The 93,966-nt window shown below is 54.7% G+C and carries 84 protein-coding genes, 2 tRNA genes and 5 pseudogenes (1 of these 91 only partly in view); 48 read left to right on the top strand and 43 right to left on the bottom strand.

From position 1 onward, the window contains the following. Together IPM58_05620 and IPM58_05625 are read right to left on the bottom strand one after the other, a co-directional pair. Positions 1-340 carry the 5' portion of a DsbA family protein gene (locus tag IPM58_05620; protein ID MBK9306565.1) on the bottom strand. Its footprint begins 242 nt before the window's first position, so the window shows 340 of its 582 coding nt (coding positions 1-340); the start codon lies at positions 338-340; the stop codon falls past the left edge of the window. Between the two features lie 74 nt (positions 341-414). Continuing rightward, on the bottom strand, positions 415-2,262 hold the full coding sequence (locus IPM58_05625; GenBank protein ID MBK9306566.1) for a response regulator: 1,848 nt from the start codon (positions 2,260-2,262) through the stop codon (positions 415-417). A 298-nt stretch (positions 2,263-2,560) separates the two neighbouring features. Here IPM58_05625 and IPM58_05630 point away from each other — a divergent pair, with 298 nt between their 5' ends. Then, positions 2,561-2,914 carry a flagellar biosynthesis protein FlgC gene (locus tag IPM58_05630; protein ID MBK9306567.1) on the top strand — a complete coding sequence of 118 codons (354 nt, stop codon included), beginning with the start codon at positions 2,561-2,563 and terminating at the stop codon, positions 2,912-2,914. 119 nt (positions 2,915-3,033) lie between these two features. Further along, positions 3,034-5,208, top strand: a complete 2,175-nt coding sequence (locus IPM58_05635; protein MBK9306568.1) for a radical SAM protein — start codon at positions 3,034-3,036, stop codon at positions 5,206-5,208. Positions 5,209-5,360: 152 nt separating this feature from the next. On the opposite strand, the gene IPM58_05640 is transcribed toward IPM58_05635, so the two are convergent. From IPM58_05640 to IPM58_05650, 3 genes are all read right to left on the bottom strand, one after another. Further along, a complete protein-coding gene (locus IPM58_05640) occupies positions 5,361-6,011 on the bottom strand; it encodes a hypothetical protein (GenBank protein ID MBK9306569.1) in 651 nt (216 codons plus the stop codon). Positions 6,012-6,263: 252 nt separating this feature from the next. Beyond that, entirely contained in the window at positions 6,264-6,653 is a 390-nt protein-coding gene (locus IPM58_05645) for a hypothetical protein (protein ID MBK9306570.1), read from the bottom strand. A gap of 479 nt (positions 6,654-7,132) precedes the next feature. Then, positions 7,133-7,768, bottom strand: coding sequence for a peroxiredoxin (locus tag IPM58_05650; protein ID MBK9306571.1), 636 nt, complete (start codon positions 7,766-7,768; stop codon positions 7,133-7,135). Between the two features lie 300 nt (positions 7,769-8,068). Between IPM58_05650 and IPM58_05655 the strand changes: the two genes are divergently transcribed. Further along, complete coding sequence (locus tag IPM58_05655; GenBank protein MBK9306572.1) at positions 8,069-8,383, top strand: pentapeptide repeat-containing protein; 315 nt, start codon at positions 8,069-8,071, stop codon at positions 8,381-8,383. 132 nt (positions 8,384-8,515) lie between these two features. Here the strand turns inward: IPM58_05655 and IPM58_05660 are convergent, their stop codons facing one another. Beyond that, positions 8,516-11,452 carry a DUF748 domain-containing protein gene (locus tag IPM58_05660; GenBank protein ID MBK9306573.1) on the bottom strand — a complete coding sequence of 979 codons (2,937 nt, stop codon included), beginning with the start codon at positions 11,450-11,452 and terminating at the stop codon, positions 8,516-8,518. Between the two features lie 230 nt (positions 11,453-11,682). Then, positions 11,683-11,759, bottom strand: a tRNA-Arg gene (locus tag IPM58_05665). A 436-nt stretch (positions 11,760-12,195) separates the two neighbouring features. On the opposite strand from IPM58_05665, the gene IPM58_05670 reads away from it, so the two are divergent. The 14 genes from IPM58_05670 (at position 12,196) to IPM58_05735 (ending at position 32,856) form a co-directional block, all read left to right on the top strand. Then, positions 12,196-12,576 (top strand): hypothetical protein, encoded by a 381-nt coding sequence (locus IPM58_05670; GenBank protein MBK9306574.1) that lies wholly within the window; start codon positions 12,196-12,198, stop codon positions 12,574-12,576. Between the two features lie 361 nt (positions 12,577-12,937). Further along, on the top strand, positions 12,938-15,664 hold the full coding sequence (locus tag IPM58_05675; GenBank protein ID MBK9306575.1) for a filamentous hemagglutinin N-terminal domain-containing protein: 2,727 nt from the start codon (positions 12,938-12,940) through the stop codon (positions 15,662-15,664). A gap of 919 nt (positions 15,665-16,583) precedes the next feature. Continuing rightward, on the top strand, positions 16,584-17,189 hold the full coding sequence (locus tag IPM58_05680) for a hypothetical protein (GenBank protein MBK9306576.1): 606 nt from the start codon (positions 16,584-16,586) through the stop codon (positions 17,187-17,189). Further along, positions 17,186-17,494 (top strand): hypothetical protein, encoded by a 309-nt coding sequence (locus tag IPM58_05685; GenBank protein ID MBK9306577.1) that lies wholly within the window; start codon positions 17,186-17,188, stop codon positions 17,492-17,494. The genes IPM58_05680 and IPM58_05685 overlap by 4 nt, the downstream gene beginning before the upstream one ends. A gap of 97 nt (positions 17,495-17,591) precedes the next feature. Beyond that, positions 17,592-17,942 (top strand): hypothetical protein, encoded by a 351-nt coding sequence (locus IPM58_05690; protein MBK9306578.1) that lies wholly within the window; start codon positions 17,592-17,594, stop codon positions 17,940-17,942. Positions 17,943-18,249: 307 nt separating this feature from the next. Continuing rightward, positions 18,250-19,428, top strand: coding sequence for a filamentous hemagglutinin N-terminal domain-containing protein (locus tag IPM58_05695; protein ID MBK9306579.1), 1,179 nt, complete (start codon positions 18,250-18,252; stop codon positions 19,426-19,428). Between the two features lie 164 nt (positions 19,429-19,592). Then, positions 19,593-20,675: a hypothetical protein gene (locus tag IPM58_05700; protein MBK9306580.1), complete on the top strand. Its 1,083-nt coding sequence runs from the start codon at positions 19,593-19,595 to the stop codon at positions 20,673-20,675. Between the two features lie 168 nt (positions 20,676-20,843). Continuing rightward, positions 20,844-22,628, top strand: a complete 1,785-nt coding sequence (locus IPM58_05705; GenBank protein MBK9306581.1) for a ShlB/FhaC/HecB family hemolysin secretion/activation protein — start codon at positions 20,844-20,846, stop codon at positions 22,626-22,628. 14 nt (positions 22,629-22,642) lie between these two features. Beyond that, a complete protein-coding gene (locus IPM58_05710) occupies positions 22,643-24,976 on the top strand; it encodes a CHAT domain-containing protein (protein MBK9306582.1) in 2,334 nt (777 codons plus the stop codon). 12 nt (positions 24,977-24,988) lie between these two features. Next, positions 24,989-25,732 carry a DUF928 domain-containing protein gene (locus IPM58_05715; protein MBK9306583.1) on the top strand — a complete coding sequence of 248 codons (744 nt, stop codon included), beginning with the start codon at positions 24,989-24,991 and terminating at the stop codon, positions 25,730-25,732. A gap of 220 nt (positions 25,733-25,952) precedes the next feature. Further along, the gene (locus IPM58_05720) at positions 25,953-27,995 is read left to right on the top strand and encodes a TonB-dependent receptor (protein ID MBK9306584.1); all 2,043 of its coding nucleotides are present in this window, start codon (positions 25,953-25,955) and stop codon (positions 27,993-27,995) included. A gap of 95 nt (positions 27,996-28,090) precedes the next feature. Then, the gene (locus IPM58_05725) at positions 28,091-29,059 is read left to right on the top strand and encodes an ABC transporter substrate-binding protein (GenBank protein ID MBK9306585.1); all 969 of its coding nucleotides are present in this window, start codon (positions 28,091-28,093) and stop codon (positions 29,057-29,059) included. A gap of 8 nt (positions 29,060-29,067) precedes the next feature. Further along, positions 29,068-31,404, top strand: coding sequence for a GAF domain-containing protein (locus tag IPM58_05730; GenBank protein MBK9306586.1), 2,337 nt, complete (start codon positions 29,068-29,070; stop codon positions 31,402-31,404). Positions 31,405-31,419: 15 nt separating this feature from the next. Further along, positions 31,420-32,856: a sigma-54-dependent Fis family transcriptional regulator gene (locus IPM58_05735; GenBank protein MBK9306587.1), complete on the top strand. Its 1,437-nt coding sequence runs from the start codon at positions 31,420-31,422 to the stop codon at positions 32,854-32,856. A gap of 616 nt (positions 32,857-33,472) precedes the next feature. Here the strand turns inward: IPM58_05735 and IPM58_05740 are convergent. The 3 genes from IPM58_05740 to rph form a co-directional block, all read right to left on the bottom strand. Further along, positions 33,473-33,549: transfer RNA gene (locus IPM58_05740), tRNA-Pro, on the bottom strand. 68 nt (positions 33,550-33,617) lie between these two features. Beyond that, positions 33,618-34,244: an XTP/dITP diphosphatase gene (locus tag IPM58_05745; GenBank protein ID MBK9306588.1), complete on the bottom strand. Its 627-nt coding sequence runs from the start codon at positions 34,242-34,244 to the stop codon at positions 33,618-33,620. Continuing rightward, entirely contained in the window at positions 34,237-34,959 is a 723-nt protein-coding gene (rph, locus tag IPM58_05750; GenBank protein MBK9306589.1) for a ribonuclease PH, read from the bottom strand. Before rph ends, IPM58_05745 begins: the two co-directional genes overlap by 8 nt. Positions 34,960-35,434: 475 nt before the next feature. Here rph and IPM58_05755 point away from each other — a divergent pair, with 475 nt between their 5' ends. After that, positions 35,435-36,577, top strand: a complete 1,143-nt coding sequence (locus IPM58_05755) for a response regulator (GenBank protein MBK9306590.1) — start codon at positions 35,435-35,437, stop codon at positions 36,575-36,577. Positions 36,578-36,719: 142 nt separating this feature from the next. After that, entirely contained in the window at positions 36,720-37,226 is a 507-nt protein-coding gene (locus IPM58_05760) for a hypothetical protein (protein MBK9306591.1), read from the top strand. Between the two features lie 215 nt (positions 37,227-37,441). Here the strand turns inward: IPM58_05760 and IPM58_05765 are convergent, their stop codons facing one another. From IPM58_05765 to IPM58_05780, 4 genes are all read right to left on the bottom strand, one after another. Then, entirely contained in the window at positions 37,442-39,442 is a 2,001-nt protein-coding gene (locus IPM58_05765) for a copper oxidase (protein ID MBK9306592.1), read from the bottom strand. Positions 39,443-39,500: 58 nt separating this feature from the next. Next, entirely contained in the window at positions 39,501-40,262 is a 762-nt protein-coding gene (locus IPM58_05770) for a multicopper oxidase domain-containing protein (protein MBK9306593.1), read from the bottom strand. Then, the gene (locus tag IPM58_05775) at positions 40,229-41,503 is read right to left on the bottom strand and encodes a multicopper oxidase domain-containing protein (GenBank protein MBK9306594.1); all 1,275 of its coding nucleotides are present in this window, start codon (positions 41,501-41,503) and stop codon (positions 40,229-40,231) included. The genes IPM58_05770 and IPM58_05775 overlap by 34 nt, the downstream gene beginning before the upstream one ends. Before the next feature lie 464 nt (positions 41,504-41,967). Then, positions 41,968-42,636 carry a response regulator transcription factor gene (locus tag IPM58_05780; GenBank protein ID MBK9306595.1) on the bottom strand — a complete coding sequence of 223 codons (669 nt, stop codon included), beginning with the start codon at positions 42,634-42,636 and terminating at the stop codon, positions 41,968-41,970. A 338-nt stretch (positions 42,637-42,974) separates the two neighbouring features. Between IPM58_05780 and IPM58_05785 the strand changes: the two are divergent. The 5 genes and pseudogenes from IPM58_05785 to IPM58_05805 all read left to right on the top strand — a co-directional run bounded on the left by IPM58_05785 (position 42,975) and on the right by IPM58_05805 (position 48,059). Beyond that, positions 42,975-44,182, top strand: a pseudogene (locus IPM58_05785) (TonB-dependent receptor). After that, entirely contained in the window at positions 44,143-44,388 is a 246-nt protein-coding gene (locus tag IPM58_05790; protein MBK9306596.1) for a TonB-dependent receptor, read from the top strand. Before IPM58_05785 ends, IPM58_05790 begins: the two are co-directional and overlap by 40 nt. 83 nt (positions 44,389-44,471) lie before the next feature. Continuing rightward, positions 44,472-45,086: a TonB-dependent receptor gene (locus IPM58_05795; GenBank protein MBK9306597.1), complete on the top strand. Its 615-nt coding sequence runs from the start codon at positions 44,472-44,474 to the stop codon at positions 45,084-45,086. Between the two features lie 158 nt (positions 45,087-45,244). Beyond that, positions 45,245-46,207: an ABC transporter substrate-binding protein gene (locus tag IPM58_05800; GenBank protein ID MBK9306598.1), complete on the top strand. Its 963-nt coding sequence runs from the start codon at positions 45,245-45,247 to the stop codon at positions 46,205-46,207. Positions 46,208-46,238: 31 nt separating this feature from the next. Further along, positions 46,239-48,059 carry a HAMP domain-containing histidine kinase gene (locus IPM58_05805; GenBank protein MBK9306599.1) on the top strand — a complete coding sequence of 607 codons (1,821 nt, stop codon included), beginning with the start codon at positions 46,239-46,241 and terminating at the stop codon, positions 48,057-48,059. A 47-nt stretch (positions 48,060-48,106) separates the two neighbouring features. On the opposite strand, the pseudogene IPM58_05810 reads toward IPM58_05805, so the two are convergent. The 3 genes and pseudogenes from IPM58_05810 to metH form a co-directional block, all read right to left on the bottom strand. Beyond that, positions 48,107-49,483, bottom strand: a pseudogene (locus IPM58_05810) (sigma-54-dependent Fis family transcriptional regulator). 479 nt (positions 49,484-49,962) lie between these two features. Then, positions 49,963-51,646 (bottom strand): annotated as a pseudogene (locus tag IPM58_05815) (hydroxylamine reductase). 619 nt (positions 51,647-52,265) lie between these two features. Beyond that, on the bottom strand, positions 52,266-55,961 hold the full coding sequence (gene metH / locus IPM58_05820) for a methionine synthase (protein ID MBK9306600.1): 3,696 nt from the start codon (positions 55,959-55,961) through the stop codon (positions 52,266-52,268). Positions 55,962-56,116: 155 nt separating this feature from the next. Between metH and IPM58_05825 the strand changes: the two genes are divergently transcribed. Further along, positions 56,117-56,878 (top strand): hypothetical protein, encoded by a 762-nt coding sequence (locus IPM58_05825; GenBank protein ID MBK9306601.1) that lies wholly within the window; start codon positions 56,117-56,119, stop codon positions 56,876-56,878. Between the two features lie 25 nt (positions 56,879-56,903). Here IPM58_05825 and IPM58_05830 read toward each other — a convergent pair whose 3' ends face one another. Continuing rightward, positions 56,904-57,530, bottom strand: coding sequence for a hypothetical protein (locus IPM58_05830; GenBank protein ID MBK9306602.1), 627 nt, complete (start codon positions 57,528-57,530; stop codon positions 56,904-56,906). A 76-nt stretch (positions 57,531-57,606) separates the two neighbouring features. Here IPM58_05830 and IPM58_05835 point away from each other — a divergent pair, with 76 nt between their 5' ends. Then, the gene (locus tag IPM58_05835; protein ID MBK9306603.1) at positions 57,607-58,047 is read left to right on the top strand and encodes a hypothetical protein; all 441 of its coding nucleotides are present in this window, start codon (positions 57,607-57,609) and stop codon (positions 58,045-58,047) included. A 114-nt stretch (positions 58,048-58,161) separates the two neighbouring features. On the opposite strand, the gene IPM58_05840 is transcribed toward IPM58_05835, so the two are convergent. Continuing rightward, a complete protein-coding gene (locus IPM58_05840; protein MBK9306604.1) occupies positions 58,162-58,446 on the bottom strand; it encodes a hypothetical protein in 285 nt (94 codons plus the stop codon). A 58-nt stretch (positions 58,447-58,504) separates the two neighbouring features. Between IPM58_05840 and IPM58_05845 the strand changes: the two genes are divergently transcribed. Together IPM58_05845 and IPM58_05850 are read left to right on the top strand one after the other, a co-directional pair. Beyond that, positions 58,505-59,254, top strand: coding sequence for an iron-containing redox enzyme family protein (locus IPM58_05845; GenBank protein ID MBK9306605.1), 750 nt, complete (start codon positions 58,505-58,507; stop codon positions 59,252-59,254). Further along, positions 59,251-60,138: an SUMF1/EgtB/PvdO family nonheme iron enzyme gene (locus IPM58_05850; protein ID MBK9306606.1), complete on the top strand. Its 888-nt coding sequence runs from the start codon at positions 59,251-59,253 to the stop codon at positions 60,136-60,138. The genes IPM58_05845 and IPM58_05850 overlap by 4 nt, the downstream gene beginning before the upstream one ends. Positions 60,139-60,212: 74 nt before the next feature. Here the strand turns inward: IPM58_05850 and IPM58_05855 are convergent, their stop codons facing one another. The 3 genes from IPM58_05855 to IPM58_05865 all read right to left on the bottom strand — a co-directional run bounded on the left by IPM58_05855 (position 60,213) and on the right by IPM58_05865 (position 61,632). After that, a complete protein-coding gene (locus tag IPM58_05855; GenBank protein MBK9306607.1) occupies positions 60,213-60,929 on the bottom strand; it encodes a hypothetical protein in 717 nt (238 codons plus the stop codon). Next, positions 60,895-61,233, bottom strand: coding sequence for a hypothetical protein (locus tag IPM58_05860; protein ID MBK9306608.1), 339 nt, complete (start codon positions 61,231-61,233; stop codon positions 60,895-60,897). The genes IPM58_05855 and IPM58_05860 overlap by 35 nt, the downstream gene beginning before the upstream one ends. A 174-nt stretch (positions 61,234-61,407) precedes the next feature. Beyond that, entirely contained in the window at positions 61,408-61,632 is a 225-nt protein-coding gene (locus IPM58_05865; protein ID MBK9306609.1) for a zinc ribbon domain-containing protein, read from the bottom strand. Between the two features lie 79 nt (positions 61,633-61,711). Between IPM58_05865 and IPM58_05870 the strand changes: the two genes are divergently transcribed. The 3 genes from IPM58_05870 to IPM58_05880 all read left to right on the top strand — a co-directional run bounded on the left by IPM58_05870 (position 61,712) and on the right by IPM58_05880 (position 63,827). After that, entirely contained in the window at positions 61,712-61,984 is a 273-nt protein-coding gene (locus IPM58_05870) for a hypothetical protein (GenBank protein ID MBK9306610.1), read from the top strand. Next, a complete protein-coding gene (gene hemW / locus IPM58_05875; GenBank protein MBK9306611.1) occupies positions 61,981-63,108 on the top strand; it encodes a radical SAM family heme chaperone HemW in 1,128 nt (375 codons plus the stop codon). The genes IPM58_05870 and hemW overlap by 4 nt, the downstream gene beginning before the upstream one ends. A 422-nt stretch (positions 63,109-63,530) precedes the next feature. After that, complete coding sequence (locus IPM58_05880; GenBank protein ID MBK9306612.1) at positions 63,531-63,827, top strand: ATP-dependent Clp protease adaptor ClpS; 297 nt, start codon at positions 63,531-63,533, stop codon at positions 63,825-63,827. Between the two features lie 12 nt (positions 63,828-63,839). Here IPM58_05880 and IPM58_05885 read toward each other — a convergent pair whose 3' ends face one another. Next, complete coding sequence (locus IPM58_05885; GenBank protein ID MBK9306613.1) at positions 63,840-64,217, bottom strand: hypothetical protein; 378 nt, start codon at positions 64,215-64,217, stop codon at positions 63,840-63,842. A gap of 250 nt (positions 64,218-64,467) precedes the next feature. Between IPM58_05885 and IPM58_05890 the strand changes: the two genes are divergently transcribed. Continuing rightward, positions 64,468-65,139, top strand: coding sequence for a DUF3386 family protein (locus IPM58_05890; GenBank protein MBK9306614.1), 672 nt, complete (start codon positions 64,468-64,470; stop codon positions 65,137-65,139). Between the two features lie 35 nt (positions 65,140-65,174). Beyond that, positions 65,175-65,591 carry a DUF5069 domain-containing protein gene (locus tag IPM58_05895; protein MBK9306615.1) on the top strand — a complete coding sequence of 139 codons (417 nt, stop codon included), beginning with the start codon at positions 65,175-65,177 and terminating at the stop codon, positions 65,589-65,591. Here IPM58_05895 and IPM58_05900 read toward each other — a convergent pair. Then, entirely contained in the window at positions 65,588-66,214 is a 627-nt protein-coding gene (locus tag IPM58_05900; protein ID MBK9306616.1) for an NAD(P)H-binding protein, read from the bottom strand. The two genes, IPM58_05895 and IPM58_05900, sit on opposite strands and share 4 nt — an antisense overlap. Positions 66,215-66,433: 219 nt before the next feature. Here IPM58_05900 and IPM58_05905 point away from each other — a divergent pair, with 219 nt between their 5' ends. Beyond that, entirely contained in the window at positions 66,434-67,588 is a 1,155-nt protein-coding gene (locus IPM58_05905; GenBank protein ID MBK9306617.1) for an HD domain-containing protein, read from the top strand. A gap of 98 nt (positions 67,589-67,686) precedes the next feature. Here IPM58_05905 and IPM58_05910 read toward each other — a convergent pair whose 3' ends face one another. From IPM58_05910 to IPM58_05920, 3 genes are all read right to left on the bottom strand, one after another. Further along, positions 67,687-68,418, bottom strand: a complete 732-nt coding sequence (locus IPM58_05910) for an MBL fold metallo-hydrolase (GenBank protein MBK9306618.1) — start codon at positions 68,416-68,418, stop codon at positions 67,687-67,689. Between the two features lie 180 nt (positions 68,419-68,598). After that, the gene (locus IPM58_05915) at positions 68,599-69,531 is read right to left on the bottom strand and encodes an alpha/beta hydrolase (protein MBK9306619.1); all 933 of its coding nucleotides are present in this window, start codon (positions 69,529-69,531) and stop codon (positions 68,599-68,601) included. Positions 69,532-69,710: 179 nt separating this feature from the next. Next, complete coding sequence (locus IPM58_05920; protein ID MBK9306620.1) at positions 69,711-70,313, bottom strand: 5'-nucleotidase; 603 nt, start codon at positions 70,311-70,313, stop codon at positions 69,711-69,713. 1,022 nt (positions 70,314-71,335) lie between these two features. Between IPM58_05920 and IPM58_05925 the strand changes: the two genes are divergently transcribed. Then, a protein-coding gene (locus tag IPM58_05925; GenBank protein MBK9306621.1) for an IS630 family transposase occupies positions 71,336-72,369 on the top strand; the annotation gives its coding sequence in 2 pieces (ribosomal slippage) (positions 71,336-71,921 and positions 71,921-72,369; 1,035 coding nt in all). Between the two features lie 129 nt (positions 72,370-72,498). Here the strand turns inward: IPM58_05925 and IPM58_05930 are convergent. The 9 genes from IPM58_05930 to IPM58_05970 form a co-directional block, all read right to left on the bottom strand. Further along, positions 72,499-72,738 (bottom strand): hypothetical protein, encoded by a 240-nt coding sequence (locus tag IPM58_05930; protein ID MBK9306622.1) that lies wholly within the window; start codon positions 72,736-72,738, stop codon positions 72,499-72,501. Then, entirely contained in the window at positions 72,735-72,932 is a 198-nt protein-coding gene (locus tag IPM58_05935; protein ID MBK9306623.1) for a type II toxin-antitoxin system HicA family toxin, read from the bottom strand. The genes IPM58_05930 and IPM58_05935 overlap by 4 nt, the downstream gene beginning before the upstream one ends. A gap of 78 nt (positions 72,933-73,010) precedes the next feature. Continuing rightward, complete coding sequence (locus IPM58_05940) at positions 73,011-73,784, bottom strand: DsbA family protein (protein ID MBK9306624.1); 774 nt, start codon at positions 73,782-73,784, stop codon at positions 73,011-73,013. 72 nt (positions 73,785-73,856) lie between these two features. After that, positions 73,857-74,108, bottom strand: a complete 252-nt coding sequence (locus IPM58_05945) for a DUF2442 domain-containing protein (protein MBK9306625.1) — start codon at positions 74,106-74,108, stop codon at positions 73,857-73,859. A gap of 5 nt (positions 74,109-74,113) precedes the next feature. After that, a complete protein-coding gene (locus IPM58_05950; GenBank protein ID MBK9306626.1) occupies positions 74,114-74,869 on the bottom strand; it encodes a TPM domain-containing protein in 756 nt (251 codons plus the stop codon). Continuing rightward, positions 74,866-75,621 (bottom strand): hypothetical protein, encoded by a 756-nt coding sequence (locus IPM58_05955; protein MBK9306627.1) that lies wholly within the window; start codon positions 75,619-75,621, stop codon positions 74,866-74,868. Before IPM58_05955 ends, IPM58_05950 begins: the two co-directional genes overlap by 4 nt. 1 nt (position 75,622) lies before the next feature. After that, positions 75,623-76,894: an FAD-dependent monooxygenase gene (locus IPM58_05960; GenBank protein ID MBK9306628.1), complete on the bottom strand. Its 1,272-nt coding sequence runs from the start codon at positions 76,892-76,894 to the stop codon at positions 75,623-75,625. 92 nt (positions 76,895-76,986) lie between these two features. Further along, positions 76,987-77,451: a phospholipase D family protein gene (locus tag IPM58_05965; GenBank protein ID MBK9306629.1), complete on the bottom strand. Its 465-nt coding sequence runs from the start codon at positions 77,449-77,451 to the stop codon at positions 76,987-76,989. Positions 77,452-77,546: 95 nt separating this feature from the next. Next, a complete protein-coding gene (locus IPM58_05970; GenBank protein ID MBK9306630.1) occupies positions 77,547-77,924 on the bottom strand; it encodes a hypothetical protein in 378 nt (125 codons plus the stop codon). A gap of 202 nt (positions 77,925-78,126) precedes the next feature. Between IPM58_05970 and thiS the strand changes: the two genes are divergently transcribed. The 9 genes and pseudogenes from thiS (at position 78,127) to IPM58_06015 (ending at position 83,744) form a co-directional block, all read left to right on the top strand. After that, a complete protein-coding gene (thiS, locus tag IPM58_05975) occupies positions 78,127-78,327 on the top strand; it encodes a sulfur carrier protein ThiS (GenBank protein MBK9306631.1) in 201 nt (66 codons plus the stop codon). Further along, a pseudogene (cysK, locus tag IPM58_05980) lies at positions 78,324-79,254 on the top strand (cysteine synthase A). The gene thiS and the pseudogene cysK overlap by 4 nt, the downstream one beginning before the upstream one ends. A 24-nt stretch (positions 79,255-79,278) precedes the next feature. Further along, complete coding sequence (moeB, locus tag IPM58_05985; protein ID MBK9306632.1) at positions 79,279-80,097, top strand: molybdopterin-synthase adenylyltransferase MoeB; 819 nt, start codon at positions 79,279-79,281, stop codon at positions 80,095-80,097. Positions 80,098-80,118: 21 nt separating this feature from the next. After that, positions 80,119-81,369 carry a threonine synthase gene (locus IPM58_05990; GenBank protein MBK9306633.1) on the top strand — a complete coding sequence of 417 codons (1,251 nt, stop codon included), beginning with the start codon at positions 80,119-80,121 and terminating at the stop codon, positions 81,367-81,369. Further along, the gene (locus tag IPM58_05995) at positions 81,366-81,638 is read left to right on the top strand and encodes a MoaD/ThiS family protein (GenBank protein MBK9306634.1); all 273 of its coding nucleotides are present in this window, start codon (positions 81,366-81,368) and stop codon (positions 81,636-81,638) included. The genes IPM58_05990 and IPM58_05995 overlap by 4 nt, the downstream gene beginning before the upstream one ends. Before the next feature lie 2 nt (positions 81,639-81,640). Continuing rightward, a complete protein-coding gene (locus IPM58_06000) occupies positions 81,641-81,880 on the top strand; it encodes an NIL domain-containing protein (GenBank protein ID MBK9306635.1) in 240 nt (79 codons plus the stop codon). A gap of 93 nt (positions 81,881-81,973) precedes the next feature. Next, positions 81,974-82,777 (top strand): molybdopterin-synthase adenylyltransferase MoeB, encoded by an 804-nt coding sequence (gene moeB / locus IPM58_06005; protein MBK9306636.1) that lies wholly within the window; start codon positions 81,974-81,976, stop codon positions 82,775-82,777. Between the two features lie 47 nt (positions 82,778-82,824). Next, complete coding sequence (locus IPM58_06010) at positions 82,825-83,334, top strand: M67 family metallopeptidase (protein MBK9306637.1); 510 nt, start codon at positions 82,825-82,827, stop codon at positions 83,332-83,334. A gap of 80 nt (positions 83,335-83,414) precedes the next feature. After that, entirely contained in the window at positions 83,415-83,744 is a 330-nt protein-coding gene (locus IPM58_06015; GenBank protein ID MBK9306638.1) for a hypothetical protein, read from the top strand. 55 nt (positions 83,745-83,799) lie between these two features. Here IPM58_06015 and IPM58_06020 read toward each other — a convergent pair whose 3' ends face one another. The 5 genes and pseudogenes from IPM58_06020 to IPM58_06040 all read right to left on the bottom strand — a co-directional run bounded on the left by IPM58_06020 (position 83,800) and on the right by IPM58_06040 (position 87,867). Further along, a complete protein-coding gene (locus IPM58_06020; GenBank protein MBK9306639.1) occupies positions 83,800-84,009 on the bottom strand; it encodes a hypothetical protein in 210 nt (69 codons plus the stop codon). A 293-nt stretch (positions 84,010-84,302) separates the two neighbouring features. After that, positions 84,303-86,027 (bottom strand): ABC transporter ATP-binding protein, encoded by a 1,725-nt coding sequence (locus tag IPM58_06025; protein ID MBK9306640.1) that lies wholly within the window; start codon positions 86,025-86,027, stop codon positions 84,303-84,305. 22 nt (positions 86,028-86,049) lie between these two features. Then, positions 86,050-86,594: pseudogene (def, locus tag IPM58_06030) on the bottom strand (peptide deformylase). Positions 86,595-86,647: 53 nt separating this feature from the next. Beyond that, a complete protein-coding gene (locus tag IPM58_06035) occupies positions 86,648-87,436 on the bottom strand; it encodes a HEAT repeat domain-containing protein (protein MBK9306641.1) in 789 nt (262 codons plus the stop codon). 137 nt (positions 87,437-87,573) lie between these two features. Continuing rightward, on the bottom strand, positions 87,574-87,867 hold the full coding sequence (locus IPM58_06040) for a hypothetical protein (GenBank protein MBK9306642.1): 294 nt from the start codon (positions 87,865-87,867) through the stop codon (positions 87,574-87,576). Positions 87,868-88,008: 141 nt separating this feature from the next. Between IPM58_06040 and glgC the strand changes: the two genes are divergently transcribed. From glgC to IPM58_06060, 4 genes are all read left to right on the top strand, one after another. Further along, positions 88,009-89,247, top strand: coding sequence for a glucose-1-phosphate adenylyltransferase (glgC, locus tag IPM58_06045; GenBank protein ID MBK9306643.1), 1,239 nt, complete (start codon positions 88,009-88,011; stop codon positions 89,245-89,247). After that, on the top strand, positions 89,222-91,081 hold the full coding sequence (locus IPM58_06050) for a hypothetical protein (protein ID MBK9306644.1): 1,860 nt from the start codon (positions 89,222-89,224) through the stop codon (positions 91,079-91,081). The genes glgC and IPM58_06050 overlap by 26 nt, the downstream gene beginning before the upstream one ends. A 96-nt stretch (positions 91,082-91,177) precedes the next feature. Further along, positions 91,178-91,342: a hypothetical protein gene (locus IPM58_06055; GenBank protein ID MBK9306645.1), complete on the top strand. Its 165-nt coding sequence runs from the start codon at positions 91,178-91,180 to the stop codon at positions 91,340-91,342. Between the two features lie 162 nt (positions 91,343-91,504). Then, complete coding sequence (locus IPM58_06060; GenBank protein ID MBK9306646.1) at positions 91,505-92,233, top strand: DEAD/DEAH box helicase; 729 nt, start codon at positions 91,505-91,507, stop codon at positions 92,231-92,233. Between the two features lie 69 nt (positions 92,234-92,302). Here the strand turns inward: IPM58_06060 and IPM58_06065 are convergent, their stop codons facing one another. Then, positions 92,303-93,277, bottom strand: a complete 975-nt coding sequence (locus tag IPM58_06065; GenBank protein ID MBK9306647.1) for a hypothetical protein — start codon at positions 93,275-93,277, stop codon at positions 92,303-92,305. 147 nt (positions 93,278-93,424) lie between these two features. After that, the gene (locus IPM58_06070) at positions 93,425-93,871 is read right to left on the bottom strand and encodes a PEP-CTERM sorting domain-containing protein (GenBank protein MBK9306648.1); all 447 of its coding nucleotides are present in this window, start codon (positions 93,869-93,871) and stop codon (positions 93,425-93,427) included. Positions 93,872-93,966: the final 95 nt, after the last annotated feature.

Genomic DNA, 93,966 nt, shown 5'->3' on the forward strand with positions numbered 1-93,966 from the left:
AGGTTCGTTTCACGAAGTCCATCCCCAGCTGAATATCTTGTCGCAGTAGCGCAGCCGCTTGTTCGATCGCCGGTAAGGTATTCGGTTTTCCGCTCGGCAGGCTGATTGGAAGACCGGGAGCGAGTCGCTGCACAACCGTCACTTCATGCTTCAGCTCAGCACCTAGGGAGCCATCCCAAGGTTTCATAGGCCGCGGCAAATGCGGTGCATGTTGAACTCCACGCCACTCACACAGATGAAGCAACCCCAGCTCGTGCAATCGTTCATGCAACGCATAACAGAACGGGCAGTTGAAATCGCTATACAGAAAAAACCTGCCGGCTGGAGGAGTCGTCGTCATGTGGCTACTTTACCGAAGTGAATTGAAAGAATCCACTGGGATCAGACTCAAAAAGTGATGGAGGCAGCCTGAAGTCAGGAGTGGGTTTGTTGCAGCAATTTCTTAAGATTGGTGCGGAGTGTGGGCAATGTGAGCGGCTTCGTTAACACGGTATCCATACCAGCCATAAGACACTTCTGGGCATCGTCATCTGATGCATGGCCGGTGAGAGCCATGATGGGCAGATGGCTCAGCGTCCCCTCCTCACGAAGACGTATTGCTTTGCTAGCTTCATAGCCATCCATATCTGGCATCTCACAATCCATCAACACGACGTCATACGCAGTTCGAGTGATCGCCTCCACCGCTTCACGGCCCGTGCGGGCCAATTCGACCTGACATCCGAGCTTCTGCAAGAACTTACAGGCCACGACCTGATTAATTTCATTGTCATCCGCAACCAAGACTCGGAGTGGCCCGACCTGATTTCCCTCCCCATGTTGGTCAGTTCCGGACAATGATGCGACAATTTCCCGATGAATGGCAGGCAGAAGATGAGTCGTATAACGAAAGGTGCTGCCTTCACCAACGACACTGTCGACAGCGATGGTCCCACCCATCAGCTCGACAAGTTGGCGACAAATCATAAGCCCGAGCCCGGTTCCTCCGAATCGCCTCGCAGTTGAGGCTTCTGCCTGGGCATAGGCCTTAAACAGTTGAGACTGTTGTTCAGGGGTCAACCCAATGCCAGTATCACGAACGCTCCACTGCAAGATGACGCCCTCAGGACGATCCGGCACAGTCGATTGTAGCGAGACAGCAACCACCACACGACCACGCTTCGTGAACTTGATCGCGTTCCCGACGAGATTGAAGAGAATTTGCCGTAACCTGATCGGATCCCCTCGGAACTCCTCCGGAACATCCGGCGCAATGTTCACCTCAAGGGCAAGACCTTTCTGAGACGCTAACCCCTCGGTTAACGTCATCACATCATGGATCAAGGCCCGCAGATTGACGTCTGCGACTTCCAAGGTCATCTTGCCTGCTTCGATCTTTGAAAAATCAAGAATGTCGTTCACCAATGTCAGCAACGCATCGGCGGATCGATGCATGGTCTCAATCAGCTCACGTTGCTGATCGCTCAACGATGAATCCTTAAGCAACTGCGTACATCCCAACACTCCGTTCATCGGAGTTCGCAGCTCGTGACTCATTGTCGCCAAAAAGGTACTCTTCGCCCGAGCAGACTCTTCTGCGGCTTCTTTCGCACGACGCAGCGCCACGTCCGACGTGATATCGAGACCATACGCACGGACCAGTCCCAATTCCTTGAGCGGGAAGAATGACCAGGCAATGACGTGATCAACCAGAACATGCTCAACTCCGGCCAACGGAACATCCGTTGTCAGGCATTCATGGAGCATGGTCGATAGATTCTCAGGGAACATTGCTTCTATCCCGGATTCAAGTAATCCCCATTCGCCCATCACATGCAGCATGCCGTGGTTTGCATACAGCACTGACCCTGTCGCGTCAAATTCCACGATGGGATTCGGTGCGTCTTCGGCAAGCCGTGCGGCACGTTGAACATCACGTTGAATCTCCATCGCGGTGGTCAGATCATGGACCACGACCACAGCTCCAACCTGAACCCCATCCTGCATTCGAGGCCAGAACGAGAGTGACAGCTCGAATTGTGTATCGTCCTCCCGTTTCCAGAAATGGGAGGGAATGACCACCAGTTCGCCGGTCCTCACCATCCGATTGAGCGGGCACTGAGCAGCCTCCTGTTCACCTGATATGAAACACCTAAGAATGTCATGCAACCCTGCCCCTACGACCGTACGGCCTCGCCCGAGCAGTTGTTGTGCGACAGAATTCAGCGACACGATTCGATTCTCGCGATCCACGAAGACAATACCTTCCTGAACAGACTCCATGAGGAGCGTCGCATCTTCTGCCGTAGGTGACCACGACTGAGGGATGGGCGAGTGAGACGTAGGACCAGAATCGTTAGAGATAGACATCGCGCGAGGTGGAGTCCCAGTTTTCCTGCAATTCTATCGGTAACCTCATCGCTTTTCTGAAGGTTCAATCGATGTGAATTCTATATGACTGCGCACGATAGGAGCGGTTATGATCTATTGCTAATCCAGCTCGTCAAGCATCTCAAGTTCATCCCAGATAAACCGATACAATACGCGATGGGGAGTAAAAGCTGGTCCACAGGAGGTGTCTATGATTTCCGCCATACACACCGCACTCACGGGCCTGACTGCTTTCGGCAAACAACTCGAAGTCGTGGCACACAACATCGTCAACGTCAACACAGACGGGTTCAAAACATTCAAGACGACATTCGTCGAAGCGCCTGCCAGCGGCGTCCTCCCTGTCGTTGACAAAGACACTTCCTCCGGGCCAACGGTGCTTCGAGATACAGGCCGCAATCAATTGGAGGTCGAACTCTCGAATACCGATCTCGGCGAAGAACTCGTGCATCAGATGTTGGCAAAACGCAGCCTGGAAGCAAATCTTCACAGCATCAAAAGTGGAGATGCACTTCTAGGTAGTATCCTTGACCTAAAAAGGTAGCGCACGCAGGTCGTTGTCTTCATCATCACGCTCTATCAAACCAGCCACAGAAGCGATACATTTCTTTGATCAGCTACTGGGCCTAGCTTTCCCGTCAATCAGTATGTTATGCGGAGTCCATGGCCCTCCCTCGCGTCTTACTGGTCATCCCTCCCCTGACACAACTCAATACACCCTATCCTTCCACGGCCTATCTCACAGGATTCCTTGAGTCACGTGGAATACACGCAGAACAGGCCGACATAGGCATTGAAATGGTGCTGCGCCTGTTCAGCCAGGATGGACTACACCGTGTCTTCGAACAACTTCATACCCACACAAATGATCTTCCTAAGGAGGCCGTCAGAATGATGCGAGCGGAGCGCGCGTACGTGCAGATGATTGAACCAGTCGTGTTGTTCTTACAGGGGCGGACCCCAGAAGCTGCCGCTCAATTAATCGAACCGGGTGTACTACCAGAAGGCCCACGATTGCGAGGCCGAAAGAAATTTGCACGGTCAGTCTCCGTCGATGACCGAGCCAAACAAAGGGCCACCTTCTTTCTTGAAGACCTTGCCGATCTCGTTCAGGCCACGATCACTCCACACTTTTCTTTAAGTCGGTATGCCGAACACATTGCGCGCTCGGCCTCCTCATTCGATCAAATCATCAATGGGCTGATGGCTCCTCCCAACCTGATGGATCAATGGTTGCTAGAAGCATTCTGGGAACAGTTCGATCGAGTCAACCCATCGCTGGTTGGTCTCTCCATTCCGTTTCCAGGTAATCTTTACGGTGGGTTTCTCATCGCAAACGCCATCAAGCAGCGTCACCCAGACATTCCCGTGGCGATCGGCGGTGGCTATGTGAATACGGAGCTGCGCCGGGTTACTGATGCACGAGTGTTTGATTACATCGACTTCATCACCCTCGACAACGGTGAACGACCGCTCCTCTCCTTGGTGGAGTCTCTGTCCGGTTCACGTTCCCGTGAATCGCTCTGCCGCACACTGTATCGCTCCAAGAACCGTGTGGTGTATGTCGACAATCCATCGGCCACCGATTTTTCGATGAACGACATCGGCTGCCCCACCTACCGAGGGTTGAAGCTGGATCGATATCTCACCATTTTGGACAGCATCAACCCGATGCATCGCCTCTGGTCAGAGGGACACTGGAACAAATTAACCGTGGCTCACGGGTGCTATTGGAAACAATGTACATTTTGTGATGTGGGCCTCAACTACATCAGTCGATACGAAATGACACCAACCGATCGGCTGATCCAGCAGATTGAACACCTCATTACTGAAACTGGTCGCACCGGATTCCACTTCGTAGACGAAGCGGCTCCACCCGCGGCATTGAAGGCCCTCGCCTTGGCACTCTTGGAGCGAAAGGCTAAGATTACCTGGTGGGGCAACATCCGCTTTGAGACAGCATTTTCGACAGATCTGTGTCGTTTGCTTGCTGCCTCCGGCTGTATCGCGGTCACTGCCGGACTCGAAGCGGCGTCGGACCGCCTCTTAGGCAGTATGAAGAAAGGCATTACGGTTGATCAGACAGCACTTGTCGCGGCTGGATTTAAGGAAGCTGGTGTGCTAATTCACGCCTACCTCATGTACGGGTGCCCATCTGAAACTATCCAGGAAACCGTTGATTCACTGGAGCGCGTTCGTCAACTGGTAGCCGCAGATCTGGTTCAGTCCGCTTTTTGGCACCGCTTTACCGTCACAGCACACAGCCCAATCGGGCTCAATCCAGAGGCGCACGGTCTACAGATTCTTGGCCCTGAGTTTGAGGGATTCGCGGAAAATGACCTTCTGCATCTCGATTACCATGCTTCGACTCCAGACTGGATCGGTGAGGGGCTTCGCCGATCACTCCTTAACTTCCTTGAGCGCCGCGGACTTGATCTCGATGTCCGCATTTGGTTCGATGAACAAGTTCCCGGATCAACAGTCTCCTCGGCATGGTTACGCCAACTCCTTAAAAGTCGTGCGCGCGAAGACCTTCTTTCGGTTCACCGACGATGCGTCTGGCTGGGAACTCCCGTCACCTTTGAACCGAATGGAAACCGATCTCGACTCATTCACACTGACCGTGGAAAGACCCACGTGATCATTTTGTCTGAGTCCCAAGCCAGATGGCTTGAGCAAGTGATTCTCGACGCCACTCCTCGACCATCGCGAGCGGAATATCCGCTTTTTCAACAAGCGTGCGGTCAGTTTCCAGGAACACGTTCTGATTGCAACGCCTTTCTAAAGACCACCTCCTGGAAAAAGATTTGTTCCGCTGGGCTTGTGCTCGTGTAATAACCTCCAATCATTCTTCATTTTTATTCACCAATCTCATATTCCCTCCACGACGGTTGGGTTATAGACGAGATAGAAAAAGAGCAGGAATCCAACCTTGTAGACCCCCGCTCTTCCGAGACCGGTTCAGTCTCCTAGGTCACGTAAGCAGCTTAATACTGCAGCTGCAAGGCGACATGGAACGAATCAACCTTGTTGCCGGTCGCATTCGGGCCAAAGCCATTGAAGAACCCTTTCGTATTGAGATCCCCGTACCGATAGAACGCCGAAATACGCGCATTGTGGCCGGCGATGATGTAGTTCACCCCCGTCTCCCACTCCTGCCGCATGGCGCTGTACAGCGGATCGATACTGGTGAACCGCACATAGGGCTGGAACCGCCCAATGCCGATTTCATTGGGTATCAGGTACAACCCATACACCGTCCACGAATGGCCGTTGAAGGTGCAGAAACACGTGGCCGGCGACGTCGCAAACGCCCCCGTCCCATAGTTCGCCCAGTGCCGCTTGAATTCTCCGTTGAAGGTGAACACACCCATGTTGTTCGGCAGCACTTTTTCCAGCAACACGTCGACCGAGGCGCCCGTGAAATCCGACACACTGGCGGCGGCGGCATTACCCGCCCCATCTTTTTGATGCTGCACGCTGACTCCGACTGCCGCAATATCGCCGGCCGTCCCATAATAGGTCCCCGAGGTGTAGTAGCCCGGGTTCGGCTCATCGTTCAAAAAGTTCCACTGCACCCGCCCGGTGTACATTAAGCTACTGCCGAGGTTCGGTCCATTCCGCAACCCCTGTGACACACTCAAAACGTATAACAGGTGGGTGGTCCCGAAGGGGTGCACTTTGCCCCAGAAGGTCGCCGCATTGTCCCGGCCATAGAGCCCGGCTCCACCGCCACCCGCGGTCGGCCCATTGAAATTGGCGCTGAGGTCGGCGGGAAAGAACGGGGTCGGAACCCATCGAAGGTCGCATGGTAAAAGGGCCCGTTCAGCTCACCTCGCTCGCTCGGGAGCAACATGCGCCCGACCCACAGGTTGACCATCTCATTCAATTCAAACTTCCCGACCGCATCCAGCAACCCGATCGAGGAGTTGCCGCCAAAGTTCTGCCCCCGCGAACGGCCCGGCCCCACCCACGGCCTGGCAATTGAAACAATCGGTATTAAACTCAAACTTCACATACTTGTGGATCTGCCCATTGATGTAGATACGGGCGTTGTTGACGGTAAAGTCGTTGCTATAGTGTCCCCCCGGTGAGGCCCCTTCGATGGCATTGAAACTGGTCCGGATCCCCATGCCGATCGAAATCCACTTGTCGTCATCCGCCTTAATCGTGCCACCAGCAAAGGCACTCGGCAGCGTGGAGCCCATGCCAGCTACCAGCGCCGTCACGGCTCCAGCAACTACGAGTTGTTTCCACCGCCTTTTTAAATGTCCCTTCATACTGATGCCCTCCCTTGTGAATAAGAAACAACCACTGCCCACCTGTCTCCTCTTAGCCACAACAGCTCACGCCAAAACTCTCGGCGCGGCGTATGCCTAAGCCCTCGCCCAATAACAAGGACATTTTCCTCACAGCCTCATAATTTAGGACTATACATATGTATTCTTGCTTGTCCAGCCAAACGCAAAAATCGATCAGGTGCGATACTGATGTGGCTATTACCTGCGCACATCACTACCCCTTACACCATGACACCGCAGTAGTCACACCATGGAGCTTAATGCGTGTAAAGCAATCCTTGTACCCCAACTCTCGACGCACAACAACCTCGAGCATCGCAATGAGTACGAGATAGACAGCCAAGAGCGGTGTGTCAGCTCGATAAAACTGCTTATGGGTACAACCTATTGATAAATAAGAGTCAGGCGGAAGATATGCATGATCTTCCGCCTGGCATTTCCAGCAGACTGGTCGGAATTTATCGGTCTGGCTGAGGCGTGTAGCGGAGATACGGCTTCACGGTCGTGAACCCTTTAGGAAACAGTTGTTGCGCTTCTGCATCACCTACAGCGGGAGTAATGATGCACTCTTCACCATCTTTCCAATTGGCAGGTGTTGCCACCTTGTATTTGGACGTCAACTGCAGCGAATCGATCACCCGCAACAGTTCATCAAAGTTACGACCACAAGAAGCCGGATAGGTCAGGGTGAGTTTTACTTTTTTATCGGGTCCAATAATGAAGACCGATCGCACGGTCATGTTATCGATGGCGTTTGGGTGAATCATGTCGTAGAGCGTCGCCACCTTCTTGTCCGGATCGGCGATAATGGGGTAGTTCATCGTCGTCTTCTGGGTTTCGTTGATGTCATTGATCCAACCTTTGTGAGAATCCATGGGATCCACACTGATTGCGATCACCTTGACTCCCCGCTTCTTGAACTCCTGAGAAATTCTGGCCACCGTCCCTAATTCCGTCGTACAAACAGGGGTATAGTCCTTGGGATGGGAGAAGAAAATTCCCCAACTGGTGCCCAGCCATTCATGAAAATTGATCGTACCCTCTGTCGTTTCAGCCGTAAAGTTCGGGGCATCATCGCCCAATCGTATCGCCATGGCATACCTCCTTATATCGCAATAAATTTACACAAGAATGACCTACGTCCCTACCATACTGGTTCGCCAAGAGTGAGTTCAAGAGGGCGACTGCTGGCCATCACACCCAAAGACACGAAGGAGGCCTTCTGCCACGTCTCGCGCCTGGTTGAATATATGGTGGACATGTGACGAGAACCGTGACTCACCGGCTCAAGTTTCTTCTCCCCTTGCCGATATGACTATCGAGAACCCACAGCGGAGCACATGATGGATAAAGTCGAGCCAACACGTACGAAACTCCACATTTCAAAAGACCCGATGTACTTGATGTTGCGTGAAGGCTGCATCAAGGAGTTCAATGCCAAGAAGGCTTCCGGAGACACATGCGATCTTCGAGGGTGTGATCTGCGAGGCTTGGACCTTCGAGGCTTAGATGCCGATGGGTTGGATCTGAGCGACTGTTATTTCCGGCAATCCGATCTTCGCGGAGTCGACCTGAGCAAAGCGACGCTAGAAGGCGCCAGTATCAATGCCTGCAAAATCTCAGGCGTTCTATTTCCCAACGAGCTCAGCGCGTCAGAGATCGAACTCTCGCTGTTACATGGGACGCGAATGCGGTACCGCATACAATAGCCGCATTACCTTCACCTTCTCCTTATGGAACTTACCTCACCTGAATTGCCAGGCCCTTTGATTGGCAGTCGCTCTGACATCACGACGATGAAGAAAGTTGCAAACAGTGACGGGTGAGGACGACGACGCCCCTTACGAGCCGGCAGACAGTGCCAATTGCGTTCTGACCTTCTCATGCCCGGACTCAGCCTCGCCGGTATCGAGAAGTACCACTCGTTCCTTGGTGAGGACGCCACCTTCAAGCAGTCGATTGCGAATCGCCTCTGCTCGCTGACGGGCCAACGCTTCAAACTCTTTATCTGAGATTTCGATCGCCGCCGCGAGTTTCTGTTTCATTGCCTCCACAGTCGGTTGAGCAGACTCGCCCGACGTGGTTAGAGAATCAGGCGGGGGAAGCTTCGCAAATAATTTCTCCACCAGTCGCTGTTCGACCTTCGGCGACAGCTCTTCCTGATCCGGATTGGCACCACCCTGCATCGCGAAGAGTTGCGCTCGGAGCTTCGTGGCCTGTAGGGCCGTGCGATCGAGCGTCGAATCCGCCGTACCCTTCACATCAAGCCGAAGTCCGGCTCGTTCATCCAAGGCTTGCTGCAGCGCCTCGAGCTTCTTCAACTCTTCCTCAACAAGGGCGGCACTCCCCGGCTGAAATTCTATGAATTCAAGGTCCTCCGCACTACCGTCTCCTGGGATCAGTTTTCCCATCAGGGCAAACGGCGAGGCGACAACTTTGGTCAACAAATTGAGCAACGTCGAGATCACCACCTTGCCGTACTTGAAATCCGGATCATTGAGATCGCCACGAATCGGCATATCGATCTCGATCAGCCCTTTGCGATCCTTTAATAGCCCCACGACCAGCGGAACCGGCAGCGAGGTGGCATCCGGACTATCTGTTTTCTCACCGAATGTCAGTTGATCGACCTTGACCACGTTCTCTGCTTCCAACACCTTTTGCGAAACCTTATATTTCAAATCGAGCGATAGCTTGCCCTTCGACAACCCATAGCCCACATACTTGCCGCTGTACGGACCGGTCGGTCTGAGATCCATACCGTTCAATGTGATGACTAAATCGGTGAACGCGTCCTCACTCAATGGGTTGATCTTTCCCACGATCTTGAACGGAGCGGTTCGTCCCACTTTCCCCGCCAAGTTGACGTCTGCTTTCTTGAGCTGCTTGGACGACAAGCCTTTGATGGTTCCCCCAAAGTCTGTGAGACTCGTCCGAACTTTCGGTTCGATGGATAAGTCCTGAAATCTTGCAGCCAACTTTGCCAACTTGACCTGATCGATTGTCACAGATACCGGCTCACCCGATTTCGGCTTCGACTTTTGGCTTTCGGCTTCTGCTGGTGGCGACGATGGATCGGCAGATGCCGAAGACTTGGAAAGACGTGAAAGATTGAGTTGTCCGTCGGCATCCACCACGATCTGGACGGAAGGTTCCTGCCAGTCGATCTCGCCAATCTTCACCGTCGTCGGCTCGACATCCAATGCGACCTGGTTCACCTTCAATGCCTTCCATGACACCACCTCGTCGAAGGAGTTATGATCCGCGATCGCCAACTGATTGACCGCCAGATCTCCTTGAAACTGTAGTAAGGGATTGCTCCCATGGTCCTGAAGAAAATGTGCCTTTCCACGGAGATCAATCGCACCGTCCAATACATCGGCATTGAGAAAGCTCGCCAAGTATGGTTGAAATGGACGAATCTCGACATGCTCTAACGTGAGATCCGCGTCGGCTTTCAACGGCTCAACCGTCACCATTCCCTTCACACCCACAGTCCCTGTCTCGTTGAGATTCAACGCCAGGTCGATCGGAAGCGGTTTCTTAAACGGAATCTGTATGTCCTTCACCGTCAGGTTCATCGTGTCCGCCGTGACACGTCCGGGCCGCTCCAGTGTGCGGTCTTCGAAATTGGCCCCGTAGTTTCGCAGCGCGACTTCGTCGATGGTGATGAACCACGGCTTGGCGGATTTATCGGCCTTGGTCTTTTCTGGCGCCGACTCCGATGTTGCACCACCCTCACCGACCGGGGTGAAGAGCGTTTGGTAATTCAGAACACCGGCGGCATTCATCCACGCATCGAATCGCGCATCGGCTGAATGCACGCTAGCGACATCGATCGTCTGCTCCTCCAAATTCAGCTGGATACCGTCGACATCGAAAACCGGAACGCCGACGACAGGTAGAATCCCTCCGCGCTCGACGATTTCCAGATTCTGAACCGACACCTTCCCATTCTTCACCGTTGCCTGAGGAGCCTCCCCACGCAGATCAAAATGATAGCCCGCAGAAAGGCCAAGGACACCCTGCTTGATATCAAACTCAAACATGTGGTGCACGACTTGATAGAAGGTCTCCAATTGGATCCCGGATAAGGTCAGCTTGCCGTCGGACTCGATCGGCTCCAACGAAATCGTGCCCTCCCACGCCACAGTCTCACCTTTGTCGAGCTCAGCCTTGAAGGCATGGGCATTTTCGGCATCCGGACTTGGCAGCGTGCTGAAATTTCGTAGCATAAACTTAATGGGTACCACATCGATCAACACCGGCCTTGATTTCGAATCATCTCGATACTCAAGAACCCCTCGTTCGATCTCCAGGAGATCAATTTCCACGGGCATCATCTTCTTTGGCTCGCCTGCAGCGTCGGCTGGCTTGGCCGCACCCTCGTCCTGCGGTGGGGCCAACGACTTGAGATTCAGATGTCCTTCCGGATTAACCTTGGCCGCTACAAACGGCATCACCACACGAATCTCGTCGAAAGCCACCTTTTGTGCGAACAGCGTCACAGCTCTCAGATTCACAAGCAATTCTTCGAACCCCAGCATCGCCGCCTGATTCTGATCCCGTATCTCCAACCCGTTAAGACAAAGGGCGAGCGTGAATGGATTGAACGCCGCTTCACGCAATACCACCGGATGTTTGATCTGCTCCGAAACCGCAGGTACCCCGTACGCTTTTATCAGATAGGGAAGCAACAGGAACCCAACGAGCGAGTACAGGGCAATCAACCCTACCAGTACAGCGATCACGACTTTAGGACGACGCAGCCGACACATACTCGGACCAACCTTGAAAGGATTTGGATGAGAAGTAAAACTATAGGGGACGAGACCTTTAAATGTCTACTAGCAAGAACCCCTCTTTAGCATGGGGTTTTATTAGGGAATACAGCGTGCTCGTGGCAACGAGAAAGAAACGTGAGCAGGACTCAAGACCCAGACTGCAGGAGGTGTGTATCCCGTCGCCTCAATAGAAGAAATAGGCTCCGGGTCGAGCAAGCTCTGTATGGTGCGCCCGGCTGGAATCGAACCAGCGACCCTCAGCTTAGAAGGCTGATGCTCTATCCGACTGAGCTACGGGCGCAAGCGTTTCTGAACCATCACGACGTTCGTGGCTGCGGCGCTAGTCTGAATCGAGTGGGCGGTCTGCGTCAAGTGGAAGCTGGCCGCACCCCAGCATTCAGTGAATCGGTTTAGATACAATGTGAATCTCTTTGAATTCACCACCCTCTCCCTTCCTCAAAATCCGTTCATAGCAACCCAGCTAGGTTGATAAAGTGCTAACCACGCAAATGGTCTACGTATTTTTTTCATGTGGTGACACCGCCACTCTGTGCCGAGCCTGTGGCGTGCTCCTTGCTTGAGTCACCCGACAATAGGGTCAAGGGGGTAAACAAAGAAGTCCTGATCTATAAGGAGGTCTTATTATGGGCAATATCAATGGTGTCCCCTGTCCATGGTGGAAATGCAGACACTTCAAATCTGCGGCTGAAGTACATTGTGAACTTTTGGGAGCAGGCATGGCGAGAGTCACTACACACTCACTCAAACATCGGGGATTGTACATGGCCCTCCCCATAGCCCCGAGTGTGGAGCAACAATTCAGAGATCTAAATCTAACGAGTGATTACGGGGTGGCCGTTGTGTCGGCCGATGAGCAGGATGAGGACAATCTCCATAAAGGCCTCATCACAGAATTTGTCTCATATAATCGGACCCGCAATGCCAGACCAGGTCCTGCACAGGACTATGCCGCGATGCTTACCGTCTCACATTCCGATGAGAAATATGGACTGGACGGCTACACGGAGGCGTTTGAGAAAGTAGTCCTTGATTCTCAGGGAGAGTCGGGCGGTTTGCGGTTCGCGCTCTGCAACAAGACCGAAACAACGGTGGGATAGTCTGACCATCGGCTGATAACCCGACAGCGTCCTCGCTTGCACAAAAGCAGTGAGGACGCTGCAGAGCAGCAGCAAATCACCAACACCCCTGTGGGAACTCGGGGTCTGCCAAGAATGGCCGCGACATTCCCACGCCTCGGACGAGATCTCCGATCGTCATCAGTTTCTTCTTAATCTGCCGTCAGTGGGAGCCTCCTCGTCCTTCCCTCCCGCTCGCGTGAACTACCTGCGCCTCAAATCCACTTCGGAAATGTGTCGGATCTGTGAGGACTCCTTACATGTCACAGCCGGTCAGATGGAATCTGTAACCGTACCTATGGTATGCAAGATCATTCCTGACACCAAGCGAGTAGGCGAGTCTATGAGATCGGCAAAACAGCAGGCTGTTACGACCACCTGTCTCCTGTTTTCACTGGTTCTCTGCGTAGGATTCTGCCTCACAGCGTTTGGCATCCCGCCTGGTTTTGCTCAAGAACCAGCCTCCCCGATGACGTCGTCTGGGTTGAACACCCGCATCAGCGATCCGACCTCGGTTGCTGGGGAAACGCAATATACCATCACGGGTGGAACCAGGACTGGGACAAACCTGTTTCACAGCTTCGGGGATTTCACTATCCCCAATGACACGATCGCCAATTTTTTAAATGATTCTGGTCTCACCACCTCGAACGTGCTTGGCCGCGTCACTGGAGGCAATCCTTCGACTATCCTCGGTACGATTCAGACCACCGGGTTTGGAGATGCCAGTCTGTTTCTCATGAATCCGGCCGGAATCGTCTTTGGGCCAAGCGCCACATTAAGCGTGGGCGGTTCGGTCACCTTTATGACAGCGGACCACATTCGATTTGCCGATAGCGCACGATTCAATGCGATCCCAAGTGTCGCTACGGACACCCTCCTTTCAACAGCACCTGTTGCCGCCTATGGTTTCTTAGGTTCAGCTCCCGGCGCTATCACCGTTCGGGGGAGCCAACTTAATGTATTGGAGGGGCACACGATCACATTGGTAGGAGGAGACATCACCATTCAAAACGGACCGTTAGGAAACGGATCCACTCAACCCGCTCGTCTTTCTGCACCACAAGGACACATCAATTTAGCCACTACCCAATCCCCTGGGGAATTTCTAGACAGTCTTGCGGCAGCTCCCAACGTGAATGGTGCGTCGTTCAGGTCGTACGGATCTGCACACTTTGAACCAGGCTCAATCCTGGACGTCCGTCACACGGGGAATGGGCAGGTCTCCATTCGTAGCGGACAATTAGTCATGGATATCCAGAACGCCGTTCTTGACACTACCGACGGCACAGCCCCCACAGCCAATACTTCGCCGCAAGATACCATCGTTCTCGCCCCAGGTAGTTCAATCGTGAGCAGAACATCTTCATCAGAAAGTGGACCTACGATCACCCTGGGAGCTGATCAGATCTCACTCTTAGGCCATCCCGATACAATCACTGATCAGTCGGCGACAAGCATCACGACTTTTTCCGAGGGGTCCGGCCATGCCGGCAGCATCGCGCTGAGGACAACGGGGAACATGGGAATGACCGATGTGGTCAATATTTCCTCAACCTCCACGTCGGGTGGAAATGCGGGCAATGTCGAACTCTCAAGCACACATGGGAACATTCGGATTACCAATAGCGTCAATACAGCTGTGGCTTCTCTGACGATTGATAGTGGAAAGACAGGTGCTGTCACGGTGTCGGCTCCGGAAGGAGATATCGTCCTGGACGGAGGCAATTTGTTTACCTCGTCGTCTCCGACAAGTCAGGGGGGAGGGCTCCTCGAGGTTAGTGCGAAGAATCTATACATGGCGAATTCCAGCCTACTTTCTAATGATAGTCTAAGTAGGTTCAAGCCAGACGGCATCATAGCAACGCTTTCAGGGAAGTTGACGATGGAGGGTGGTTCGCTCATCGTCGCCAGTTCCCTTAGCGATGCTCCCTCCGCAGACATCACTCTCACGGCAAAAGAAATAGTTGCCACTCAACGGAGTATTATCAACAACGCGACGTTTGCGTCAGGCCCAGGCGGACAGCTCAAGATCGCAGCCGACACACTCCGTGTCACAGATGATGCCCAACTTTCCAGTGGAAGTACCAAGGCGCCCAATCGAGGTGCCCTTCTTCAGATACTCGGAGACATTAGTCCCACTGGCCCGGGAGGGAATATTACGATTCATACTTTAGGACCTTCAGGTTCGATACTCATCGATGGCAAAGGCAGCGGCATCTTTGCTGAGACAGAAGGGTCAGGTTCAGGCGGCAGTATTTCCCTGACGGCTGCGAAGTCTATTTCAGTAAACCACGGTGGCGTCATATCGGCCAGCAGCACAGGTGCCACGGCTGGTAATGCTGGGAACATCTCACTCGACGCCGGTCAGCAGTTAGATGTGACTAACGGGTCTTCCATTACCACGGCCACCCAGTCGCCACAGGCGAATGGGGGCAACATTGCAATCCGAGCCATCGACCGTATTCGGTTCGTGGACAGCACGATCAGCACCTCCGTGAAAGGTACCGAAGGCAGCGGTGGGAACATCTTCATCGATCCCAAGGTGGTGGTCCTGCAAGGGAGCGAGATCACCGCGAAAGCCGTCGGAGGTGCCGGTGGAAACATTACCTTCGTCACGCCCCTATTCTTGGCCGACTCGGCCAGCCTCGTGAGTGCTTCATCGGAACGGGGTCCCAGTGGTACGGTGACGATTCAATCACCCACCTCGAATTTAAGCGGCGCCGTCGGACAACTCGCGGCCAAGCCCGGTCCTCCTCAGGTGTTGTTGCAGAACCATTGTGTCGCCAAAACCAGCAGCGACCAGAGCAGCTTCATTCTTGCTGGACGGGATGCACTCCCCGCCGACCCTGGTGGATGGCTCAGTAGCCCGGTGGCGATAGAGCACTGGACGGGAGAGGATGTGGAGGAACATGCCTCAGGGTTGATGGTGCGAAGGATCAGGCCGAATCAATCACCGGCACTGCTCGCATCCATGAACAAGGGCGGAACTCTCTCGCTTCGAGGACTGACACCGCAAGGCTTCCTGGTGAACACATTTGCCACTGGCCCCACAGACTGCCCCTCCTGACTGTTACTCGCCCCACAGAATCTCTAAATCTGATGTGCTGAACTGAATCCAATTAGATTCAGGATGAATCTTTTTCGATTCACTACATTCCTTCACGTGCGTTCGTCCCCAGCGCTCCTGCCCGACTTAGGCGGTTGTAACACCGTTCATGGCCTACGTATCTCCATCATGTGAGCATCTATCAGATCGAGCTCCGCACCTGGCCCATACCTTGCTAGAGCCACATGGACATAGGGTTGCGTAATGAGGGAAGGAGGTCACGTATGGATCATCACAGCGTGAGTTTTGAAGAGACTGGGATCCGATACCTTACTCTCAAGCCGAGATTGCTCAAATGCACCACACTCGGTGCAGGCCTAGATTGCCTGGGAACAAGCGAGAAGAACGACGTACCGACGAAGGTGCTGCATCTATCCCCATCACGGCTGAGAAGAGCAAACCATGGCGAGGATATTACATCTTGACTTAAATCAAAGGAATCTATACTACAGGGCCGAATGATAGGTGATTGCGGGCAAGATAGCTGGAGCTACACGGCACTGTGGCAAACAATTAGTTATAAGTTTTCGACGAGGCAGGCAATAGAGAAAAGAGGGGTCACCGTAAGGATTTACTGCGCGAGACAGGCAACCAGCACGCGTATTCAAGAGGACTGAAGAGACAAGACTCTTATCTCGCAGCTATTGATTGGTTTCTTCACTGCACCTTCATTGAGCTAGTCATGGTGAGAATCACATGAGATTAAGCTTGCAGAAGATTCTTGGGCTAGCCATCGCCGTATGCCTCGGATTTACCTGGGCCTGTATAAAGGTGGACGTCGCAATGCAATCATCAGCAACAAGCCGTCAGCCTAAAACACCCCTTCCAGAAGACAAGCCCTCGATTTCGATCAAGCAACAAGGAACGCCATGATGCTAGCCTGATACGTGAATGCCCTGCCAACCGTTCTTTATTTATCAATCGTGAAAAACAACAAACAGTAGCCTGGTGTTGGGCTGCATCGACCAGAACAGTGATGGAATACAAGAACCAAAACAAAGCGCAGGCAGAGCCGACTGCCCTCCAATGCGACATCGTGAGAAATGTTCTCAGCCTTGGGTTAGGTGGAACCAATTGTTGTGAAATACAAGTCGCCCCTGATTTCATTGACGCTCCATCGGTGTGCGTACAGGGCGGGTGGCCCTACTGGGTCCTCAATAAGTATCATTTTAGCTATGAGTGGGTGGACGGTCGATTCGACGATTGGGAAACTTTGAAAGCAGAGATTTGTAAAGTTGGCCCAGTTATTTCTGTCATCGATTGGAGTGGCGGTGGATCCCACACACTTGTTATCACAGGCTATAGCACCGACAGCGATGACGTTGCGAGAGTTGTCACAACCTATGACCCCTTCACAGATGATTTTCAAGATCTCTCCTTCGAGGAGTTTGTGGGCGGCTCCACATATCGATCAAACGCCTTTCCCAGGTTTTCACATAACCGGACTTACGTGCAGATTATGCCTATGACTGAAGGTCACCGATGAAAGCTCATCACCTCCCATTCTTGATGTGCGTGATCTCAATATTGTCTCCTGGCCCAGCTTTTTCGGGTAAGGATCACACTCAAGAAGTCACCAAACAAAATCCAGTAAAAACCAATCAATCTCTAGATCAACCTGCTCCACTGGATGCCGCTGCAACAGGGCTGCGGGTTATCGCAGAACGACTGAAGCCGCTAGGTATCGCTGAACTGGATAAAGAAAAAATACAACATGCCAAAGAACTTGGATTTAATGAAGGAGCAGATGATGCAAGTGTACGCCAAGACTCATTTCAATATATGAAATAAGCCTAAGGAATTACGCAGTTTTACTTCTGATCGTGAAATTAACACTCTCCTGATTGATACCCATCACGTACTATTTCCCATCGAGGTCAAAAGTGAAGTGAGGTCTTCAATTACCGTACGGCCTGCGATCACACAGGTAGAGGGAACAGAACATTTTGGCCAGAAACAAAGTTGGCGCCCTACTCGATGGGGACTGCCTAAGCTTATTACTCGCCTCACAGCTAAACAGAAACAACTAAACAACGACCCAACCAGACTGAAAGGCTTTCGGCTTGTCTCAGTTCCCGCACTTAACCGACATTTTCTTGGCTATGAAGATGGGGCTGACATTAAATTGGCTCCCCTATTCTCAGATCACCTCTTCAAGGAGGGAGAGCTATTGCTGGCCAAGGAAGCGTTTTTAAGACTTGTTCACGAGGCCAAGATCGTGGACGATCGCCCACGTTGACATCTTATCGATGGAGCAGCAATTTGCTCCCCCACACGCGCGAAGGAGAGGGAACATCATGAAGAGAGAACTTGGGTGGTTTCGGACAGGTTCTGGGGTCATACTTTCCTTGTTGTTTCTGATGGTCGTTCCAGCATGTAGTAGGCCTTTTATCGAGGTGACGGTCGGTGCCAAATGCGAGTCAGAGGAGCAAGATAACAACAAGCTACCAAAGGGAGGGAAGACTCCTTCATGTAATAGGAATGGCAATAATTGCGAACCTGATCCCGACCCTTGCATTTGCCGTAAATGATTTAATGAGTCACAAATGACCAAAGCGCACTTGGCAGCCATCCGCGTTCAAACAGTAATTTGTATGAGAACTCTTGGGCCTATCCTGCTGTTGGTATTCGGAGGGCCATTATTGGAAGGCTCATCTGTTTTTTCCCAAGCCACCACGGCTATCACTCACACGAGCGGTGTCGGTGACCTCGGAACCAGAACGATCTCACAAGGTCAAACGACCCAGATCACTGGAGGAACTAGGACAGACCAAGGCAGTGGAACAAATCTTTTTCATAGTTTCGACCAATTCAGCGTAGGGGATGGCCATACCGCGAAGTTTTTAAATACAACACCATCTCTTCACACCGACAACATTCTTAGTCGGGTAACCGGAGGAGATTCTTCCGGTATCTTTGGCACCATCGACACCACAAGTTATCCCGGGGCGAATTTCTTTCTCATGAATCCAGGGGGTATCGTCTTTGGGCCAAATGCCACGTTACAAGTAGGTGGTTCGGTAGCTTTTACGACCGCGGATTACCTACGATTAGCAGGAGCTGATGCGTCTAATGCTGGGATCTTCCATGCAGACCTGAGCGCGACTCCCCAATTGAGTAGCGCTCCGGTCGCAGCATTTGGTTTTCTCGGAGATAATCCAGCAGCTATTAAGGTCAATGAAACGACGTTACCCCTCGATCCTGGCCAGACATTTTCCCTTGTTGGCGGAAATATCACCATTCAATCCAGCATGCTAGCCGACGCCGCTGATACAGCAGCGGGCAATCAAGTTTTTATAGCCAGCGTGGCTTCGCCAGGAGATATCTTGGTAGGAACTCTGGCTTCCGCCCCAAACATCAATAGCGAATTACCGAAGACGCTCGGGACTATTGACATCTCTCAAGGGTCAACAATCGATACTAGCAACCGTGATGGCGGCTCGATTCACATCAGAGGAGGTCAACTAATCGTTGACGGTTCAAACATCTTCGCAGGTAGCGGAGGTATCTTGCTCAATGGTACCTCTATTTCAATTAAAAACTCAGCCACATTCGGAACTTACACGATCACCACAGCGAATGCCGGCAATGTAGTCCTTCAAGCATCAAGAGATATTGTGGTTGATTCCAACTCGCGAGTCGAGTCCCAGACATTTTCTGCTTCAAGAGATGCCGGAAATATCACATTGAGGAGCCAGCAAGGGAAACATTACTCTCTCCAATAAGTTCGTTAACCACTCAAGCTTTCGATGGTGGTCGAAACACAGGCAGCATTGAAATAGATGCACAAAATGGTAACATCCGCCTTGAAAACTCCCGTATCTTTCCTTCCGCAACTGAGGGTAGCGGGACGATCGGCGGTGTCAAAATAACCGCCAACAATCTCGAGTTGGGCCAAGGGGCTCGTATCGACAGTGATAACAACACTGCACAGGTGGCAGACCCCATCGACATTCAGGTAGGAGGTCTTCTTAGGCTTACAGGCAAATCAGAGATTGAAACAACTGCGATTGGAAGGGCCCCTGCGGCAGATCTGATCGTTAAAGCAACGGACATTCAACTTTTAGGAGGAAGCAAGTTCTCCGTCGATACCACCAGCTCTAGCTCAGGTGCTGGTGGAGGTGTCATTATCCAAGGAAATGTAGGTCTTAGTAACCTAGTAACAATTGATGGACTTGAAAGCGGCATCTTCACTAGCACCCAGGGCACTGGGCCAGCTGGAAACATTGCCGTGAAGGCTACATCGGTCACAATCCAGAATGGTGGCAAGATATCGGCAGACACAACCGGAACCAGCTCCACAGCGACCGGCGGTGCGATCATCATCAATGCAACGGATCACGTAACGCTGACCAGCGGTGCTTCAATAACGGCCAGTAGCGTTGTCGATCCCGAGGTCCCAGGCACGGGGATCGCGGACGCCGGGAACGTCTTCGTCAACGCTGGCCAGCAGCTAGATTTGACCACTGACTCTTCCATTACCACGACTACCGAATCAGCGCAGGCAAACGGCGGCAATATTGATATCAGAGCGGTCGATCATGTACGCCTTGTTAACAGTGAAATTAGTACCTCCGTTATTGGTGCAGAAGGCAGCGGCGGGAATATCTTCATCGATCCAAACCTGGTGCTCTTACAGGACAGTACCGTCACCGCGCGAGCAGTCACAGGTTCCGGGGGAAATATCACTTTTGTTACTCCACTATTCTTGGCTGATCCAGACAGCATCGTCAGTGCATCATCGGAGTTTGGTCCAGACGGGAAGGTAACAGCTAGGTCAAATCTGATCGCGACCATCCCTCAGCTCGAGTCCAAAAGCGACAGCGCCACAAGTGCTCCTCCAAAACCGTTGCGTCGCACTGGCCGGTGGCGAGCAAAGCACCTTTATCCTTGCCGGACGCGATGCCCTCCCCACCCAACCTGGCGGATGGCTCAGCAGCCCAGTCGCAATGGAACACTGGACAGGAGATAACATGGAAGAACATGCGTCTGGCCTGATGGTCCGGCGCGGAGAGCCACGAGATTCATCATTGATGATGACCCAAATCAACGGAACTGGAGTGCTGTCTCTTCGACGACTCACCCCAGCTGGCTTCTTAGTTCGATCCTTTGCTGATCGTGTGCTAACAGGCTGTCGCTCATGAGAGGAGGTGCTCGTCGTCTGGTGCGTTGGAACCGCTGCCTTGTGATCGTGTTCTTCCTCTCCGTCCTGGGGATGACTGCCACTATGACTGCTGCACCGTTGTTGGCCCAAATCGCAACGCCTCCTATCTTCGATCCTACGCTGCGATCCGGTGAACCTCCTTCTCCCTTGAAGAAGGAATTCAGGCCGCCGCCCACACCGCCACCGAGTCCGGTGCTGCCACCCGTGCCATCGACCTCACCAGAGGACGGTGCGCAGCAACAGCTCGGCCAGATACAAGTCTTCGTCAAGTCTATCGTAGTGACGGGGAATACCGTGTTCTCCCATGATGAGATCGCGGCGGTGACCACACCCTATGAGAACCGCACCTTGACCACCGAGGATTTGGAACGACTACGGCTTGCGCTTACCCTCTTGTATGTTAACAACGGCTATATCACGTCCGGTGCCGTCATTCCGGATCAAGACGTGAAAGATGGAGTGATTCAGTTACAGATCATCGAAGGATCACTGGCACAGATCAATGTCGAAGGGACGCACTGGTTTCGCAAGGGGTATATCAGCGATCGACTCGCCTTAGGGGCCGGTCCTCCGCTTCGGATGGAACCACTCCAAACGAGATTACAATTCCTTCAACAAGACCCTCGCATTGACCAGATCAATGCGGAGTTGCGCCCCGGAGACCAGCGTGGCGAAAGTCTCTTGAACGTTCGAGTCAAAGAGCAGAGCCCCTGGAGGATGTGGCTGGAGTTCAGTAACTACCAAACTCCGGTCGTCGGAGCCGAACGAGGGCTGATGACGATCGCCCATCAAAATGTGACCGGCCATGGAGATCCGCTCACGGTCACGTACGGAGGCTCGCGAGGCGTTCACCCGATCATCGACGTGGCCTATACAATTCCGATCAACCGCTATGACACGACGTTCACTGCCTCCTACCGCCGAAACGATTTTTCGGTCGTCAGTGATCAGTTTCGTTTTTTGGACTTGAATTCCGAGTCCGAAATCATCGGCTTCACGCTTCGACATCCGGTCTATCGCACCCTCACTGACGAATTCGCGGTCGCGATCACGGGTGAACGGCTGCACAATAAGATCACGTCGGCACTCGATAGCGTCGGGGGAACCCCGCTCCTCATCCCTGGCTCGTCGGATACCGGGGTGAGTGCCGTGAGTGCGTTGCGCGTTATTCAGGAGTATGTCCATCGCGCACCCACCTGGGTGTTCGCAGCACGCTCCCGTTTTTCGGTGGGGTTGGATGTTCTGAATGCCACGACCAATGCCGGCGCTGAACCAGATGGGCGTTTCTTCTCGTGGTTGGGACAACTCCAAGGTGTCCGGCGGTTCGATGAGTGGTGGGGCATGCAGCTGCTCGGACAGATGAACCTCCAGATCGCCAACGACCGTCTGTTTCCACTTGAGCAAATTCCCGTCGGTGGCCGGTTCAGTGTCCGCGGGTATCGGGAGAATACCTTGATCCGAGACAACGGGTTTGTGTTTTCCGCTGAATCACGGTTTCCATTGCTCAAGTACGCCAGCGGCGAACCGCTGCTGCAATTTGCTCAATTCGTAGACGTGGGGCGAGCCTGGCAAGCGAAGGGCGACACTCCCGATCTCCAGACGTTGGCCAGTGTCGGCTTAGGGCTCCGGTGGGCTGTGTTGCCGAGAGATCGGGCACGGTTTGAGCTGTATTGGGGAGTACCCCTCAATCACGTCACACATCCTTCCGGCAACCTCCAGGACTACGGCATTCATCTTCAGGCAGTCGTCCAAGCCTTCTAACCGCGAGAGGCTCAATGATAGCACGCACTCGATCACTCCTTTCCCTTTTTCACTGCGGGCTTCGCTTCGTCCTGCTTGCGACAGTCATACTCGTGCCCGTGGCACCATCAGAATCCCACGACACCTCGACTCCCGCGGGCAGGGCGATGAAAGAGGGGGGACTCGCGTTTCAACGGGGCGCCTTCGGTGAGGCCTTGTCTCATTGGAAAGAGTCCGCTGATCTCTACAAGGCTGCCGGAAACGTTCCGGCACAGGTCGAGGCCCTGGTCCTCTCCGCTCAGGCGTCCATGAGCTTGGGACAGTCGAAGCAGGCACTCCAATCACTGGAGTTGGCGCTGGCCCTTGCTCAGAAGAGTGACGATCCGCTCCCGGAAGCCACAGTGCTTGGCCATTTGGGACGTACCTACCTGACATTCGGCCGAACGAACGAAGCCTCGGAATACTTGCAGCGAGCATGGGCCCAGGCCAAAGAACAGAATTCCTCGCCGCTCATGGCGACCACGCAGAACGATCTCGGCGTGTTATTCGCGCTGCAGCAGAAAGACGCTGAAGCATTGAATGCGTTTCAAGAAAGCATCACCCACTCCCAGAAAGCCCATCTTCCCCTCCTGGCTGCCACAGCCCGTACGAATTCAGCCCGCTCCTTGTTGAGGCTGAATCAGCCGACTGAGAGTCGTCTCGCTCTCGACACAGCACTCGATCAATTGAAGGCCGTGACTCCCCCATCCAGAAATACGTCACTAGGACTGATCGGCATTGCATTGGCCTACCAGCGACTGGAATCTCACCTCCCCCAGGAGCATGACCCCCTCGCCTTGAGAACGGCCGGCGTGCTCCAAGAAGCCGCTACTATTGCCGAAGAACAGGGCGATAAACGAACGTTGTCCTATGCGCTCGGGTATCTGGGGCATCTCTATGAAACCGAATACCGTATGGACGAAGCGTTGCTGCTCACCAGGCGCGCGCTGTTTGTCGCCCAGTCGGTGGATGCACCGGAATCACTCTATCGCTGGCAATGGCAATTGGGGCGACTGTTGGCCGCGACCGGTCAGTTGGATCAGGCCATCGCCTCCTACCGGCAAGCCGCCTCCACGCTTCAACCGATTCGGGTTGAGATCGCACAGGCCTCTTCAGAAGGTCCCATAGCCGGCCAGGACAGTATGAAGCCCTTATTCTTTGAGCTCGCCGATCTCCTGCTTCAACGGGCGGCCCTTACCGATGGCGAGCAGGCTGCCCAGGGCTATCTCCTCGCGGCCCGTGATGCGATCGAAGCGTATAAGACCGCCGAGCTCCGAGACTATTTCAAAGACGACTGTGTCGACGCGGCACGAGCAAAACTGACGACGTTCGACCAACTCTCGCCGGAGACGGCGGTGATCTATCCCATCATGTTTGCCTCGAGGCTGGAGTTGCTTGTCAGTCTCCCGTCCGGGTTACAGCGCATCCCTGTCGAGGTCACCGGGGCTCAGCTGACGCAAGAGATTCGGTCATTCCGCCGGCTGGTGGAAAAGCGAACGACCCGTGAGTACCTCCCGCATGCGCAACAACTCTATGCGTGGTTGATTCGTCCGTTGGAAACGGAACTTGCGCGCCATCAGATCACAACGTTGGTGTTGGTGCCGGATAGCGCGTTGCGGACGATTCCTTTGGCGGCGCTCCATGATGGATCCTCGTTCTTAATCAAGAAATTCGCTCTCGCTGTGACACCCGGTTTAACCCTGACGGATCCCCGTCCCCTCAACCGTTCGTCGTTACGGTTTCTCACAGCCGGTCTGACCAAGTCCGTGCAAGGCTTCCCCCCTCTCCCCTACGTCGCCGATGAGGTGGCCTCTATCGAGCAACTCTATAAAGGGGATCAATTGCTCAACGATGCCTTTCGGACGGCAAAGCTGGAACGAGAATTGCGGGACGGAGGATATAGCGTGTTGCATATCGGCACGCACGGCAAATTTTCGACCGATGTCGAGGACTCGTTCCTCCTCACGTTCGATGGGAAATTGACAATGGAGAGACTCGATCACTTGGTCGGCCTGTTTCGGTTTCGGGAGGACCCGCTTGAACTGCTGACCTTAAGCGCCTGTCAAACGGGTATCGGCGATGATCGCGCGGCACTCGGTCTTGCCGGTGTGGCCCTGAAAGCCGGTGCGAGAAGCGCTCTAGCCACGCTCTGGTTCATCAACGATGAGGCATCGGCCACCTTGATCTCAGAATTTTACCGACAGCTACAGAATCCCTCTCTCTCCAAAGCCGTCGCGCTCCAGTATGCTCAAATGAAACTCTTGGACGACCGGATTTATGAACATCCGGCCTATTGGTCACCGTTTTTGCTCTTGAACAACTGGCTGTGAAAGGAGCGCACCGTGAACTCTCTTGCTGTGATAGGGATGGGCGTAGTGATGACCGTAGCGGGAGGCTATCCCTTCGCCTCTGCGGAACAACCATCGGCAGCAACGACCGTTCTGCAGAACGATCTTCAACTGCCTGTGTACACGCCGCCGAAGAAGCTGACGCCCCGGGCGCGAGTGGGCGGCACATTGCGCGGCTCAGACGGGCATGAACCGGAGCTCGTGGCGTTGGTTCCAGACCATGTCGGACTGACCGTGAAGCAAACACCGACACTGAACTGGTACCTCTCAAAACAGACGACATATCCGCTGCGGTTTACGCTCAATGACACCCAGAAGATTGCTCCACTGTATGAAGGAGCCATTCCCGTTCCGACGAAGGCCGGAGTCCAGTCTATTGATCTCAAATCGTTGGGACTGATACTCGAACCTAACGTGCAATACCGCTGGTTCGTCTCGGCCAGCCCCAATCCTGACTCTCCCTCCAGGGATATCGTGGCTGGCGGAATGATCGAGCGATGCGAATTCAACGAGTGCCTCACGGTGACGTCTGTGAACCTCACGTGTGACCGGGAAAGCGTTCGGACGAATGCCCTGATCGGGTTCTGGTACGATGCGATGGGGTGTGTCTGTTCGCTGATTGAGAAAGAGTCAACTGATCCGTCGCTTCGCAGGCTGCGAGCCGCGCTCCTGCGACAAGTCGGCCTCAACGGTGTGGCAGACTGGGATCTACGATCCCTTCAAAACAACGAGCAATAGTTGGCCGGAGCTTCTTGACCAGCTCGTATTTGACCAGACCAGATGTATCTATTTTGATTCAGTTCGAATCAGTTTTGATTCACCTCTTTCCCGAGCCTTTCACCGCAGCAGGATCACGTGTCAAGATTCACTGTGTCTTGAATGCATACCGCTCCCGCTGCAGCCATCATGAACCAAATCGTTCACGGCATGTGTCTTGCCACATCGACACAGTACACAGATGGTACGCGCTTGGGAAACCTTCTCATTTACTTGCCGTTCACTTGTCGCCACTGTCGTGTGGTTCGTGTTCCTCGTTGCTGCTCAAGCAGAAGACAAGACAAGTACATTGAGCACGCCGCTCGACTATGGCGTCCCTGACGAACTTCAGCTACTCAAAGAGGAAGAAACGGTGAGCATCGCCTCCCGCTATGAACAGCCCATTTCGCAGGCCCCGTCGAATGTCTATGTGATCACCGATGAAGATATCCGCCATTCTGGTGCCACAGACATTCCGACGATTCTCCGTCGTGTGCCAGGCATCGAGGTCATGCAGGTGACGGGAACGGATTTCAACGTCAGTGTTCGAGGAGATAATCAGCTCAACGCCAATAAACTGCTCGTCATGGTCGATGGGCGCTCGATTTACGTCGACATGCAGGGGGGACTGTCATGGAAGAATATTCCGGTCACTTTACCTGAAATTAAACGTATTGAGGTACTGAAGGGGCCTGCCTCGGTGATCTACGGCTTTAATGCCTTCGACGGTGTCGTCAACATTATCACCAAGTCCCCCAGTGAGATCAAAGGAACGATGATCCAATTGGGCGGAGGCGAGCTCGGCACGATTTCGAGTGCCGCTGTTCACGCCGGTACCTACGGCAAATTGGGGTATCGGCTTTCATTCGGGCATGACCAGAATTCTCAATGGCGTAATCGAGACACCTCGGCATTTCACAACAATAAAGTGCATATGCTGACAGAGTATGCGGTAACGACCGATTCACGAATACGGCTTTCGGGAGGATGGGCTGATGCACACCGCTATGACGGCCCGGTGTTCAACTTACAAACGCCATCAACTCCCCTCACACAAAGCCACGCAGACATCAGTTACGAACGCCCCAACTTGTATATTCGTGGCTGGTGGACCCAAAACGACCTCCATGCCGACTTGATCATGCACCCCTTTCTGAACAATCTTCTTCAAGAACTCAATCAATTCGGTGAACCACGTCTTGCTTTCCTAACCAATACGTATAATGTTGAGACTCAACATAGTTTGGACCTCTGGACACATAACCGTCTGACGTATGGGGTCAACTATCGGCTCAACACGGTGTCAGGGAACGGTGTAGCCAGTAGTGGCGAGGAAACCCGATTCGGATTATATCTACAAGACGAATGGAGATTCATACACCGCCTCAGCGCGACTGCCGGCGTCCGCTACGACCTAAACTCATTCATCAACCCAACGATCAGTCCTCGGTTTTCACTGCTCTATACCGTTGCTCCTGATCACACACTTCGTGCCACGGTATCCGTCGCGTATCGACCGCCGACACTGTTTGAGCGTGAGAGCATCGCACAGTTTGTCACAACTCTTCCTCCACCGTTCCCTTCACCCCCACCATCTTCCCTCGTGGGATCACAAACGCTGAAGCCGGAACAGATTGTCTCATACGATCTCGGTTATCAGGGCTGGTGGTTCAAACACCGACTCCGTGTGCGAGGCGATCTCTTCTTCAACCATATTTCCGATCTGATCAACTTCACTACCATTGGAACGACACGCACATTTTCCAATGGAGGCGTGGCCGACATGTACGGCGGTGAAATTGGGGCAGAATTCCTAGCAACCCAGTGGCTCAGTGGATTTGTGAATGCCTCCTACCAGCGGATTGGGCAAACATTCGTCGGAGTCGGCCGCCGAGGTGGTCCTGCATGGAAGGTTAACGCCGGGTTGCGAGGCGAATGGGATAGCGGCCTAAGTGGCGAGGCGACCGTTCATTACAGTAGCGCTGCCACCTATCCAGTCATCGATACCTTCCTAACCTTGGCTCCCTTCGGTGCGACCGTGCCGAATTCCCGCGTGGACGGCTACACCTTGCTCAACCTTCGTGGTGCCTATACGTTTTGGAAGCAGAAAGCAGCCGGAGGCTACCTGCGAGACGCCGAAGTGGCCGTTTCCGCTGTTAACTCATTGAACGACAAACACCGAGAACATCCCCTGGGCGATCTAATCGGCAGCCGTGTCATGGGTTGGCTCACGGTGCGGTACTAGCCAGAATGGGGAAGCGTCATCCTGTTGGTACGCGGTAAGATATCTCCACCTCGTTTTTTGCGGAAGAGACTCAGTGCGCTCTTGAATCGACGATCATGATCGCTTACACCATCAGAATCCAAGAGAGGGCCGTCGCAAGATCTCGCTCTGCCTGGTTAATAGCGCTTGTACTGATCCCTTGTTTCTACCTCTATGCTGAGCCGGCTCTCGCTACCGGGCCGGAGATCGCGATCCTCAAATCATCTGACCTCAAAGCCTACAATGATGCCGTGGAGGGATTCAAAGCAACTGCTCCAGGGAATGCCACGTATGTTGAATATGATCTGCGAGGTGATTTCGATCAGGGGAAGCGACTGGCGAGGACCATTCGTGCGACAGACTCTACCCTGGTGGTCGCGGTCGGTCTGAAGGCGGCACTGACGGCTAAGCTCGAGATCGTGGATATCCCGATTCTCTACATGATGATTCTTGCCCCCGCCAAATATCATCTCACTGCGGCCAATATGGCCGGCGTACTCATTGAAGTTCCGACGGACCGGCAACTAAAGCTGATCCGTACGTTTCTCCCGACTCTGCGCAAGATCGGCGTGCTGTATAATCCCGAGAAGACGGCTGCCAAGTTGAAGGAAGCAGAATCACACGCTGCCGGCCATGAGTTCCAGCTGAGGGGTTTTCCGGTCGCAAAAGAAAAGGAGGTTCCTCAACAACTCAGGACGCTACTGTCTCATTCGGAAGCATTATGGTTGATCCCGGACTCAACCGTACTGACCGATGAGTCGATCCGTTTTATCCTGGAATCCGCTGTGGCGAAGCAAATTCCCGTCATTGGGTTTTCACCCGAGTTTACACGTCTCGGGGCGTTGCTCAGCTTGTCCATTGATTATGGCGAGGTCGGGCGCGAGGCTGGGCTCCTCGCGAAACGTATCTTAAACGGGGAACAACAACTCCCGCTCAAGCCCGTTTCAGTCCAACGGATTCGGATCACCGTGAATCAGAAGACAGCGCGCTATTTGGACATCACGATTCCCAAGGAACTCGATAGCCTGATCGACGAAACCTATTGAGCCGATCGATGGACGCGGAACGCATGAATCAGGATCTCCGATCGCAACCCACCACGGGATTCTTCGGCCTTAGGTTCAAGTTTGTCTTGCTGTTCAGCATGATTCTGATCGTGACCTGCTCGTCATTAAGCTGGTATTTCATTGAAACAAGACGCAGCGTCATGATGGATAATCTCCAGGAACTTGGAACAATCCTCCTGACCAATACCGTACGAAATGATCATTTTCGAATTGGTGGAATCGTTTTGGAAGATCGGGAAACGCTCGAGCAGTTCATGAACAGCCTGATGGCGATCGACCGGGTCGTCTATGTCATGATCACGACGTCTGACGGGCGTGTCCTGGATCAACAGAGCAAGCGAACAAATAGATTGCGCGCAGGTTCACCAGACACATCGCCACAACCGCTCTACCCAGACGATAGCCTGCTTGAGTCCTTAGGCAAGACGCCCTTGACCGCTCCGCTCATCACTCAATTGGTACTCGCGTCTAACCAGACGTTGATCCCACAAGACGAATCCTCAGATTGGCTCCTTCCATTCTTGGTCCGGCAGGAAACTTTGTACGACTTTGCGATGCCGGTCCTCAAAGATTCGGCTCGTTCGTCTCACCTCTCGGAGGAGCTCGACGAGAAGAGAGGCACGTCATTCCCAACAGCACACCCACCAGTGGTCGGCGTAGTCCGTATCGGTATGACCGATGCTCAGGCCAAAGCAACACTGCTGATCATTATCCGCAATGTTGCGTTGTTGACGTTGTTCATCATCGCCGCCGGGATCCTCAGTGCGCATCTGCTGACATCACGCATTACGATCCCACTGCGCAATCTGGCCGGTGCCGCCAAGCAACTCGCAGATGGACAGGACGCACCGGTTCCGTTTGCTGTCTCGACGAAGGATGAAGTCGGCCAGCTCACGCACGCCTTCAATGTGATGACACAATCTTTGCATGAGCGGAACCAGGCGATCACGTTGAACCTCGAAACAATCAAACGGCAAGTCACGCAACTAACCACGGCGCACAAAGTCAGCACTGCAATCGCGAGTGCTAACATGCTCAATCTTGACCAGCTCCTGAAGGCAGTGCTCCCATTGCTCTCGGACAATCTTGCTTTTTCTAAAATGGCAGTTCTCCTCTATCACCCAGAGAAGAAAGCCTGTTCCATCGCGCAAGTTATGGGAGCAGGTCCAGAAATTGACGAGGCCGCACGCCTGCTTGAAATACCGATTAATGAAGGTAGCATCACTGCCGATCTACTCTTCCATCGTAAACCATTCCTGATACAAGACATAGAAGCAGACGCTCATCGCTTCTATCCACCTATCTTTCATTTATTACAACGCTCGGGCACACGTTCAATCGTTGTCGTCCCACTCCTAAGCCAAGCTAAAATTCTTGGTTTTCTTGCCGGAGGCCGAGATACGCATCCATGCAGCGAAGATGACCTCGACATCCTTTTGACGATCGCCGGTCACGTCGCGGCGGCCATCGATAATGCCAAGGCCTACTCCGAACTCGCGGAACTCACTCAGCACCTGGAAGAGCGCATTGAGCAACGTACCGAAGAACTATCCTACGCCAATGCCCAACTCCAAGAACATGATCGGCGTCGGTCGACCTTCCTCTCAGTCGTGTCCCATGAGTTGCGAACCCCGATGACGGCCATTCGAAGCTTTGCAGAAAACATGCTCGATGGCGTCACCGGTCCGTTGACCGAACTGCAACATACTTACCTCACTCGCATTCAACATAATGTCGCTCGACTGGGCAGAATCATCGCACAATTGCTCGATTGGTCACGCTTGGATACTCAGCGAGTCGAACTTCACCTTGAAGAGGTTTGCGTTCATCAGATAGCGATGATCGTCACAGACAGCTTGCGGATGGTGGCATCAGAAAAGACTGTCTCACTTGAGATCCCGACGGTTCAATCCCTTCCATCTGTACAGGGCGATCGCGATAAACTTGAACAAATTTTCTGGAATCTCATTGGTAATGCGATCAAATTTACGCCTCCCGGCGGCCAGGTTGCCGTGGAGTTCGGCCTGTCGCCTCCAGGCTTTGTGCAGACGTGTATCTCCGATAGCGGCTGTGGGATCGACCCTGCTCACGTACCCCATATTTTCGATGAATTTTCTCGAGTGCCGTCCGCCATGCCGGCATCACAAGGCGCTCAACTAGGCCTCTGCATTACCAAGACGCTGGTCGCCATGCACCATGGCCAGATATGGGTGGAGAGCCAGCCACAGGCCGGTTCACGGTTTTACTTTACCCTTCCCGTTTCTACATCCCCTGATGAACTGCCTCCTAAGGCCGCGGAAGAAGCGGAACAACATCTCTCTTGAAAGGATGAGGACCTTATGCGAGCAAAAATCCTGATTGTCGACGACGACCCTGATATCCTCCTCAGCTTGCAAAACCGAGTCAGTTTTATGGGGCATGACGCGCTGACTGCCACGAATGGCAAGGATGCGCTGCGAGCGATTCAAGAAGAAGAGCCGGATCTGGTCCTATTGGATCTTGAGCTTCCGCTGCTTTCAGGTCTGGACGTGTTGAAACAGATCAGCGAGACCTCCGTTCGTCAGGACGCTCCTGATCAAGATACATCGCAGAACTCAACTACCTATACGACTCCCCTTATCGTCATGTTGACGGCCTATGGCACGATTGAGCGCGCGGTGCAGGCCATGCAGCTCGGCGCCTTCGACTTCGTGCCGAAGCCCTTCACCTCCGATCACTTGACGGTGGTGATCAAGAAGGCGCTGGACACCGTCATGCTGTACCGGCATGTCGCAACGCTCCGCAAGGAAGTGGATGTCCAGTTTGAGTCTGTCCTCACAACCAACAAGCAGATGGGCGCACAACTGGCGATCGCTAAACAGGCGGCCTCCTCACCCGTCACCGTGTTGTTGCTCGGCGAGACCGGGACCGGCAAAGAAGTAGTGGCTCGCGCCGTTCATCGATGGAGCCCTCGTTCAGCCAGGCCGTTTGTCGCCGTCAATTGCGCGGCATTCCCCGAAAACTTGCTGGAGAACGAGCTCTTTGGTCATGAAAAAGGCGCGTTCACCGGAGCCATCAAACGGGAGCCCGGCAAGATTGAAATGGCCGAAGGCGGCACGCTGTTCCTTGACGAGATCGGCGACATGCCGCTCACCATGCAAAGTCATCTCCTGCGGGTGCTCAACGATAAGACATTCTATCGAGTCGGTGGAGCACAGGAAGTACGAGCCGACGTACGATTCATCGCCGCCACCAACAAAGACCTTGCACAGGCGATTCGTCAAGGAACATTCCGTGAAGACCTCTATTTTCGTCTTGCCGTCATCACAGTAACCTTGCCTCCTCTCCGTGAACGACTCGACGACCTGCCTGCCCTCGCAGAGCACTTTCTCACCCAACCAGGAAAGTTCGGTCTCAACAGGCGCTGCGTCCTGAGCGACACCGCACTCCATGCACTCCGGAGTTACCGCTGGCCCGGTAATGTTCGTGAGCTGGAGAACGTGCTGACTCGTGCCATGGTCTTGTGTCCCGGCGACACGATCGGACCTGAGCATCTCGCATTGACCACTACGACTCCCCCTCCGACAAACCAAGCGGCCAACACCGATATCATCTTCTTCTCCTATCACCAGAGCATGGACGCCTATGGCCAAAGGCTGATTGAGGAGGCTCTGCGGAGAAACGGCTGGAATCAGACCAAAGCCGCCGCCGAGCTGGGCCTACAGCGAACGTACTTGACCAAGCTACTCCGGCAAAAACAGATCTCCCCGAAACCGCCGACGACTCTCTCCGACTGAGGAAGCGGACGGCACACCAGAACGATTCTTGGCGTGCCGTTCAGCCTGTCAGAACGCTGGTCGACATCTTCGACTGTCCCTCTCGAATGACTGCATCAAATTCGATCCGCTGTGGGATCGATTCAGATTCATCTGCCTAGCATAGTGATTCATGACTACGTTGACATTGGCCGTTCGCCCTGACCTTGTCGAAGGGCGAGTGTTTTCAACTGATTCCGTCCATGGTTCGACAGGCCTGTCCTGAGTGAATCGAAGGGCTCACCACGAACGAAAGGTGAAGGAACTTATGAGACACTATACTGGCCGTCCTGGCGATCTGGGTAACCATCTACATCGCCCTCATGATAGTCGCAATGGTCGTGATTGCCGTGGGACTTCACATACTTCGATAACCCTTGTAGGCATCAGGACGATACCGCTCTGAATAGGGCACAAAACGAGGAGCAGGCTTGGTTGGCAATGAGAGAAGATGCTGAGGGTGTGTATCCCGTCGCCTTACGAGAAAAAATAGGCTCCGGGTCGAGCGAGCAAGAATGAACCACCACTGGTGGGGTTTATCCGCCTGCACCAATGACGATAGGACGATACACAGCCGGCGGTACGAGCAAGCTTGGTTTGGTCGGGGCGAGAGGATTTGAACCTCCGACATCCTGCTCCCAAAGCAGGCGCGCTACCGGGCTGCGCTACGCCCCGACGTGTTACAGGTAAGTCACTGATCTCTACAATAGCCCATCGCATGTGCGCCCGGAACCGTGGGGGACTTATGCGACGGAGTCAGTGTTCGCGTGATCCTCCAGCCATACACGCATTTGCACAAATGCCTTTGCCCGGTGACTCATACGATTCTTTTCTTCAATCGTCAACTGAGCCAGCGTCTTGCCGAATTCCGGCACGAGAAACACCGGATCATACCCGAACCCACGATCTCCAATCGGCTGTTCGGTGATCACTCCTTCTAGAGTACCCTGTGTGACATGAACATCGCCACTAGGAAATGCAATCGCGGCAACCGTCAGAAATCGTGCCTTCCGCTTCGCTGCCGGAACGCCTGTGAGCTCTTGAAGGAGCTTCCGACAATTATCTTCGTAGGTGGCATGCTCTCCGGCATAGCGTGCCGCATAAACCCCTGGTCGGCCTTGCAGTGCGTCGACTTCCAACCCAGTATCATCGGCCAGCGCAGGGACTTGTGTAACCTTGGCGATCTCTCTTGCTTTTTTCATCGCGTTCGCTTCGCAGGTCGCCCCGTCTTCCTCAACCTCCGGCGCGGTGGGAAAGTCCGCCAATGTTCGGATGCGTATGCCGATTCCTCCGAGCAGAGCCCCAAGCTCTCGCCCCTTATCTGGGTTACGCGTAGCAAGCACAATCTCGCTGACAGACTGATCAAGCAAGCGCACCAATCAATTCTTTCTGAATGGCCGTTAGCCGTTCGATCGCCTGCCACCCCAAGGTCAAAAACTCGTCCATGTCCTGCTTGGCAAACGGGGTGCGTTCCGCAGTTCCTTGCACTTCAACATACTGCCCTCGACCGGTCATCACCAAATTCATGTCCACTTCCGCCATGGAGTCTTCGGTGTATGCTAGATCCACCATCACTTCTCCGCCCACCTTTCCAACACTAATCGCGGCTAGGTAGTCGGTCAGCGGAATTGTTTTCAGTAAATCCTTCTTTTTCAACACGGCACAGGCATCTGCCAACGCAATGAATGCGCCGGTAATGGACGCCGTTCTCGTCCCACCATCGGCCTGAATCACGTCGCAATCGACCCAAATGGACCGTTCTCCCAGCTTCGATAAATCCGTCACGGAGCGCAGGGCGCGCCCGACCAGACGCTGGATTTCCAAGGTTCGACCGCCTTGTTTGCCTTTCACAGCCTCTCGAGGGGATCGGTCATGGGTCGCCCGCGGTAACATAGCGTACTCCGCCGTAACCCATCCCGTTCCTTTTCCCTTCAAAAAAGGAGGGACCTTCTCCTCAACCGAGGCCGTACAGATGACCTTCGTATCCCCCATTTCGATGAGCACCGCCCCTTCCGCATGTTTCGTGAAGTTCCTCGTCACTTTTACGGGACGGACCTGATCTTTCCGCCGTCCATCGAAGCGCACTAACCCGGAGATTCCACTCATGTTCTTTTACCCTTTCCTCAATAACTAGGGTGCGAATTATAGTGAAGGCTCTGAGAAATCGCAAACGACCTATCGCATGAGTATCCCTGATAGAACACGGAGTGCCGAAAGCCCACCCACTCGCGTAGATGTACGGAACCAGTCCGTCGGATTTGGCGAAATCTGTACAATCCCTTGACGTGCCTGCGGCTCCTGGCATAGTGAAGGGAGAGAACCCATGCATAACGCAGAACGCCACACAGTCTATCCAGATGGAGCACTTTCATTATTCCTCACCTGGAACGACGATTGGTCCAGGATCGCGACAATGAACCTGCCTAGGTAGGAGTTGATGGCACAAACGCCGCCTACCCAAGTACACACCGTACCACCGTTAAGTTTGACGCCAATGCGCCGATAAGGAAGAAGAAACGAGACAATCCTCGGCCCCAACCAGACACACACGATTCGACTCATGGCAATACTTCTGGATCAGACCACCCACCAAGCGCTCCTCGATAATCGCAATATCCTGGTCGTCGATGACGAAGAACCGATCCGCCGCCTCCTCGCCTATCTGCTCCAATCCCATGGCTACCATGTAGAAGGTGCTGGAGACGCACGAGAGGCTCGACAAAAGCTCGAAGAGCAAGCATTTGCGTTGATGCTCTGCGATGTCAACATGCCCGGAGAATCCGGCATGGACCTGGTTCGCCACGCTCTGGCTGAGCACACGCATACAGCCGCAATTATGGTCACAGGGCTCGACAGCTCGGTACTCGCTAACGCCGCGCTCGAGGTCGGCGCCTTCGGGTACATCGTCAAGCCTTTTGAATCGAACGAAGTGCTGATCGACGTCGCAAATGCGCTCCGCCGCCGCCGGCTCGAAATGGAAAATCGCCAGCATCGTGAGAATTTAGAAGATATCGTCCGTACAAGAACCCTCGCACTCCAGCAAGCGCTGGACTGGCTTGAACGAACTGAAAAAGAGCTACGCCTGTCCCGGGAAGAGACCATTCAGCGACTCGCCATTGCAGCCGAGTTCAGGGACCATGCTACCGCCAAGCACATTCAGCGCATGAGCCACTACTGTGAGTTGCTCGCGCGCAAAGCCGGGCTCTCTCCCGATCGATGTGATCTGATTCGCACGGCTAGTCCCATGCACGACATCGGCAAGATCGGCACTCCGGATCATGTACTCTTGAAGCCGGGAAAGTTCACGCAGGAGGAATTTGGTGTGATCGCACAGCATGCGGAAATCGGCTACCGCATCCTGAGTGGGTCGGATGCGGAACTGCTGAAAGTCGCAGCGGTGATCGCTTACACTCACCATGAACGGTTCGACGGCACCGGATATCCACGGGGGTTACAGGGCGATACCATTCCGATTGAAGGCCGCATCGCGGCCATCGCCGACGCCTTTGATGCACTCACCACACGGCGTGTCTATAAACCGGCCTTTGAGATGAGCCACGCGATTGAACTGATGCTCAAACACCGAAGCGAACACTTCGATCCGGAATTATTAGACGTCTTCGTCGCCTCGAGCGACGAACTCACGCGAATCCATAAACAGTACGCAGACCCAGTCAATCCGAATCCCATCAACGAACTATGATCGGCATCCGACATTTCGCACATCTGCTTGGTTCTTGACAATTCATTGACCGATAACCGCCTCACTCCTATACTTTTTCAAGCTTTCCAAAACAGGGGCCCGTATCGTGGCATCGAGGGTGACGAGAGAAGGAACGGTGGGTATGCCGAAAAAGTTGACATCGGTTCGCAAGCGTCCCCGGGTTCGAAATTGGATCGCCTATACCTGCGAAGCGCTGGTCGCCTCCGGCGCCATGCCGACTTGGGAAGCTGCCACCTACCTGACTGAAAACTTGTTCGGGGAAAAACCGAATCCGCGTCTCCTAACCCCGTCCAACCCTCACGAGGTCACCGCACAATTGCTGCACCGTCTCTATGAACCGATCCTAGAAGCGGCTGCCCGGGACGCCGGGCTTCCCGCTGCTTCTACAGTCCATATCTTCACCGACATTAGTCTTACCGGTCACTCCGCTGTCCTGGTCGTTTTGTTCCATGAACGAGATCAACCTCAAACTCTCGTGATGTTGGATGCTGTCAAGGCCTGGGATCTCGTGTTTCAAGACGCCGAGTCATTCAACCTGTGGGCTGAAGAACGCTACAAGCAGCTTGTCGATGCTTTACGGAGCGCGATAGTGGATCTAGGAGTAGATGTGCTCAAGCCGGCAGTTTAGCGTCATCACCGTCTGTGCTCACCTACACTTCCTCTCCTCTCTCACCCGCATCGACAAGGCCAGGAACACACTAACACAGCACCCTTGCTCCACGGCTGTGGGAGCCTACATCCTTCAAGGATAAGTGGCATAGTCGAGCGGAGAACATGTTTGGATGAGCGAAGCGAGACAGGTCTCCCGCCTGGGTTTGCCCCAGGCGGGACAGTATCAACTATCTACTGCACCGGACCTGGATCTTTCTGCTTCGAAGTCAGCTGCTTTTTCCAGTAATTGCAGTCTTTGCCTTTACAGTTCTTGACCCATTGCTGGACCCAACCGTTGTAGACATTTGGAACAGCCAGGACGCCCTGACCACCCATGCCGGGGTTACCAATCACCGTATCGTCCTGTACGGCCGACGCCGTCCCAGCCAGCAGCACACGTCCGACAATGGCGGCATTGCTCGGATCGCCATCCATATCGGGATCAGGGTCCACCACGAGCATCACGTTGCTGAACTTGTTCGCGATATAGGCATAGTAGCCGCCCCCTACCTTTGCGCCGTACTGCACGCCATGGCAACCTGGGTCACAAGGCAACATCGCCACAACCTTGTCCGTTTTGGTATCAACGATCGTAATGGTAGCGGTCAACGTATTAGCCGTGACCATGTTGGTTCCATCCGGACTCACCGGCGTCTGAATGGGTAGCGCCCCGACAAAATTTTGAATTTCACCTGTGATCGGATTGTAGCTATTGCTCCCCCCATCTGGGATATCATTTAATAAATTGATGGTTTTAATTACCGTATTCGAATTCATATCAATGACAGTGATCGTGCTATCAAGAAAATTGGTCACGTAATACTTGCTCGAATCCGGCATCATGCCCGTGGCGATCGGGACAGCGCCCGTATTATTCGTTGCCTGGATGGCACCGGCCGGAAAGTTATACAGTGTCGAGGTATTGATATTTTCATTGGGCGTCACCATTTTATCCCCGGTCGAACTCATCCAATGACCATGAGGATGGGTGGCGTTAATAATGTCGGAGTTATCTACTGGTGCATGTGTCATCGGGATATCACGAAGAAATTGGTTTGGACCTGCGCCATTTCCACCCGCAAAGGCGTTAAATTCTCGTACGTTATTGCCACCGTTCTGTGCCACATGCACGTAATCATTATTGGCTCTCGTCATCACATGTGAGGGAGCGGGCCCCGCGTTCAGTTCCCTGATGAACGCACCGGTCTTTCTATCAAACACCGCCACTCGCTCGTCAAACCATTGGGTCTGATAGATCACCTTCTGATCTCGATCCGTCCACATGTTGTGGGGATGATTCATATTGGTCTCTGGGAGTGCAATCTTCCTCGTCAACGCCCACGTCTTTCCGTCAATGACCGTTGCTGCTCCCGGCTTGGATTTGCCTGCCGTCAATTCAAACTGCGTATCGATCCAGATTTCACCCACTCCTGCAGTTGTCGGGTTAAATAATTTATTTGCGTCATCCGTGAGATCAACGGTCCCAATCGAAAGCACCGCGGAAAGATCAGAAACCGGGATCGCGTTTCCATCAACATCGTGCACAATCACCGGGACAGCCGGAAAAGCTGGTGTCCACGTGGTCTTCGTGTAATCTTTCCAATTCCCCGGATCCGTGATGATGAAGAAGGTGCGCAAGAGGCGGATCGCTAAGTCGCTGAATGTCGGAACCGTAATATTGTTAACCAGTGTAATCGTTTTGCCGAGATCCAATTCCGGCGTAGCGGGATCATCCACGATGACACCCGCGAACATATAGACGTGGATGTCACAGATGAAGACGTACAAACCTGGCTCCGTCAACTTCACAGTGGCCACCCCCCCCGGTGCCGGGTTGAGAAAATCGATGGCCGCCTTGAATGGCATATTTGAGGCACCCGTGGGCCAAATCAAGCTCAGCACCGTATGGATCGTGCTGGCTTCTGCGCTAAACGTGGGAAACCCCACCGTTTCTCCGGGGCGAATGACGGCGAGGGACCTCTGCTGAGCCCCTCCAATGGATGCAGGCACACACCCGATTCCAGATGCCGAATTGCCTGTATTCGAACAGGTAAAAAAGTTTCCCGGCCTGTCTCCAGCCTCGAATGAGACGACAGGCTCATCGGGAGCAGGAGCCTGAGCGTGGGCCATGCCAGCCATGCCCCACGCCACCAGCATACCGAGTGCAGCCAATAAAAGATGTCGTGTTTTCATAGTGTCTTCCTTTAGGGTTTCAAGCGTTTCATCTGTGTTGACACTTGGTGTTTTCGTTTCAGTGGACGTGAAGCTCCGACATCATCCCGAACGTGGCATGAGGAAGGATGTGACAATGGAACAGCCACCGCCCTAGTCCTCCCCCCTTCGACTTTTTTGCAGTCGGCCGATCGTCCAAGGAAACCCGAAACGTGAAGGTATAATTCGCAGGTACGTCCATGATGTCCCGAAACTCATGATACGGGAATTCATAGATCGGTCCGGTGGTGCCAGCGTGTGGAGCCAGTTTCGTGGGCTGAAACGAAAACCCATGCAAATGAAACGGATGGTGCGCCCCCGTCGTATTGGTCACCGTGAGTTCCAATGTATTCTCAAGGGTTGCATGACGGGCTGAGGCTAGGAAAAAAGGATAGCCACCGCTGGCCAGACCATCTTTACCGAGACCCGTGAAGTCTCTCGGCATCGGGACCCCGTCAATCGACGCCTGAAACGCGCCGCTGTTGGCCCAGAAGGTCAGCTGGATGTCTTTATTCGTCGATCCATCTTCACCCTTGGAAGGGGCAAGAAGATTATCTGGTGCTGCACCGAGCACCTTGACCGAGGCTCCCACCTTTGTAAGTAGAGGATCCCCCGCCTGTTTTACCAACGACGGAGATGTGACCGGGCTACCACTAACTTTCAGGTGCATCACCGGCACTGTCGGGGTCCAGGAGTAGGTGGCTTCCACCCGCTCGAAATCCTCTGTCCAGAGGGTCAGAGCGCCTGTGGCGTTCTCCGGAATCGCCGCTACCACATCCGCACGACCGGCAGGCGGAACCAAAATCTCGCCCTGCCCATATTTAAAATCAAACTCGCCGACGATGCCCCCTCTAGTACCGCATGATCGAGCAATCCTCCTTCTCCACCGATTCGAAGCAGGTTGACTTGTGCCCCACTACTGGTGGTCAACCGAAGGCGCATGTAACGGACCGGCGAGGGATTCACGATCTGCAATCGCAGTCCCTGACCTGCCTGGACCTCAAGTGCATTTGCCAACACACTCGATGAAGGATCCGCTGGGGCACTAGGAGTCCCTCCCCTTGCATCAACCTGTACGCCGTTGGTCAAGACCGTAAACCCTTCACTCATACGACCAGTCAAGCTGGGAGCTTGAATGTTCGGAACGTCTCCGGCCTGGTAGAGACTCGGTGTATACACTCCATTGGCATCCCGCGGCTCCACTTCACACAGGATGAGCGGAGACTGATTCAAATCATCATTTGAGTAGTTGATCTCCCATGCCTCAACGCCACTCACGTGCGGCAGATCACCAGCAAATGTAGCCGGGTTGGTCCCCGTTCCCGGAGCATTGCAGACCGTGATATCGCTGAGCACCAGCGTCTTGGTTTGTTCTGCCGACGGGATCACACCATGATTCCGGAGTTGTGCTTCATGTCCCTGATTATCTTCAACAATGATCGACCCGTAGAGTCCTTTGGCCACTTGATTGGTCGAAGAGTGATGATGTGGGTGGTACCAGAAGATCCCCGGCCGGCTGACGATGAAATCGTAGACGAACTTCCCCCCTTTGGGGTCCACTGCAGGCTGAGTCACTTCCGTGCCGTCACTGGCATTGTTCAACTCGATGCCATGCCAGTGAATACCCGACACATTTGCCTCTGGATCCAAACCTGACTTCTCGAGGTTATTCACAAAATGGACGATGACCCGGTCTCCCACCTTAAGCCGAAACTCCGGACCAGGGATGCCAGGCTGCGTGCAGTCACTCAGCTGCTTGTCTGAGCAGCTCTTAAACGCCATCCCGTTCGCCGTCACATCCGGACTGCCAGGCGAAGCAATATTGACGGTCGCCTCGTCTGCCACAATCCATGTCTCGACGATGGTTGGATCATTATTCGCGTCTTTAACCTGTGGAACCTCATACGGCCCAACTCCAGTTGTGGCCAGTGCCGATTCTTTACCGGACACGAACAACATGACCGCCAAGATGGCCACGAGACATGCCTTCCACGTACTTACGTTTTCGACGTTCGCCGAATGACCTGGTAACCCTTGAGTCATAGTACATCTCCCTGGTTATAACCAATACGATCTGCTCAGCTGTTTGAAACGACCCCTTCCGCTCTACTACTACCCACTCACCGCGTCGCCCCAAACCGTGAACCACCACAATTGTGGTTTCAAAATATCCAACTTGGACTGGATGCACCTCACCCGCTACAAAGAACCGCCGGTCAAACCAGCTGTTTAGTGGGGTTAGAGCAAATTGTGTACCATCAAGTGGTACCTGCGAGAACAAACGACCGTTCGATCAAGGGCAATGCTTCATGGGTCGTGGAAAAAGGACGATACGCACACCCAGTGCAGTATTCGTAGGCCAGAGAGGTCTCGATGTGTCGCCGATCGGGCAAGCGGGTGGGATGATTCGTACTGTGCTTCAGAGATACACGTATCTAATTCGATTCTGTATCCGATCAGATTCAGCTCGAAGAAATGGAGGCTCTCACGCATGAGCGAGTGATCGTTCACAAGACTCGCTGTTCCCACCGCGTGAAATAACTCGCCGCGGCCGATCTCCTCGAGATCCCCAACTGTTTGTAGATTTTCAGCAGTCTCGCCCGGAATACTCCAGGCGAGACGTTCAGATGGCGCGCAATCTCTGTGTTGGTTCTTCCCGCCGCAATGAGCGACAACACACGCAGGTCCGATGCTGAGCACCCGCTGGATCGCGTCCGCTGCTTTAGGCCACTCCGCTCACGAACCCATTTCAGGATCTCTTGTGTCAATTGTTGGTCCACGACGGCTTGCCCGGCAGCAACGACCTCGATCGCCTTCGCCACGGCCTCACCCGATGCCTGCTTCAGCAGGTAGCCCTGCGCACCGGCAAGAATGGCAGACTTGAGAAGTCGTTTATCGTCGCTGGCGGTGAAAAACAGGACCGCGATCTTCGGGTAGCACGTGCGAATAGTCCGACAGAGATGAATCCCATAGGAATCTCCTGCTTGAATATCCAAGACCACGACATCGGGACGACAGGTTTGTAACAACATTCTGGCTTCAGCGTGAGTCCGTGCGGTGCCCACCACAACCGTGCGGTGGTTCTTAGTAAGGACTGTCTTCAGCCGTTGAAGGACATCATCAGACCGGTCGACCAGCATTACGCGAACTTGTCGCCGAGAATCTGCTGGAGACACTGTGCGCCCCCCACAGGAGGAAACGGTCCGGAGTCAGTGATGAAGATTGTAGACCATGCGAATCCCATTCCCCCACTCTGATTGGCATCATGGTAGCCTCAGCATCTGAAAGTTCACAGGTACGGCCTCGGTAAGTAAGCGACAAGGCAGGAAATGTCCATCCGGGTCTCATTGTGTGGATCGGATCTCTTCGTCGGGGTGATGTCATCAGATCGATGATGTATCTAATTCGATTCTGTATCTAATTCGATTCACCTCATGAAGGTGGCACAACATGTTGATTCCTAAGTGTTGATACCGAATTCGGCTTCGCGTACATTTCCGGCTTCACGTCGTCCATGCAGCCAATTTTGCAGATAGATCACCTCGGCAGAAGCACACACCCCACGCCGTACAAGCCGAGGCATTCAAACTGCTTGGCCTTAAAATGCGGCATGGCCGCCGTCCTCGCCACTTGCTGGGTAAGCCACGTTTCATATACTTGGGCTGATCCTTCACTCCCCCTCCTCCGCACATCTTCGTCGACAGATCAGCAGCTCCAGGAGGAAACGCTCTACTTAAAAGAGGAAACCGTCAGCATCGCGAGCCGGTACGAACAGCCGATTTCCCACGCCCCATCCGACGTGTACGTGATCACCGACGAAGATATTCGTAACTCAGGAGCCACCGACATTCCAACACTCCTCCGCCGAGTCCCGGGCATGGAAGTCATGCAAACCAGCGCTGTCGATTTCAATGTCAGTGTGCGTGGTAATAATCAGTTACTCGCCAATAAAGTCCTTGTTCTTATCGACGGCCGATCCATCTCTACATTGACCAAGCCGGAATCGTCTTATGGAAGCTCCTCCCAATAGCACTGCCTGAAATCAAACGGATCGAGGTCCTCAAGGGCCCAGCATCGGCTGTCTACGGATTTAATGCCTTTGACGGAGTGGTGAATATCATCACGAAATCTCCAGAAGAGATGCGCGGGACCACTTTGCAGGTTGCGGGAGGCCAAATTGGCACCTTGCTCACAAGTGCGATCCAAGCTGGAACCGTGGGCAACTGGGGCTATCGCGTGTCGGGCGGGCATGAGCAGTCTCAGCGCTGGCCTGACAGAGGTGCAGCTGCCCTCAATAATCAACGGATCGGTGGCATGACGGAGTATCGCCTTTCAAACAGTGGAAAGATACGGGCCGAGGCAGGCATCGGTCGATCTAATCCCTACAACGGGTTCACAGCAGATGCTGCTACTGTCGATTCTCATCACTCCCAGGCCCATGCTCTGCTCAGCTACGAACAGAACGGCCTGCTTGTCCGTGGCTGGTGGAATGGTCTCTTTGCCGAGAGCACCCCAAGCGTAATTCCTCCCTTGACTCCCCTCGTTGCCTTGACCGACCGATCCGGGAAGAGAGATCTCGAGTTATCATTCAATACCTATGATTTCGAATCGCGTTACCAATTCCGGCCATCTAAAAAGCTGAAGTTCAACCTCGGCACCAACTTTCGCCATATTATTGCTTCATCGAACATCTTCAGTACCGGACGGCCGAGAATCGGTTAGGCCTTTATGCCCAAGGGGACTGGTTGGTGCTCCCTTCTCTGGAAGTAAGCGCTGGTCTCCGCTACGATCTCGATACCCTCATCAACCCCACCCTGTCGCCTCGTGGTGCGCTGGTGTACCACCTGAATTCGAACCATGCGCTCGGCCTATCTGGCTCGGTCGCCTATCGCCCTCCGACAACCATCGAGGTTGGCCCAACGTCTTAATCCTTTAACCCTTCCGGGATCACCCCCACCAGCGACCGCAGTTTTAGGATCAACCGACGTGAAGCCTGAACAGATCGTCCCTTATGAATTGGCTATCAAGGCTGGTGGTGGACCACAGGCTACGAACGAGGGTGACCGGATTTTTCAACCAGATTTCTGACCAAATCATATTTCGCAATCCAACGAGCAATCCATTAAGCCCAGCGACCCCCATTAATGGAAACTCAGCCGATATTTATGGAGGAGAAGTCGGCGTAGAAGCCTTAATAACGTCTTGGCTCTCGGGGTTTGCCAATTACGCATATCAAGAGGTTGGAAAATCCTCCGGTAGATCTAGCGAGCGAGGATTTTCTCACCACAAGGTGAATGCTGGACTCCGAATGACCTGGCATCCATTGAGGGGTGAGGTGCTCTACCATCATGTGGGCGCCGCATCCTATCCCTTATCGGAACTGTTCACGAATCTGGCACCCTTCTTCCCCGTCGGCACCATAGTTCCCCAAGAACGTGTCTCCAGTTACAACCTCCTCAATCTCCGGCTGGGCTATGTCATCTGGCGACAACAGACAGGTGACAATGTGAGGGAAGCTGAACTCGCGATTTCCGTCTTCAACGCTCTGAACGATACCCATCGCGAACATCCACTCGGCGACTTGCTTGGAACCAGGGTGATGGGATGGTTAACAGTAAAACTCTGATCCATTCTCCTCACGCAACACCTGCGGCCCAATAATTGCTTCTCAATTTCGCCCATGCAGTTGAACCAGCGCGTCATCCTCTTTCATCATCGCGTCGTTGGCAACGCGTGTAGATGTCAGCTATGATACCTAATTAGTCGATTGAATTTGGATCTCTCATGTTGCTCCTATCAGCTCTCTTGACGCTCCTCTCCTTCACAACCCTCCGGGACAGGGTTGAGGCGGCAGAAATTGCCATCGTCAAATCCGCGGATCTGCCGTCTTACGACCAAGCCATTATGGGATTCAAGGCAGGCCTTCCATCGCTGGTGAAGGTAAAAGAGTACAGCCTGAACGGTCACCTCACACGAGGCAGGGAAATCGGCAGAGGGTTGCGCGCCTCACCACCCGATCTGATCTTCGCGGTCGGACTCAAGGCAGCGATGTCCACCAAGCTGGAAATCTTCGATACACCCGTGGTGTTCTGTATGGTACTAAATCCTGAAACCTATGATCTTCCCGCATCCAACATGACTGGGATTGCCGTTCGGACCACACCGGAAGTGCAACTAGCAGCGCTCCACTCCCTCATGCCCAATCGAAAACGAATCGGAGTGCTGTACGGTGAGGACCAAACAGGGGCCGCTGTTCGGAAGGCAATCCAAGTGGCTCGTCAGCAGGGCTTGGAGCTTGTCCCGGTTGCGGTCCGACGCCAGGAAGACGTTGCTCATGCCCTCCGTGGGTTGCTTCCGAAGATCGACGCCTTGTGGCTGATTCAAGACCAGCTTGTCGTGTCTGAATCGGTCATCCCTCTCTTTTTAGAATCAAGTCTGACGGCCAAGGTACCGATCTTTACCTTCTCCTCCACGTTAGTCCAGCAAGGAGCCGTCGGAGCGCTTGTCTTGGATCCCTGGGCCGTGGGCCAGCAGGCGGCACGGCTGTCACTGAAGCGCCTCGGAGACGCCGGTGCTTTTGCAGGCACAATGGAAGCTCCTGAGCACTCTCAATGGGCAGTGAACCTAAAATCCGCATCCTACTTCGACATATCGCTCAATCCCGAGCTGATCCGGTTGGCCAACCATCTCTTTAGCGGATCGGGGCCGATCGCTCACAATCGCGATGCCTCGGATCTCACCCCTTAGCCATGCAGCCAAGAGGAGTGGGCGACCGCACATGATGGACGGCTCACGAATGAGAGCGAAATTCGGCACACTGACACCTCATCGGTTTTCGATCTCGCTCCGAGCCAAGCTGGTCTGCTGTATCGCACTGATCCTGGTCATTGCGTGCCTCCTCCTGGCTTGGCTGTTTGTCCGACAACAGGTGCGATCTGCGGCAGAAAGCTCGGTGCAGAGCGGCACTCTCCTCGCCCAACATCTTGCCCAGATGGGTCGCTCTAGTATCGTCGCCGGGGACATCCCTCGGTTACACCACCACATGCACGAAATTCTCGCCGTCAATCCAGTCGCCTATGTCGCCGTCATCGCTCCAAATGGTGAGCTCCAGGCCGGGTTTGGAAAGGGAGCGTGGCAAGAACAATTCGCTCCTCAGGATCCCGCACACCGCCGGTTTGCCGCGACAAAATTAGTCCAGCTCCGTCATCAGGGGAATATGACAAATGAGCCGCTTGTCAGCGCCATCGGCCTCAGCAGCCAGGGACCTACCCTTCGAGATACCATCGACCTAGCTCCGGGAGAATTACTGGCGTTAGTCGCAGGAACCGAGCTTCCCATTTTTTATGATATTACGGTTCACGTCCCACGCTACCCACTGGTCAGCGGGTGGGATCCTGCGCTGCAACTCACGCTTGAAGAACGATGGGACGGACTTGAGGAGGACACCACGCAGACTCTGATCCCTCCAACCCTCGTGCAGGTCGGCATATCAACGGCTCCGCTTCAGCAGAGTCTACGCCGGCTCTTGTGGCAAGCGGTCATGATTACACTGAGCACCCTGATCGGTGGGCTGGCCATGGCCGTCGTACTGGCCCGCCGCATCACCATTCCCTTGCAAGGTCTCACGGTTGCCGCCACGAAACTCGCAGATGGAGATACCGTGCCGAACTTGGCGATACGTACCCGAGATGAAATCGGCACACTCACCAGTGTCTTCAACCACATGGCAAAAACATTACATTCCCGCGAGCAGGAATTGCGCGAGTTGGCCCACAGCCTCGAAGATCGAGTCACAGCTCGCACACAGGAACTCGCCGCAGCTAACGCCAAGCTGCAAGAACTCGACCGCCGCAAATCCATTTTCATCTCTACGGCCTCCCACGAACTTCGGACACCGTTGACCTCTATGAAAGTCCACATCGCCAACCTCTGCGATGGAATCGATGGGGCCATCACTACCGAACAACAGCAGTCGTTGACACGTATGAGGGCCAACCTGTCTCGTCTTCACACGCTGATCGACGACCTCCTGGATCTGTCACAGATTGAGATGGGTCAAACGACGGTGCGCTTGGAACAGATCGCCGTCGGGCATGTGGTGGCCAAGTCCATCGAAGAGATGCGTCCGTTGGCCTCCGAACGTCGAGTGCATATCACGATGACCCTGGCATCCGATCTGCCCCGCGTGTCGGCTGACTCCGACAAATTGTACCGAATCATCCTCAATCTCTTGCATAATGCGGTCAAATTTACGCGTCCACACACGACGGTCGACGTGTCGGCCACCTTGTTGCCAAACGGTCATGTGAGGATTTCTGTGTCGGATGCGGGTCCCGGGATCACGCTGGAGGAGGCGGAAAGGGTCTTTCAACCGTTCTATCGAGTATCCACCACACCCAAGCAATCAAAGGGGGCGGGTCTTGGACTGGCGATCGCCAAGTTGCTCGTTGACCTACATCATGGCCGACTGTGGGTTGAGAGCGTGCCAGGGCATGGGAGCCGTTTTTCGTTTACCCTGCGCCCAATTCCCGTGACGCAACCCACTATCGCAACGGCGGTCTCAGATCGCACACCCAATCTCCCGATGATCCGTCGGTAAGCCCCTGCCGGCAGGGGCTCCTGAAAATCCTGTCGTGTCCTCTCGGACTACGTGAACGATGACTTCGTCTGGACCCCTCTTTGCCGGATGAGTCTCGTGAGGTAGGTGCGTTGTAGACCGAGCAGCTCAGCCGCCTTCGTTTGGTTCCATCCGGATCGCCGCAGCGCTTCTTCCAGGAGCTTTCGGCTGTGCGTCTCCATCACGGCATGGTAGTTCAGACTACAGTCCTCCGACAGGTCCGTCTCAAACGACAACTTGCGCTGAACCTTGATCCCAAGGTGTTCGGGCTCGATGGAGTGGTCTGGACACAAGACCGTGGCTCGGGCCAACACATTTTCCAGCTCCCGTACATTGCCCGGCCAGTGATAGGCACGGAGCACATTCAGCGCCTCCGGGCTCACCGTGATAGGACGACGTCCAGGTGCAGAACCATGTCGCCGAATAAAGTAGTCGACTAATACGGGGATATCGTCCCCTCGCTTGCGTAACGGCGGAAGCGTCAGCGAGATGACATTCAGCCGATAGTACAGGTCTTCTCGGAACGCCCCTTGAAGAATCGCGTCCTTCAGATCTCGGTTCGTCGCGGCCACAAAACGCACGTCGATGCGAATCGGTCGATTGCCTCCGACACGATAGAACTCTTGGTCCTGTAATACGCGGAGGAGGCGCGTCTGAAGCCCAGCCGGCATATCCCCAATCTCGTCGAGAAAGACCGTCCCACCTGCGGCGGCCTCAATCTTTCCCTGCTCTCGCGTGACCGCTCCCGTGTACGCGCCCTTTTCATGGCCGAACAACTCATTTTCGAGGAGGCTCTCCGGCAACGCCGCACAGTTGACGACCACGAAGGGTCTTGTGGCGCGTGGACTCCAGCGGTGTAACGCGCGTGCCATCACCTCCTTGCCGGTTCCGGTTTCACCCAGCAAAAGCACGGTGGCCGAAGAGGCAGCGGCACGGCGGGCCGTCTCGAGCAGCTGCCCCATCCGTTGACTCGGCCCTACAATACACGCATAGCGTTCGTACACTTCCGCTTGCAGAAGACCAACCTGCCTCGTGATGGCCGATTGTGCTACGGCCTTTTCGATCACGACAGCGAGGTGGTCTGGTTCGAACGGTTTGCTGAGGAAATCACACGCCCCCAGCCGCATCGCCTCTACAGCTCGACCGATGGTCCCAAACGCTGTAATGACAATCACTTCGGGCAGAGTCGGAGCGGGAACGGCCGAACGCTTTTCAGCAAGATGTTTGAGGATGTCCAGCCCGCCGAGACCCGGCAATTCAATGTCGAGCAGCATGACATCAGGCTGATCATCGAACACCATGCGCAGCGCCTGCTCACCATCTTCGGCCGTGAGCACATCGTGCCCCATCCATGACAAGCGCTTGGTCAACGACGTGAGGATGTCCGGGTCGTCATCGACGATGAGACACGGGCCTGCATCGATACTCCTGGTCTGGTTTCTCGCGGCACCATTGTAGCGGAAGATGAGTCGAAGGAGTAAGTCAGTCCACGATTAAGTCGTTATTGAAAGCAAGAATGGGACCTTGGTCACTGCACGATAGGAAGTGGCGTGATGCCTACGCTTTCGTCAATCCATCTTCTAAGTCATTGAACAGAATGTGTGGTTCGTAACTCCTGGTCACGAACAATTCTTCAGATGGCCTGACATATTCCATCTGTCTACAAAAGGATTCTGTATCGAATTAGATTCAGTCGAACATGAACTCCAAACCACGCGCTCAATCTAAACGCTAGAGGGAGAGGGAAGCGGTTTGACCCAGAGGTAGAGCACCCAACAGAGCAGAAGGAACCCTCCCGTCACCAGGAGCAGTCCTAGTGACGGGAGGGCGGTCGGGACGGACGCGACATCGACTTGTGGACTGGCGATGTCGCGTTCACGGCCGGTTACTTCTGACGACGCCGCCAGCCGGCCATCGCCAGGTGCCCGCCACCATCCGCCGCCGCCAATGCCCCCCAGGAGAGCTTGCCGGTCTCGCTATCCAGATCGAGCAGACTGTGCTTCATCTGCCCTTCCAGCTTCGCGACGCGGGCCTGCAATTCCAGCTCTCTTTCAGCCGCGTATCGTCGTCCATGATTTCCACATGGGCCCGGTTCATCGCGGCCCATCCCACCGCATAGGTGTAGCCCCGGTACTGGTGGGCCAGCTCACGTGCACTGCACCAGGTGGTCTTCGCCATTTCGAACAGCTTCACCTCATTGGCCGCCGGGTTGTTCCCCCTTCGACCAATAGATCTGGAAGAACTGTTCAAAGCCGTCTTGCACCGGCGCCGGCAGGGTCGGCCGGTTGGTCTTCTGCCCGGTCACAGGCCCGCCTTGTGTTCTCTTCCACGACATGATGCGCTTCGTCGTACTTGTCCAAGCCGGAGAAGGTCCCCATTGTCCATGAACTCCATCCAGGCTCGGGCATAGGTTTCGGAGTGGCAATTGGTACAGGTCTTGATCCACGCATCGTTGCGCTTGTCAGCCCATTCGGTCTTGATGTTCTCCGAATACCCGGCACGAACGGATAGTTCGCCCAGCGCACTTTCCGCACGACGTTGTGCGCGATCTTGCCTGTGATACTCCGCGGCAGTATTGGCAAGTCGGCGCGGTCTCGGCCCCGTTCTTCATCGCTTTTTGATCGGCACGTTGAAGTTCCAATGGTCTTTATCCGCTGGTACTTCGGCCCATGCCTGAGAGGTTGTAGGCTTCCCAGTTGTTGTGGTCGGCCCCGCTGGCACTCCGCACAGACTTCCGGCTTGCGGGATTCCGCCACCGAGAACTCATGCCGGGCAGGCAGGTGTCGCACTTGTTCTGATTGACGTGACAGCCGGTGCACGCATCGGCGATTTCCGCTGTGACATTCCCGCCTACACGTCCACTTCGACGTTGGCCTTGTAGTCCAGCGCATGCGACGGGCGGCCCTTCGGCCACTGATCCTTCGGCCAGGTAATGGTGTCCCGCTCAGACTCCCGCTCAGCAAGCTCTTGCAAGTGACAGGTGCCGCAGGTGTCGCGGTGGCCAACTTGATGTCCTTGCGGTGGTCGGCTTTCTGCTTGGTATTGATGTCGAAGTGGCAGTCGATACGGCCCACTTCTTTCAGCTTTTCGGTCTTCCCCAGCTTGCCCATCGAGCGCAGGTTCTCTTCGACGGCTTCCAGCTTGGCCTTCTTGTAGTATGTCGGATCTTTCCGGGCTCAACTTCCGAATCTTGTCCAGGTTGGCATGGGTGCTCTTCTTCCACGCCCGGCCCACCCCGGCGATTCATCAGTGTGACACTTCCACATTCCCGCCGGCTCGCTGCTTCTTTGACGGCTTGCGGCGGCTTATGGAAGGTGTGGGGTCGAAATACTTACTGAAGGAGATCGGCTGCCAATATTGCCCGTACTTCCTAGCCCACGCCCTGCTCCGGGTCCATGTACCAGCTTAATCAGGGCTTCGTACCAGTTCTTCGGCGACGCCGAACGCTCCAACTTCAACGCCCTCGGCCGTCTCCTTCGGCACCGACGAAAATTCGCCTCCACCGGTGCGGCCAGCACACTCAGGCCGCAGACGACCATCGCATACTTCAGCACATCCTTCACGCTCACCATTTCGACTCCTTCCGTTTGATGACCAGCGCGCCCTGGCCATACCATGATCTCAGCTCTATCTTCATTCGGCATCTCGTTTCATGATGACGTAGCGTTTTATCACGACGATGCCCGGCGGTGATAGTAGAAAATCACCGCCGGGTTCACTGACCCAGTCCTGAGCCTCACTAAGGAGATGAACCGCTGGAGCAGGCGTTCCAGCCTGACCCTGGGCTGGGATGTAAATACGTAGCTAAGCGAGCTCTCACAACCTTCTCCTCCATTCACGACTTGAATATCTCCAAACAAAGCAAATATCATTCCGCGCCTACCGACACATAGGTGGTATGCCTTCGCCGAATCTATTGTCGGACTGCCCATGGTTCCACATAGCACTAGGCTCAGCTGATGTACGCGACAAACGGAATGCCCACTTCAGGCTGAGGCAGGATCAAGACAGACCACGAAGACTTCCAGATTAGATTTATAGAAGATTGTATCTAAATCGATTCAGTATCTGATTTGATTCACAACACTAAGGCGAGACCTACGCCGGATCAGCGAGAGGCAAGGTGGGGTGAACGTTCTTTCAACCTATTGTGATGGTTCTTGTGTCGCCCCAGAGAGTTCCTGCGCTTTACTCAGGCTCGTAGTTTAGGTTTGGGGAAAGCCATCGCTCGACAGTGCGGAGGTCCATTCCCTTACGACGGGCATAGTCGTCGACTTGATCTTTCCCGATCTTGCCGACGGCAAAGTACTTGGCCTCAGGATGGGCGAAATAGAACCCGCTCACCGACGCCGCCGGCCACATCGCAAAGCTGTCTGTCAGCGTGATACCGGCATTCTTTTCCACTGACAACAGATCAAACAACAGTCGCTTCTCTGTATGGTCAGGACAAGCTGGGTAACCAGGCGCCGGACGGATTCCCCGATACTTTTCACGGATCAGATCCTCGTTTTTGAGTTGTTCATTCCGGCCATATCCCCATTCACTTCTCACTCGTGCATGGAGATATTCTGCAAACGCCTCAGCCAACCGATCGGCGAGGGCTTTGGCCATGATGGAATTGTAGTCGTCATGGTCTCGATCAAATCGCGCGCAGAGCTCATCGATCCCGATTCCAGCCGTGACGGCAAAGGCTCCGATATAATCTGCCCGACCTGATTCTTTTGGAGCCACATAATCGGCCAATGAAAGGTTCGGCTGTCCTGCCGGCTTTTCCGATTGTTGCCGGAGATGATGGATCGTCGTGAGCAGGGTCGTTCGGGACGGATCCTGATAGAGCTCGATATCATCCCCGACACTGGCGGCAGAGAAAAACCCATAGACTCCCTTGGCCTTCACCTGTCTCTTCTGGATGATTTCATCCAACACCCCTCGCGCATCGTCATAGAGTTCCTGCGCCTTTGGTCCCACCGTCGAATCGTTCAGAATCGCCGGATATCGTCCCTTCAGCTCCCAGGTATGGAAGAACGGCGACCAATCAATGTATGGCATCAGTTCGACCAGAGGTTGATCGGAAATAGTCTGAATACCCAATCGCGCCGGTGTTGGAAGATCGATCGTGGCCCAGTCCGAGACACAACGATTCGCGCGTGCCTGGATCAGTGGGAGTACCGGCTTAGCAGCGCGATCCTGGTGTGCTTGTCGCATCCGCTCGTAATCATCCCGCACTTGTTTCACGAAACCTGACCGTTGCGTGTGACTCACCAAACTGCCGACGACGCCGACCGCCCGCGACGCATCCAATACATGGACGACGCCGCGCTCATAGGATGGCGCAATTTTGACGGCTGTGTGGGCTTTGCTCGTCGTGGCACCGCCGATCAGAAGCGGTACATCAAATCCCTCGCGCGTCATTTCTTTCGCTACATGCACCATCTCATCGAGCGACGGTGTAATGAGCCCGCTCAGACCGATGATGTCGGCTTTGTTCTCTCGGGCAGCCGCGAGGATCTTTTCACAGGGCACCATGACACCGAGATCGATGACTTCATAGTTGTTACAACCGAGTACGACCCCGACAATGTTTTTCCCGATATCATGCACGTCGCCCTTCACTGTCGCGAGCAGGACCTTGCCCTGTGATTGGAAATTGCCGGTCCGCTTCTTCTCTTCTTCCATGAACGGCATCAGATAGGCCACGGCCTTCTTCATCACGCGGGCGCTCTTGACGACCTGCGGCAAGAACATCTTGCCGGAACCGAACAGGTCTCCGACGATGTTCATGCCCGCCATTAACGGGCCTTCTATGACCTCCAACGGTTTGGCGTATTGTTGACGAGCCTCTTCGGTATCTTGGTCGATATAGTCCGTGATGCCTTTCACCAGCGCATGGGAGAGTCGCTCCGCCACGGTAGCCTTCCGCCACTCATCGTCCTTGGCAACTACCTTCCCCTTAGCCTTGACGGTCTCAGCGAAACTGACGAGACGCTCGGTCGCGTCGGGCCGCCGATTGAGCAACACGTCTTCGACAAGTTCGAGCAGGTCTTTGGGGATCTCCTCGTACACGGCAAGCTGACCGGCATTCACGATGCCCATATCGAGTCCAGCTTGAATCGCGTGATACAGAAACGCGGCATGCATCGCCTCTCGAACGATGTTGTTGCCACGGAATGAGAAGGAAACATTACTGATGCCTCCGCTGACCTTCGCACCAGGCAGGTGCTGCTTGATCCAGCGCGTCGCCTCAATGAAATCCACCGCGTAGTTGTTATGTTCTTCAATTCCGGTCGCCACGGTCAACACATTGGGGTCGAAGATAATGTCCTGCGAGGGGAACCCAACCTGTTCGGTCAGGATCTTATACGAACGTGCGCAGATCTCTTTTCTCCGTTCCAGCGTATCAGCCTGTCCCTTCTCATCGAAGGCCATGATGATGACCGCCGCGCCATAGCGACGGACGAGTGTCGCGTGCTCGATGAATTTCCGTTCGCCTTCTTTGAGACTGATGCTGTTGACGATCGCCTTGCCCTGAATATTCTTGAGCCCGGTTTCCAGCACCTCCCATCTGGAACTATCCACCATGATCGGCACTTTACAGATGTCCGGTTCCGACGCGACGAGACGAAGAAACTTTTCCATCGCCGCCTTGGAGTCGAGCATCCCTTCATCCATGTTCACATCGATAACCTGGGCACCGCCTTCAACTTGTTGACGTGCGACCGATACTGCGGTTTCGTAGTCACCGGACAATACCAGCTTCGCGAACGCCGGTGATCCGGTCACATTCGTTCGCTCGCCGATATTGAGGAAGTTTGAGTCCGGCCTGATGGTCACGGCTTCGAGCCCGCTCAATCGCGTGTACGGTTCAACCCGCGAGATCGCATGCGGCTTCACGCCATGTACAGCGTCGGCAATTTTCTTGATGTGGGCGGGCGTCGTTCCACAACAGCCTCCGACGATGTTGAGCCATCCATTCTCCGCCCACTCACGAAGTTGAGGGGCTAATGTGTCAGGTGTTTCCGGGAATCCGGTCGGCAGTAACGGATTCGGGAGACCGGCATTGGGGTGCGCACTGATATGGGTTGGTGCGATGTGCGAGAGTTCTTCGATCAGCGGGCGCATTTCCTTTGGCCCAAGCGCGCAATTCATTCCCACGCTGAGCAACGGCACATGGGAGATGGAATTCCAGAAAGCTTCGACGGTTTGCCCTGTCACACCACGATTGCTCCCGGCTTGGATGAACGTCACCGATGCCATGATCGGCACCTGGCGCGCACCGGAGGCGAAGGCCTGCTGGATCGCAAAGAACGCAGCCTTCGCGTTCAACGTGTCAAAGATCGTCTCGACGAGCAGCAAGTCAACGCCGCCGTCAAGCAGCCCCCGAATCTGCTCACCGTAGGCTTTCACCAACTCGTCATAGGTTGTCCCGCGAGCAGCCGGACTGTTCACATCGGTGGAAATCGACGATGTCTTTGTGGTCGGACCGATCGCCCCGGCGACAAAACAACGCCGTTCCGGCTGCGCTCGTTGTACGGCCTCGACCGCCCGCTTGGCACACTCCGCTCCGGCTTTGGAAAGTTCGTACCCCAGATTCTCCATCCCGTAGTCCGCCAGGGAAATGGCTTGGGCATTGAACGTATTGGTTTCAACGATGTCGGCACCCGCTTCCAAGTACTGCCGGTGAATCTCTTCGATGATGGCAGGTTGGGTCAGATTGAGCAGGTCATTGTGCCCCTTTACATCCTTCTTCCAATCTTTGAATCGCTCTCCCCTGAACCCTGCCTCATCCAGCTTCCGCTGCTGAATCATCGTCCCCATCGCCCCATCTAGAATGAGAATTCGGTCTTGCAACAGAGCCTCGATGGACACTTTGTGCTGTATGGCCATGATTACCTTGATGACAAAATTTAATACGTTACTCTCGCTCTGCTCGCGATCATACTGGAAGGCATTCCAAGCGAGCAAGCAGGAGCTCCATTCTTGACAGATATTTGGAGCGCTGGCTACGATGCCAGGCGATGTCGATCTTATCGAGCCTACGAATGACACGACATATTCTTTTTCTCTCTATCGTAACCCTGACAACACCTCCCTCGCTGACTCTTGCCGAACCGTACTTTGAGGATGGGTTTCTAGGCCTTTCCCAGAAAGAACTCCACGATACACTCGGCATGCCACAGGCCGTGCGGGATCGAAAATCCGCCTTGCGAGTCTTCACCTATTACCCGATCACAGATTGGTCGCATTACTTCAGCAACGTGGTCTCACCGGAGAACGGCGAAGATGTGTATACCTTCACGCGCGACGGCATCGAGATCCGCTACTCGTTCAGCTACGCCGTTGACCCGAATGATCACAACGAGAATCGCCCGTTGATCGTTCGACTCGTGGATATCGAGTTTGCGCCGCCCGTTCCGCTCCATCGCATCCCGGCCGTAGTTCCCGAGTTTCATCCTTCACCGGACCCCAGCTCCCCGGCGTTTCGATCCAATATCTGGTTGCTCTTGTTCAAAGGAACGCCTTCATCAGCGGCTCGGTTCATCGTGAGAGAGAACACAAAGGAGCGACTGGATTGGACGCTCTGCTTCCAATTCTTCTCACTGCAGGGACTACCTGATCGCCTAACGACCAGGGCCTTGATCGATCGAATGGAAATCAGCACGCAGAGCTTGCAGCTGGTGACCCTTCGCCAGCGCCATACGCATGAGCCAATCTCCAATCCCTACGCTCACCCGATAGGCCTAGACTCGGTTCCACCCAAGCCATGGCCCAAACCAATCCCGGTTCCTCAATACGAGGAGTAGTCGACACGAAGAATGGAACGGAGGTTTACTGCGGCGGTTGTTGCAGCCGATCCTGTTGTGCTTGACCTGAAGCGACAGCCTTCTTCTTCAAGCTATCCATTGGTCCACCGTCGGTCGTATACAGCAGCACAGGCGTCCCGATTCCAAGCACAAGGAGCAAGCCTAGGGCCAGCAACCTGATCATAGGGCTGTTCTTGCTCAGATACATGATGACCAACAGAATGACTGCCGCAATGCCTGCGGAGTTGAGGATCGGCAATTCGCTCAAACTCGATTTATCCAACTTACTTGGAAACTTCGGCATCTCCCACCCAAAAGCATTCGCTCCTTCCTGAAGCTTCTGCTGCATGGATTGACTCTTCGGATGTGCCTTTTCCACTGAACCCGGTTGTTCATGCGACTTCACTTTTGCCCGATATTTTTCAGGAATCGTCTCCGGCGAATCGGTAAATACCGGATTCCCCTGGTCATCGATGTAGGAGTAGATGGTCGTCGCCAGAACTTCCACGGTGGTGCTCATTCCAAGCACAAGACAAAGGCCGATCGGAAGGAGACGGTGTCGCATAGTGGTCACGCTATCCATCATCGTGGTGGGTTGTGTCGTAAACTCATCAAGCAAGTATAGCGCCTGATTATACACGGTTGATTTCATTGGCTATTCTTGCCACTTCATTGACTCCAACTTCCTTGACTCATGGACAAGTCACTTGCTAGCATCGAAACTTCTTATGGCTACCCAGTCCCAACCTATTTCGTTTGATCCCAACGCGGAAGAACCATCGTTCATTCGCCGTCGTCCGGTACGAATCATCATTTATACCGGGCTTGTGCTCTTTCTTCTCATGGCCGTGATTTGGCCAATGATCGTTCAGCTCGGCGACCCAAACTTTGAGAAGCATATTGCACAACATCGTGTCATGGTCGGCATGAGCAAAGAACAGGTCCTGGAATCCTGGGGCGGACCGCAGACGATCAACACGACCTTCACGAAAGACGGAATTCGACAGGAAGAATGGATTTTCGAAGATTGGGAGAGTTCAGCGGTGGTCCGTCATCGCTATCTGTATCTCGAAGAAGGCATCTTGATGGGAGGATGGTACGAAGGAACCCGAGAGCGTCATTTTCGCGACTTACCAGCAGACAAGCCCCACCCCAGAATTCAACCGTAAGCCTGCCTCGACCAGCATCTACTCACACGCATAGTTCATCCGCTGACTGAGTTGTCCCTCATCGATCGATTACACTTTACTCGCCATCAATTTCACTTTAGACTCACCATCACGTTACGGCGTCTCCGTGATTCGTACGCGCCGCTCCTGGCCTGGACCACCGGACACCGTCAGCACACGTTTCCATTCGCGGACTTGGTAGATGGCCCAGGCATTCGGCTGCCCCTTGAAAAACGCCATGGGATCCTCGCCGCTGGCAGTGAGGAAAATAGGCTCTGTAAATCCTTCTTCCAAGACATAGTCGAGCAAAGATTCTGTCGTAAACCCCGTCCCATGGAGAGTCACCTCAGCCAAGATGTTGAGGATTTCGTCAGGATCCTGAATGGTGATCGGATTCATCGGTTGTTCGAACCTCGGCTAAATTCTAACGAGGCGCGACAGGAGAAGGCAAGCCGCTATGGCGACGCAGATCAAAAAATCCTCCTTCCGTGAATCCCTTCTCACCATCATGGACGGGAAGCATCATTGGGCATGGGAGTATTTTTCCTCAGGCCGGCTCAGCACAGCCCAGCTTAAGACTCACTTTCAACATGAGTACGCAGTCTACGTTCGGGACTTTCCTGTCTTTTTGTCACGAATCCTCGGGAAAAACCCTCCCCCATCAGTCCGGCATATGTTGGCCGAGAATATTTACGAGGAAGAGACCGGTGGACTCTCATTGGGTACATCACATCCGGAACTCTTTCTCGCCATGATGGAAGGATTGGGATTCCGCCGTGCGGATTTTGAGCGTGATCGACTCCTGCCTGCGGCTCGAACCTATCGAGCCTGGCTGGAGCAGATGTCACACCACCGTCATTGGGTGGTGGCAGCTGCCATATTCACGGTATTCGTTGAGGGGAGCGTCAAAGATCGTAAGGAGCTTCACGCTCCATCTCAGCGAAAAACGCCGCAGGACATTGAAGCCATCATCGCCGGTCATCCCTTGGTTCGGTATCACAAGGTGCCGCGAAGCCGAATGGACCTGATTCGAGCTCACCAGCTGGTGGAAGCAGGCCATCGACATGATGCCTATGAGATGGTCGTAAACTACACCCCTCCGCCGCTGCGACCGTTGGTGCTGACGAGCGTCAAGAAAAGTCTGGTGCTCTGGTTGAACTACCGAGACGCGATCGCCAAGGCCTGCCGTATTCCCAGACCCTCATGATCTGGTCCTCCCCCTATTTCTGCCTTCTGCTGCTCCTCAGCATCGGTCTGACGCCATCGGCGAGTGATGCCGAAACCTTCTCGGAGATGACGTTCATTCCTCCTGGAGAGTTTACGATGGGAACGCCGGAAGGAAGCGATGGCTTTCCTGACGAACATCCCGAACGGCGTGTCTATCTCGGCGGATACCTCATTGATCGCTTCGAAATCACCAACCACGCGTATGCCAAATTCGTGCAGACAACGGGGCATCGTTTTCCCGAGAATGTGAATCACACCGCGACGCTCTGGGCCCACAATCAGCCTCTACCAAGTATTGAACAGCATCCGGTGGTCAATGTCAGTTGGACCGATGCCGACACCTATTGTCGCTGGGTGGGAAAGCGTCTCCCAACAGAAGCCGAGTGGGAAAAAGCTGCGCGGGGAACCGATGGCCGGCGGTACCCCTGGGGAAACGAGTGGGACTTTACCATGGCCAATAGCGCGAGCTACTGGGCACAACGAACGATTGACTTCGCCAGCGGAGCTGACTGGGAGGCATTCTGGGTCAAGGGAGACGGCGCTCGCTTGGCCAAAGATCACGGTATACAAGGAGAAGTCTTAACGATGCCGGTCGGCAGTTTCCCGGAATCGGTAAGTCCATATGGGCTGTTCGACATGGCAGGGAATGCCGCAGAATGGGTGCAAGACTGGTACGACCCCAACTACTATCGAAACGCGCCTCTCAGTGATCCACCCGGTCCGGACCGAGGTGCTATCAAGGCTATGCGCGGCGGATCGTGGTTGAAACCCGCCGCCAGTCTCCGTGCGAGTGATCGCGATTGGGGAACGATGGACAGCCGACCCAGCGGCACCGGGTTTCGATGCGCAAAGGACGCTTGGTAATCACCTTGTGGGCAATTCGCCCTCTCAATAACCTCACCACATACCTGCCGTTGGATAAATGGGGGTTGTGAGGATCAGGATCTTGGTGAATCTCTCACCACCACTTCGACCTGCTCAAGCCTCACCACCGGCATGATGAGTCCAACTCCTTCCTTGTCATGGGAGAAGTCATAGATGATCGACTCGCCCGGAATCAGCTTCCCAGCCATCACGACGAACACGTGCACTTTTTCATGTTTGGAGAGACTCCTTTTGATACGATCAGCTAGAATCTTGTCCGGCCTCACTCGCAGGTCGTTTGGAAACTCTTCAGGTTTGAATCGAACCAGACCCCAACTGGTCGAGTTAAACTCCGGCCCAATTGCCACCCCGTACGCCTGCGTTTCAGGATCGAATCGCGACAACTCTCCCGACCACACGAATGCCACGCGCCTCACGAGTGCCGGATTCCCCTCGCGCAACGCATCCCGCTCTCGATTCAGCTTGAAGAGTCGTTCATCATGGCCTGGGTCATTGTGCCCCTGACCGTAGACTGTTGCCCAATCGGGTGGTACTCGATCCAGATCGGCAAGGAAGGTTTCGATGGCGTTCCGCCCGATCAGAATCTGCACGTCGGAAGGGAATATCGAATGAAGGTGCGTCGGGAGAATGGCTCTCAGTGAACGAACCGCTGACGCATCCTCCGCTTGGACAGTGACGGGCAACAAGGGAACCAGGCCAAACTGGCACAGGAGCGACAGGATAGCTGCGAGAGACCTACTCGCCAGAGACACGAACCACCGCTCGATCATAGGAAGCCTTCAACGAGGTCACTCCTGGATGGTCGTCCGTGAGCACACCGACCTCGATGAGTACCTCAAGCCGAGGGGCGGGGTTGAGTCGTCGAAGGTCCGACTGGGTGAGGCCTTCCGTGCTCAACGCGTTCTCGTAGGTTTCAAGCCACGATTCGGTCACCGCACGCAACCCTACATCCGTCGGTTTCATGCGTCCAAATCGCAGTTGCTGGAGCAGCTTGATAAGAGGGTCGGATTGCATGATGGTTGAGATCGCGCCTTGCAGCGCCTGTTCGCTTGAGGTCGAAAAGCTATTTTGCATGTGTCATAGAGGAGAAAGTCAGAAGTTCAGGACAATTTTATAGGACCCGAAGGCTGTTCAAAAAGATCGTCCAGCAAGGCCGCAGCGAGAGAACCGCCGAGGCGTAGGCTTCGGTACGTTGAGCCGCTGAGCGATGCGAGAACGAAGCTGGCGAACTTTTTCAACAGCCTGCTCTCAGTTCATCGAACAGGCACCCGGCCCACGTGGGTCCCCGCAGCTGCCACAGGCGCTTGGACTTCCAGACGGAGCCCAACTGGTCGTCGCTCCGACACCGAAGGCTGAAAACTGTTTATCGACTTTGGTCGTCTGACACTTGGGGCAGGCCGCTTCCCCCGAGCCTTGGAGCAGGAGCTCAAAACGATGATTGCATTCAGCGCACACATATTCGAAGATAGGCATTGATGGTATCTCCTTGATTCATTCAGCGTCGGATGCATTATAAGATCAGTGCCGCTTAATCGCAACGATAAGGACCCTTATGTATCAAGAGGAAAAAACATTCGCGCTCCGCTTCACCCTCGAAGCGTCGTTCCCGGACGACTATGCGGGCGAGGACGATGAGCACAATTGGGTGCGCGAGTGGGAAGCCCGCATCAAACCTCAGGCGATAAAATCAGTCTTTGAGTCGCTGCGCCGGCAGGGAGGGTGGACTGCGCATGTGAGAAACCGAGGCGCGTCACCAAGGGACGAGATCGAGATTGTCTTGACGAGAGATTTTTCAAAACCCGTGCTCTTCCCGTTCGACAGATGATCCCTTCAGAAGCCATCGGTTTGTACATCCATGTCCCCTTCTGTCGCCGCCGGTGCCACTTCTGCGCCTTTTACCTGGAGATCGCTCAACCCAACCGGATCGCGCAGTTTCAGTCGGCCCTCCTTCAAGAGATTGCGCTCCACGCCCAACACGATGTGTTGAATGGCCGTCTCTTAGAAAGCATATACTTTGGCGGTGGGACGCCGACATCCCTTCCGACTGAATACCTGACGACGCTGCTGAAACGGATTCGAGCGACGTGGCCGACGGGCCCGAGTGCGGAAATCACGCTCGAGGCGCACCCCTCTACTGTCAGCTTCGACGATCTCAGAGCTCTCGCCCAAGCTGGGTTTAATCGAATCAGCTTCGGAGCGGAATCCATGAAAGACCAGGATTTCGCTTCTATTGGGCGATTTGGGCTGGTTCGAGACACCGCAACTGCCGTTCAGGAATCACGTCGTGCCGGGTTCCAAAACATCAACCTCGATCTGATGTACGGACTGCCTGGCCAATCAGTACAGGATTGGATGCACACCGTGGAATCGCTACTGATGCTTCAGCCGACACATATCTCGTGTTACGCCCTGACCGTTGAAGAAAACACACGACTCGCTCAAGATATTGCTCAACAGATCGTCGTGCCTCCAGATGACGCACTTCAGAACGAGATGGAGTCCGTAACGGAAGACATCCTTGCCAGCGCAGGATTTACGCACTATGAGATTTCGAATTACGCCAAACCTGGCTATTCCAGCCGCCACAATCTCCTGTATTGGACCGGCGGTGAGTATCTGGGACTCGGCCCAAGCGCACAGTCGTATCTCGCTGGGACCAGGTTCGGGAACATTGCGAACCTCGCATCCTATGTGGAAACGCTGAGCCGTGATCGTCTACCGATCGTTGACCAAACAACACTTTCGCCATCCGAGCGACAGCGAGATGCGCTGGTCTTCGGCCTACGCCTTCTCCGCGGGGTCCCTCGTGTGACCAGTCGAACCGCCGATCGAGATCTGCAGGTTGACACACTCCTGAACCAGGGTTTGCTCGCTTCAGATCACGACCGCCTGTGGCTGACTCCCTTGGGACGGCGATACGCTGATACGGTAGAGGGAGCGCTGTTTTGAGTAGGATACACCGTCCGACATTGGACATCATGTAACACATCAGCACGCTCGACTTTCACTGATCCAGTCATCGCCAGATTGACAAGACATGCGCAATCGGAGGAGACTACGCGTCGTCTCAGGGGGTTACAATGCCAGTCAACATGGACCCAGCCAAGAAACGCCGTCGCTCCGAACGGACGAAGGGACCAACCTCTCAAGAAGTGCATAACGGCACAACTTCGTCATCACCAAGCCCACCCCTTTGGAATCGAGACCGAAGAGGATCGAGAAAAAGCCTTGGCTGATGCCGAGCTGAAAAATCTCTGGGATGCCACCGAAGTCATCGATATGGACACGGTATGACAGCGCGGTGGATGCCATGACGTTGTACAATTCACACAGCCATCATCTTCGTCAACGTGCCTAGAACTCCGCGCTGCATGCCGACACCTGCAACACCAGAAACCATTCCTGATATCACCGAAGAAGTCCGAACCGGTTCAGACACGGAGTTCGAGTCCCGCGTGGTGGTGTACAACTGCGATTGCCACACCTACCAGCAGGTTATTGAGCTCTTTTGCCGGTTTATTCCTGGGATGACGTCGACAAAGGCGTTTGAGTTAGCATATCGAATCGATCATGACGGGGAAGCCATCGTCTTCACAGGGGCAACGGAACAAGCCGAACAGATTGCAGCAAAACTCGCAGGAGGGGGGCTCCGAGTGGCCGTGCAGTGATGGCATCTCTCGCTACTTCGGTCTAGCTTTTGGCTTCCCTGCCTTTTTGACAGCAGCAGGTTTTGCATGGGCGGTCTTGGCGGCAGGTTTGACCGCGGTCCCAGCCGTCGTCGCCTTGGGTGGTTTCTTGCCTCCCTTCGCCTGCAAAGCAGCTGACTTTTTCCCTTTGTCCTGCGACTTTGACTTCCCGCTCTGCGAGGGTTTGACCGGAACCATGTAGGTGGAAGTCCGATTGACCTTGGCTAACTGGTCTCCGCTGAGGACACGCACTTGGTACAGCTCAAACAGTTTGCTGATAGCTTTCGTATCACCACGCCTTGCTGCATTCAGCAGCTTTCGGCGTTGGTTCATCTCCTCTTCTTCGGTATGCGAAGCAGCTCGCCGTTCCATGCTCATCCTTTCTCAACTGCAGCCGAGGACCCACCAGGGCCCCGACTAGAGAACACCCCCGGCTAAGAAAATTGCTGGAGTATATCAGAGTCCTGGATTCTTGGGAACATCAAACCTTGTGCTCACTTACGGCACACCACAGATCTCAGAGATCTGCTGCTTGATCGTGTGGATTTGAGGCTTGAGCCTTGGCTCACGATCCCGGTATAACTACAGATAACCAAGTGACTTTTCTGAGAGGAGATTCATGATGCAGCCGACACACGCACCTTCGACCGTAGCCGACGACCCTCAGGCACGAGACCTTCTTCGGCGGGCCTTTGAAGCCACCGCGCGTTGGCCTAAAGATTTTCAAGGTTTTACTGCCGACCTCACCGTGAATGTGAGCGGGAAAGAAACCAGCGGTTCGGTCACGGTCAAGAGTCCGCGCGAAGTCTCGGTTCAGCTGGGGGACAGCGAGACCCAAAAGTGGGCTCAGGAACAGCTCGGCATGATTGCAGTCCATCGTGGTGCGCGCACCTTCGAGGAATCGGATGGCAAGTACTCACTCACCATGGAGGAGGACGGCCATCCGTTCGGAACGAAGTTGACGATCCATGGCTCGAATTCCTTCTACCGGGTGAACAACAACCGCATCACCCAGATCAATCGCAAAATGGCCCATCCCGGCATGAATCCGTTTGCGTTTACGATCAACGTGGAAGAAAGCGCGGTCACACAAGACCAGAAAAATCTCACAACCAAGTACACCGTCTACTACTATTCACCCACCGATGGCACGCTCACCAATGTCGAGAGTTTCACGGACACGCATACCCGTGTCGGAGCCTGCGACCTGCCGGCCACTAGGCGGATCATCACCTACGAAAACAATCAGGTCATAGTGAAAGACCTCACGTTCAAGAATCACACGTTGCTTTAGTAACGATGGATTTACGGCGAGACTTCCCCCGGAGCATGCGGGTCCAGCTGGCAGGCTATGCCCATTTGGCTCGCATGATCGACAAGTGCCGCGCCGTCCTCGCCGGCACCGAGGGCGAATACATCTATCCCTGCCCAATGGACGATCGGCTACTGGAGTTTGCGGGCATCACCAGTGCACAATTCAGCGCCGCCGTCAAAGCCAACCAGACCGATGACGGCATCGCCAACTGGTTTGAGAAGACGGCCAAATCACACCAGCCTGCTGAATTAGATGAATGGAATGAGAAGTTGCTGGCACGGGGACCAAGTTCCACTGAAAGCGCAGCTAGGTTCAAAAAATATCTGGCTGCCATCGATCCCTCGAGAACCGACATCTCAGCATGGTCGGATCTTCAAGATTTAGAAGAAAGGCGAGTCGTTCCGAGACGAGTCTCAACGCACGGGGCTTAGTAAGTCAGCGCCGGGTATTTGCCCAAGTAGGTCGTGTTTTCCGCCTGCACCACCATGAAGTGCGCCACATCAGCACGAGAAATCGCGCCCACCTTCATACCGTCCACCAATTGGTCCAACACGCGATAGCGGCCGGTCATCGCCCCGTTGGTCAAGCGACCTGGGCGCACGATCTCCCATCGTGGGTATCCACCGGCGATCACCCGCTCCTGCTCACTCTTATCGGCATAGACTTTCTTCAGAAGCAGCGTGAACATAAGTTTCATGGGAAGCGAATTGTATCCCCAGCTGTCGCCTGCACCGAACCCCGTGAGGACGATGAGCGTCGGAGAGCTCCCCTTTTCACCAAGAATCTTCAGCAAGAGCCGCGCGGAGTCGGAGAACAGCGTAGTGGCGAATGGGCTCTTCACACCAAGCGTCATGAGAATGGCGTCAGCTCCTTCCACGGCAATCCGAACATCATCCTGGTTTGTCGCACTCCCCTGCACCTTGGTCAATCTAGGCTGATCAGGGAGCGAAACCCGCCGTCGTGACAAGGTGGTGACGTCATGCCCCCGCTCGAGTGCTTGACGCACGGTCTCCAGCCCTATTCCAGCAGAGGCTCCAATAATGGCGATCTTCATGTTCCCTGTCTTGTTGTCAGTGGCCTAACCAAGTTATGGCCGGCCTCATATTGCATTGGCCTCAGTGACATTCTCAGCCTGTTCCTAGGCTCCGGTCAAGTGCGGAGCGGTGACACTGTTGCGACCTTAGGAATCTGGAAGAAAGCCAGCCGTCGAGATCAAGTGGTGTGGATTCACTTCTTTAACGGTGTTTCCTGTCTCCCATGCTAGACTTTCTCCATGCCTAGAGCCACCCGCACCAAAGCCGTCTTCTACCACCGAGACGCACTCGATACCCTCAATCGTCACAATTCCTTGGCCGATAAGCTGGCATCGCTTCATAAACTGCTGAAGCGGCGGTATCCGTTCATTACGCGCATCGCCGTTGCTGTCTATGACCCTAAGACGGACCTGCTCAAGACCTACGTCGACAGTGGCCGCACTGCTCATCCGCTGCGGCACTATTCCGCAAGGCTCACCGAAGTCCCGTCCTTCAAGGATACGATGGCACGTGGCACACCACGGGTCGTCAATGATCTGGATGTCTTCAAACGCAGCCGCACCGAGCACGCGGTGCGCATACGCGCCGCCGGATACGGAGCCAGCTACACCCTACCGATGTTCCTGAACAGCACCTTCTTTGGATTCGTCTTTTTCAATTCGAGACTCAAACGCGTGTTCACCGATCAAGTCCTGCATGACCTGGATATCTTCGGGCACCTCACCTCGCTCACGGCGATCTCCGAACTGTCCTCGATCCGGACGCTCGAAGCCTCCGTGAGAACCGCCGCCGACATCGTGCACCACAAAGACATGGATACCGGCGCCCACTTGGATCGCATGGCTAACTTCGCCCGCTTGATCGCACGGACCATCGCCCCTACCTACAGCCTGACCGACGACCTGATTGAACACATTTTTCTCTTTGCCCCACTCCACGACATCGGGAAAATCGCAATCCCCGACGAGATCTTACAGAAACCCGGCACGCTGACCGACGGTGAGAAGACGATCATGCGCAGCCATACGGCCAAAGGGCGGGAGATCATCGACGTGATGTTGAGCAATTTCGGTCTCGACGGTCTTGAGCACATCGATATGCTCCGTAACATCGCGCTGTACCATCATGAAGCGATGAACGGCAGCGGATATCCGAGTGGATTACAGGGGAACAATATTCCGATCGAGGCGAGAATCGTGGCCGTCGCCGACATCTTCGACGCGTTGACAAGCCGTCGGTCCTATAAGGAAGCTTGGTCGAACGACGAGGCATTCGCCATGCTGCGGCGCATGGCCGGCTCACAAGTCGATCAACACTGCGTCGAGGCCCTCATCGCCCAGCGCGCAGAAGTCGAAGAGATCCAGGCTCGCTTCAAAGAAGACCCCTACGGCTAACCCTCCGGCCAAACAACCAAACCAAAACACGCACATATGATGTTGGATCGCTGGAATAGCGCCAGGGCACAGTCCTCCCACCCCTCGGGCATCACGGATCATAACGGGGAGCTGAGGACCTCACGCCAGACTGTGGTCAGATCAAGGAGCGCATTTCTTCCATCACCGACGTAGACCGAACCATGCATGGTCGCCAGTCGCCTTGGCAGGAGTGCGGCCAATCGCTGAAACGTGGGTTCCGTCAGTGAGCAGTAGGGCACATAGTTCGCCAACGGACCTTGCTGATAATCCACCAGCGTCTTCCGACAGCGGTCGATGATATCTGATTCCGTCATCGGTTCGACATCTCCTTCTTGATGAAAGAGATCCGAACAGAGGAGCGTTCGTTCCGCCTCCTCAAACAGCAACCCTGCTTCCCAGCAATGGGGGACATGCGGCGTCGCAAGAAAGCGGAAGCGGTATTTCCCCGTCTCAAGCACCTCGCCGTCGACCATCCCTTTCGCGGGACGAATCGCCAGACAATCATCGACGCTCACCATCTTACCCACCAGGCTACAGACTACGTCTGAATGCGGAGCCAGTTGCTGCCACTCTGGTACCGTCGCACATTCATCCGATTCGAAATGGCTGAACCCAATCCAGCGCAAAGTCTTTGGATCGATGAGCGACGACACAGCGGCTTTGACATCGGAAAACAGTGCCCGCGGGCCGGTATGGAACAACAGCGATTCATCGTCGCGCACCAAGAACTGACTGAACTGAAGATTGATCAGTTCAACAAACGTTGTGATGCGGAATAGGTCCGGAGCGATCTCGGTGATCTTCGCCATGGCACCTCCTCAAGTTTGAAGCCGCGCGATCATACGCATCGCCAGACAGAGGTGCAAGACGGATAGATCGGGCTGAAAACGTGAAGCAAAGGCGCCAGGCTACTGTTTCACCAAGGCCTTGCCAAGCAATGTTCCGGATTTGAAGCGAAATGTTAGGTCGCGCCTCCATGCAACCAAGCATCATCCGGCGTGGGCCAACATGAACTGCCGGACTTCCGTCTGAATGGCCGACTGTTCGACCAGGAGTAGGAGGTGGCCTCCCCGATCAAAGGACAGCAAGCGGGAGCCAGGGATGTTTGCCGCCGCATACTCAGCATTGTGAAAAAGTTGCAGCGCGTCGTCCGTTGCATGGACGATGAGCGTCGGGGCTCGAATAGCCGCCACCCGTTCATTCGGCATCCTGGCTTTATTGTCAACAGCGACGCCCGCGTAGCGGGGAACTACCGGAGCCATGAAGTCAATCAGCTGATTCACCATCGTACGCTGCTCTGTCGTGAGATTTGCGATCACCTCGTCGGTGGCACCCATCAACCGCATCAGCTTCTTGCGCAGAAACTTCCGGACAACCCAGTAGAGGATCTCGAACTTGAAGACCATGGTCAGCGCGTTGCCCTTTTGGCTCGCTTGCGTCTGGCTCACATCTGATGAAGACGCAACCCCACAAGACAGCAGTGTCAGTGAGGAGACGCGTTCTGGATAGAGCGCCGCAAAGAGAAGTGCTGATGGACCGCCATGAGAGATCGCCAGGACGGCAACTCTCTGTAGGCCAAGGCGGTCAAGAAGGAAGGTATAGGCCTTGGCTTGGTCGTCGAACGTGTTGCCCTCACGGAACGTCGATCGCAGGTACCCAAAGCGCGACGGCGCAATCCAGTCGAACCGTTCGTCTAGGATCGCCGTTGCGATGAGTTCACCTTGGTCGTACCCTCCCCCGCTTCCATGAATGACCAGAACAGGAACACCAGCTCCTCCACGCTTGAATTCGATGTCTCCCACTGGCGAGGTCAAGACCGTACTCTTGCCAGCGATTCGTACGTAGGCCCGTCTGATATCAACTCCGAACCAGATGGCGATGGCGACACTGACACCCAAAGACGCGAAGAAAAACCGGAGCATGGAGGACATGGTGGGTGTGTAGAACGAGCTTGTAACCCTTGCGACCTAATATTTTGCAGCTGGTCTCCAGGGACGACTTTGTCCGTGCTGATCATGAACGGAACCCGTAAGGTCAGACTCTTTTGTATTTTTGGGAGGAATGACCCGCCCTCGGTAAGCTGGAGGGCGATCTTCAAGGCTCAGCGTCCAAGCTGCTCCCAGTCCTGCTTTCGGTTGAGAACCAGCTCTAGCGCCTCTGCCCACGTATTTGCCCGAGGCCCGGGCAAATCTTCATTCGTTGGGTTCGTAAAAACGATGGTAGGAAGATTCTCCGATCGCAGGACCGCAATGTTCTGCGGAGAATCCTCAATGTAAAGATCAGCGCCGACGGCCGCCTTCTCCTGCATGAAGCAGAGGTCCCAATACGGGATATCGTGAAAATCGAGCCAATCGATGGTTTGACGTGCTGCCACTTGATGAAAATACTTGATAAAGAAACGGTGCATGATGATCCGGATCCGAACGTTCTCTGCTGATAGCCTTCGTAAGGCAACCGGTGCTCCCGACATTGGAGGTAGCACTCGGAACAGTTCACGCTGAGTGACAGCAAAGCGATGCAGCGCCTCGTACCCACCGGGCGCCTTGTCGACACCCCACTCAGGCAAACCCCACGTGACTCGCTCTGGTAGCGAGGCGACATTCACGCCTAACCACTCGGCAGCGATGGGCCTCAACCCACCGTAGAAATCAGCGCAGACGCCGTCGAGATCTACGCCAAGGACAAACCGGCGCTTCGCAGTCATTTCCCCCCTCGCCTTGACCTTCTAACCATTGAGTTGCTGACCGTCATGATAGATACGGATAGTCATTGTACTCACACGGTATCCTTTAGGTAATGTAATCGCTTGTCAACGCTCACCATGGGATCGGTGTGTATGGCATGTCGACAGCAGAAAAGCCATTAAAGTCTCTGCCCACTTTCTGGTAACCTGCCCTTACCAAACGACCGTGCATCTTGTAGGTCCCGCGCGGCTGAAGCTACCTCCGAGACAAGCTGTGATAGTTCAGCGTAGCTGAGGGTAGCTGAAGCTGTTTGAAGCCCAGCATTCGTAAGCCAGAGTGGTACTGTGTGATCTTCATCATGCTGGCCAGCGTAAATTTCTGCACCCCAGTGTTTGACAGTGTTTGCCATGCGGTAAGCTCTTTGTTCAGGTGATCCATCTCCGTCCTTGAAAACAGCCTCAACATCGAAATCCTTCCTCATCTTGTTCATGACGTCGATGAAGATTTGAACATTCAGGAGACATGACTCCCAACGAGCTAATGCACGGAAGTAGAGGTGTGAAGCAGGGTTATCTGGCCTTCCCCTGGCAAGGAACTCAGCGGTCAGCGCTCGAGCCTCATGGTAATCGGCAAACGACGACTGTGCGCGGTAGATCTGGTTAATGGCGTACTGGCGATACTTGTTCTTATACTCCAGCGCGGAAGACCGAATTCAAGAAGTGGTTTGCCAGCCAGTTAGATGCCTCAGGATGCGCATCGGCGATATCAGGTGCGTCACATGCGGTGAATTTTGAGATTCCTGGGGCAAAGTACTTGTTGAGGAGGTCTGTGTTCCAGGAAGGCACGTTGTGGCACCTATGCAATGTTTAGATGAACACGCGTAAGCTTCGAACCTTTGATTTCCAGGTTTGGTAACACATTCTTAGCTACAAGTGACGGTGCATTTCCATCGATCCATCATTTCCCATAACCTGCCCTCGTAATTACTCATAGGTCAGTAATATAGACAACAGTAGTGGGGTGTGAGATACTCCGTCTCGCGATGAGACGCGACGGACGCACCCTCGATCACCGGACCTTGGAGACGATTCGCACAATGGCCGTGGCGCGAGTCCAGGAGGGCGAACAGCCAAGCGAGGTGATCGCCAGTTACGGATTCCATCGGTGCACGATTTACCGCTGGCTCAAAGCGGTTCGCGGTCGCGACCAGGGATTCGAGGCATTGGCGGCGCGGCCAGCGACCGGGCGCCCACGGACCTTGACGGCAGCGCAGGAACGGCAGGTGTTCCGTTGGATCAACGGCAAGAATCCAAGGCAGTACGGGTTTGACTTTGGCCTCTGGACCCGGCAGATCGTGCGTGACTTGATTGTCCAGCGATTCGGCGTGCGCCTGAGCCTGGCGTCGATCGGACCGGTGCTGGCGCGCCAAGGGCTGACGCCACAGAAGCCGTTACAGCGGGCCTACCAGCGCGATCCCGCGGCGATTGTACGCTGGCAGCATGAGACCTATCCCGCGATTGTGCGCACAGCCAAGCGGGACCAGGCCGAGATCTATTTCTGGGATGAGTCGGGCTTTCGAGCCGATGCCGTGCAGGAGCAGGACCTGGGGGCCAAAGGCCAGACCCCGTGGTATCGGTCCCCGGGCAGCGTCAGCGCATCAGCGCCGCCTCGGCGATCAGTGCCAAGGGGCGTTCTGGTTTTGCCACCTATGCGGGTGGGTTGACGGGCGAGCGGTTCGTGACCTTCCTGCGCCGGCTGCTGCGGGGCCGTCGCAAGCCCCTGCATCTGATCCTGGATGGGTTGCCGGCGCACAAAACCAAGGCGGTCACTCAGTATGTCGCGGACCTCGATGGCAAACTAACCCTGCATTATCTGCCTGGCTATGCCCCGGATCTCAACCCCGACGAACTGGTCTGGAGCTACGCGAAGCGCACCGGCAATGCCCGGCGTCCGCTCCAGAAGGGGGAACAGCTCGACGAGCGTGTGAGCAGGCAGCTGGCGGAGATCGGTCGCAGGCCTGTCTTGGTGCGGTCGTTCTTCAAGCATCCCAGTGTCGCCTATATTGCTGACTTCTGAGTAAGTCCTTTAGTCCATTCAAATCCAGCCACCCAGGCACCAGTTCGTTGCCCACGCTGAAGCCGGGGCCCGGTCCTTGTCAATTTCGACCTGCCACTTACTGTGCATGTTGAGCAGATTAGGCGAGCGCTAGGCGACGTGTTGCATCTTGTTGGCAAAGTCCCGCCCTGATGTGGAGGGAGGCAGTGGTTTGCCGTCCTTGTGATAAAGAGAAAGCGCCTCTTCGACGATCTGACACAACTCGTCGAACACGGCCTTCTCATCCTGTCCATGGCATCCGCCAAGCACCAGACCAGGGGCGCTCCCTACGTAACACTGGTCTTCTTCAGACCATTCAACGATTTTTGCGTATCTGGCACTCTCCTTCATTTTTTGGTCTCCTCTATGGCTGACCGGACAGCACGAAGCTGGTACTGCTTAGCATCGTCGCCTGACTTACCCGATAGGGTAACCGGTTTCGTCACTCGTGGATGAACGAAGTTTCTATGACTCCCTTTACCGCCCCGATCCTTGAATCCAGCCTTCGTCAGTTCGGCTATCAGCTCCCTGATTTTTGGGGGCATCTCATTTTCACTCCAGAGTGTACCAAACGATGAAGTGTACTCCTGGATCGCCAATAATTTCAGCCAGCCCTACATCCATCATCTCCCCTGTCCCGCCCGAGCAATGAGTTCTTTCAGCCCATTCAAATCCAACGCCCCAGGCACCAGTTCATTGCCCACGATGAAGCCTGGGGTTCCCGAGATGCCGAGCTCTTGAGCGAGCCCCCGGTTCTTGTCGATGACGGCCTGCCACTTCGGATCGGCCATGTCGGCTTCCAGGCGCCCCGCATTGAGACCGACGCTCACCGCGATGTTTAGAATCTCATCCTTCGTCATGTCTGAGTGGGACGCGAGCAGGGCTTCGTGGAAGGCTTGGTGCTTGCCTTGCGCTTGAGACGCGAGTGCAGCCTTGGCTGCGAGTTCCGACGGTTCGCCCAAAATGGGAAAGTCCTTGTAGACCACCCGCACCCGAGGATCCACCTTCTGCAGTTCCGTCACAGCCGACGCCGCACGTTTACAGTAGCCGCAACGGTAATCATAGAACTCGACTAGCGTGATTTCGCCCTTGGGATTGCCGCTGACCGGAGATGTCGGATCGTGAAGCAGTTCCTGCTGTTTGGCAGTCAGGGCAATTTTTTGACGTTCCCGCTGTTCCGCTTCACGCTTCGCTTCCATCGCCTGCAGCGATTGGACAATCACTTCCGGATGATTTCGGATGTAGCGTTCAATGGCGGCGTCGGTGAGGTCTTGAGAGACGACTGAGGTAGCCTTGCTTTCATTGGCCGTGCTTGAGCAACCTGAAGCAACCAGGATCAGACTAGCAAAGATGGCCGGTGACGAGGTAAAGCGGTTCCAGATGTGGATACTATTCATCGATAGATCTCCTGTGCCATTGGCGCATTCGGAACTGGGGGTATGGAACTGTGCTCTTCCTCCATACGCACATCACCCAGGTGATTGCCGAGCCACTTTTCCTATAACCTGCCACCGAGCCTCAATCGTGTCTGCTGACAAGTCAGCACCACATGCCCATTCGACAAAATACCCGCCATTGGCGACCTTCACAAATTCGCTTTGATCTCGGAGCGCCTCGAACGCCTCACTGGAAGGGGCTTCACCAAACCGACCGATGCGGCCATCATCTGCCACAATTGACGGCATCCAGCTAGGTTCTACTTGCAGTTCCGTAATCCTCAAAGCCATCACCACCAACTTTCCCCACTCGTGGCTCCACCAAAGCCGCCCCAGTTCCCGCCGAAGCCGCCCTGGCCGGTTCCCCAATATTCACCATTCTGAATACGGCGATAGGGATGCCGGAGATCGGGCCGGCTGATCATCCAGAAGAACGCGACGATCGCCATGGTGGTCCCAAGCGTAATCCAGACTCCGAGCCCCTTGATACGAGGCCGAGTCGGCGTATCGAGTCGCACCTCTTGCGCAGGGGTCGCCAGAGCGACCGCCGCGCGATACAACCCTTCACCAAATTGTCCTCGTTCGATCGCAGGCTGGAGATAGGTACGGCCCACATCATCCCTGACGGTCGGCGTAATGACCGGAAACATTCTGCGCCCCAGGGCCATGGCTGCCTGCCGTTCTTCCACAGCCACCAACACCATCAACCCATGTTCCTGTTGCGTCGAACCGATTTGCCATTTTTGATACAGTGCATCGGCATATTCTCTGGCGCTCGGATACGGCTTAATCGTGGGCACCGTCACGATCACCATCTCCACGCCGCTTTTCTTTTCAAGATCGGTACAGACGGACCGGATGCGTTCCTTCCATGCATCGTCGACGACTTGCGCATGATCGCTCACATATCCGATGGGACTCGGAAGCGGCACACGTTCTTTTGGCCGTTCATAGAGCGCAGCCGATGCATCGCCAACCGAAAGGAAGAAGATTACACCTAAGCACGCCTTGCTGCTCCAGTACCGGTGCTCGTGAAACAGGCTCACTTGATACGTGCCTCCGCGATCCCCACCAATCGTGTCAGACAGTCAAGGTAGCGATCCATGTGTCTTGGGATCTGTTTCTGTCGTGGAGAGATGTGACCACGCTTGAGTGCCTGCGCGTCACGAAGGCCGGTCAGGTCGATCTCAAGATGGGATTCGATGTCATGTAGTAGCGGCTCTCCATGCTTCATCACTGGGCGACCCAATAACCGTTGCAACCCACGAAGCACCGGCAGAAGCGCGGTGATCGACAACGGCAATAGAATTGTGATGGCCTCTTCAGTGCTTCGTCCTTCCACCAGACGTTGACGGAGTCGAAACACATTTCCACGGAGCCCCTGCACAACCTCTCCGGCCAGATACCGTGTGTCGATTTTGAGGCCGACAAAGGGATCTTGTCCCCAGAGCAAGCGATGCCAGTCCAGAATGTCTTGGTACTCCAAGGGAAAGGCGGTTGAGGCCGAATCTAGGTCGGCTCTCGTAAGGAACAAAGGAACCATCACCTGCTCCTTGCTCCAGCGCTTATGAAGGCCGTCATACTGTTTTAAGACCGAGAGATCGTAGGAGGATAGGATCAACAAAACGTTGAGGTTGGAGAGACCTGGTAGAAATTCACCGCGGACAGCACTGCCATAGAGAATAATGCTTTCAAGTTCGTTTTCATATGCTTTTGAAACATCTTTCACGTATGACTTTAAGAGTTTTTGCGTGCCTTCCGGTAAGCCGTCGATGCTCCAGTCGACCGGTGCCATCACGTTACCGCGCCCCTCCCGCTGCCATGTCGCGGGCTGAAGGATCCGGCAAGAATCCGGCTGCCATGAGGCGATCCATCATGCCGAATGGGGGGTCCTTGCGAAGTCCGGCTGTGGTCGACAAGACCCGATATCGAAGTCGCGCGTTGCGGTCCAACGTGCTGAACACACGGTCACGGAGAAACGCAATGACCGGGTTTGCCGTATTCCAAAACAGCACCTGCTCGTCGGCCAATTTCTGCAGCATGGTCACCTGTGGCCGACGGAGGATTTCGTAGCTCCTGAGCTTGGCGGCCGAATAGTCATTCGTCGCCAGACACTCGGGCAAGAGGTCCGCCAAGGTCATCGCATCGACCATCGCCTGCATGCGCCCCTGTGAGGCATGGGGATTCATGGCATGGGCGGCATCCCCAATCAGCACCGCTCCATCTGCCACCCAGGTCGGTGTTCGCACACGCCCGGTCGGCATAAAGGCTGTGTGCTTCCAGTCCGTCAACGTACGGAATATCGGTTCACTGGACGGATCGATTTTGGTCCAGGCTTCCTGGAGCGCTGGAAGCCCCTGCGCTTTCACATGGTCATACGAACCAGCCTTGATCATATAGAACGCATACACTTTGTCTCCGGCGGCAGGAAACATCCCGAGGATGGTCTTCTTCCCTACGAAATACTTCGCTTCCTCCAGCGGAATCGCCGCGTCTAATAGCGCGATCAAGTATCCTTGCGGATAGAGATGCAGCTCCGCCGAGATCTGCAAGGCTTCCCGAACCTTTGAAAAGGCCCCATCGGCACCGACGACCACCTTGGCTTTTATAGTGAGCTCCGCATCGTCCTGCTTGGCGGTCAACCCGACGACTCGGCCTTGGTCACGCAGCAACCCCGTAAACGTCGATCGATACCGCAACGAGACGGAAGGCTCCTGCTCGATCGCGCCGAGGATGGCATGGTGCGCCACATTGGGAAGGGTGACCACGGCACGATTATAGGGTGGCGGAAGATCGCCATAGTCCACGGTACATAACCGCTCACCGCCGACCCGGCAGAAATGAAACTTATGCACCGTTCGCGTGGATTCGCTGGGCAGCTCATTCAGAAGTCCTAGCTGATCGAGCACCCGCTGCCCGTTCGGTTGCAGAATCTCGCCACGCAATCCCTGCGGTGGTCCGGGCGCCCGTTCAAGAACAATGGTTTTGATCCCCTTCTGGGCCAAGGCAAGAGCCAGGACGGCCCCGCCTCCACCGGCTCCGACGACCGCAATGTCCGTCTCCACGACCATCACTGTTCTCGCTTCCCCGGCCTACCCTATCGCCATTCATGAACACTGGGGATCGAACTAGTCCATCCACCCACGACCACATGGATCGCTTTTCATTTCCAATCCTGGAATCGTTCTTGGTCCTTCCACAGTGAGAGAAACTTTTCTCGTGCCTTCACCGTGATGGCATGGTCTCTGATGACATCCAGCCGCTCATCGTTGTAGCGATTGCCGCTGGTCGTCTGATTCATTGAGCCGTTGGTATTTACCTCGTCGTCGATGACGACCTGTTTCAGATGCATGAGCGCATCGTGTCGATTGATCTTGATGGGAATCCCCGCTTCACGCAGAGCCGACAGCGCCGTCTTCTGCTTCGGATCATTCAATCGTTGACGATCCGTGAGGACACGGACATCCACCCCGCGTTTTTTCGCCCCTACCAGCGCCTTCACCGTCAGAGGGGACGTTAATCCATAGACTGCCACAAAGATATACCGTTTGGCACGATCGTACGTCTGCACAAGATGCTCAAGCGGTCGATCGTCCGGCCCATACCACACCTCCACCGCTGAGGTCAAGGTCACATCCGGATTGGTCCGAACAGGACGACAGCGAGCAACGTCACAGAGAGTCCCCTAATGAGACACCTGCATGGCCGGGGGGCAAGATCACCTTACTCCAGCTCGAAAAGATCATGAAAATGGTCTTCCGAGGCCCCCCAGGCTTGTGGCGCATGTAGGACAAGCCATTGCCGAAGATATTGCTTCTGCTCCGGCAGGAGAAGCTGTTTGATCTGGTGAGATCGGCCTTGGAGTGGTTGCAGAAGGCTTACATGCTTGGTGACATCCAACATTGCGGTCCGGACATACATATTCGTAAAAGTAGACGGAGTTTCTTCTGTCCCCTCGCCCTGGACCCACACAGAGAGGAACTTCTCCAAGACCAGCCCAGCGCTGTCCAGCGCCGGTTCAGTGTCGTGGAACAGCTCATTCTCGGACTGGCTTAAAGGAGTCGACTCCGTGGCACGAAAGAGGAAATTCTTTTTCCACATCCCATGTATCCTGCAGGCGGCATAATGGCGACCACGCATCCCAAAGTCAAGTAAGCATGATTGCCGCTGGTTGAAAATTCGGGCCTCGGTGACGACAATCACCGCTTCATGTTCTCCACACGGGGTGAACCAGCCTTGACAAGCAACACGTCCCTTTGATACGTTCAAAAACTTCAATCTATAAGCCAACTTGGGAGAATTTGTGCAGGTCAAAATCAATGGGAAGCCTGAGGAGATCCAGGCCGGAACAGTCCTCGACTTATTGAACGTGAAGAAGATCGAGCCCCAGATGGTCGCGGTTGAGGTCAACGACAAGGTGCTGGAACGCGATGATCTTGCCACGACCCGCCTCAATGAAGGGGACCAGGTGGAGTTTCTCTTCTATATGGGGGGCGGTCGGTGAGTACATCATCGTACAAGAACATCACGGAACTCATCGGCAACACTCCGCTCGTGCGGTTGAACCGTCTTTCCAAAGATGGATCGGCGACCGATCTATGGGAAAGTCGAGTTTTTCAATCCTGGAGGCAGCGTCAAAGATCGAATCTGCCTCAACATGATCAACGAGGCGGAACGGCAAGGCAAACTGAAGCCTGGCGGAACCATCGTCGAGCCAACCAGCGGGAATACAGGTATCGGTCTGGCCCTTGTCGCTGCAGTACGCGGGTACAAGTTGATCCTCGTGATGCCTGAGAGCATGAGTATGGAACGGGCTAGCCTGCTCTCATCCTATGGGGCCCAGCTAGTCTTAACGCCGGCTTGGGAAGGCATGAAGGGTTCAATCAAAGAGGCAGAAAGTATCCTGGCACAGAACCCGTCTTACTTTATGCCGGATCAATTCTCGAACCCGGCCAACCCAGCGATCCACAAAACGACGACGGCGTTGGAAATCTGGGATGCGCTCGGAGGAAAAATCGATGCGTTCGTGGCCGCGGTCGGAACTGGTGGCACCATCACGGGCTGTGGAGAAGTCTTTAAAGAACGAAATCCACACGTTAAAGTGATTGCCGTTGAACCGGCGACCTCCCCGGTTTTGTCAGGAGGTGACCCAGGCCCCCATAAGATCCAGGGGATCGGGGCAGGCTTTATTCCAAAAGTCCTGAACCGAACCATTCTCGACCGCGTGATCACCGTGACGGACGATGAGGCGTATCAGACCGCCAAGCAATTATCGAAGAAAGAAGGGTTGCTCGTTGGAATCTCCGCTGGCGCAAACGTGTTTGCCGCACAGAAAGTTGAGGAGGAATTAGGTCCCGGCAAGAACGTCGTCACTATCCTATGTGATACGGGCGAGCGTTACATCAGCATTGAGAGTATTTTTCAAAATCTCAACGTAGAACGACGAGCGACGAAGATGGAATTCACTGAAGAGCAAATAAATCGCTATAGCCGGCATATTTTGCTGCCGGAAGTCGGCGGCAAGGGACAGAAGAAAATCGCCAAGTCTCGAATTCTTCTCGTCGGTGCCGGTGGTCTCGGCTCACCGGCTGCGCTGTATCTGGCTGCAGCAGGAGTGGGCACGATTGGGTTGATCGACAGTGATGTCGTGGATCTGACCAACCTCCAGCGCCAGATCTTCCACCATACGCCCGACGTGGGACGTCCAAAGGTGCAGTCGGGAAAAGAAAAGATCCAGGCACTGAACCCAGATGTCTCCGTTTCAATGTACGAGGAACGCCTTACGGCTGGAAATGCGCTCAAGATTATCGGTGACTATGATGTCGTCATCGATGGTGTCGATAATTTCCCGGCAAAGTTCCTCATCAACGATGCCTGCTTTTTCGCCGAGAAGCCGCTGATTCATGGAGGCATTCTCCGTTTCGACGGCCGCGTCACCACTATCATTCCAAAGAAATCGGCCTGCTATCGTTGCGTGTTCAAAGCCCCTCCTCCACCCGGCTTGGTCGCCTCCTGTCAAGAAGCTGGCGTCATCGGGGTGTTGGCGGGTATTATCGGAACGATTCAAGCGACGGAGGCGTTGAAGCTCATTCTTGGGGTCGGACGCCCGTTGACCGATCGCTTACTCGACTTCGACGCTCGTAAAACCCAATTTCGAGAGATCAGGATCCGACGTAACCCGAATTGTGCGCTCTGCGGGGAACATCCGACGATTACTGAGTTGTTCGACGATGGGGATCCATATGCCGGATGCGCCGTGCGTCCATCGACATAGAGTAACGAAGGCGGTGCCACCATGAGTAAAATGAAAGCGCTGGTTTGCCGGGAATGCGGCAAGGAATATCCGACGAAAGCGATCCATGTCTGCGAGATGTGCTTCGGCCCGCTCGAAGTGAAGTATAACTACGACGAGATCAAGAAGACCATTTCTCGTAAGAAGATCGCGGACGGCCCGCACAGCATGTGGCGCTACCTCGACCTGCTGCCGGTCGAAGGCACGAATTTCGTCGGACCGCATGCGGGGTTTACCCCCCTCGTGCGTGCCAAGAATCTCGGGGCCTATCTTGGGCTCGACGAACTCTATATCAAAAACGATACGGTGAACCACCCGACCCTTTCCTTCAAGGATCGTGTTGTCGCCGTCGCGCTGACACGCGCGCGTGAACTTGGATTTGAAACAGTCGCTTGCGCCTCCACCGGTAACTTGGCGAACTCCGTGTCTGCCCACGCGGCCTCGGCAAACTTACATTGCTACGTCTTTATTCCCGGCGACCTAGAGGCGGCAAAGGTCCTGGGCAATTTGATTTATCGACCACATGTCGTCGAGATCGAAGGCAACTACGACGATGTCAACCGGCTGTGCAGCGAGATCGCGGGCGAGCACGGATGGGCGTTCGTGAACATCAACATCCGTCCCTATTATGCCGAAGGCTCAAAGACACTTGCCTTTGAAACTGTGGAACAACTGGGATGGAAAACACCGGATCAGGTTGTCATTCCGATGGCATCCGGCTCACTGTTGACCAAGATTTGGAAAGGCCTGCATGAGATGAAGGCCTTGGGCCTCATCGATGATGTTCGCACAAAGATCAACGGCGCCCAAGCAGAAGGTTGTTCACCGATCTCCACGGCATTCAAAGCGGGACGAGATTTCTTCAAGCCGGTCAAACCGCAGACGATTGCCAAGTCTCTTGCCATCGGGAACCCAGCTGATGGCTACTATGCCCTCAAAGCCACCGCTGAAAGTCACGGAGCCATGGACATGGTGACGGACGAAGAAGTCGTCGAAGGCATCCAGTTGCTGGCCCAAACCGAAGGCATCTTCGCGGAAACGGCGGGCGGTGTCACGATCGGCGTACTCAAAAAACTCGTGAAGCAGGGAATCATCAAGAAAGACGAGGTCACAGTGGCCTACGTGACCGGTAATGGCTTAAAGACGCAGGAAGCGGTGATCGACTCGGTCGGTCGTCCGGTTCGAATTCAGCCCAGCCTGGTCGACTTTGAAAAGACATTTAAAATGGGAAAGAATGGTGGTGGTGACGCATGATTAAGGTTCGTATTCCGACTCCGCTTCGCCCCCTGACCAAGGGTCAGGGAGAGGTGGAAACCAAAGCTGCCAGTGTCCTTGAAATGATTGAGACGTTGAACAACGCCCATCCCGGCATCAAAGATCGTCTCTGCGACGAAACAGGAGAACTCCGTCGCTTCGTCAACATTTATGTGAATGAAGAAGATATTCGCTTTCTCAAGGGGAAAGAGACCTCCCTCAAGGACGGCGACGAGGTTTCCATCGTCCCAGCGATCGCGGGAGGGTAACCATGTCACACTTGCGCTTCCATATCCGTTTTCCGGAAGAGAAGATCAGGCAGCCGATTATTTATCAAATCGGTCGCGAATATAACGTCGTCACCGATGTCCGACGAGCGGACGTTCGTGAGACCACTGGCTGGGCGGACGTGGAGTTCTCAGGTGATACGGCGGAAATTGAACGGGCCATCGCTGGGCTCCGAGCCAAGGGCTGTGTCGTCGACCCAATCGAATTGAATGTCGTGGAATAATGACAGGTGAAGGGTAAGGAGCGAGGCGTAAGGGGTAAAAACGGCACGGAAATGGCGCCTGACGCCTAACGCTTCACCCCTCAACGACAGATCATGGAACTCACCGAACCAGAAATTCAACGCTATAGCCGACACATCATTCTTCAGGATGTCGGCGGCAAAGGACAACTCAAGCTCAAGCGAGCGAAGGTGCTGTTGATCGGTGCAGGCGGGTTAGGGTCTCCAGCCGGTCTGTACCTTGCCGCTGCCGGGATCGGCACGATCGGTCTCGTCGATGGAGATGTCGTCGACCTGTCGAATCTGCAACGGCAAATCATGCACTCGACCGCCACACTCGGGGAGCCGAAGGTGGAGTCGGGGCGAAAGACTCTTTCAGCCATCAATCCAGATATCACCGTCAACGCCTATCACCAGCTGGTCGATGCCGACAACATCTTGTCGCTGGTCTCGCAATACGACATCGTTCTCGACGGCTCTGATAACTTCACCACGCGTTTCCTGGTCAACGACGCCTGTTTCTTTGCTAAGAAAACACTCATCTCCGCCAGCATGTTTCGGTTTGAGGGCCAACTGACGACCATCAAGCCACACCAAGGCTATCCTTGCTACCGCTGCCTCTACCCCGAGCCTCCACCGGCCGGACTGGTGCCGAATTGCCAGGAGGCCGGAGTCCTGGGTGTTCTAGCCGGGACGATGGGTATCCTTCAGGCTTCCGAAGCCATCAAGGAAATCCTCGGCATTGGAGAAACGGTCGCCGACAAGCTTGTGATCTATGACGCGCTGGACATGAAGTTCAGAAAGGTCAGCCGACCCAAGGATCCTACCTGCCCATTGTGCGGACCCAATCCGAAAATTAAGGATCTGAGTTTGGACTACACCGTCAGCTGCACCATCTGATAACTGCGTGAAGCATCACTCGTGAAACGTGAAGCGTAAAGACTACTGTGACGGATCTGGTCATTCCCAAGACAATAATCGACGACATCATTGCCCACGCGAAGGAACTCACTCCGCATGAATGCTGTGGACTGCTGGCTGGAACCAACGGTGTCGTCAGCCACCTGTATCGCATTAAGAACATCGTCGCGATGGAAGGTGCTCACAATCTCTCCTCCTTCGATGCAGCCAAGGCCGCGCATCTCGAACGGCTCACACCGGATGAACGCGCGGAGATTGCCTTTGTCATGGACATGCAGGACTTCTCGACCGCGAAGAAGGACATGCGGAATCGAGGGCTCGACCTACGAGTCGTCTACCACTCGCATCCCCATGACCCAGCCCGCCCCTCGGTCACCGACATCAAGATCGCCAGTGACTATGAAGAAATTTGGCCCAAGATCAATCTCCCTATTCCTGCCTACCTTCTTGTTTCTCTCATGAACCCTACGCCCGATGTACGGTGCTACTGGATCAAATCGGGACAAGTCTCCCCTACTGATTTTGTGATTCGCTGACCTACCTCGTCCACATTTCTTCTCAGCCGGTGGTTGTGCTAATGTCGCCACATCGGTAATCCATGGACGGAGTGACTGCGATGCGACTCTTGCCCGCCACGCTCCTCGCGACACTGCTGCTGTTTGGACTTGCCAGCATGAGTGACGCTGAGGAGAAAAGTTTCTATAGCCCGGTCATCTACATCGACGTTGAACAGCACCGTATCCTGATTTCACAGCTTGGTGGCGTGTTCTACATCGATGTCCCCGAGGTCGCGCGACCCCACATGGAAAAGCTTCCGGTTTCTGGGTTGGTTGATTTTGTGGTTGACTGGAAAGGGGAGGATCAAATACCTATTCTCAAAACCTGGAAGGTCAAATCAGGCGAATCGACCTGCATGCATTTCAACGGAGTGGAATGCAAAGACTGATAAATATCACCGCACCATTGTCATCACGTCACGCTTCACGAACAACGCTTCTCCATTACTCTCCACTGCCGGCCATGTCGTCGATGAGGGGGCGATTGATATCGGTGCAACCGACACAGATGGTATCGAAGAGCGTGTCTGCATCTGCCACAAAATTCTTCTCGTCGGTGAGCTTATCCGCAATGACCTGGGCATAACAGGTCTCGCACAACATCATCAACCCCCGTGACACCCCGACTGTTTTTCTTCCCACGCTTCCGGCCATGCGTTCTACACCGATCCTTTCTGAAGGGCCATGAAGAAGTCTTCGGCTTCGAGATCAATTCCACATTGCGGACATTCGTACGGACTCTCTGGGGGTGGGACGCTTAATGGTGTCCGATCGAGACGGCCTCGACACACATGGTAGAACCGACCTCGTGCATGCTCGTCATCTAATGGATCATTCTCGTACAGCAAGACCATCTCTCAACCCTATCCATTTGTGAGTCTTATCGAGTATAACGACCACCTCTTTGGACTCGCAACTACCAAAAGACAGAAGGAGCTTTCTCCTCACTAGGCTTGAAATTGAGCCTCGTAGAGACCGGCATACACTCCGCCACGACTGAGCAATTCATCATGTCGCCCCTGCTCCACCAGCCTCCCGCGATCGAGTACCAGGATCCGGTCGACATCATGGAGTGTGGACAGCCGGTGCGCGATGATGAACGTGGTTCTCCCCGCCGTCAGTTCATTCAACGCCTCACGGATTTTCACCTCCGTCTCAGTATCGATATTGGAAGTCGCCTCATCAAAAATCACGATGGGCGGATCTTTCAACAGCGTCCGTGCGATTGAGACCCGTTGTTTTTGCCCGACCGACAACTTCACCCCACGTTCCCCGATCCATGTGTCGTATCCTTCCGGTAATGCCGTAATAAAGTCATGTGCTCTCGCTGCACGGGCCGCTACCTCCAGTCGATCTTGATCGGCTGCCAAATCACCGTACAGGAGGTTATTTCTGACCGTTCCATTGAACAAAAACGGCTCCTGTTGCACAAACCCGATCTGCTGCCGTAGATAGGCGATGGGAAGATCGCGGATATCAGTTCCGTCGATGGAGATCACTCCGTCGCTCACGTCATAGAACCGCATCAATAACTTTAACAGTGTGCTTTTCCCGGCCCCGCTCATCCCAACCAGAGCAACCCGCTCACCAGCCGACACCGTCACTGAGAATCCTCTCAAGACTGGAACATCCGGTCGATAATGGAACTGCACCTGATCGAATCGCACCTCTCCCTGAGCACGATGGACAGGAGCCTCCGCCCCGGAACGATCGGCAACTTCTGGTATCGTATCCAACACATCGAAGACCCGCTCACTCGCCGCTAACGCATGTTGCAGCATGTGATTGACGGAATGGATCTGATTGATGGGCACATAGAACATCGCCAGATAAGATAAAAACAACACCAACTCGCCGAGCGTAAGCCGTCCTTCGATCACCTCTCCGGCCCCATGCCAGAGAATGAGCACGGTCCCGAAGGCGCCGACAAGAATCATAGCCGGTGAATAGACCGACCACAGCACCATCGCTTGGAGATTCTTGTCGCTATAGGTTTGACTCAGCCTATTGAACCTCGTCTCTTCATGCCCTTGACGCCCAAACCCCATCGTTTCCCTGATTCCTGACAAGGCATCCTGTAAGTAGCCGTTCAGTTCCGCTGCACTCTGCCTGGTCTCTCGATAGTACCCATGCACTCTTGACGTGAACCAGCTCGCGGACAGAGCGAGCACCGGAATCGGCAGGAGGGACAGAGCGGCCAGCTTCCAGTTGAGCATGAACAACAGCCCCGTGATCCCAATCAGCGTGAGCGAGGCGGTCAACATGCCCTCGAGGCCATCGATAAAGATCCGCTCGACATGTTCCGTGTCGTTGGTCACTCGCGACATAATCTCGCCCGTCGACCGATTCTCAAAATAGGTGATGGAGAGTCGCTGGAGGGCGGAAAAGATTTGGCGGCGAAGATCGTGTACGACTCGCTGTTCGAGTAGGTTGTTGAGCCGGATACGCAGGGAAGCAAAGACGTTCTTGAACACATAGGCGCCGACCAGCAGACCGATCGCCCATGGCAGCAACGACGCCTGCTTCGCTTGGATCACGTCGTCGATAATGATTTTGATGACCCAGGGAGGAACTAATTCCATTGCCGTCGCGCAAGCCGCGCAGATCAGCGTCGTGATCGCAAGACGACGGTGAGGACGGAGATATTGCAGGACACGATAGAGAGACTTCACAATCGATCAGACACGGAAGGCATCAAATCACGTTCGTAGGCTCTTTCTGCCAGTACTGCGCAAACTCGTCAAGCTGCGTGAGGGTAGACATGTCGGTCATGCGGTCCAGAAAGACTTTTCCGATCAAATGATCGACTTCGTGTTGAATACAGACGGCATAGAGACCGGTCGCTTCAAAATCCAACGCTTTCCCCTTCCGATCAAGCGCTTTGACGCGCACGAGGGACGGCCTGGTCACCTTTCCCGCAGTCCGTCGACGCTCAAACAACCTTCCCAGTTTTCAACCTGTTCAGGCCCATAGTACACGATCGAGGGATTGATGAGGACCGTCTCGGGAAATCCTCCTTCACCTTTACATCCCATGACGACCAATTGAATCGAGCGTGAGACCTGGGGCGCGGCCAACCCTATCCCCGGCTCGTCGTACATCGTGTCGAACATGTCGTCGATCAACCGCTGGATGTCCGACGACTTAATTTCTCGTGGATCGATCGGAGCGGCAATTTTCCTCAGGATCGGATTCCCGAGTTTGGCAATTTTGAGCATGGCTGCCGTTTTCGTCTTCATAACAATCTATTCGTAACATAGGCACCTTCCGACCCGCAACGTCCGGGCAGCCGCTACGAACTCCTCCTCGACCGCTTCGGTTCGGGAATCTCAAAGACCTCTCGATTGTCTTCCCACCACTCGGTCCATTCACTCGACCATGCCGCACGGTCCTGTTTAGTCGACGTTTCCCAATCGTGAGATTCCGTCTCGTGGCGTGTCAGGATCCAGAGTGATTGCAGGGCCGAGAGTGCCACAAAGCGCTCCTCATCACTGATCATTGGAATGAGAATGGGGATGACGGTCTTCTGCCGCACATATCTCGCTTCAAAGGCCGCGCTCTTTCGGACAGATGGATTCAGATCCGTCGCCATCACAGCAATAGCATCCGGCGCTTGGGCAGGATCGAGGCGAACGGCAACTCGCAAGGCATGTTCACGGACTCGCGGGATTTCGTTGGGTTCTTTGGCAGTCGCCAGAAGCGCTGGAACTCCCTGCACACCTTTCATCATCAATACCGTTTCGATCGCATTGTAGCGGATCCGCGGACTGGGCATCGTCAAGGCCTTGACTAAAACGGGGACAGACGATTCACCAAGATGGACGAACTCGCCCATGGCCCAAAATTCCTGTTTTCCCTCTAATAACGGGAGCAACGCCTCTGCACGTTGCAGCTCCTCCGGACCGAGCGGAGCCGTGTTAGGAGGAACCGACACGTCCGGAACCTCAGGATTTTCTGGTGGAGCCTCATAGGGCAGTTGAATCTGCCATACCAGTGGAGAATGGTCAGAGAATGCCTGCAGGGTCTCTGCCCCTACAAATCCGCATAGAATGATTGCAACCATGCTGAGAGTTTTGATCACGATACTTCCACTCCCTTACTCATCGTTCAAATCCCAGATTGTCATTTGGAGCCCTGCAGGAAACCCTCGACACCTGATAGGACGAAGAACCGGTAGGCTAGCGCAGATTAGCGCACTCGTTCCACAAGCAGGAGAGGTTAGTCTATCAGATCATCCGTCGCGCGCAGATGTCTCCTAACTCTGACCTTTTCATGATGCTTACGAACCAGCTGCTGGCGAATCACATCCCGGTTTTCGGCCACGATCCGGACCAGGCGATCCATATCTTCAGCGTGGTCCCTGACCAGTTCGGACAGCTTTTGCATCTGCTCTTCCAACCGTTCCAACCGCCCTGCAATATTGGTCCCACCCTCGGCAGATTTCGCCACGACCTTCGTCGGTCGTTTCATCGGATTTTGGGGGAGGGCAGCGACAACCACATCTCGCTTCATGCTGACTCCTTTACTCCGTGCTCTAGATGTTTGATCAACCTGCCGACCGTTCAGCCTAGGGCTAGTATTATCCGCAGGCCGGAGGAAGTCAACGATTCCGCTTCCTTTCTATTTCACGGTCGTCCTGCTAGAATCCGGTCTGTGAAGAACATTTTCACGATGGTCCTGGCCGGTGGGAAAGGCGAGCGCCTGTTTCCTCTCACAGACCAACGTGCAAAACCCGCCGTCCCCTTCGGGGGGAAGTACCGCATCATCGATTTCACGCTGAGCAATTGTATCAATTCTGGGCTCCGCAAGATCGTCGTGCTGATCCAGTACAAATCGCACTCGCTCGATCGCCATATCCGAGTTGGCTGGAATGTGCTCAACGCTGAACTCGGCGAATACATCGCATCCGTCCCTCCGCAGCAACGGATCAGCGAAGACTGGTACCGGGGGACAGCCGACGCCGTGTATCAGAATATGTTCCTGATCGACGGCGAGAATCCGCAGTATCTGCTGATCTTGGCCGGTGACCATATTTACAAAATGAACTATGCGGAGATGTTCCATTGGCTCATCGCCAAAAGCGCGGATGTGGTGGTTGGAGCCATCGATATCCCGGTCCAGGACGCCACCCGATTTGGCGTCATCGCCGTCGACGAAGACTACCGGATTACCCGGTTCGATGAGAAACCTGCGAACCCTATCCCCCTACCCAACGATCCGACCCATGCCTTCGCCTCGATGGGGATCTACCTCTTCCGCACCCAAGCGCTTCGCGAATATCTGATCGCCGACGCGCAGGAAGGCACGGCTCATGACTTTGGGAAGAACATCATCCCCCGCATGATCGAACAGAAACGGGTGTATGCCTTCAAGTTTCAGGATGCCAATAGAAAGGCCGTCCAATATTGGCGTGACATTGGCACGCTGGACGCTTACTGGGAAGCCAACATGGATTTGGTCGCCGTCGATCCCCAGTTCAATCTCTACGATGCAGACTGGCCGATCCGAACCTATCAAGGACAGTTTCCTCCTGCCAAATTCGTCTTTGCCCAGGATTACCAGGGTGGTCGCATGGGGGTGGCTCTCGATTCGGTCGTCTGTGGCGGTTGCATCGTCTCGGGCGGACGTGTGCAGAATTCGATTCTCTCTCCGAACGTCCGGGTGCAAGATCATGCGGACGTTCGGGAGTCCATCATCATGGAAAACGTCACGATCGGTGAACACAGCCGAATCAGGCGCGCGATCATCGATAAGGATGTGACAATCCCCCCTCACACTGAAATCGGATACAATAGAGAGGCCGATGCCCAGCGCTTTACCGTCACCGACTCCGGCCTCGTAGTGATCTCAAAGGGAATGAAACTGCATGCCGCCGTCGATTCATCCGGTTGATCTGATCACCGCCCTTCGCCACAAGCATCTCACCCCAGCCATCGTGTTTCTCACCTCCCGTCGAGCCTGTGATGAAGCCATGGAGGCCTTCGACCACGCCGACGTCGTGCTTCCGCCGGTCCGGCAGGAGGCGATCGGCGTTGCGCTCGAACGAGTCATCACCCAGTACCCGAGTATTGCCGAGCATCCTCTCATTCCCATCGTACAGCGGATCGGCGTGGCTGCCCATCATGCCGGGCACCTTCCCTCCTGGAAAATCGCGATCGAAGAGCTGATGCGACAAGGCCATCTCGATGCCGTATTCGCCACCACCACGCTGGCGGCAGGTGTCGATTTTCCAGCGCGAACGGTGGTGATCACTCAATCCAGCATTCGCAAGTCTCGCGACTTCACTGACCTGACGATCGGCGAAGTCCAACAGATCGCCGGTCGGGCCGGGCGCCGGGGGAAAGATCACGTGGGGTTTGCGGTGATCACGCCCTCTCCCTATATCGACCTCACCGTCCTCACTAAAGGACTGACGGGGCAACCGGAAGCGATCGACAGCCAATTTACCATCAGCTATCCAATGGTGCTCAACCTCCTCAAAGCCCATCCGCACGAGCACATTCACGGCATCCTGGCGAAGAGCTTCGCGCAATTCCAACTCAACCAACGTGCCGAGCTTATTGAAAAGAAATTGGACCTGGTTCAGACGCAATTGGCACCGTTTGGCCCTCGGCAATGCACCGATTGGATCACACAATGGCAAACGTTTGATCATGTGAGGAAGCGACGCCCTGCCCGACATCAGACTCATCGCTCGGAGTCGCCTGAGATCGCCGCGCGATTGCCGTTTCTCACCCCCGGCCGAGTAGTGGGACTTCACCGAGGGCGTGGAATCGTCCTTAGGCAATACCGGAGCAAAGGCCAGAAGAACTCCATGCTGACCATGTTGCGGCCTGATGGCGCTGTGACTGAGTGCCCGGTCACGAGCGTGCAAGAAGTCTACGATCGCACCTACGACTGTGTGGAGAGTCCGGCCTATCCCTGGTGCTCGACAGACACTTTTGATCGGCTCAGCGAACAGTTAGAGGACCTTCCGCCACGACTCCCCATCCTCCCGATTTTGGCCTCTCAACCAGTGGAACCCCTTCCGGATGCGATCGTGCAATCGTTGGGCGATTTTCCCTGCCCGACCTGTTCATCACGCCCAGCTTGTCAAAAAGATTTTCTCACCGCTTCTCGACTTCGCCAAGAACAGCATCGGCATACGAAGTCCATTCAAGCGCTGCGAACCAGTTTATGGCATCGCTTTCAAGAACGCGTCGAAGTGCTGCAGACTTTTGGATATTTGACGTCAACCGCTCAACTGACGGCAGATGGAGAATGGGCACGACTGATTCGTATCGATCACTCGCTCTTGATCACAGAGCTCATTCGAGCTGAGGCGTTCACCGGCGCGGACCCGTCGCTCCTCACCGGCATCATGGCCAGTTTGGCCCACGACGATGATCGCCCGGGAGCGTTTCCACGCATTAGTCCAGACTTAAGTTCCCTGCTGAGGCAGGTTCGCAAGCTCGCAGAGAATCTGACGCCACACGAGGATCCTCCGCTTCTCCGCGCCGATGTCGCGGCCTTGGCGGAACGGTGGATCGCTGAGCCGACCCTCACATGGATCGGGCTCTGCCGGCTTACCACCATGGCGGAAGGGGATATTTACAGACTCCTGGCCAGAACGATCGAATACCTCTCACAATTACAGACACTCAAAGCGACCCATCCCGGCTTGGCAGATTCTGCGGCACAAGCACTCGCGCTGATCCGGCGTGGAGTCTTGGAGGAGCTCCCATGAACGCGTATCTTGTCATTCGTGAATCGTCGTACGTAAGCAACTCCCAGCCTCCTCTCCTCCCCGTACGCTTCACACTTCACGCTTCACGAGAGAAACATGACCACCGATGAACTTGAACGACTCCTCGCGCAGCAGCCGGTAGCGGTGCTCCATCGTTTGGCCCGCGGCCGTGTGCAGCGACACTTTCGCGCCGGCAAGCGACGCCTGATCGAGTTGCTGCTGCAACACTCAGGTCACAATCGCGCCGGTCTCGGAATCTGATCTTCAGGCTCTGCTGGAGGAACGACAAGCTCCATCAGAACCGAGCGGACGACGCATGCCAGCCCCTCCATCGATCACCCGAAAAAGATGCAGACGCAGCCTCCACCTCCACCGTCACACGAGCCCTCCATCTCACTTGCGAGTTGGCTGGAAGGCATCGGCGTGCCGACTCCGCAGCCGTTCATACCGGATCCGTGGCAGACTGAAGCTCTGTCTGCGGTGAGTGAAACCGACGTCGTGATCAGCGTGCCGACGGGAAGCGGCAAGACCTACGTCGCCATCGATGCAGCTCGCCGCGCCATGGCGGACAATCGTACCGTTATCTACACCTCCCCACTCAAGGCCCTCTCCAACACAAAATATACGGAGTTCTCTCGGCTGTTTGGAAAAGATACGGTCGGCATTTTGACCGGCGACCGTCAAGAAAACAGCCAGGCCCCGCTGCTGATCATGACAACGGAAATTCTCCGCAATCTGCTCTACGATGCAGCCGGCGGAGAAATCGATGTCAGATTGGATACGCTGGGACTGGTCATTTTGGATGAGTCGCAGTATCTGGCCGATCCTGAGCGCGGCGTCGTGTGGGAGGAGACCATCATCTTTTGCCCGTCACAGGCCAGACTCCTGTTGCTCTCCGCTTCGATCGGGAATCCGCAAGACATTGCCGATTGGCTGACCTCGATCCGGCCCACCGCCTGTCGCTTGGTACGGCATAGCAAGCGCACCGTCCCGCTCAGGGCCGGCTATCTCCATCCCAACGGAAAATTATCTCCGCTGTTCAGAACGGTGGAGATCCCGTATGGACACCCCCATCAAATCCATCCTGAAGCCAAGCGGCTCTTCGTTGAGTACGAAGAAGAAACCCTCCCCTCAGGACGGCCGAGACGATAGCTTGTGCGATTGGGTTGCTAGAAGTTCAGCGTGAGCCCGGCAGTCAGCCCATGGCGGAGGGATTGCATTTCAGTCAGTGGAAACGAACTGGATCGTCCGTTCGCCGCGTGACTTTCCCATGTTCCGTCGATCATGCGGTTCCACCAGACCCGATAGCCCGCCTGTACCGCGAGGTACTTTGTCACATACAGCTTCGCCCCGATATCGGCATCGGCTCCAAATCCCACTCCCATCATGGTGAAGCTCCGGATCTTGAAGCTCACCGGTCACGACCCGTAGATGGTGGGTATCCTCATTCGTAAAAAGATTGATCGGCTTCAGGACCGCCGAGCCATGGCCACTCAGCCACCGAGTCACGTGATATTCTCCCTGCACACCGGTCCGAAGCGAATACCAGGGACTGGTGTTTGAGATGGCAAGGACGGCATTGCTCACCGGCGCCCCACCGGGGGCGCAGAGGGGATCGACCCCAGGACTGATAGGATCCAAATCGACAGCGGTTCCCGCTGCCGAACAATGGATCTGCCGAACGCCGTAGGCCTCATGTTTCTGACGCCAATATTGGAATCCGACGAAGCCGTCGACGGTTCCACGGCCATTAGGAAGGTTGGTCAGTCGCGTTCCCACATCGGCATTCACATACCACAGGCTTGCCCCATCAATGTCGCTATGCGTTCGCAAGGACGGGCTCCCCCTGTCCGGTGAGAGAAAATCATCGTCGACCAACCGACCGCCGCCGATGCCGGCGCCACCGACATTCAGCCGTCCGAAAAAACGTGGCCCGACGGACAGTTTCGCGGTGAACTCCACGACATTGACGGAATGATCGGTGTATATCAGTCTTGACGTGGGGTTCCCTAGAGGAAACGAGGTTGACGCATCATGACTCCAGCGCGTATCACCGACACTGATCCAGGTGCCAAGACCAAGCTCTACTTTCACCCGCTTGTTGGGCGACACTTCCTCCGTAAAACCACGCGAGACAGGGGCAAACGCCAAGATAACCACGAGCAGGAATGAGACGATCAGATTCAGGGGTTTCATTTCGATTACCGTTGAAGGATCATACCCGAGACAACACCTTCTGGATAGATCTTTCCGGCTTTTTTGCCTGGTCGTATCTGGGATCGATGCAAAAAGTAAAGGCCACCTCGATCTGAGATCGAGGTGGCCTTTACCACAACTACGAACTTAATATCGACTTAACTCTGCGTCCTGAAAGCTCTCCCGGCCCCAAATGCCCAGTCCCACCAATGCCATGCCAAGCAGAAGGACAGAAGCCGGCTCAGGAACACTTAGCTCCGCATCAAATGAAGTGAGCCGATTGCCCGCCGTGTGCGTAATCGTAATCACCTGCGTGAGGGAAAAAGGCCCTGCCCCTCCACCAAGCCCGGTCCTGGCATTGGCGAAAGGAGAGTTGGTGATTGCACCAGAGTTAGTCAGTGAATTGGTCTGGGCAAACAGGGCATTTCCTGGGTCCCAGAACGTTTGATAGCTTATCGATCCTCCGGCTGTCGTGGTCCCCCCGATGCTCGCATTAAAGGCTTCGTTCGGGACCGTCGTGAACCCTTGCTGACTCAAGCTGATGACAAGTGTCCCACCTGCACCACCGGATTGGTTGATGCTATTCAAATCCATGAAGGGCTGGCTCGGAGAGCCCATCTGAGGGAAGGACACGCCGGTAGTCACGTTAAGATTGAAGTTTCCTACAGCCCCAGTAAACACAATGGCTC

It is taken from the genome of Nitrospira sp. (genome assembly GCA_016715825.1).
Classification (GTDB): Bacteria; Nitrospirota; Nitrospiria; order Nitrospirales; family Nitrospiraceae; genus Nitrospira_D.

Bases quoted from the DNA above. Each gene is read 5' to 3' on its own strand.
- IPM58_05625 (MBK9306566.1), bottom strand. From the start codon at position 2,262: ATGGAGTCTGTTCAGGAAGGTATTGTCTTCGTGGATCGCGAGAATCGA.
- IPM58_05995 (MBK9306634.1), top strand. From the start codon at position 81,366: ATGATTAAGGTTCGTATTCCGACTCCGCTTCGCCCCCTGACCAAGGGT.
- IPM58_05905 (MBK9306617.1), top strand. From the start codon at position 66,434: ATGCCTAGAGCCACCCGCACCAAAGCCGTCTTCTACCACCGAGACGCA.
- IPM58_05830 (MBK9306602.1), bottom strand. From the start codon at position 57,530: ATGAAATCAACCGTGTATAATCAGGCGCTATACTTGCTTGATGAGTTT.
- moeB (MBK9306636.1), top strand. From the start codon at position 81,974: ATGGAACTCACCGAACCAGAAATTCAACGCTATAGCCGACACATCATT.
- IPM58_06055 (MBK9306645.1), top strand. From the start codon at position 91,178: ATGACCACCGATGAACTTGAACGACTCCTCGCGCAGCAGCCGGTAGCG.
- IPM58_05660 (MBK9306573.1), bottom strand. From the start codon at position 11,452: ATGTGTCGGCTGCGTCGTCCTAAAGTCGTGATCGCTGTACTGGTAGGG.
- IPM58_05860 (MBK9306608.1), bottom strand. From the start codon at position 61,233: ATGCAAAATAGCTTTTCGACCTCAAGCGAACAGGCGCTGCAAGGCGCG.
- IPM58_06015 (MBK9306638.1), top strand. From the start codon at position 83,415: ATGCGACTCTTGCCCGCCACGCTCCTCGCGACACTGCTGCTGTTTGGA.
- IPM58_05825 (MBK9306601.1), top strand. From the start codon at position 56,117: ATGACACGACATATTCTTTTTCTCTCTATCGTAACCCTGACAACACCT.
- IPM58_05880 (MBK9306612.1), top strand. From the start codon at position 63,531: ATGCCGACACCTGCAACACCAGAAACCATTCCTGATATCACCGAAGAA.
- IPM58_05805 (MBK9306599.1), top strand. From the start codon at position 46,239: ATGATGGACGGCTCACGAATGAGAGCGAAATTCGGCACACTGACACCT.
- IPM58_05675 (MBK9306575.1), top strand. From the start codon at position 12,938: ATGAGATCGGCAAAACAGCAGGCTGTTACGACCACCTGTCTCCTGTTT.
- IPM58_05725 (MBK9306585.1), top strand. From the start codon at position 28,091: ATGATCGCTTACACCATCAGAATCCAAGAGAGGGCCGTCGCAAGATCT.
- IPM58_05960 (MBK9306628.1), bottom strand. From the start codon at position 76,894: ATGGTCGTGGAGACGGACATTGCGGTCGTCGGAGCCGGTGGAGGCGGG.
- IPM58_05940 (MBK9306624.1), bottom strand. From the start codon at position 73,784: ATGAATAGTATCCACATCTGGAACCGCTTTACCTCGTCACCGGCCATC.
- IPM58_05730 (MBK9306586.1), top strand. From the start codon at position 29,068: ATGGACGCGGAACGCATGAATCAGGATCTCCGATCGCAACCCACCACG.
- IPM58_05775 (MBK9306594.1), bottom strand. From the start codon at position 41,503: ATGACTCAAGGGTTACCAGGTCATTCGGCGAACGTCGAAAACGTAAGT.
- IPM58_05865 (MBK9306609.1), bottom strand. From the start codon at position 61,632: ATGCCTATCTTCGAATATGTGTGCGCTGAATGCAATCATCGTTTTGAG.
- IPM58_05930 (MBK9306622.1), bottom strand. From the start codon at position 72,738: ATGAAGGAGAGTGCCAGATACGCAAAAATCGTTGAATGGTCTGAAGAA.
- IPM58_05885 (MBK9306613.1), bottom strand. From the start codon at position 64,217: ATGGAACGGCGAGCTGCTTCGCATACCGAAGAAGAGGAGATGAACCAA.
- IPM58_05670 (MBK9306574.1), top strand. From the start codon at position 12,196: ATGGCGAGAGTCACTACACACTCACTCAAACATCGGGGATTGTACATG.
- IPM58_05845 (MBK9306605.1), top strand. From the start codon at position 58,505: ATGGCGACGCAGATCAAAAAATCCTCCTTCCGTGAATCCCTTCTCACC.
- IPM58_05835 (MBK9306603.1), top strand. From the start codon at position 57,607: ATGGCTACCCAGTCCCAACCTATTTCGTTTGATCCCAACGCGGAAGAA.
- IPM58_05685 (MBK9306577.1), top strand. From the start codon at position 17,186: ATGAAAGCTCATCACCTCCCATTCTTGATGTGCGTGATCTCAATATTG.
- IPM58_05840 (MBK9306604.1), bottom strand. From the start codon at position 58,446: ATGAATCCGATCACCATTCAGGATCCTGACGAAATCCTCAACATCTTG.
- hemW (MBK9306611.1), top strand. From the start codon at position 61,981: ATGATCCCTTCAGAAGCCATCGGTTTGTACATCCATGTCCCCTTCTGT.
- IPM58_05990 (MBK9306633.1), top strand. From the start codon at position 80,119: ATGAGTAAAATGAAAGCGCTGGTTTGCCGGGAATGCGGCAAGGAATAT.
- IPM58_05650 (MBK9306571.1), bottom strand. From the start codon at position 7,768: ATGGCGATACGATTGGGCGATGATGCCCCGAACTTTACGGCTGAAACG.
- IPM58_05655 (MBK9306572.1), top strand. From the start codon at position 8,069: ATGTACTTGATGTTGCGTGAAGGCTGCATCAAGGAGTTCAATGCCAAG.
- IPM58_05855 (MBK9306607.1), bottom strand. From the start codon at position 60,929: ATGATCGAGCGGTGGTTCGTGTCTCTGGCGAGTAGGTCTCTCGCAGCT.
- IPM58_05800 (MBK9306598.1), top strand. From the start codon at position 45,245: ATGTTGCTCCTATCAGCTCTCTTGACGCTCCTCTCCTTCACAACCCTC.
- IPM58_05710 (MBK9306582.1), top strand. From the start codon at position 22,643: ATGATAGCACGCACTCGATCACTCCTTTCCCTTTTTCACTGCGGGCTT.
- IPM58_06070 (MBK9306648.1), bottom strand. From the start codon at position 93,871: ATGGATTTGAATAGCATCAACCAATCCGGTGGTGCAGGTGGGACACTT.
- IPM58_06040 (MBK9306642.1), bottom strand. From the start codon at position 87,867: ATGAAGCGAGATGTGGTTGTCGCTGCCCTCCCCCAAAATCCGATGAAA.
- IPM58_05920 (MBK9306620.1), bottom strand. From the start codon at position 70,313: ATGACTGCGAAGCGCCGGTTTGTCCTTGGCGTAGATCTCGACGGCGTC.
- IPM58_05695 (MBK9306579.1), top strand. From the start codon at position 18,250: ATGACCAAAGCGCACTTGGCAGCCATCCGCGTTCAAACAGTAATTTGT.
- IPM58_05755 (MBK9306590.1), top strand. From the start codon at position 35,435: ATGGCAATACTTCTGGATCAGACCACCCACCAAGCGCTCCTCGATAAT.
- IPM58_05630 (MBK9306567.1), top strand. From the start codon at position 2,561: ATGATTTCCGCCATACACACCGCACTCACGGGCCTGACTGCTTTCGGC.
- IPM58_05890 (MBK9306614.1), top strand. From the start codon at position 64,468: ATGCAGCCGACACACGCACCTTCGACCGTAGCCGACGACCCTCAGGCA.
- IPM58_05910 (MBK9306618.1), bottom strand. From the start codon at position 68,418: ATGGCGAAGATCACCGAGATCGCTCCGGACCTATTCCGCATCACAACG.
- IPM58_05795 (MBK9306597.1), top strand. From the start codon at position 44,472: ATGAATTGGCTATCAAGGCTGGTGGTGGACCACAGGCTACGAACGAGG.
- IPM58_06020 (MBK9306639.1), bottom strand. From the start codon at position 84,009: ATGGCCGGAAGCGTGGGAAGAAAAACAGTCGGGGTGTCACGGGGGTTG.
- IPM58_05850 (MBK9306606.1), top strand. From the start codon at position 59,251: ATGATCTGGTCCTCCCCCTATTTCTGCCTTCTGCTGCTCCTCAGCATC.
- IPM58_05970 (MBK9306630.1), bottom strand. From the start codon at position 77,924: ATGTGGAAAAAGAATTTCCTCTTTCGTGCCACGGAGTCGACTCCTTTA.
- IPM58_06065 (MBK9306647.1), bottom strand. From the start codon at position 93,277: ATGAAACCCCTGAATCTGATCGTCTCATTCCTGCTCGTGGTTATCTTG.
- IPM58_05765 (MBK9306592.1), bottom strand. From the start codon at position 39,442: ATGAAAACACGACATCTTTTATTGGCTGCACTCGGTATGCTGGTGGCG.
- IPM58_05645 (MBK9306570.1), bottom strand. From the start codon at position 6,653: ATGAAGGGACATTTAAAAAGGCGGTGGAAACAACTCGTAGTTGCTGGA.
- IPM58_05705 (MBK9306581.1), top strand. From the start codon at position 20,844: ATGAGAGGAGGTGCTCGTCGTCTGGTGCGTTGGAACCGCTGCCTTGTG.
- IPM58_05735 (MBK9306587.1), top strand. From the start codon at position 31,420: ATGCGAGCAAAAATCCTGATTGTCGACGACGACCCTGATATCCTCCTC.
- IPM58_05895 (MBK9306615.1), top strand. From the start codon at position 65,175: ATGCGGGTCCAGCTGGCAGGCTATGCCCATTTGGCTCGCATGATCGAC.
- IPM58_06050 (MBK9306644.1), top strand. From the start codon at position 89,222: ATGCCGCCGTCGATTCATCCGGTTGATCTGATCACCGCCCTTCGCCAC.
- IPM58_05760 (MBK9306591.1), top strand. From the start codon at position 36,720: ATGCCGAAAAAGTTGACATCGGTTCGCAAGCGTCCCCGGGTTCGAAAT.
- IPM58_05635 (MBK9306568.1), top strand. From the start codon at position 3,034: ATGGCCCTCCCTCGCGTCTTACTGGTCATCCCTCCCCTGACACAACTC.
- IPM58_05900 (MBK9306616.1), bottom strand. From the start codon at position 66,214: ATGAAGATCGCCATTATTGGAGCCTCTGCTGGAATAGGGCTGGAGACC.
- IPM58_05720 (MBK9306584.1), top strand. From the start codon at position 25,953: ATGGTACGCGCTTGGGAAACCTTCTCATTTACTTGCCGTTCACTTGTC.
- IPM58_05870 (MBK9306610.1), top strand. From the start codon at position 61,712: ATGTATCAAGAGGAAAAAACATTCGCGCTCCGCTTCACCCTCGAAGCG.
- IPM58_06000 (MBK9306635.1), top strand. From the start codon at position 81,641: ATGTCACACTTGCGCTTCCATATCCGTTTTCCGGAAGAGAAGATCAGG.
- moeB (MBK9306632.1), top strand. From the start codon at position 79,279: ATGGAATTCACTGAAGAGCAAATAAATCGCTATAGCCGGCATATTTTG.
- IPM58_05915 (MBK9306619.1), bottom strand. From the start codon at position 69,531: ATGCTCCGGTTTTTCTTCGCGTCTTTGGGTGTCAGTGTCGCCATCGCC.
- IPM58_05935 (MBK9306623.1), bottom strand. From the start codon at position 72,932: ATGCCCCCAAAAATCAGGGAGCTGATAGCCGAACTGACGAAGGCTGGA.
- metH (MBK9306600.1), bottom strand. From the start codon at position 55,961: ATGGCCATACAGCACAAAGTGTCCATCGAGGCTCTGTTGCAAGACCGA.